This is a genomic window from Lentzea sp. CC55 (assembly GCF_021056325.1).
Lineage (GTDB): Bacteria > Actinomycetota > Actinomycetes > Mycobacteriales > Pseudonocardiaceae > Lentzea > Lentzea jiangxiensis.
On record NZ_JAJCXE010000011.1, the window covers coordinates 1 to 114590 of the forward strand.

The following is a 114590-nucleotide window of genomic DNA, read 5'->3' on the forward strand; positions in this document are numbered from 1 at the left end:
CCGATGCGCCCGCAGCCGTCCGGCCCGACGCACCCGAACGCTCCCCACAGCCCGAACGCACCGCACGGCGGCCCGTCCCGTCCCGACGCACCCCACCGGCCCGACAGCCCGTCCCGCCCGGACGGCACCGGTCCCGCCCACCGTCCCGACGGCTCCCGTCCCCCCAGCCCGGACGGCCCCCGCCACCGCGGCACCGACACGACCGAGGCACCGCACCGCACCCCGGACACCGAGGCGCCGCACCGCGGCCCGGACGCCGACAGGCCCCACGACCCCACCCCGGACAGGCCGCACGACGGCGCCCCGGACAACCACGACCCCGACGCCCCACCCGCGGACCGCCCGTCCCCCGACGAAGCGCACCAGCGCCACGCCGAGACCACCCCGTCCGGCGTCTCGCACCACGGCGGCGACCGCGACATGGGCGACCTCCCGCACCGCGTCCCGAACGACCCGCGTTACTTCACCGCGGACGTCCACGTCACGCCGGACGGCAGGGCCCGCGTGGGCGGTCACACCTACACCCCGGCCGAGTACGCGGACATGCTCCGCCGCAGCGGGTACGACGGCAGCAGGCCGGTCCGCCTGATCGGCTGCGACGCGGGCAGCAACGACTTCGCCCGGCAGCTCTCGAAGCACCTCGACGCCCCGGTCCTCGCCCCCACCAAGCCCGCCTGGACCGACACCCACGGCCGCGTCTTCACCAGCGACGCCACCGTCCGCCCGGACGGCACGCGCGAGCCGAGGATCCCGCCGAACGGCGAGTGGGAGACCCACCACCCGGACGGCACGAAGACCAAGACCGGCGACGACGGCTACGCCCCGGACACCGAGCGCCACGACCCGGACGCGACCCACGACACCGACGGCGCCGTGGACAGGGCCGGCGACCCGCCGTACCCGCGGGACCCGGAGTTCGCCCACCACCCGGACGATCTCCCGCCCAACCGCGCCGAGCCGCAGGTGCTGGAGACGCTCGACCGCGACAGGTGCGACTTCGACGAGAACGGCCTGATCACGCACTACAACGGTCAGCCGGTCGACAGCTACCTGAACAGGGTGCTCGAAGACCGCGCCAAGCTGATCGAGAACAAGATCGCCGACGGCACGATCAAGCCGCCGAACCACCCGGCGGAGAACATCCCCAAGTACGCGAGCAACAACGTCGTGTGCACCTCCGTGTCGATCGACCGGCAGACCGGCCGGATCTACGAGTCGGTCAACGGCAGCCGGAACGACCTGATCCCGGAGGACAAGCTCCACCCGGCTCTGGCGGCACGGCGCGACGCCATGATGGGCAACCCGCCCCCGGCCGGCGACGGCAACGGCTACACGCAGCCGGACCGCCACCCGGACCGGACGGGACAGCCGTTGCTCAAGCCGGACGGTTCGGAGTTCCGGACGCCGTACCCGATCAACGACATGCCGACGCGGCACGCCGAAGTCAAGAACGTCAACCAGATGCTCATCGACCGAGGCGTGCCGGCGGACGTCAGCCCGGAAGAACTGCGAAGAATTCTGGGCGAAATGCGCGTCGACAACGCGTTCACCCCCAGCAAGTCCGACCGGTTCCCCGATCCTGCCAGGTGCTGCGCGAACTGCACGCGCATGATCGACGGTGTGCCCAGCACCCCTGGTAAACTCACACATCCCCCTGGTGATCCGCGACTCCAGGAGCTCCCGGAGTGATGACGATGCGCGTGAACATCGAGGACACCGACGAGGACTACAACGGCCTCCTCCACGAGGGCGTGCCGTACACCGGCGAAGTGGTGGAAATCGGCCGCGAGGGCAATCTCATTTCCAGCTACCACTATTACTCCGGTGTCGCCGATGGCCCCTACAGCGAGTGGTACGGAAGAGACCGCCCGTACAAGCAGGGGACGATCAAGTTCGGCCTTCTCGTCGGCGTGAACCGGCAGTGGCATCCGAACGGGCAGCTTGCGGTGGAAACCGAGTACGACGACATGGGTCGCCAGCTGTACCGGCGGGAGTGGGACGAGAACGGCGTGCTGACCCACGAGTACGTCGCCTGAACGTGCGAGTGGGCCGAGCCGAGGTCATCGAGACTCCAGGGGCCGTTCTCCTGTACAGAGGCGAACCGTTCACCGGCGAGCTCGAGGACATCGATGCGGAAGGCCGGCTCATCGGGTTGACCTCGTACACCGCGGGCATCGAGCACGGACCTCAGGCGGAGTGGTACCCGACGGGCGAGAAGTACATCGAGGGGCAGTGCGACAAGGGGTCCGCCGTCGGGGAATGGCGCGAGTGGCACCGCAACGGCAAGCTCGCCGAGCACAGCCTGTTCACCGAGTTCGGTGAGCTGATCCGGTTGCGGCGCTGGGACGAGGAAGGCAACCTCGTCGAGGACAGGCAGTCCGGCGTCACACGGGGACTCTGAGTCCTGAAGGCGCCTCCTGCACGAAGGCCTGCCGTACACGGGCGAGGTGGTCGAGATCAGCCGCGAGGGCCACCTCCTCTTGCTCCACACCTACTTCGCGGGCAGCTCGCTGTCGAAGCCGAGTTCGACGAGCACGGCCGTCAGCTCCGTCGTGACGAGTGGGACGGCGAGGGCGTGCCGACCGGCGGTGCCAGGCCGGGGACCAGCGGACCACGTGGTGGGACATCCGCTGGAACCACAGGGCGGAACACGTAATTTGAGTTGTGTCAAGGCGCGGGGTGTGTGACCGCCCCACGCGCGTCGCGGTGGCCCGATAAGATCAGCGGGCTGTCACGGGGAGAGGGGCGAGGACCACATGAGCCAGCCGGCGACACCGCTGAGCGAGCAGGACCAGCAGCTGCTGGTGCGGCAGATCGGCCGTGCCATGCTGCCGGCCGTACCGCAAGGCTGGCAGCGCATCCGGGCCGAGTACCGCGCGGCGGGGCGGCACATCGAGGTCGACCTGGCGTTCGCCGGGCCCGATGGCCAGCTGCGCCCGGTGCGGCCTCCGATGGACGTCGTGCAGATGTTCGGGCACCTGCGCGGGGGCATGTACCACCCCGAGCGCGGCACGTGGCTGAGCGCGACGTACGAGATCGAGGCGCCCGCGGCGTTCACGGTGGACTTCAACGCCGAGGACGAGCCGCGCTGGCGCAACGCGCCGCCGCCCATCGGTTTCCGCGACGAGCTGCAGCGCTTCCCGCGGCCGGACCGGCAGATCCCGGACTGGTGGCGCCAGCGCGTCGGCCTGCCGCCGCTGCCCGCTCCCGAGCCGGAGCCGCAGCAGGCCCCGCAGCAGGAGTACCAGGTCCCGCCGCAGCAGCCCGGCCAGCAGCAGGGCCAGGGCGAGCTGCGCACGGCACGCGTGTACGACGGCAAGAGCGACGAGGGCCGCATCATCGTCAACCGGCCGCCGGTCGACCCGCAGGTGATCGACGGCCTGCTGAACTACCTCGAGTCGGCGCCGGTCGTGCTGGCCGCGCGCAGTTACGACACGGACGAGTTCTCGCAGAACGGTGAGCAGGACGTCCCGCTCAACTTCCGCACCGACGGCACGTGGATCTGGGCTGGGGCCGTGCCCCACTACCTGCGCAAGTACGGCCTGCCGCCCGAGCCCGAGCTGGTGGCGCACGTCGTGGCGCGCGGTTTCCAGGTCGCCGAGGTGAGCGACCAGACGCAGGACCGCGCGGTGTCGATCATCACCGGCCAGAGCTAGCCGAAAGAACGCAGGGACGCCTCTCCTCTCGGGGAGAGGCGGTCCTCCACCCGCGGTGACTCGGTGAGGTCCTTGGCCCCGAGCCCGCGGACGTCCGTCCACATCGGACGAAGAACGCAGCTCGATGCGCGGATCCCGGCCGCGGGCGCGATGGCGTTCGTGCTCACCGTCGGCGTGTTCGCGATCCTGCGGGCGTGGTGCTGTTCAGCCCGCGGTCGAAGCAGCTCGGCGGCGGTCTCGCACGACCGTCACAGCGAGTGTGACCAGCACGGCGACCCCGGCGAACACGTAGAGGTTGCCGATCGCCTGCTGCCACCACTGCCAGTCGCGCTCGACGTCGTTGTCACGCGGGAACAGCCAGTGCGGCCCGATCGCGAACACCGCCACGACCGCCCACGACGCCCAATGACGGCGCAGCGCGGGCCGTGACAGCAGCACGAGCGCGGGCGCGATCCACACCCAGTGGTGGCCCCACGACACGGGCGAGATCAGCAGGCCGCCGATGGCCACGACGAAGAAGGACTCGACCTCGCCCAGACGCGACGCCAGCCACCACACCGTCGCCACGACCAGAAGCGCCAGCAAGAGCCACACGGCGACCTGGGCACCGTTCTCCAGTCCGAACCGCGCGAGCGTGCCGCGGATGGCCTGGTTCGACGCGTACGTCAGGCGTCCGACGCGGCCTGGGTCGAGCAGCGCGTGCGTCCAGTACTCCTTCGCGTCGCCGAACGAGATGAGGAACCCCACCAGTCCGAAGAAGAAGAACGAGCCGATGGACACGAACACGGGCTTCCACTGCCGTCGTGCCACGAAGAACAACGCGAAGAACGCCGGCGTCAGCTTGATCGCGGCAGCCAGCCCGATCAGCGCGCCCCGCGGCCACCAGCGCGTGCGTTCCAGCAGGCAGTCGGCCATCACCAGCGCGCCCAGCAGCAGGTTGACCTGGCCGAACCACAGCGTCTCGCGCAGCGGGTCGAAGACCGACGCCACCGCGGCGGCGCCGAGCCCCCACTTGACCGCGTCCGGGCCTTCGCCGAGCACCCGGCGGGCGGCGATCAGGCACAGCGCCGTGAGCATCGCGAGGTTCGCCGCCGCCACCGCGAAGATCGCGACCCCGAGCGGCACGAGCGCGAGCAGGCTGAACAGCACCGCCGCGATCGGCGGGTAGGTGAAGGGCAGGTCGGGACCGCCGAGGGGCTGGGCGAAACCTTCGACGTAGAGCGGGAGGTCCCGCAGGAACGCAGCGCCGCCGTTGCGGTAGACGCGCAGGTCGAGCGACCACCCCGGCGGGCGGAGCATGACGTAGGTGAGCGTGGCGACCATGACGGCGCCCCACGCCACCACGACCCGCTTGGCGGAGCGGTCCAGCTGCATCGGGGAATGGTATCGATGGGCCACATGAGGCCCACGTCACCGGTCCGGACCGGGAAATATCACGTAGCGTCGCGGCGTGACCGCACAACGTCGAACGTTCGCGCTTAAGCCGTTCGTAGGGCGCACAAATGCGCACGCACGGGTTATTCTGTGCGCATGAGCCCCGCGCTGGAGACGGTACTGGCCAAGGCCGGCCTGCAGGTGAGCCCCGACGAGTTCCTGGCCCTCGTGTCCGACGCGGCACGCAGGCTCGCGCCACCGCACCCGGAACCGGCCACCTACTTCACGCCGGACCAGCATGCGGCCCTGACCGACGTGGGTCTCGACCTGTCCCCCGCGAGCCCCGGCGACGCGCGTCCCCGCACCCGCACCGTCGTGGCCCACGCGGTGCTGCGCGACTCGGCGCTGACCGTGAACGAGGCCGCGCGCCAGTTGCGGGTCGACACCAGCCGCATCCGGCACCGCCTCGGCGTCGGCAGGCTGGTCGGCTGGAAGGACAGGGGCAGCTGGCGGCTGCCCGCGTGGCAGTTCGCGGGCACCGGCGTGCTGCCGGGTCTCGAAACGGTGCTGGCGGAGATCCCGCCTGACCAGCCGGCGCTCGTCGTGGCCGCGTTCATGACCACCCTCCAGGAGGACCTGCCCCTCGACGGCAAGCCCGCGACCCCGCGCGACTGGCTCCTCGCCGGAGGAGACCCGCGCCGCGTCGCCACCCTGGCCTCCGTGCTCGGCACACCTGCCTGAGCTTTCCCGAACACCCGACAGGACCCGAATGTCACGGCTTCCGCAGCCGCCTTCCCCTGCCGTGCTCCAGGCACACCTGCGCCGCACCGAGGACGTGGTGGCGGTGCACCGCGCGACCCGCCTCGTGCGCGTCTTCACGGCCAAGGGCTCCCACCCGCAACGCTGGAACACGTTCCGCTACACCGGCCCGCTGCCCCACGCCCGCTTCGACGCGCAACAACCGGCCGACGACGGCAGCCCGGTCCAGGACCACGAGAACGGCGTCCTGTACTTCGGATTGTCCGTCCGCACGTCGATCGCCGAGGTCTTCCAGGCCACCTCGATCGTCGACCGCCGCACCCGCGCGCCGTTCCTCGTGGTGCTGCGCCCCCGCCGCACCCTGAGGCTGCTCGACCTGGGCGGCCTGTGGCCCACGCGCGTGGGCGCCTCGCAGGAGATCTCGACCGGTCCGAAGAACGTGACGCAGGCCTGGTCACGGGCCATCCGCGCGGCCTACCCGGAACTGGACGGCCTCTGGTACCGCTCGTCGATGGACTCGGGCGACCCGGCGATCTGCCTGTGGGACCCGCCCGGCGCCTCCGGCCTGCCCGCCGCTCCGGACGTGCTGCTGCCCCTCGACCACCCGGGCCTCGACCTGCCGCTGGCGCGCGTGTGCGAGGAGCTGAACTACACACTCCTGGGATGACCGGCGTGGAAGACGAACCCTTCGCCGCCGACTAGGAACCCGAGCGGGGCTGCTCCGACGGGAGACCGGAACAGCCCCACCCCGGATCACGCCTTCAGGTAGCGGTTCCACCACTCCAGCACCGCGTCGAAGCGCTGCTTGCGGTGACGCGGCTGCCCCGTCCGCGTGAGCTCGTGCCCCTCGCCGGGGAAGATCAGCATCTCCGTCTCGACGCCGCGCCGCTTGAGCGCCACGAACATGCGCTGGGCCTGCTCCAGCGGGCAGCGCCAGTCGTGCTCGGAGTGCACGACCGCGAACGGGATGTTGATCTTCTCGGCGTAGGTGAGCGGGGACATCGCGCGCTGGGCCTCGGGGTCGGGGCCGCAGTAGGCGTCGGCGAAGAAGTAGCCGATGTCCGACGAGCCGCCGAAGGAGTCCCACGCGTTCACGGCGCGCTCGGACCAGGCCGCGCGGAACCGTTCGCCGTGGTGTGCGGACAGCCACGACGTCATGAAGCCGCCGTAGGAGCCGCCCATCACGCCGGCGCGCTCGGAGTCGATGTCCTCGCGGGCCAGTGCGACGTCGAGCAGGGACAGGACGTCGTCGACGTCGACGGTGCCGAACTTGCCGATGACCGCCTGGCCGTGGGCCTGGCCGTAGCCCGCCGAGCCGCGCGGGTTCGGCAGCACGACGGCGTAGCCGGCCGTGGCGTAGACCTGGGCCTCGTCGAAGAAACCCCAGCTGTGGTACATGAACGGGCCGCCGTGCACCGCCACGACGACCGGGTGCGGGCCGTCGCCGTCGGGCAGCACGAGCCAGCCGTGCACCGGGTAGCCGTCGGACGCCGAGCCGTTCAGCTCGACCACCCGGCGCGCGTCGACCGACGGGAACGCCGTGCGCACACCGGTTCCCACGAACTCGACCTGGCCGACGTCGTCCGGAGTGGACACGACGACGACCACGGTGGACCCGTCCGTCGCGAACGAGCGGACCGCGGCCTCGGCGCCGGCCAGCACCTCGCCGGGACCGCCGTCGAACGGGATCCGCCGCAGCTCCAGGGCGCCGCGGTGGCGCACCACCAGGAGCACGCCGGTCGCGTCCGCGACGGGCTGACCGGACAGCCGTTCCACGTCCACGGTTTCGACGTCGGTGAGCCGCACGGCGCCGGACCCGTCGAGCGACGCCTTCCACAGGCCGTGGTTGCGGGCGACGGCGTCGATGCCGCTGAACTCGGTGCCCAGCCAGAACAGCGACGACTCGGCCACGAACGGCATCGACGCGTCACCGGCCGTGCGCACCAGCAGCGACGGCGCGCCACCGGAGACCGGCACGGTGTAGAGGTCGGCGTGCAGCGTCTCCACGACACCGAGGTCGCGCGGCGCCGCGAACACCAGCGTCGAGTCGTCGATCCAGGCCGGGTCGGCGACGTCGAACGAGCCGTCCGTCAGCTCGGAGACCTCGCCGTCCAGCGTCACCACGTGCAGGCGCGGGCGGCGGTCGAGCCGGAAGCCGACGTCGTCGACGCGGTAGTCCAGGCGCGTGATGCGGCGCGGCGCCTCGGCCTCGGGACCGTCGTCGGTCGTGCCGTAGCGGCCTTCCTCGGGCACGCGGGCGACGAACGCGATCCGCGACGAATCCGGCGACCACACCGGCGCACCGGCGCCCAGGGGCAGGTCGGTCAGCGGGCGGGGCTCTCCCCCGTCCACCGGAACGACGTACAACTGCGGCTTGGACTTTCCGCTGACGCGCAGGAAAGCGACAAAACGACCATCGGGAGAAATGCGCTGCGCATTGTCACGATCACCGTGTGTCCACGGCGTTGTCGTGCCGTCCGGGAACACCCGGTGCAGACCGCCCCGGTAGGTGTTCTTCTCGAGATCGGGCTTGGTGATGCTGACCAGCACCAGGTCTCCGGACACGGCGACGGTGCCGGGCGTGGTGAGCAGCTGCAGGTCTTCTGGGCGCACGGCGTGGACGCTAACAGAACTTGTTAGCAAAGCTCAGAGTTGTTTGTTGACCGATCACAAAAATTGACTCACCGCATAGATTCCCGCGTATGACGCGCATCGTGTTCTCTGGGGGCAGGGTCTTCACCGGCCGGACGACCGAACCCGGCGACGTGGTCGTCGAGGGCGACCGCATCGTCGACGTGGGCATCGGACTCGACGGCGACACCGTGGTCGACGCGACCGGCCACACCGTCCTGCCGGGGCTCTTCGACTGCCACGTGCACTTCATGTTCAGCGGCGCGGACCTGGTCCGGTCGTTGAACACGCCGTTCTCGCTGCCGTTCTACGAGGCGATCGGCAACATGAAGGCGACGCTGCAGTGCGGCATCACCACGGTCCGCGACGCGCTCGGCGCCGACCTCGGTGTCGCCGAGGCCGTGCGGCGCGGGCTCGTCCAGGGCCCGCGGATGCAGATCGCGGTCAACATGGTGTCGCAGACCGGCGGTCACAACGACGACTGGATGCAGTGCGGCGCGCACGTCTCGCCGCCGCTGCACCCCGGTCTGCCCGACACCGTCGCCGACGGTCCCGAGGAGCTGCGCAAGGTCGTCCGCACGCTCGTCCGCCACGGCGCCGACATCATCAAGATCGCTTCGAGCGGCGGCGTGATGTCACCGCGCAGCAACCCCCGGCACGCGCACTTCCGCGACGAGGAGATCGCGATGATCGTGCAGGAGGCCAACGCCGCGGGCATCGCGGTCATGTCGCACGCGATGAGCGGCGACGGCATCCTCACGGCCGTGCGCAACGGCGTCCGCTCCATCGAACACGGCGTCTTCCTCACCGACGAGGGCGTCGAGGAGATGCTCGAGAACGGCACGTGGCTCGTGCCGACGCTGATGGCGCCGCGCATGGTGCTCGACCAGGCCGCCGCGGGCGTGGCGATCTCCGACGTCATCCTGGACAAGGCGAGGACCGTTGTCACGCAGCACTTCCAGTCGTTCCGGAAAGCCCACGAGGCGGGTGTGAAGATCGCGATGGGCACCGACTCCGGCGTCGGCCCGCACGGCGACAACCTGAACGAGCTCACGCTGATGGTCGAGTACGGCATGACGCCCGCCGAGGCCCTCCACGCGACCACCACCTCCGCCGCCGAGCTGATGCGCCTCGGGGACGAACTCGGTGAGCTCGCGCCCGGCAAGCTCGCCGACCTCGTGCTCGTGGAGGGTGACGCCGAGCAGCACGTGAAGGCCGGAACGCTCAAGCAGGCCGTCCGCGCCGTCTACCAGAACGGCGTCTCCGTCGCCTGAAAAGCGGAAGTGGCACGTACCCCGGGGGGGCACGTGCCACTTCACCGCGTCGGGACTAGTGGTTCGCGTTGGCGTCGAGGTGCTTCGCGGCCTCCGGGTGGCGCTTCACCTTGAGGAGGCTGGCGACGGTCGTGATCGCCAGGACGCCGATGATCACCGACAGCGAGACCTCGATGCCGATGGTCGGCACGTGGAACGGCTCGCCGCCGTTGAGGAACGGCAGGGTGTTGGTGTGCAGCGCCTCGAGGATGAGCTTCACGCCGATGAAGCCGAGGATGACCGAGAGGCCGATCGACAGGTAGACGAGCTTCGCGAGCAGGCCGCCGAGCAGGAAGTACAGCTGGCGCAGACCCATCAGCGCGAACGCGTTGGCCGTGAACACCAGGAACGGCTCCTTGGTGAGGCCGAAGATCGCGGGGATCGAGTCGAGCGCGAAGAGCAGGTCGGTGGAGCCGATCGCGACCATCACGATGAACATCGGGGTCACGAAGCGCTTGCCGTCGATCTTGATGAACGACTTGGAGCCGTGGAAGTCGTTGGTCACCGGGAAAACCTTGCGCACCATGCGCAGCATCAGGTTCTCCTTGTACTCCTCTTCCTCCTCGTGGTTCTCCCGCGCCAGCTGCCAGCCGGTGTAGATGAGGAACGCGCCGAAGATGAAGAAGACCCAGCTGAACTTGCTGATGAGAGCCGCGCCGGCCGCGATGAAGATGCCGCGCATGACGAGCGCGAGCAGGATGCCGATCAGCAGCACCTTGTGCTGGTGGATCGCCGGCACCTTGAACGTCGTCATGATGATCAAGAAGATGAACAGGTTGTCGACGCTGAGCGAGTACTCCGTGATGTACCCGGCGAAGAACTCGGTCGCGTACTGCCCACCGGAGAAGTACCAGATGCCGACGCCGAAGACGGCGGCCATCGCGACGTAGAAGATCACCCAGCGGGCGGCTTCACCGATCGTCACCTCATGGGGTTTCCGATCGACGATCACGAGGTCGACAGCGAGAAGAACGAGCAGACCCACGATCGTCGCGATCCACATCCATGCGGGGACGTTCACAACCCAACCTCCGGGAGACTCAGCGCACGCCAAAGAACCCGGAGGTCTCCTCCGCCGCCGAGATGATCTCTCGAACGACCGACGGCACCGGAAGCTCCACGCCGAGCTCCGTACTGACGACACCGCCGCTTAGGGAGTACTCCCCTCCATGCTGCGTCAACATTGTGCGCTACGGAGGTCGTTCAGCGCCACACAGGGTGAGCAGACCCACGCAACCAGCCGCAACGGGAATACGCAGCGTGTCGTTCGGGCCGGAACCGGCTGTAGCTGAAGCTCGGCTGAAGATCCACTCATGCTGAGACCGCCAGCGGATCCCGACCGGTCGTTCTCAGCGAAACTCGCATATCGTCAACCACGTGTCCCGCCTCTCCCGCCTTCGCGGCAGGTGGACGATTCCCGCTTTGATCGTGGTACTCGCCCTCGTCGCAGGTGGCGTGTACTTCACTCGATCCGGGGACGACCCCGTAGCCGTTTCCTTCAAAGAAGCGAACATCGACGCACCCGAGAGCCCCGACAGCGCTCAGACGGTGACGATCGAGACGCGTCTTTACCTCCCCCAGCAGACGCCCGCGCCCGCGATCATGCTCGCGCACGGCTTCGGTGGCAGCTTGCGCAGCGTGCACACCCAGGCCGAGGAGTTCGCCCGGCGCGGCTTCGTCGTGCTGACGTGGTCCGCGCGCGGCTTCGGCCGCAGCACCGGGCAGATCGCGCTGAACTCCGTCGACCGCGAGGTCCGCGACGCGCAGAAGCTGCTCGACTTCCTCGGCACACGTGACGAGGTGCAGAAGGACGGCGGCGGCGATCCGCGCGTCGGCGTGACGGGCGCGTCGTACGGCGGTGCGTTGTCACTGCTGCTCGCGGGCGTCGACAAGCGCGTCGACACCCTCGTCCCCGTCATCACCTACAACGACCTCGCGCAGGCGCTGCTGCCGAACTCGGCACTGGCGACCCCGCGCACGGACACCACCCCGGCCGCCACGGCGTTCGGCGAGGACGGCGTCTTCAAGCGGTCGTGGGCGGGCATCTTCTTCTCGGCGGGCATGACGTCGATCGACCTGTCGTCGCCCACGGGCGAGGCACCGGAGATGGGCCAGACCCAGTCGAACCAGCCGGCCGTCCAGCAGCAGCCGGGCGGGACCGGCGGTGCGGCGGGACAGCAACCGCCGACGCCGGCGCTCGGCGCGTGCGGCCGCTTCACGCCCGAGGTGTGCGCCGCGTACACCGAGGTCGCCACGACGGGCCGTGCCACGCAGCCGACGCTCGAACTGCTGCGCAAGTCGTCCCCCGTCGCCGTGACCGACCAGATCAAGCAGCCGACGATGCTGGTGCAGGGCGAGCAGGACACCCTGTTCGGCCTCGACCAGTCCGACGCGACCGCACGCCAGATCGCCGCGGCGGGCGGCAAGGTGAAGATGGTCTGGTACGCGGGCGGCCACGACGGCGGCAGCCCCGGCACCGCGCTGCGCGGCCAGATCGCGGACTGGATGGACTTCCACCTGCGCGGCAACGGCGCCGACCCGGGCACCGGCTTCGAGTACTCGGTGCAGGGCGCGTTCCGCTCGTCCGGCCAGCCGTCGCTGCGCACGGTCGTCACGCCGTCCTACCCCGGCCTGACCGGGGGTTCCACCACCGAGCGCAAGACGGTGAAGCTCTCCGGGCGCGAGCAGGTGGCGGTGAACCCGGCGGGCGGCAACCCGGCGGCGATCAGCAACCTGCCGGGCCTCGGCTCGGCGCTCGCGCGGTCCTCGGCGATCTCGTCGCTGCTCTCGCTCGACCTGCCGGGCCAGGCCGCGGTGTTCAACTCCGAGGCGCTCGAGTCGCAGGTGCTGCTGACCGGGTCGTCCACGGTCAAGCTGCGCGTCGCGCGCGGCGACCAGACGTCCGGCGAGGCGATCCTGTTCGCGAAGCTCTACGACGTCTCCACCGACGGCACGCGCGTGCTGCCGGGCTCGACCGTCGCCCCGTTCCGCGTGGCACTGCCGCCGGACGGTTCGGCGGCCGAGGTGACGGTGACGCTGCCCGGTGCGGTGCGCCCGGTCGAGAGCGGTCACAAGCTCGCCCTGGTCGTGTCGACGACGGACCAAGCGTTCGCGAACGCCGAGCAGCCCGCCGCGTACCGGATCTCCCTGGCGTCCGACGAGCTGTCGGTGCCGGTGGTGCCGGGCCGCAACGTGACGACCGGCTTCCCGGTGGGTGCCCTGTGGGGCATCGTCATCGCGCTGCTGGTGCTGATCGGCGCGGGCGTCGTCGCGATGTTCCGCCGCCGCATGGCGCAGGACTCGGACCCCGACCTCGCGGGCGTGCCGCTGGTCATCTCGAACCTCACGAAGGCCTACCCCGGCGGCGTGACCGCCGTGAAGGACCTGTCGTTCCGCGTGGAGCACGGCATGGTCCTCGGCCTGCTCGGCCCCAACGGCGCCGGCAAGACCACGACCCTGCGCATGGTCATGGGCCTGATTCACCCGTCCGAGGGACACATCCGGGTCTTCGGCCACAAGGTCACGCCCGGCAACCCGGTGCTGTCGCGCATCGGTTCGTTCGTCGAGGGCTCCGGCTTCCTGCCGCACCTCTCCGGCGCCGCGAACCTGCGCCTGTACTGGGCGGCGACGGGCAGGCCCGAGAGCGAGGCGCACGTCGAGGAGGCGCTGGAGATCGCGGGCCTCGGCAAGGCGGTGCACCGCCGCGTGCGGACGTACAGCCAGGGCATGAGGCAGCGCCTCGCGATCGCCCAGGCGATGCTCGGCCTGCCGGACCTGCTGATCCTGGACGAGCCCGCCAACGGTCTCGACCCGCCCCAGATCCACCAGATGCGCGACGTCCTGCGCCGCTACGCCGCGGCGGGCCGCACGGTGGTCGTCTCGTCCCACCTGCTCGCCGAGGTGGAGCAGACCTGTTCGCACGTGGTCGTGATGCACAAGGGCCAGCTCGTCGCCGCGGGCGAGGTGGCCGACATCGCGGCGGGAGGCGGCGAGACGACGTTCCGCGTCGACTCCCCCTCGAAGGCGGCGGATGTCCTGCGAAGCCTCGAAGGCGTGCACGACGTGCACGAGGACGAGGACGCCGTGCACGCGTCGATGAACGGCGTCCCGCGCGCCGCCGCGCTGACCGCTCTCGTGGCGGCCGGCGTGGCGGTGGACCAGGTGGGCCCGCGGCGCAGGCTGGAAGACGCGTTCTTGGAGCTGGTCGGTGAATGACTTCCTGATGGCGGCCGCCTCCGCGACCGCCGAGACCCACGCCGAAGCAGAGGTCCCCTCGTCGAGCGAGCGCACGCTGCTCGTCGGCGAAGGGGGTCCCCTTGATTCCATTATCCCAGGCGACACCGACAATTCCGGGCCCGCCGAAGCCATGCCCCTCGTGCGAACGGTGCTCACCGCGAACCCGAACCGCACCAAGGCACCGATCCGCCAGGAGGTGGACCGATGAGCGACAACGGCGTCCACACCGATCCCGGCGCGCTGAAGGACCTGACCGACGCGGCCGCCCAGCACCACACGAAGGTGGCGCCGGACGGCTCGGCGTCCGGCTACAAGGCACGCCGCACGCTGCGCGTCCACGTCGAGCTGCAACGGCAGATCCGCCGCCGCCGGACCCAGCTCGTGCTGGCGTTCCTGGTGCTGCTGCCGTTCATCCTGGCGGCGAGCTTCGAGATCGGTCAGGCGAACCCGAACCGCCGCTCCGGCGGCTTCGTGGACCTCGCCACCGCCAGCGGCATCAACTTCGTGGTGCTCACGCTGTTCGTGAGCAGCAGCTTCCTGCTGCCGATGATCGTGGCGCTGTTCTTCGGCGACACGATCGCGTCCGAAGCGTCGTGGTCGAGCCTCAAGTACCTGCTCGCGGCGCCGATCCCGAGGCACCGCCTGCTGAGGCAGAAGGCCGTCAGCAGCGGCATCCTCAGCGTCTTCGCCCTGGCCCTGCTCCCCGCGGTGGCCCTGGGCGTCGGCGTCGCCTGGTACGGCGCCGGCGAGGTGGTGAGCCCGACCGGCGAAGCCGCACCGTTCGCCGACGGCGTGCTCGGCGTGGCGCTCGCGGTGGTCTACATCGCGATCAACCTCTTCTGGGTCGCGGGCCTCGCGATGTTCCTGTCCGTGTCCACCGACGCACCGCTCGGCGCGGTCGGCGGCACGGTGCTCGTCTCGATCGTGTCGCAGATCCTCGACCAGATCGAGCCGCTCGAGGACCTGCGCAACTACCTGCCGACGCACTACGCGATGGCCTGGGTCGACCTGCTCTCGACCGACATCGACTGGTCGGAGATGACCCGGGGGACGTTCTCCGCGCTCGTCTACGGCGGCATCTTCACGCTGCTCGCCGCGCGCCGGTTCAAGACGAAGGACATCACGAGCTAGGTCACTGCACGCAGAACTCGTTGCCCTCGGGGTCGAGCATCACGACCCAATGGCCCTTGTTGTCCTCGAACTCCTGGACCTTGGTGGCCCCGAGGGCGACGAGGCGGTCCACCGCCTCCAGCCCGGCGTTCACGTCGAGGTGGAGGCGGTTCTTCGCTGTCTTGCCCTCCGGCACGCGCTGGAAGAAGAACCGCGGTCCCCCGCCCTCCGGATCAACGATCGCCGAGTAGTCGTTGATCGTCTCGAAGGGGATGTTGTTCTTGACCGCGAAGTCCTCCCAGGAGTCGAACCCGGGAGGCGGCGGCTGCACCACGTAACCGAGCGCCTCAGCCCAGAAGGCGGCCAGTTTGCCGGGGTCCGCCGCGTCCATCGTGACCTGGATTCCGATTGCCATGAGCCAACCGTAGAGACCAATGCGGACAACCACTGTCCGGGAGCAGCGACGGCGGGAAGATCGACCAGCCGGCCGTCAACGGCGGCCCGTTCGCCTGCCAACGCGGCAAGCTCGGGCATCCCCTCCAGCCGGAGGACCGCTAAGCAGGCCGCTTGGACCGCGGCAACCGCGCGACGACGGCCTCGTAGGACCCGTCGACCAGCTCCAGCAGTTCGTCGTCGGGCACAGAACCCTTGAGCGAGATGGTGTTCCACCCGTAACGCCCGACGTACCCGCTCACCGTGACGTCGCCCGGAAAGCGCTCTCGCCACACAGCGGCGGCCTCGGCGTCAGCACCGCATTTGAGCCCCACGGTGTGCATGTCGAGCCCGACGAAGGCGAACGCCTTCCCGCCGACCTTGCACACCAACTCGGCCTCGCCCCACGGATACGTCTCTTCCGCACCGGGCTTCGAAGCGCAGTAGGCGATCAGCTCATCCAGTGTCACAACAGGATTATCGCGCGCCGAACACCGCGACGAAACGGGTGAGCAACCGGGCGAACTCCACCCGCTCCTCCTCCGTCCAGTCCGCCATGGCGGCAGCACAGGCACTCTGCCGAGCCCGGTGCAGCTCAGCGGAGGTGGCCCGCCCCCGAGGCGTCCGCACGAGCAACACCCTCCGCCCGTCGGCCTTGTCGGCGACCCTGGCCACCAGCCCGGCGTCGACGGCACTGGTGACGAGCTTGCTGGCCCGGGGCTGGTCGACGTGCAAAGCCAGGGCAACGCTGGAAACCGTGGCCTGAGCACCGGCCCGCTCGGCGGTTTCCACCACGTCCAGTACGTCGAAGGCCGGAACAGCGAGCTCCGCCAGCGCCCGACGCGACTGACTGCGTCGCACGGCGATCAGCGCCTGCTCCACCGCGGCAAGGTGGGAGTCCACATCCACCCCGAGATCATGGCCGCCTCACGCTCTGACGAAAGCCGTCCGCGCACATCTCACCCCAGAGGGGGATTTACGCGGGAAGCGCAAATCGTTATACGGCCACAAGATTACGCACCGCACACACCGAGCTAACGCACCGCAACAAATCGTCCACTATGGACGCGTTTCTCGACTGCGATGCTGAAAGCGAGGCTTGCGAAGGCGAAGCCGAGCCGTCTCCCCATGACGACCGCAGGCACAACCACCAGGCAATGCCAAGCCGCCCCTGGCAAAAGTGGGACGGCCAACGAAACCGACGCGTCCCCCAACCCCTCACTTCACCCCGGCGGCGTCCATTCCCCGGAGTTCCTTCTTCAGGTCCTGGATCTCGTCCCGCAACCGGGCAGCCAGCTCGAACTGCAGATCCCGGGCAGCGTTCATCATCTGATCGGTCAACGACTGCACCAGGTCAGCCAGCTCCGACCGGGCCATCCCGGCCCGCTCGTGAGAAGCCACCACCCCGGAAGAGCGCCCGCTCTCCCCGGCGGCCCTCTTGCCCCGGGACGCGTTCCGCCCGGACCCGCCGACCGGCACCTCGTCCTCGATCTCGGAGTACACCGCCTCCAGGATGTCGGTGATCTTCTTCCGCAACGGCTGCGGGTCGATCCCGCGCTCGGTGTTGTAGGCGACCTGCTTGACCCGCCGCCGGTTCGTCTCGTCGATCGCGTGCTGCATCGAGTCGGTGATCCGGTCCGCGTACATGTGGACCTCACCGGACACGTTGCGGGCGGCGCGGCCGATCGTCTGCACCAGCGACGTCCCGGACCGCAGGAAGCCCTCCTTGTCCGCGTCGAGGATCGCCACCAGCGACACCTCGGGGAGGTCGAGACCCTCGCGCAGCAGGTTGATGCCGATCAGCACGTCGAACTCGCCGAGCCGCAGCTGGCGCAGCAGCTCGACGCGGCGCAGCGTGTCGACCTCGGAGTGCAGGTAGCGGACGCGGATGCCCAGCTCGAGCAGGTAGTCCGTCAGGTCCTCGGCCATCTTCTTGGTCAGCGTCGTGACCAGCACGCGCTCGTCGCGCTCGGCGCGCTCGCGGATCGAGTGCACCAGGTCGTCGATCTGGCCCTCGGTCGGCTTGACCACGATCTGCGGGTCGACCAGGCCGGTCGGGCGGATGACCTGCTCGACGAACTCGCCGCCGGACTGGCCGAGCTCGTACGGGCCGGGGGTCGCGGACAGGTACACGACCTGGCCGATCCGGTCGGCGAACTCCTCCCACGTCAGCGGGCGGTTGTCGAGCGCGGAGGGCAGGCGGAAGCCGTGTTCGACGAGGTTGCGCTTGCGCGAGGCATCGCCCTCGTACATGCCGCCGATCTGCGGCACCGTCACGTGCGACTCGTCGATGACCATCAGGAAGTCGTCGGGGAAGTAGTCGAGCAGCGTCGCGGGCGCGGTGCCGGGGGCGCGGCCGTCGATGTGGCGCGAGTAGTTCTCGATGCCGTTGCAGAAGCCGACCTGCTTCATCATCTCCAGGTCGTACTGGGTGCGCATGCGCAGGCGCTGCGCCTCCAGCAGCTTGCCCTGGCGCTCCATCTGCGCGAGCGTCGTCTCGAGCTCCGCCTCGATGTCGCGGATCGCCCGCTCCATGCGCTCCGGACCGGCCACGTAGTGCGTCGCCGGGAAGATCCGCAGGTCGTTCACCTCGCGGACCACGTCGCCCGTCAGCGGGTGCAGGTAGTAGAGCTTGTCGATCTCGTCGCCGAAGAACTCGACGCGCACCGCGAGCTCCTCGTAGGACGGGATGATCTCGACCGTGTCGCCGCGCACGCGGAACGAGCCGCGGGTGAACGACATGTCGTTGCGGGTGTACTGGACGTCGACCAGCAGGCGCAGGAACGCGTCGCGGTCGACCTCCACGCCCACCTCGAGCGGGATGGAGCGGTCGAGGTAGGACTGCGGCGTGCCGAGGCCGTAGATGCACGAGACGGACGCGACCACGATGACGTCGCGCCGGGTCAGCAGCGACATCGTGGCCGAGTGGCGCAGGCGCTCCACGTCCTCGTTGATCGAGGAGTCCTTCTCGATGTACGTGTCCGTCTGCGGGATGTACGCCTCGGGCTGGTAGTAGTCGTAGTAGCTGACGAAGTACTCCACCGCGTTGTGCGGGAACAGCTCCTTCAGCTCGTTCGCCAGCTGGGCGGCCAGCGTCTTGTTCGGCGCCATGACCAGCGTGGGGCGCTGCAGCCGTTCGACCAGCCACGCCGTGGTCGCCGACTTGCCGGTGCCGGTGGCGCCGAGCAGCACCACGTCGCGCTCGCCGGAGCGCACGCGGCGCTCCAGCTCGTCGATCGCGGCCGGCTGGTCGCCCGCCGGCTGGTACTCGCTGACCACGCGGAACTGCCCGTCGGTGCGGACGATGTCGCCGACGGGACGGTGTTCGGAGTGCGCCTTGACGGTGCTCTCCTCTGGCGGGAGCTCGGTTGCGAATGCCACGGGAAGCACGTTACGCCGCGGGTCCGACAATTTCCGATCAGGCCAGGTCAGAGCCCCTAGTCACACGGGCAGCAACAGCAGTCGCAGCTGTTGCAGTTGCAGTCGCAGTTCGGGCCGCAGTCGCCGCCGCACCCGTCGCGCCGCTTGTCGCTCCAAGGGCCGGGGAACGGGTCGCGGCAGCAGAACTGGCACGTTCCGCACATGTAGAGGAACGCGCCGCAGCCCTCGAAGCACCCGCGCGGCCTGCGCTGCCAGTTGAGCCTCGGGTACGCCCACAGCCCGCTGCCCGGATCCGACCAGCGGGGCTGGCCCGGCGGGTGCCGGTGCCGCTTGCCGAACACGCGGATCACCGACTCTTCCAGCTCGTGCACCATCAGCTTGTGCACAAGGCGCGAGTCGGTGAACTCGACCTCGTCGAGGGCCAGCTTGACGCCCGTCAAGGCGTCCAGGCACAGCCGGTGCGCCTCCTCGACGGACGTCCCGGTGACGAGCAGCGGGTTCCAGGCGCCGGACGCCCGGTCCTCCTCGAGGTCCTCCGCCGCGTCGATCAGGTGCGCCACCCGCCCGAACAGCCGTCCCACCTCGCGCAGCGGCTCGGTGTTCTGCGGCCTGCCGGCGATCAGGGCGGTCTGCGCGAAGGCGAACCCCGTCGCCGTCTCGGTCGGCTCGGTCACGACGAGCACCGAGCTGCCGAGCCCGGTCCCGGCCTCCACCTCGGGCTGCCGCCGGACCGCGGCCACCATCACCGACGCGTCGAACCCCAGGTCGGACGCCGTTTCGAGGCCTTTGGCGGCCCAGCGGTGCGCCATCGCGCGCCCCGCCCACGGCACCTTGCCCGCGAGCCCGTCGCCGTCGTCCACGTGGTCCTGGATCTTCAACGACGCGAGCACCAGCGACACCGACGCCGCCAGCCGCGCCCCGGAGCCGACGGCCACGTCGGCGGACTTCATGCCGCGCAACGCGCAGGGGCCGGCGGTCCTCCGCGAGACTCCGGACTGCGCCTCCACCGCCGCCGAGATCACCAGCCCGTCGTAGTTCGTGACGAGGCGCGAGAGATGACCGTGCTCGTCGCGCAAAGACAGGCACATTCCACACAGGTGCGAGAGCCACGCGGACCGCAGCTCAGTCCCCAACCTGTTGCGGCAGGGGCGGATGATCCCGAACATGCGCGGCATCCTAAGTGGCCTGGAGCCCCGGCGATGGCAGTATCGCCGACGTGGCACACATCCATCCGCCGAAGATCGAGTACTTCGACCTGGACGCCAAGAGCAACACCGATCCCAAGGGGCACCTCAGGAGCGTCGACGAGTACCGGCTGACCCCGGCGGGCCTCTACATGTTCCGGCCGCTCGCGGGGCATCCGAAGATCAGCCACTTCGAGAGCTGGTTCCTGCCGAAGCTGAACCTCCGCGTCACGCGCCAGTCGTGGCACCGCGGCCACGAGCTCGACTTCGACTTCTACGTCGACGTCGTCGAGATCACCGCGATCGGCAGCGTGTGGAGGACGATCGACCTCTACCTCGACCTGATCGTCCGGACGGATCGAAGCGTGACGGTTCTGGACACGGACGAGTTGATCGCCGCGGTGCAGCAGAAGCTGATCTCTGCGGAACGCGCGCAATGGGCGTTGGAAACCACCTACTCGGCGGTGTCCGGTATTTCAGCGCACGGTCACGATGTCCTCCGGTGGCTCACCTATTCGGGTTGTCCCACGACCTGGCGTTGATACACACAGTGTGATCGTCATCTGAACGTGACGTAACGAATCAACCCGCCGTGTAACTGGGAGCACATATTTGACTACCCTCGGCGGCGTGGGAGCGGTCACTACACCTCAGCTGGTCGATGTCGTCGACACCATTTCGGGCATGCGCTCGTATTCGTCCGGCGGCTCGCGAACGCTCAGTTCGTGTTATGTCGAAAGGTGGGGTCTGCGAATCGAACACCCCACGCCGGAAGACCCGTTCTCGGACTCCGAGATCACCTGGCTGATGCCGGAACTGGGCCTGCGCCTCACGAACCACCGGGCCCGTTCGCGGCACTCCCGCAGCGGCCCGAGCATCCTGTCCGCCGTGCGGGTCGAACGCGACCACCGCCACTGGCAGACCACCGACCTCCTGCTGGGCCTCGCCGTCCCCGGCGGCACCACGCCCCGCATCGTGCGCAGCGAGGACTTCGCCGCCGCCGTCGCGGGCCACGTACTGCGACCGGGCGACGCCGACCAGGCGCTGCGCACCGTCCACCGCGCCCTCGAAGAGCTGAGCAACGTCAACCACAACCTGATGTCGTGGCTGACGTGGCACGGCATCTACGACTCCTGGCCGTCCCTGTAGGCCCGGACGCGCTCTGCGGCCGCCGCCATCCACGGGTCCTTGGCCTCGCCGTAGGCGAAACCGTCGGCGTCGGCCGCGAACCGTTGTGACAGCTCCAGCTTGACGTTCGCGTACTCCTCGCGCGCTTGCGCGTCGTGCCGCAACCAGTCGCGGAAGTCGACCGCCCACCGCCAGTTGGCAGCGCCCTCGACGCGCAGGTGCAGGTTCACCCGCCGCCCGGGGTCCGCCCCGGCGTGCAGGCGCTTGCTCCAGTCGCCCTCGCCGCGCGGCGTGTCCCCGTAGGGCCCCACGTAGGGGAAACCGGCCTGCGCCAACGCTTCCCGCAGACCGTCCGCGGCTGCCATGTCCTCGACGGCCACCTGGAAGTCGAGGACGTCCTTGGCCGCGAGCCCCGGCACCGACGTGGAGCCGATGTGCTCCACGTGCCGCCCGCCGGCCGCGAGGCTGATCCGCCGGGCGAGCCGCCGCGCCTGGGCGGGCCACTGCTCGTCGTAGGGCACCACCAACGGCGAGCCCGACGCGTACGAGCGCGTGCGCACGTTCTTCTCGAAGCCCACCAGCCGGTCCCACAACGCCGTGACGTCCGGGACCTCACCGCTGTTGTCCAGCCACACGTCCGCGACGGCCCGCCGCTGCTCGTCGGTGGCCTGCGCGGCGATCCGCTTCTCGGCGTCCGACCGGTCCATGCCCCGGCTGCCGACCAACCGCTGCAGCCGCGTCCGCGAGTCCGCGTACACCACGACGACCAGGTGGTAGACCGCCGCCATGTCCCGTTCCACCAGCAACGGGATGTCGTGCACGACGATCGCGTCCTCGGGCGCCTCGGCCATCCGCTGCCCGGTCAACGCCCCGATGCGGGGGTGCGTGATCTCGTTGAGCGTCTGGCGTGCGTCTTCGGTGGCGAACGCCTTGGCCGCCAGCGCCGCCCGGTCGAGCGTGCCGTCGGCGTTCAGCACGTCCTCCCCGAACGCCTCGACGACCTCCGCGAGCCCCTCGCTGCCGGGCTCCAGCACCTCACGGGCGAGCTTGTCCGCGTCGACGACCACGGCGCCGTTCTCCGCGAGCAGCCGCGCGACAGTCGACTTCCCCGACCCGATCCCGCCGGTCAACCCCACCCTGAGCATGCGGGCCAGGTTAGACGGGAGGGGTCATGGCCTGCTGGGCGAGTACCGGCAGGACGGCGATCAACCGCTCCTTGGGCACGAAGTTGTGCCGGTTGCGCACCACGAACGTCGTCTTACCGAGCGACCCGACGAGCAGCTGCTCGTTCTTGCCCTCGATCAACGTCCCCTTCTGCTTGCCGACGTCGACCTCGGTGGTCTTCGCCCCCTGCGCCCGCTCGACGTCGATGCTCTCGGTGACGCGGGCGCGAGCCGTGGCCTCGTCCGCGTAGGTCGACAACCCGACGACGATCTTGGCGTCCGGCAGGTTCTTCTTCTCGGGGATCCCGTAGTAGCAGTCGATCTTCCCGGTCTTGCCGATCGCCGGCTCCTTGACGCCGATGATGATCCGGGGCTCCCCGGGCAGCTCCTGCCCCAGGGTCGCGTTCATGACCGCGGCGGGCACCACGAGCTCGCAGTCGTCCGGCAACGGCCGGTCCACCATCGTCGGCACGCGCGACGGCGAGGTGGACGGGGTGATCTTCGGGATTTGGGGCGGCGGCGCCTGAGTTTGCGGCGCAGTGGTGGCGCAGCCAGCACAGATCATCAGCGCACCCGCGCCCAGCGTCACGAAGAACCTGTTCCCACGCATAGGTTTGCCAACTTACACAACGGGGTTGAGCCTCCACCACAGAGTGAACGGGTGGACGCGGAGCAAGGCGCGGCGAGGTGCGTGGGATGAGGCGAGGCGAGTGCATTGTGGTGCGTCGGGCAGGTAGGACGCGGCGGGCGGGGCAGCAGGCGAGGTGAGCGCTGGGCGGCAGGCGCGGGGCGGTCCGGTGCGGTGGGCGCGGGGCGGCAAGCGCGGTGCGGCGTGGTGGGCGCGGTCCGGTCTGGGCGGTTCGGTGCGGCGGGCGCGGACTGTGCGGTGCGGTCGGGCGCGGTCCGGTTCGGACGGCGCGGCCAGCGCGGCGTGGTGCAGTGCGCCAGAGTGTGATGGGCGCGGCGCGGCCGGTGGGCGCGGAGCGGGCGAACGGCGCGACAGGCAGGTGGCGTGGCGGATGCGGCGCCGTGAGGCGGGCACAGCCCGTGCTCGGGCGACGCGCACAAGACAAAAGCCCCCGCGCCAACGGCGCGGGGGCTCCTGAAGGGTCTAGCTAGCGACTCACATGCCGCCCGACAGCTTCTCCCGCAGAGCAGCGAGCTGCTCGTCGGAAGCGAGCGTGCCACCGGACTGGGCCGGCGCGCCGACCGAGGTGGACGGAGCGTCGCCACCGGAGGTGTAGTTGCCCGCACCCTCGGCCGAAGCCTCTTCCTCGGCCTCGGCGGCCTTGCGGATCTGCTTCATGTGGGCCTCGTAACGAGTGTGCGCCTCGGCGTACTGGCGCTCCCACTCCTCACGCTGCTTGTCGAAGCCGTCCTGCCACTCCTGGGTCTCCGGGTCGAAGCCCTCGGGGTAGATGTAGTTGCCCTGGTCGTCGTACTCGGCGGCCATGCCGTACTGGGTCGGGTCGAACTCGGTGTCGACCGTGAAGCCCTCGTTGGCCTGCTTGAGCGACAGCGAGATGCGACGGCGGTCGAGGTCGATGTCGATGACCTTGACCATGACGTCGTCGCCGACCTGGACGACCTGCTCCGGGATCTCGACGTGGCGCTCGGCCAGCTCGGAGATGTGGACCAGGCCCTCGATGCCCTCGTCCACGCGGACGAACGCACCGAACGGAACCAGCTTCGTGACCTTGCCCGGCACGATCTGACCGATCGCGTGGGTGCGGGCGAACTGGCGCCACGGGTCTTCCTGCGTGGCCTTCAGCGACAGGGAGACGCGCTCGCGCTCCATGTCGACGTCGAGGACCTCGACGGTGACTTCCTGACCGACCTCGACGACCTCGGACGGGTGGTCGATGTGCTTCCAGGACAGCTCCGAGACGTGGACGAGACCGTCGACGCCACCCAGGTCCACGAAGGCACCGAAGTTGACGATCGAGGACACGACGCCCTTGCGGACCTGGCCCTTCTGCAGCTGGTTGAGGAACTCGCTGCGGACCTCGGACTGGGTCTGCTCGAGCCACGCGCGGCGGGACAGGACCACGTTGTTGCGGTTCTTGTCCAGCTCGATGATCTTCGCCTCGAGCTCGCGGCCGACGTACGGCTGGAGGTCGCGGACGCGACGCATCTCGACGAGCGAGGCGGGGAGGAAGCCGCGGAGGCCGATGTCGAGGATGAGACCACCCTTGACGACCTCGATGACCGTGCCCTTGACGGGCTCGTCCTTCTCCTTGAGGGCCTCGATGGTGCCCCACGCGCGCTCGTACTGGGCGCGCTTCTTGGAGAGGATCAGACGGCCTTCCTTGTCCTCCTTCTGGAGAACAAGCGCCTCGACCTCGTCACCGACCTTGACGACCTCGTTGGGGTCGACGTCGTGCTTGATCGACAGTTCGCGCGAGGGGATGACGCCCTCGGTCTTGTAGCCGATGTCGAGCAGGACCTCGTCCCGGTCGACCTTGACGATCGTGCCCTCAACGATGTCGCCGTCGTTGAAGTACTTGATCGTCTTGTCGATAGCTGCGAGGAAGTCCTCCTCCGTCCCGATGTCGTTGATCGCGACCTGCTTGGGCGCAGCGGCAACGGGGGCGGTGGTGGTGTCGGTGGACATTAGGTAGGTGGCTCCGGTACGGATTGGCATTGATGGCTGGTAGTGGTGCGCGCGCAGCGTCGCAGCGACCTGGAATCCCGCGGTTCTGGATCATGGGCAGCACTAACCCACTACGCACGCGATATCGTACGCGGCCGCCAGAGGCGCAAGCAAACCAGCCCCCACGTGAAGGAGCAGTGTGTCCAACCAGCACGCGAGCGCGGAACAAGCGCTCGGCACCGCCGGCATCGTCAAGCGCGGTGCGGACGCCGCGGAGTCGCGCGTGGCGAACCGGATCTGGTGGGACGCCGACGCCGACGACTACCACCGGACGCACGGCGACTTCCTCGGCGCGTCGGACTTCGTCTGGTGCCCGGAGGGCCTGCGCGAGGAGGATGCGCGCTTCCTCGGCGACGTCGCCGGCCGGCGCGTCCTCGAGGTCGGCTGCGGCAGCGCCCCGTGCGCGCGGTGGCTCAAGGACCACGAGGCCGACGTCACCGCCTTCGACATCTCGGCGGGCATGCTGCGCCACGCCCGCGCGAACAACGCCGAGACCGGCATCGACGTCCCGCTCGTGCAGGCCAGCGCCGACCAGCTGCCGTTCAGGGACGGCTCCTTCGACGCCGCGTGCTCGGCGTTCGGCGCGGTGCCGTTCGTGGCGGACGTCCGGGAGGTCTTCGGCGAGGTCGCCCGCGTGCTCCGCCCCGGCTCCCCGTGGGTGTTCGCGGTGAATCACCCGATGCGGTGGATCTTCCCGGACGACCCGGGCCCGCTCGGCCTCACCGTCACGCAGTCGTACTTCGACCGCACCCCGTACGTGGAGGTCGACGAGGAGGGCCGGGCGACCTACGTCGAGCACCACCGCACGCTCGGCGACTACGTCCGCGCGCTCACGGGCACCGGCTTCGTGCTCGAGGACCTGGTCGAGCCCGAATGGCCGAAGGGCCACACGCGCAACTGGGGCCAGTGGAGCCCCCTGCGCGGCAAGCTCTTCCCCGGCACCGCGATCTTCCGGACGCGCCTGACGTCGTAATCTCACCGGTCATGACCTCGGCACGCGCACTGGTGGCGGCCCAGTCAGCACGCTTCGCTTCACTGGACCCGCTGCTCCCCCCTGCCGCCGAACCGCCGACGGACGGCCACGTCCTCACGGCGGCGCTGGCGGACGGCACGCGCGTGGCCGGGGTCGTCAGCCACCAGAGGTTCGAACCGCACTCGACGACGAGGCTCTGGTCGGCGGCGGAGGTGTGGGAGATGGTGCCGCTGGTCGGCGGCTCGCAGGGCATGGACGCGCTGCTCACCCGCTTGCGCCGGCACCTCGACGCGCAGGACGTCGGCGAGGACACCGCGTGCGTCGTGCACTGGCCGAGCCGTGACGTCCACGCCGCGCGGGCGTTCCTCGACCACGGCCTGGTGCCGCTGTCGGTGCTCGCGGTCCGGCTCGGGACGCCCGACCGGCAGCTCTCCCGCACGCTCACGATCCGCCGCGCGACCTCGAACGACCTGGAGACCGTGCTGCAGCTCTCGCTCGCGGAGCTCGAGTTCTCCTCCTATGTCGGCTCGACGGTCGTGCGTCCCGACGCGGCGGCGGTGAAGCGCCGCGCACTGGCGGAGCGGCTGGAGAACGCGAGTCCCATCTGGCTCGCCGAACGCGACGGCATCGCGGTGGCGCTCGCCGAGTGCGCGGTCGTGTCCTCCGAACCCGGTTCGATGGCGGCCACGCGGCTGCCCCTCGGCCGCTGGGGCTACGTGAACTGCGTCTCGGTGCTGCCGGGCGCCCGCGGCAGCGGCATCGGCCAGCAGTTGCTCGCCCACGCCCACCAGGAGCTGCACCGGATGGGCACGGTCGGCACGTACCTCTACTACAACCCGCCGAACCCGCTGAGCAGCGTCTTCTGGCCGCGCCAGGGCTACCGGCCGTTGTGGACCGTCTGGGAAGTACGCCCCGCTTCCGCTCTCAGGTGACCTATGTCCGAGTTGCCACGCGCACAGGTCTGCGGGAGAATTTGTACTGACTGGTCAGTTCAAAGGGAAGGTAAAGGCCGTGGAGATCCAGGCACGACGCGCGGGCGTCAACGGGGGCCATGGTCCCCTGCTCCGGCCGACCTCGCTGACCGTGAAGCCCGGCGAGCTGACGCTGGTCGCGGGCGAGCCCGGCGCCGGGCACACCGCGCTCGCGCTCCTGCTCTCCGGCCGCATGAAGCCCTCGACCGGCACCGTGTCGCCCGACGCCGCGAAGCTGCGCAAGCAGGTCGTGCTGGTCGACGCCCCCGAGGTGAACGAGCCGGAGGAGTCGCTGAGCCTCGCGGCCGTCGTCGGTGAGGAGCTCGCCATGAACGGCATGCCGTCGGGCAAGAAGGCGGTGCACGACTGGTTGGTCGAGCACGCCGCCGACGAGCACGCGACCAAGCGCTTCGAGCACGTTCCGGCGCAGACGCGGTGCGCGGTGCTGCTCGACCTGGCCGCCGCGCGTCCCGGCGTGACGACGCTCGTCCTCGACTGCCCGGACCGCTACCACCCCGACCCGCGCGAGTGGTTCGCCCTGGCGCACGACCACGTGAGCCCCGAACGGGCCGTCGTCGTCCTGTGCTCGAACTCCTCGGCCGGCATTCTCGGCACCCCGCACGCGCGCCTTGGTGAGGACAACGACACCAAGATGGAGATCACCGCATGAGCGCCCTTCGCATGGCCTTCAACGAGCTGCGCCGGATCACCTCCGGCAAGCTCCCCAAGCTCGCCGTCCTGGCCCTGGCCCTCGTGCCCCTGCTGTACGCGTCGCTCTACCTGTACGCCAACAAGGACCCGTACGCGAACCTCAACCACGTGCCCGCCGCGCTCGTCGTCAAGGACAAGGGCGCCAAGGACCTCAACGCGGGCAAGGACGTCGCCGACGAGCTGTTGAACGGCAAGAAGTTCAACTGGCAGGTGGTCGACGACGCCGACGAGGGCGTGCGCAAGGGCAGGTACATCTTCGCGCTGACCCTGCCGGAGGACTTCTCGGAGGCGCTCACGTCCGCGGAGCAGCAGAAGCCCCGTCAGGGCGTGCTGACCCTGACGACCAACGACGCCAACAACTACCTCGGCTCCACGATCGCGAACCAGGTGGTGAGCGAGGTCCGCAGGGCCATCACGGCGAAGGTCTCCACCGAGGCCGCCGACAGGTTCCTGCTCGGGTTCTCCACGATCCGCGAGGAGACCACCAAGGCCGCGGACGGCGCCCGGCAGCTCGCGGACGGCAGTGCCACGTTGCGGGACAAGATCGGTGAGCTCGACAGCGGCGTCCAGCAGCTGGCGAGTGGCGCCGCGCAGCTCCGCGACGGCACCCACGAGCTGCGCACGCAGACCGCACAGCTGCCCGCCGGCGCGAAGAAGATCGCCGACGGGGCGCGCCAGGTCGCGGACGGCAACGAGACCGCCGCCCGCTCGGCGGAGGAGTACGCGGCGAAGGCCCAGGCCCTGGTCGGCGTGCTCGACCAGACCGACGGCGACATCGCGATCCGCCTGCGCTCCCTGGGCTTCACCGAGGAGCAGGTGCAGAACGTGCTGACCACTCTCGGCCAGGTCCGCAAACCCGTCGACGACGCCAACGGCAAGGTCCAGGGCGCGGCGGGCGACCTGCGCAAGCTCGCGAACGGCGCGGACCAGGTGGCCGACGGCGCCGAGCAGCTCTCGGAGAAGATGCCCGCCCTGACCGCCGGCATCGCCAAGCTCGACGACGGCGCCACGACACTGCGCGACGGTCTGCAGAAGGCGGCCACCGGCACACCGCAGCTGCGCGACGGCGCGGCCAAGGTCGCCGACGGCTCCGCTCAGCTGCGCGACGGTCTCACCGGTGGCGTCGACAAGATCCCGAACGCCGACGACCCGACCCGTGCCGCGATCGCGCAGGCCATCGGCGACCCGGTGGCGGTGCGCGGCCTGTCCCAGACCAAGGCCGCCACGTACGGCGCGGGCCTCGCCCCGTTCTTCCTCGGTCTCGCTACGTGGATCGGCGCGTTCGTGCTGTTCCTGCTGCTGCGTCCGCTCTCACGCCGTGCGCTCGCCGCGGGTCAGTCGGCGCTCAGGGTTGCGTTGGGCGGCTGGCTGCCCGGTGCGTTGCTCGGCGTCGTGCAGGTGCTCGTGATGTTCTCGGTCGTTCGGTTCGTGGTCGACATCGAGCCGTCGAATCCCCTCGGCACGTTCGGCTTCCTCGTGCTGATGTCGCTCACGTTCGTGGCGATCCTGCACGCCCTGAACGCCGCGTTCGGTGCTGTGGGCAAGTTCCTCGGTCTGATCCTGCTGATCCTGCAGCTGGTCAGCGCGGGCGGCACGTTCCCGTGGCAGACGATCCCGGTGCCGCTGTACCCGCTGCACTACGGCCTGCCGATGGGCTACGCGGTCGACGGTCTGCGCCACCTCATGTACGGCGGTGACCTCGGCAGCGTCGGCAGGGACGTGCTGATCCTTCTCGCCTGGCTGGTCGGGGCCCTAGCCTTGGCGTCCGTGGCGGCCTACAAGCAGCGCGTGTGGACAGCGTCCAAGCTGAAGCCGGAGCTCGTGCTGTGAGCGCCCGGACGACGGCGACCAAGCAGAAGCTCTTCGACGCGGCGTTGAAGCTCGTCGGCGAACGGGGCGCGGCCTCGGTGACGGTCGACGAGATCGCCGCGGAGGCGGGTGTCGCCAAGGGCACGATCTACTACAACTTCGCCTCCAAGGACGCCTTGGTCGAGGCCCTGCTGCACCACGGCGTCGAGATCCTCGCGGGCAGGCTGCGCTCGGCCGAGGGCTCCGAGGACTCGCTGGAGGCCCTGGTCGACGAGATGCTCGGCTTCTGGGCCGAGTACCCGGCGTTCGGCCAGTTGCTCGTCTCGGAGCTGTGGCGCACACCTGGCCAATGGCACGGCACTCTCTCGTTGCTGCGCGACGACATCGTGTCGATCGTGCGCGGTCAGATGAAGCGCCTGTCCGACGCCGGGCGCCTGCCCGAGGGGGTCGAGGTCGGCACGGCCTCGGCGGCGTTGTTCGGCACGCTGCTCGTGATCGCGCTGGACTGGCAGGTCTTCCAGCCGGAGCGGTCGCGGGCGGAGGTGCGCGAGTCGGTCATGCTGCTGGTGCGGGGGATGCGCTCGGCGCGGTGAAACCCGGCCGAGATCCGGAAGGCGTGGCTCAGCGGGCGTCCTCGTAGTGCAGCGAGGGGGGCCGTCCCTCCAACGCCCGTTCGACGGCTTCCAGCACCGCACGGCTCGTGCGGCGGGTGGCGTCGTGGGCGAAGTGGCCGAGCAGCACCTGCTGGGTCGGGTTCGGCAGCACCGGGTCCGGCACCGGCGCGCACGTGTGCACCTCCACCACCGGTGCGCCCTCGGCGAGAAGGCGGTGCACAGCGGTGAGCACTCCTGTGCGGTAGCTGGTGTGCACCCACGCCACCAGCAGGTTCACGAGGTGGCCGTCGAGCTCGTACTCGACCTCCGAGGCGAGCGCCGCGGGGTCGGCCCAGTCGGCTCGCACCCAGGTCGGGCGGTGTCCGCGCGAGATCGACGCGCGCGCTGCCCTGCCCGGGCCGTCATCGGCGGCCAGCGGCTGGGTCCGCGACGGCAGCACGACCCGCCACCCGCGTGCCACGAGCTGTTGCGCGCAGCCGGCCAGCATGCCGGTTCCGCTGAGCACCAGAGCCGTTCTCACCGGGCACGCTCCTCCCCGACCGAGGCCAGCGGCCCGGCCAGCCACCGCTCCACCTGCGCCTGCCCGCGCAGCCGCACGACCACCACGTCGTCGACCAGGGCGAGCACCCTGGTCCTGCTGCGCCGGTAGGTCCTCGGGCCCCACCGCAGGATGTGCTCGGAGTCGGTGAACACCGACCACAACGACGGTTCCTGGTTACCGTTCCACAACTCGACCCTGCCCGCCCGCCGTCTGATCGTGCGGACGACGAGACGTCCCACGACTACCGGGAACGGGTGGTCCAGCCACACGAGCGTGTCCGCGCGGGCCAGCAGCTCCGGGCGCACCTCGTTGTACTGGAACTCGGTGACCCAGGCGTCCTGGCGGGCGAACGCCGCCACGTCGGCGCGGAACTCGGGGCGGGGCGTCCACCGCGGGCCCCAGTAGAGGCTGTCCAGTTCGACCCGGCGCAGGCCGTGCTGCCGTGCGATGCGCCGGCAGAGAGTCGACTTGCCCGCTCCCGCGTTGCCGGCGACGAGAACGCGCCGGGGCACGTGCGGCAGCGGATCGGCTGGTCCGAGCAACGGCATCGGGCCAGGCTAGGGGAAACGCGACGGGGACGACACGAACGCGGGGCCCCGGGAAGTTCCCGGGGCCCCGCGTTCGTGAAAGACGACGTCAGAGAGCGGTGACGTTCGTCGCCTGCGGGCCCTTCTGGCCCTGCGTGACGTCGAACGAGACCTTCTGGTTCTCTTCGAGGCTGCGGTAGCCGCCACCGTTGAGGGCCGAGTAGTGGACGAAGACGTCAGCGCCGCCGTCCTCGGGGGCGATGAAGCCGAAGCCCTTTTCGGCGTTGAACCACTTGACGGTGCCGTTAGCCATGTACTGCTTCTCCTTGATTACTGACGAGCGAGCCGCACTGTGCGACCACTCAGTGGTTGGTCATGAGCAGACCGCCCCAACCGTGAAGAAGGAGAAGCGCTCGCAACTGAAGTTCGGCGAGCGTGCAGAACACGAACACAAAACCGCAACCACCAGAGAACACTACCCGAAGTCACGGCCGTTGGCGAATGGGGACCGCGAACCGCTGCTGCATGGCCGAGATCCGGAGGACGACGAAGCACGCGAGGCCCGCCGCTCCCAGGGCACACAGGGTGGACAACGTCGAGAACACCACGTACGCGCGGGTGTCGAGCAGCAACGACTCGAGCACGTCGCACAGGACCATCGCGAGGAACGCGTACTGCCACGGCTTGATCAGCGGACTCGCCACGCGCTCGGCGAACGGCACCTCGCGCTGGTCCGGGTCGCTCGCCTTCCACACCTGCGACACCATCCGCACGCCGTGCAGCGCGATCGCCTCGGCGTTGTGCGTGGCGTTGCGCAACCACACGACGAACGCCACGGCGGCGGGGAGGACCAGCACGATCGCGAGGAAGCTCCACGACGGCGAGCCGCCCTGCCAGTCGTTGACCGTGCCCCACACGGACTCGGCGGCGACCAGGGCGATGAGCCCCGTGCTGACGTAGCCGGAGACCCGGACGTCCCTGAGGTCGATGTAGGTGTCCAACGCCACTCTCCCGAACACGGCGGACCTCGCGGGAGACTACCGCCCGAACCGGCAGCCGAGCTCCGCGAACGTGGCGACCTTCTCGGCCGCCCGCACGACGACCTCGTCGATGCCGTCGAGCACCACCCGGTCACCCACCCGGCGGGCGGGCAGCAGCGGCACGTCGGCCTTGCCGCACTGCTCCACGACCGATGTGAACGCCCGCGCGGCGGCGAGCGGCGCGACGAGGGGCTCGCCCGACTGCCGGTGGCGGACGAGGTTCTCGAGCAGGTCGGTGGGCGGCGTCACGGCCATGCGGTGGTCGTTGACCGTGAGCCGGTCGTCGTCGTACCACCACACGGCCTGTCCGAGCGATCCGTGCACGAGGACGACCGGCGGCAACGACGTCGTGGCGCACAACGTCGTGGCGACCACGACCGGCGGCGCACCGTCCGACGTCACGCGGACGCAGGCCGTGTCGTCCGCTGTGATCGTGTCGCGGCACCGGTACAGCTCCAGCTCGACGGTGATGTCGGTCCGTTCCTCGACATCGGCGAGAAGCAACGCGTTCTGCAGTGCGTGCGCGAACGGGTTCACGAGCGTCCCGTCCTCGCCCTGCCGCCCGGCCCACTCGGCCCGTTCGTAGTAGGAGTCCGTGCGCACCCAACGGCCGGCGGCGCCGATGCCCGAGATGTCGCCCAACGCACCGGAGCCGATCAACGAGCAGAGGCGGCGGTACGAACCCGTGCCCTGCGCCTGGAACCCGAGCTGGCACACGAGCCCGCGGTCGTGGGCGGCGGCGGAGATCTCGTCGAAGTCCGCCACCGACAGCACCGCGGGCTTCTCGACGAGCACGTCGCAGCCGAGCCCGAAGGCCTCCAGGACCAGGTCGCGGTGCGTCGCGGGCGGCGAGGAGACCACCACGACCTCCGGGTGCAGCTCCGCGGCGAGCGAGGGCAGGTCGGGGTAGGACGGCACCGGCACGTCGACGTCCGCCACGTCCACGACACCGACGAACGTGGCGACCCCGTCGCGGCCGAGCCTCAGCAGGTTCTCGACGTGCCGCGCCCCACGCCCCCGAGCACCGACCAGCGCAACACGCATCGTCATCACCCTTCTCGGGCCCGCCGCGATCACCCGCAGGCCAGCATCGGCCGAGGTGCCGCGAAATTCAATGCGCCGAGCCGACCAAGACACGCTTGCGACAGCATCCGGACACCCGCGGCGGCACCGTCACGGCCGCCGGAGGTCCAGCAGGTCGGCGACGCGGACCGGCCCGCCGGTGGAGAAGCTGCGGTTGGCGGCGAACCCGGTCAGCAGTGACAGCGCGCCGTCGTGGTGCGTCGCCCGGCGCCCGAGCGGGTCCTGCTGCCCGGCCGGTCCGTACAGCGCGTCGACCATCCGCCGGTCGGCGCCGCCGTGGCCCTCGCGGTCGTACTCCAGCGGGATCTCCTCCCGCTCCTCGAACAGCCGCTGCACGGAGAGCTTCGCCCAGCCCTGCTCCGGACTGGCGCCGACGCCGTGCACGGACGGGTTCTGGCCCGACACCCAGGAGTTCTCGACGACCTCCAGTTCGAGGCGTCCCCTGCTGCCGTTGACCATCAGCCGGTAGCCCTCCCACGGCGAGTAGGCCGTGAGGTGGTACGTCAGGGTCGCGCCGCTCGCGTACCGGACGAGCACGGACACGTCGTCCTCAATGGACACACCGGGGTCGAACGGGTTGCGGTCGCGGCGGTAGCCGTCCTCGTGGCACGCGTCGAGGTAGAGCCTCCGCAACCAGTCGTTCCGCGTCAGGTCGATCGCGAACCGGTCGTCGTCGGTGTAGCCGTGGCGTTCGCCGTTCTCGTGACCGTAGAAGAACAACCGGCCCTGTGCGTACACGGTGTCGGGCACCGAACCGACCCACCAGTTGAGCAGGTCGAAGTGATGGGTCGACTTGTGCACCACGAGCCCGCCGGAGTTGGCCTTGTCGCGGTGCCAGCGGCGGAAGTAGTCGGCGCCGTGCCGGGTGTCGAGCAACCACTCGAAGTGCACGGACCCGATCTCGCCGACAGCACCGTCCGCGAGCAGCGCGCGCACCTTCTCGTGGATCGGGTTGTAGCGGTAGTTGAACGTGACGGTGACGTTGCCGCCGTTGCGGTGCACGGCGTCGAGGACCTTGCGGGCCGACGGCACGTCCGTCGTCATGGGTTTCTCGGTCACGACGTCCCGGCCGGCGTCGAGCGCTTCGACGACGTACCTGTCGTGGAACCGGTCGACGGTGGTCACCACGACCACGTCGACCCGTTGCTCGTCGAGCATCTTCAGGAAGTCGGCAGCGTCGTAGGCGGGAACCGGGCCGAGGCCGAACTCGGCCAGCCGCTCGTTGTGGACGTTCATCCGGGTGCGGTTCACGTCGGCGAACGCGACGAGCTCGCACGTGTCCGCGTGTTCGACCGCGATGGCGTGGACGTGCCGCTCCGCGCGCGAGCCCGTGCCGACCACCGCATAGCGCCTGCGTTCCATCCGCGACCCCCCTGAAAACGTTTTCCCCACGCTACGGCAGGGGCAGGATGGGGTCATGCCGACTCCTGTGGTGCTCGACTGCGACCCCGGCCACGACGACGCGATCGCGATCCTGCTCGCGGCGGGATCGCCCGAGATCGACCTGCGCGCGATCACGACCGTCGCGGCGAACCAGACGCTCGGCAAGGTCACGCTGAACGCCCAGCGGATCTGTTCGGCGGCCGGGATCTCGGTGCCGATCGCGCGGGGATGCGCGAGACCGCTGGTGCGACCGTTGTACGTCGCCGAAGACATCCACGGCGAGTCCGGTATGGACGGACCCGCTTTCGGCGCTCTTACCGTTGACGTGGTGGAGGATCACGCGATCGACGTGATGCACGCGAACATGCCGGCGACGCTGGTGGCGACCGGCGCGCTGACCAACGTGGCGATGTACCTGCAGCGGTACGGCACCTCCGCGGTGCGCGAGATCGTCCTGATGGGTGGATCGACCGGACGCGGCAACACGACGCCGTACGCGGAGTTCAACATCTACGTGGACCCGGAGGCCGCCGCGATCGTGTTCGGCAGCGGTGTGCCCGTCACCATGGTCGGGTTGAACGTGACGCACCGGGCACTGGTGACCCCGGAAGTGGTGGCGCGGTTGCACGCCCTGGGGCCGCTCGGGCGGATCTGCGGCGAGCTGATGACGTTCTTCGCGGCGACCTACCGCGAGGTGTTCGGGTTCGAGGCGCCACCGCTGCACGACCCGGTCGCGGTCGCGCGGGTGATCGACCCGTCCCTGGTGACGTGCGTGGACGCGTTCGTGGGGATCGAGACGACCGGGACGTTCACACGTGGCGCGACCGTGGTCGACCTGCACGGCAGAACGGGAGAACCGCCCAACGCCCGTGTGGCCGTGGGCCTGGACGTCGAACGGTTCTTCGAGGTCGTGGTCGAGGCGGTGAAGGCGCTCAGCTGATGCCGCGGTCGCTGAGCAGCGCCCACTGGCTCCAGCCGGCCTTCTCCTTGTGGAAGCGGCGGACCAGCTTGCCGTCCTCGGTGCGGGCGAAGACCTCGACGGTCTTCGTCTGCGCGTGGTACATCGCGCTCGGCGCCTCGGCGACCTTGGTGGTGCCGAGCCGCGCCCACGTGGTCCAGCCCTTGTCGGCCGCGCGGGAGTGCTCGACGAAGCCGCCCTCGCCGAGCTGCACGACGTCGATGGAGCCGGTCGTCGAGTTGTAGACGGCCGACGGGGCGCCGGTGCCCTTGCCGCCGAGCGAGGTCCAGACGCCCGCCGCGTACTGCTCGACGCTGCCGGACTCGGTGCGCACGAAGACCTGGTCGACGGCGACGCTGGGGTCGCTCACGATCTTCTTGTCGCCCTGGTCCCGCCAGGTCGTGCCGTCCCACTTGACGAGCTTGTCGTCGGAGGAGCGCGCGTAGACGTCGTTCTCGGCGACGACCGGGGTGCCCTGGATCTTGCGGTCGCCGACCTGCGCCCACTTGTCCGTGAAGCGCAGCAGCGAACCGTCCACTCCGCGGGCCAGGACCTCCACGGCCTTCGTCCTGTCGTTCCACTGCAGGGCCGGATCACCCGCGACGACCGTGTCGCCGAGCGCGGCCCAGTGGCCGTCGACGCGGCGGTAGATCCGGTCGTCGGTGCCGCGCGCGAACACCTCGACGATCTTCGTCTGGGGGTTCACCAGCGCGACCGGGTCGCCCGCGAAGTGCTCGGAGCCGAGCTGCTGCCACCCGTTCCAGCGGCTGGTCTTGTGGAAGTTCGTGATGACCGCGCCGTCCGCGTCGCGGGCGAAGATCTCGAGCTGCTGCTGGCCGGTGTTCGAGACCTGCGGGCCGGAGCTGACGACGAGCTTGTCCGTCACCGGCGTCTCGCTGCCGGAGCCGGCGCCGCCGGCCTCGACGATGTTGTTGTAGCGCAGCGGCACGTACTGACGGGCCGTGCTCGCGCTCCACACGCGCTGAACGGTCCGGCTGCCGTCCGGCCCGGCCTGCTCGCGGACGATCGGCCGCGTCTTGGCCGCGTCGGCCCAGCCGATGAACAGCGCGACGTGGCTCTCGCGGTCGTTGAGCGCGTCGCCGGGACGGAGGTCCTCCCAGTCGATGCGGTGCGCGACCTGCTCGAGGATGTGCGTGGTGTAGGAGATGCGCAGGCCCCAGGCCATCGAGACGAAGCCGGAGCAGTCGGTGCGGTAGGCGCCGTACCTGGTGCCGAAGCAGTCGGCCTGGCTGTACGGGACGCGCGCGCTGATCCACGTCCGCGAGCGCGCCAGGACCTCGCTGCGCGTGATCTTGGAGTTGGCCTCGTACGTCCCGCAGATCACGCCGCCCTCGGCGGCGGCGACAGCGACGTCGGGCATGGCCAGCGTCGACCCGAACGTGATGGCCGCCGCGGCTACCGCCAACATCCCCCACCGTTTCATGCCGGTCACGGTAGCAAGGCGATGTGAAGTTTTGGTCCGGTCGAACGTTCCTCGTTGCTGTGGATTTTGACCGTTGGCGTGGACTAGCCCGGCCCCTCCAGAACGCTCTGGTAGCGGCGCGGGACGTAGAGCTCCGCTCCCGTCTCGTAGGGATAGGTGAGCGCGCGCAACCGGGTGCGGTGACCACCGGCCTGCTCGTACGCCCAGTACCTCCCCGGCTCCGCCGCCCACGCGGCGAAGATCACGACGTGCCGCGTGAGGTTCGTGCCGTCCGCGCGGATGACCACGTCCCCCGCCCGCAGCTCCCAGGGCGCGATCAGGCTGCTCACGCCCGCGAGTCCAGGCGTGTCCAGGCCGCCGTGGCGGTGCTCGGGCCTGCCGGGCAGCGCCCACGCCATCGAGACGAAGCCGGAGCAGTCGGCGCGGTAGAGGCCGTGCTCGTTGCGGTGGAACGAGGTCTGGCCGTACGGGACCGAGTCGCGCACCCACGAGCAGGCGCGCGCCACGATCTCGGGACGGGTGATGAGGCGGCCGGCGGCACGAACAGTGGTCACGCGGCCATGCTCTGACCGTCGTCTCTAAGTTCTCTGCAAGCTGTCTACAAGGTCGGCGTCCGAGATCTCGGCGAGCGCCCACGCGAGCGGGTAGCTCAGTTCAACGGCGTCGTCCTCCCTGGTCAGCCGCACGCCGGGCAGCACCTTGCGCACGAGCGCGAGCATCGCGTGGTTGTCCGGGAGCACGGTGCCGCGCAGCTCGGCGACGCCCAGCCGAGCCGCGACCGAGGTCAGCTCCTCCAGCAACCGGCGGCCCACACCGCGGCGTTGCCAGAGGTCGACCACGGCGACCGCGATCTCCGCCCCGCACTCGCCGGTCTTGATCACCCTCGCGATGCCGACCGGGTCACCGCCGATCCGGGCGCACACGGCCGCATGCCGTTCCCCGTCCACGTCGGTCAGCACGCGGCGGGCCGAGGCCGTCAGCCGCGGCGTCGGTGAGTGGAAGCGCAGGTAGCGGCTTCGGGCGGAGAGTCCCGCGAACACCGCGTCGACAGCTTCCGGCGCGGTGTCGCGGTTGAGCTCGGTGACGCGCATGAGGATCGACCCCTCTGAGTTCGGAATCCGAACTGTAGCTGAGTTCGAAAATCGAACGCAAGGGATATCCTGGTGTCATGCCGTACTCGAGTTTCGCGAGCATGCCCTGCACGCTGAGCCGCCCCGCGGCGTTGCTGGGCGAGCGCTGGACCCTGCTGCTGCTCCGCCAGATCTTCCTGGGCACCCGCCGCTTCGAGGACTTCCAGGCCACGATGGACATCTCGCGCAGCGTCCTGACCGACCGCCTGAACGTGCTGCTGCAGGAGAACGTGCTCAAGCGCGTGCCGTACCACGAGGACGGCCGCACGCGGCACGAGTACCGGCTCACCGAGAAGGGCCGCGACCTCTACCCGGTGCTGATGGCGCTGCGGACGTGGGGTGAGAAGTGGATGGCGCCGGACGAGGAGGAGTCGTTCCACCTGCACCACCGCGACTGCGGAGGCGGCGTGCGCGCAAAGGTCGAGTGCACCGGGTGCGGCGTCGAGTTGACCGCGCGTGACGTGCAGGTGACAGCCAGGGAGTGAACTGCGGCCGGATTGCCCTTCGCGCCGGTGCCCGCGCCGCTGTCCAATGGACGGCATGGATCGTCGTGACTTCCTCGTCGGGGCCGGGCTGCTCGCCGTCGCGCCGACCGCGTCGTCGGCCGCGCGGGGAGTGGACTGGGCCGCGGTGCGCCGCGAGTTCCGGCTCGACCCGGCGCTCGTGAACCTCGGGCTCTTCTACCTCGCGTCGAACCCGCGGGAGGTGCGGGACGCCGTCGACGACTTCCGGCGCCGCCTCGACGCCAACTCGCACGACCTGATGCCCGGGCAGGCGCAGGAGGTCGCGGCCGCCCTCGGGGAGTACGTCGGCGGCTCGGCGGACGACATCGCGTTCGTGCCGAACACGACCATGGGACTCTCGATCGTCTACGGCGGCCTGGAACTGCGCGCGGACCAGGAGGTGCTGCTCAGCGACCAGGACCACGCGTGGCACCAGCAGGCCGCACGGCTGGCGGCGGGACGCGTCGGGGCGAAGGTCAGGGTCGGCACGCTCTACGAGAGCTCCGCGAAGGTCACCGAGGACGAGGTGGCGACGCGGCTGCGGAACTCGATCACGCCGCGAACCCGTGCCGTGGGTATCACGTGGGTGCAGTCGAGCACGGGTGTGAAGATGCCGGTGCGGGCGTGCGCGCAGGTCGTCGCCGAGGCCAACAAGGGCCGGGCGGCGGAGGACCGCTGTCTTCTCGTCGTCGACGGCGTGCACGGACTGGCGGCGGTCGACGACGACGCGGCACGCCTCGGAGCCGACGTGTTCGTGGCGGGCACGCACAAGTGGCTCTTCGGGCCGCGCGGCACCGGCATGGTGTGGGTGAACCCCGAGGTGCGCGACCAGATCACGCCGCTGCTGCCGAGCCTGAGCGACCGCAGCGAGACGGCGTTGCTCGGGCCGGGTGGCTTCCACGCGTTCGAGCACCAGTACGCGGTGCGGGCGGCGGTGCGGTTCCACCAGCGGCTCGGCCGCGAGCGGGTGGTGGCCCGCATCGCCGAGCTGTCCGGCCGGTTCTCCGCCGGCCTGGCCGAGATCCCCGGCGTCGTCGTCCACACCCCGCGCGACCCGGCGGTGTCCGCGGGCCTCGTGTGCTTCGACGTCCCCGGCCACACCGGGACCGAGCTCGTGGAACACCTGGCGCGGAAGCAGATCCAGATCACCACCGCGGCCTACCGGATCCCGTACGCGCGGATCGGCACGTCGATCCTCAACACCCCGGAGGAGATCGACAGGACGCTGCGCGAGATCAGGGCGCGGGTGCGCTGATCCGGGGCAGCTCGGCCGTCCCGGGCGGTTCCAGCCGCACGCTGGTGTTCTCCATGATCACCTTCGGCTCGTCCCACGCCCGGTGCGCCGCCCACCCGCCGCCCAGGACGAGGGCGAGCAGCCCCGCCGCGATGAACGGCGTCGTCGGCAGGCCGCGCTCGCGCTCCTCCTCGCGTCGAGGCGCCGGCACCTCGACGGCGTGCACGTCCGCGGGTTCGGGGTCGAGCCGCCGGGCTTCGAGGTACGCGCCCATCGCCGCGGCGCCCTCCGGCGCTCTCATCACCGGGATGCCCAGCCGTTCGCCGATCTCCCTCGTCACCAGCGGGATCCGCGACGAGCCGCCGACGAGCAGGACGACGTCCGGGCACGGCCCCGCGCTCGCCGCCACGCGTTCCAGCGCGTCGACCACCCTCTCCACCGACGGCCGGATGACCGCCTCGAACTCCAGCCGGCTGAGCCGCACCTCCCGCACCTCGCCGCTCGCGACGTAGGGGATCCGGACCTCCGGGTAGCTGCCGAGCAGCTCCTTCGCCTCGACGCAGCTGCGCACGAGCTCCAGACTGTGCGTGCCGATCTTCGCGATGACGTGCTCCGCCACCAGCTCGTCGAGCCCGAAGCCGCCGCCCTCCACCCGTTCCGGCTGCCCTGCCAGCAACAACACGCCCCGCTTGCGCAACACCGCGATGTCGCACCCGGTGGCGCCGAAGTCGAACACCGCCACGGTGCTGTGCTCGGGCATCCGCACGTCGGCGTCGAACGCGATGGCGGCGGCGTGCGGTGACGGCACGAACAACACGTCCGCGCGCCCCTCGTCGACCAGGTCCTGCCTGAGCTGTTCGAGGTGTTCGTGCGGCCAGCACAGCGGATGCGTCAGCGCGACACGGCTCGGCGACGCCCCGTACCGCTGTGCGAGGCCGTCGAGGACCTGCGCGATTTCCCCGGCAGGCGCCTGCTGACGCCTGTGGCCGGTCGTGACGCCACGGGCGGTGGCGACGGTGGTGCCTGCGGATCCGAGATCGAGCCCAACCTGGTACGACATTGCGGGTCACCCCTCACTGCGGACACCCACAACACGTACGTCTCACATGACGCGGTTCATTTCCTTCTCGCTGCGATCACAACGGCATGAGGTGTTCGTGCGGCCGTCGCGGTGGTGCGGGCACCGTGGTGAACGGTGGCGCCCCGGCGGAACACCTCGTTGCGGGACAACGCGTGCGGCCGCGACGGCGTCGTCCGCCTCACAGGGTCAGACCGACCGGTGTGAAGGTGAGCCTGCCGCCGGTCACGCGGCCCGCGAAGCACCTTCTCGCGCCACGGCCCGCCACCCCTGACCGGGATGGCGGGCTGTCGTGTCCGCGACTAGTGGGCGGCGTCGTCCCAGGAGCGGCCCACGCCGACCGAGACCTCGAGCGGGACCCGCAGCCGGTAGGCGTTGCCCATCTGGTCGCGCACGAGGGCCTCGACGGCCTCGCGCTCGCCGTCGGCGACCTCCAGCACCAGTTCGTCGTGGACCTGCAGGAGCATCCGCGAGCGCAGGCCCGAGGACTCCAGTGCGCGGTAGACGCCCAGCATGGCCACCTTGATGATGTCGGCGGCGCTGCCCTGGATCGGCGCGTTGAGGGCCATGCGCTCGGCCATCTCGCGGCGCTGGCGGTTGTCCGACGTCAGGTCCGGCAGGTAGCGGCGGCGGCCGAGGACGGTCTCGGTGTAGCCGTCCTTGCGGGCCTTCTCGACGATCTCGTTGAGGTAGTCGCGCACTCCGCCGAAGCGGGCGAAGTACGCCTCCATCTGCTCGCGGGCCTCTTCGGTCGGGATGCGCAGCTGCTGCGACAGGCCGAACACCGACAGGCCGTACGCGAGGCCGTACGACATCGCCTTGATGCGGCGGCGCATCTCCCCCGTCACCTCGGAGGTGGGGATGGAGAACGCCTGCGAGGCCACGTACGTGTGCAGGTCCTCGCCGCTGTTGAACGCCGCGATGAGGCCCTCGTCGCCGGACAGCGTCGCCATGATCCGCATCTCGATCTGGCTGTAGTCCGCGGTCATCAGCTCCGCGTAGCCCTCGCCGACGACGAACGCCTGGCGGATGCGGCGGCCCTCGTCCGTGCGGATCGGGATGTTCTGCAGGTTCGGGTCCGTCGAGGACAGCCGGCCCGTCGCGGCGATCGTCTGGTGGAACGTCGTGTGGATGCGGCCGTCGTCCGCCACCGACTTCAGCAGGCCGTCCACAGTGGACTTGAGCCGCGTGACGTCGCGGTGCGCGAGCAGGTGCTGCAGGAACGGGTGCTCGGTCTGCTCGAACAGGTTCTGCAGCGCGTCCGCGTCCGTGGTGTAGCCGGTCTTGGTCTTCTTCGTCTTCGGCATGTTCAGCTCGTCGAAGAGGACCGTCTGCAGCTGCTTCGGGCTGCCGAGGTTGATCTCCTTGCCGATCACCGAGTACGCGTCCTGGGCCGCCTGCTTCACACCCGCGGCGAAGTGCGCCTCCAGCTCCGAGAGGTGCTCGACGTCGATCGCGATGCCGACCGCCTCCACCTCGTCGAGCACGTTCATGAGCGGCAGCTCGAGGTTCGCGAGCAGGTCGGTGCCGCCGATCGCGACCAGTTCCTCGTCGAGGCGGTCCGCGAGCTCGGCGACGGCACGCGCGCGCAGGATCGTGCTGGTGGCGAGCTTCTGCGCCTCCTCGGACTCGTCGGAGAGCAGCGACAGCTGGCCGTCGCCGGACTCCTCCGCGCGCAGCTCCCGCTTGAGGTAGCGCAGCGCCAGGTCGTCGAGCGCGAACGAGCGCTGGCCGGGACGCACCAGGTAGGCGGCCAGCGCCGTGTCCGACGTCAGGCCGCGCAGCTTCCACCCGCGGGCGCGCACGCGCCGCAACGGCAGCTTCAGGTCGTGGCCCGCCTTCGCCACGCCCTCGTCGGCCAGCCACGCGGCGAGCGCCTGCTCGTCGGCCTCGTTCAGCTGCGTGACGTCGACGTAGCCGCCCTCACCGGTGGCCGTGCACAGCGCGACGCCCTCCAGCTCGGTCGTGATGCGCAGGGCGACGCCCACCCGGGTCTTGCTCGCGTTCTCGCCGAGCCACGCCTTGAGCGTGCCGGCGGGGATGGCGCCACCGGAGACCTCGAAGCCCTCCTCGGCCTCGGGCTCCGCCGTCGTCAGGGTCTGGAAGAGACGGTCGCGCAGGACGCGGAACTCCAGCTCGTCGAACAGCGCGTGCACGGCGTCGCGGTCCCACTGCTGCACCTCGAGACCGTCGATCGTGTACGGCAGCTCGACGTCCTTGACCAGCTCGGTGAGCTGGCGGTTCATGATGATGTTCGCCAGGTTGCCGCGCAGCGCCTCGCCGACCTTGCCCGGCACCTCGTCGACGCGGTCGACGAGCTCGTTGAGCCCGCCGAACTGGTTGAGCAGCTTGATGATCGTCTTCGGGCCGACGCCCGGCGTGTTCGGCAGGTTGTCCGACGAGTCGCCGCGCACCGCCGCGTAGTCCGCGTACTGGTCGGGGCGCACACCGTGCTTCTCCTCGACGTACGCGGGCGTGAACCGCCCCATCTCCGAGACGCCCTTGACCGGGTACAGCACCGTGACCTGGTCGCTGACCAGCTGGAACGCGTCCCGGTCCCCGGTGACGATCTCCACCTCGACGCCCTGCGCCACGGCCTGCGTGGTCAGGGTCGCGATGATGTCGTCCGCCTCGTAGTTCTCCTTCTCCATCGTGGGGATGCGGAGCGTGGCGAGCACGTCCTGGATCAGGGAGACCTGGCTGCGGAACTCGTCCGGCGTCTTGGTCCGACCGGCCTTGTACTCGGGGTACTGCTCGGAGCGGAAAGTCTTGCGCGAGACGTCGAACGCCACCGCCACGTGCGTCGGTTTCTCGTCGCGCAGGATGTTGATCAACATGGACGTGAACCCGTACACGGCGTTCGTGACCTGGCCCGTCTTCGTCACGAAGTTCTCGGCGGGCAGGGCGTAGAACGCTCGGTAGGCCATCGAGTGACCGTCGATGAGCAGGAGCCGCTTCACGTCTGAGGTAGTCACGGGCCCGAGTCTAGGGTGGGGGTCTGACAGTTCTGCTTGAGCCCTTGGAGCCCGCGTGACCCCCGACCTGCCGATCGAGTTCGCCGATGAACAGCTGCACGTCCGCATGGGCATCGAAATCACCCGATGGGATGTGCAGGAGATGGTCGGCACGATGCCGGTCAAAGGCAACCGCCAGCCGTTCGGCCTCCTCCACGGCGGCGCGAACGCCGTGCTCGCCGAACAGCTCGGCTCCATCGCCTCCGCGATGCACGCGTCCCAGCACGGGCTGATCGCCGTCGGGCTCGAGCTCTCCTGCACCCACCACCGCGCGGCGCGCGAGGGCACCGTCACCGGCGTGGCCCGTCCGATCCACCTGGGACGGAGCACCACGACGTACGAGATCGTGGTGACCGACGAGGACGGCAAGCGCACCTGCACCGCCCGCCTCACCTGCCTCCTGCGCCCCAAAGCGCCCGGCGCCTGACACTGGGGTAAACCACACCTCGGTTGTGCGGTCAGCCCCAGTGTGCGACCAAGACCAGCGCGACATCGTGGGTCGCATGACCTTCACGACCCGACTGTCAGCAGCGGTCCTGTGCGGCGCGCTGGTCGCGGCCTCGGTCCCCGCCACCGCGTCGGCGCGCCCGGCGCGCGGCGAGCTCCTCGACGTCGTCCCGGTGTCCACGATGGACACCGACCAGCTGGCCGCACACCTGCGGGACCACGCCCTGGACGCCTCGCGCGTCCGCTTCGCCGTGGAGGCGAAGCGCATCACCTACCGCACCGTCGACGCCTTCGGGAAACCGACGACGGCGAGCGCCCTGGTCGCCCTGCCGCGCGACGGCGGCAGAACGCCCCGCCAGGCAGCGTGGCTGCACGGCACCACGGGGTACCGGGGCTCCGTCGCGTCCGTGGCCGACGGCAACGACAGGGCGGCCACCTACCTGTTCGCCTCGGCGGGCTACCTGACCACGGCGCCGGACTACCTGGGCCTCGGCACCGGCCCGGGCTTCCACCCGTACGTCGACGCCCCGTCCACGGTCACCGCGTCCGTCGACGCCTTGCGCGCCGCCCGCTCGTACGCCGCGTCGAGGGGCTTGCGCCCCGACCGGCGCGTCATGATCACCGGCCATTCCCAGGGCGGCCACGCGGCGATGGCGCTGGGCCAGGCCCTGCAGCGCGGTGCCGACCCCCGGCTGGAGGTGGGGGCCCTGGCCCCGATCGGCGGCCCGTTCAAGCCGAGCCTGCTGGTGGCCGAGGCGCTGGACGACGAGATCGCCAACGGCGTCGCGTACATGGCGTACTGGACGGTGGCCTGGAAGCGCCTCTTCCCCCTCTACGACAGCCCGGCCGAGGTCTTCCGCGACCCGTCGGTCGAGGCGCTGTTCGACGGCGAGCACCCCAACGAGGAGATCTTCCGGCACCTCCCCGCCACCATGCGCGAACTGCTGACCGACTCCTACTCCGCCCGGCTGCGGAACCCCACGGGCATCCTCCGCGCGAAGCTCCGCGAGGCCGACAGCTACTGCGACTGGCGCCCCTCGGTCCCGGTGACGATCTACTCCTCGGCCGGCGACCGCGACACGCTCCTCGAGACCTCGGCCTACTGCGACCAACGGCTCAAGAAGCACCACGCCCGCAGCACGCTCGTCGACCTGGGCGCCGACGTGAACCACGGCAGGGCCGCCAAGCTGGCCTTGCCCCGCATCCTGGCCGACTTCGACCGCGCCTGAGCGGGAGGCTCGGCGCGCGGCGAGGCCGCAAGCGCCTCGGGGCCAGGCCGGCACCGCCTCACCCCGCGGCTCCCAGCGGACCCGAGCTCCTGCGCGCAAACGAAAGCGGGGCGGAGGAAAGTCCTCCGCCCCGCTCCCACGACGACGAACCTCAGTGGGCCTCACCCAGGTACGCGTCGCGCACCCGCTGGTCGGCCAGGAGCGAGTGCCCCGGACCGTCCAGAGTGGTCTTGCCGAGGTCGATCACGTACCCGTGGTCCGACAACGCCAGAGCCGCGAGGGCGTTCTGCTCCACCAGCAGAATGGTGGTGCCGAGCGACTGCAGCTCCTTGATGGTGTCGAAGATCCGCTGCGTCATGATCGGCGAGAGACCCATCGAGGGCTCGTCGAGCATGAGCAGGCGGGGCTTGGACATCATCGCGCGGCCGATGGCGAGCATCTGCTGCTCACCGCCGGAGAACAGGCCGGCCTTGTTGTGCCGCCGCTCCCCCAGCACGGGGAAGAGGTCGTACACGCGCTGCATGTCGGCCTGCACCCCGTCGTCCTTGCGGACGTACGCACCGAGCTGCAGGTTCTCCTCCACGGTCATCCGCGGGAAGAGCCGACGACCCTCGGGCGAGTGCGAGATGCCCATGCCGAGGATCGCGTGCGCCGGCTGGTTGTGGATCGGCTTGCCCTGGAACAGGATGTCGCCGGCCGCGGGCCGGAGCAGGCCCGAGATCGTGCGCAGAGTCGTGGTCTTGCCCGCGCCGTTCGAGCCGATGAGCGACACGATCTGGCCGGCCTCGACGGTGAACGAGATGTCGCGGACGGCCTCGATCGCGCCGTAGGCGACCGAGAGGTTGCGGACTTCGAGCAGCGGGCTCATGCCTGCTCTCCCTTCGCGGCCTCGACGTCGTGCTGGACTTCCTCCGGCGGCTTGCCGAGGTAGGCCTCGACCACCCGCGGGTCCGCCCGCACGACCTCGGGGCTGCCCTCGACGAGCAGTTCGCCCTGCACGAGCACGGAGACCGAGTCGCACAGGCCGAAGATGAACTTGATGTCGTGCTCGATGACCACGACGGACACACCCGTCTCGCGGATGCGGAAGATCAGCTGCTGCGTCGCTTCCGTCTCCTGCGGGTTCATACCCGCGGTGGGCTCGTCCAGCAGCAGCACCGCCGGATCCGTCGCCAACGCGCGCGCGATCTCCAGACGGCGCTGGTCGCCGTAGGGGAGGTTGCGCGAGAGCTCGTCGTCCACGCCGTTCAGGCCGACGAACGCGAGCAGCTCCCGCGACCGCTCGCGCGCCGCCTTCTCACCGCGGTGGTAGGCGGGGCCGTGGAACAGCGAGGCCAGCGGGCCCTGCTTCATCCGGACGTGACGGCCCACCATGACGTTCTCCAGCACGGTCATGCTGGGGAACAGGCGGATGTTCTGGAACGTGCGGGCCACGCCCGCGTCCGTCACCTTCGCCGGGTCGCCGGGCAGGACGTTGCCCTTGAGCAGCACCTGACCGGTGGTCGGCGTGTAGAGACCCGTGAGGCAGTTGAAGAACGTGGTCTTCCCCGCGCCGTTCGGGCCGATCAGGCCGACGATCTTTCCTTCTTCGAGCGTCAGGGTGACGCCCTTCAACGCCTTGAGGCCACCGAAGACCATCGAGACGTCGCGCGCCTCCAAAACCGGCGTGCTCATGCCTTCTTCGCCTCCAAATGCGCCTCTTCGGCGTTCTCATCGGCGCGTTCGACCATCTCAGCGCGCCTGTGCGCATCGGGGATCAGGCCGACCGGCCGGAACCGCATGATCAGGATCAGCGCGAGGCCGAAGATCATGAGGCGGTAGTCCTCGAAGTCGCGCAGCTTTTCGGGCAGCACGAACAGCAACGCGGCACCGAGCACGGCGCCGGGGATCGAGCCCATGCCGCCCAGGATGACCGCCGCGAGCAGCGTGACCGACTCGAGGAACTTGAACGACTCGTACGAGACGGTGCCGTTCTTGTGCGCGAACACCGCGCCCGCGAGACCCGCGAGCATGGCACCGATGAGGAACGCGAGGATCTTCATCTTGCCGGTGCGGATGCCCATCGCGCGGGCGGCGTCCTCGTCCTCGCGGATCGCGATCCAGGCCCGGCCGATGCGGCTGAACTTGAGGTTCGCGAACACGGCCATCGTCGCCGCGACGAGCAGCACGATGAGGATGTAGTAGAGGACACCCGCGGGAAGCTTCACCGAGCCGATCGAGATCGACCGGTTGAACTCCGTGCCGAACAGCGACAGCGCCGGGATGCCGGGGATGGCGTTGGACCCGTTGGTGAAGCCACCGATGTCGTTCTGCGCGGAGCGGGTGAAGATCTCACCGAACGCCAGCGTCACGATCGCGAGGTAGTCACCGCGGACCCGCAGCGTCGGCGAACCGACGACGGCGCCGAAGATGCCGGCCACGACCGCCGCGATGACGGCGGCGACGGGGAACGGCAGGTCGAAACCGAAGTACGCGGTGGCCGCACCGGAGAAGTTCGCCGCCACGAGGGCGCCGATGCCCATGAACGCCACGTACCCGAGGTCGAGCAGACCCGCGAGGCCGACGACGATGTTCAGGCCGATCGCGGTGGCGGCGTAGATGCCGATGTTCGCCGCGACCGTCATCCAGTACTCGTTGCCCGCGTCGGTGAACGGCAGCAGCAGCGCGCACGCCGCCAGCACGACCACGCTGAACACGCGGTGCTGCTCGGACAGGGCCGAGATCCAGCGCACGAACCCGACGCCGCTCAGCGCGGCCAGAATGCCTGCGGCGAACCCGAGGAACGACAGGAAGATCGCGCCCGCGTACGGGTTGGCCGAGCCGACGCCACCGGTGGTCAGCATCGCCGCGACGGCGTAGAGCACCGCGCCGAACGACACCACCAGGACGAGGTACGCGACCGGCGTCGAGACCTTGAACCTCCAGTCGCCCACCGGCTCGATGCCGATGCCGTAGCCCGCGAGGATCGCCAGCACACCGGCGACCAGGCCGACCACACCGCCGAACGCGGTCGCGCCGTCGAGGGCCGTGATGGCGCCGAGGCCACCGCCCTTGACCGTGATGTACGCGGCGTTGACGAACGACACGAGGGTGAGGCCCCAGCCGAGCGCCCGGACGACCCGGCCCTTGGACGGGACCGGCGCGAACGCGGCGACCAGGATGAGGACGCCGAGCACCAGGACGTGCCAGCGGAAACCGGTGACCGAGAACGGCGCGTCGAAGAACTGCAGCGTCGACTTGTCGGGCCAGTTGCCGTCGTTGAGGGTGAACGTGACCCACGGCAGCAGTGCCGCGACGATGCCCAGGACGCCACCGGCGGCCGCGAACGGCTTGCCGAGCGGTGCGAGCGCGGAGCGCTTGCCAGAAGAAGTGTCGACCGTGCTCATGCGCGCACCCTTTCCGGCTCGCCGAACAGACCCTGCGGGCGGAAGACGAGCACGAGGATCAGCACGACGAAGATCCACACGTAGTCGTACTGGGTACCACCCGGCATGTACTGGCCGGCCACGGTCTTGATCAGACCGATGATGAACGCGCCGATGACCGCGCCCCGAATGCTGCCGACACCGCCCAGGACCGCCGCCGTGAAGGCGAAGATGCCGGTCTGGAAGCCCATGTCGATGTTGATGTTGTTCAGGTAGCCGCCGTACATGATGCCGGCGACACCGGCGAGCACGGCGCCGAACACGAACGTCAGCACGATCACCCGGTTCGGGTTCACGCCCATGAGCTTCGCGGTGTCGGGGTCCTGCGCGGTCGCGCGCATCGCCCGGCCCATCCTCGACTTGTTGATGTAGGTCTGCAGGATGACCGCGAGGCCGATCGAGAGCCCGACGAGCAGCACACCGGTCCACGACACGTTGACGGGGCCGAGCGTGAGGTTGCCCTCGGGGAAGACCTTCGGGTACGGCAGGTTCGACTTGGCGTTCGGGTAGAAAACGCGCACGGCCTCCTGCAGGAAGACGGACACGCCGAGCGCTGTGATCAGCGGTGCCAGCCGGGGTGCGTTGCGCAGCGGCCGGTAGGCGAAGCGTTCCATGACCACGGCGACGACGACCGCCACCACGATGCCGCCGACGAACATGAGCGGCAGGGCCACGGCAGGCGACTTCTGGAGGTCTTCCGGAAGAAGCGTGAACGTGGCGAGGCCTCCGTACGAGGCCACCATGAAGACCTCGCCGTGGGCGAAGTTGATCAGCTGGATGATGCCGTACACCATCGTGTACCCGAGGGCGATCAGGGCGATCAACGCACCCTGCACGACCCCGTTGGCCAGCTGTTGGAGCAGGACTGACACGACTACCTCCGTAGACGGCGGGGGCGAGCAAACAACGCCCGCCCCCGCCGTGGCTTCAATCAGTGACTAGGTAGTCGTCAGCCGGTGAACTCGCCGGTCTGAACGTCCTTCCACTTGCCAGAGGTGACCGAGTAGACCGTCAGCACCTTGTTCGTGCTGTCGCCGTACTGGTCGAACTTGACCTCACCCGTGGCGCCGGAGCCGCTGTAGGCACCGACGTTGGTCAGCATGGCGTCGCGCTTCGAGTCGTCCCAGGCACCGCCCTCGACGGTCTTGGCCAGACCACCGATGATCGCGTTCGCGGCGTCGTAGGAGAACGCACCGTAGGCGGCGTAGTCCTCCTTGCCGAACTTGGCCTTGTACGCCTCGACGAAGGCCTTGGCCGTGGCCAGGGACTCGGTCGGCGCGCCGACGGAGGTGGCGAGGTCGCCCTCCTTGCCGCCGAGCTCGACGAACTTCGGGTCGAAGATGCCGTCGCCGCCCATCAGCGGGACGTTGAGACCGGCGGACGCCATCTGCTTGGACAGCGGGCCGGCGACCGGGTACTCACCGCCGTAGTAGACGGCGTCCGGGTTCAGCGCCTTGATCTTGGAGATGACGCCGGAGAAGTCGGTGTCCTTCTCGCCGACCTTCTCGGAGCCGACGATCTTGCCGCCCTTCTTGGCGACCTGCTTCGACAGCTCGGCGGCGAGGCCCTCACCGTAGGTCTTGCCGTCGGTGATGATGGCGATGTTCTTCTTGCCGGCCTTCTCGACGAGGTAGTTGGCCGCGTACGGGCCCTGCAGGTCGTCGGTGGTGCAGACGCGGAAGTAGTTGTCGAACTGGCGCTTCGGGGCGGTCAGGAAGTCGTTGCCCCTGGTCAGCGACGGGTTGGTGTTCGCGGGCGACACCTGGGGGATCTTCTTGTCCCGCAGGATCGGCTGCACCGTCTGGGCCACCGACGAGTTGAGCGTGCCGACGACGCCGACGACGTTCGGGTCGGTCGACAGCTTCGTCGCGGCCTGGGCGCCCTTGGCGGGGTTGGCCTCGTCGTCCTGAGCGGACACGGTCAGCTTGTAGCCCGGAACCGTGCACTTCTTGTTCGCCTCGTCCACGGCGAGCTCGGCGGACTGCTTGATGCCGAGGCCGAGAGCGGACAGGTTCCCGGACAACGGGGCGACAACACCGACGGTCAGAGTGCCCTTCGACGTGTCGCAGCTGCCCCCGGTGTTGCCGCCGCCCTCGGTCTTGTTCGAGCCACAAGCTGCAAGAACAAGCAGCGAGGCACCGACAATCGCTGCGGACTTCACAGAGTGCTTACGCACGTGATGTCCCTCCTCTATCCCTGCTCCCGGCTGCGCGAGATCTCCGCGCACCGCTCCATCACCCTCTCCTGAGGGATGGCCGGAACCTAGGCGATGACTGTGACCGCAGTCATCAAAGCCAATGGGCTCGTGACCATAACGCAACTCGGCGTTATGTTTTACTTAAGCAATGTCACAGACCGTAACCTTCGTTCACTCTTTGGACGGCTGTCATAGCCTCGGCGTATGACTCCCCGTCGTCGGGTGATCGCCTTGCTCGGCGCCGCGGCCGTCGTGGCCGCAGCGGTGCTGGTTCTGCGCGATACCGATGATGCCCTGCAGAAGCGCAGTTCAGAGGCCGTTCGGCTGACAAAGTACGCAGCGGATTTCGTCCAGCTCCCGTCTCGACCGGCTCCTCCGGCTGCTCCGTCCTCCGTATGGAGCAGCGACGGGCGGGTCCGGTGGGCGCCCGTGCCCGGCGCGGCGGGCTACGAGGTCGACGGCACGCTCGTCGCGTCGCCCGAGATCGCCCGGTCCGGCCGGCCCGAGGTGCGGGCGGTGGACGCCTTCGGCCAGCGGTCGGCACCGGTCCGGGCGCGGGAACAGCCCCGCGACGACACGTGGCGCCAAGCGGTGAACGGCTGGCTGGACGACTTCGACGACCCGTTCCTGGAGCGCCGCTACCACCTCAGCGCCCGCCGCGGGTGCGTCAACCCCGCAACGGGCTCCGGCGGCCGCTTGGTGCTCGACATGCCGTGCGGGAACGACACGGCGGTGCTGCGCGCACGAACGCTGCTGCAGCTCGGCGAGTCGGGGGAACGAGGCCGGGTGGTCGTGGTGACGGACGCGGCCGGGCCGCGCGGGAGGCTGGTGCTCGACCTGGTCCCCGGAACGCCGGATCGCGCCGGACCCATTCCTCCGGCTGATGCGGTCCGCGTCGTCGTGGACGACTCCGTGGCCCCCGGAACGCGGGGAGCGGGCGTTCTGCATCGATTCGAAGCGGTGCTGACAGATAACGATGTGCGCGTTGTGCAAGACGGCGCGCAGATCGCGTCCTTGCCGGCCGTGCCGGAGTGGCGCGAGGCGAGCGTGCTGGTCGGCGTGACCCCTCCGCCGAGCTACCCGGGACGCGTGGAGATCGACGCGATCGGGATCACCGGGTCACGCCAGTCCGTGGAGGACGTGACCGAGACGCACCTCGTGCCAGGGACGCTGCGGGTGTTGGATCCCGATGAGGAGGCGCCTGGCATCGGCGTGGCGCGCACACCGTTGCGTGACGCTCCCTCGGCACGGCTGCGGACAACGGTGCGTCTCGGTGACGGCGGCGATCCGAACGGCCTGGTCGCGCAGTTCGGGCCGGCGCGGGTGCCGTTGCGGCCGGTGGTGAGCGGCTGGTCCACGGCGCAGGACAGCGAGCTGACACTGGCCGGAGACCTGCCGGCGGATGTGCTCGGAGCGTCGGGGCCGGACGCGCTGTCGCCGTTCGTGCTCCGGATGCCCGGCGCGTCGCAAGCCCAGGTGCTGGAGAGCTACTTCGAGGTGCCGGGCCCGTCACCGGTGCGGCTCGAGGCCGTCTCGCAGGAGTCCGTGCCCGTTTTGCCCGTGATGACGGCTGAGTTCGTCCGTGTGGCCCCGAACGACGCGACGCTGGCAATCACCCTCGACGCGTCTCCCGCGCGTTCAGTGGCGCCGTTAGCGGGCTTCGAGGTGTACGTCGACAGCTCTCTCGCGGCCACCATGCCGATTCCGGGCGGCGTCGGCGGCCGGCACGAAGTGCAGCTGTCGCTGAAAGGCAGTCACAACGTCGAAGTCCGCCTGCGTCCCGAGAACCCCGAGGCGCAGACGGACTCCGTGTGGCTCGAACTCAGCCGAAGTTCTCGATGACGGCTTCCGCGACGGCCTTCATCGTCGTGCGGCGGTCCATGGCGGTGCGCTGCACCCACCGGAACGCCTCCGGCTCGCTCAGGCCCTGCTTGGACATGAGGATGCCCTTGGCGCGCTCCACGACCTTGCGGGTCTCCAGGCGCTCGGTGAGCCCGGCGACCTCCTGCTCGAGCGCGGCCAGCTCGTTGAACCGGCTCATCGCCAGCTCGATCGCGGGCACCAGGTCCCGCTTCGCGAACGGCTTGACCAGGTACGCCATCGCCCCCGCGTCACGGGCGCGCTCGACCAGGTCGCGCTGGCTGAACGCGGTGAGGATCACGACCGGCGCGATCCGGTTGCCCGCGATGTGCTGCGCCGCCTCGATCCCGTCGACCTTGGGCATCTTGACGTCCAGGATCACCAGGTCGGGGTCGAGCTCGGTCGCGAGCTTGATGGCCTCCTCGCCATCTGCGGCCTCACCCGCCACGTCGTAGCCCTCCTCGCGGAGCATCTCCACGAGGTCGAGGCGGATCAGCGCCTCGTCCTCCGCGACGAGCACGCGGGGGGCCTTGCGCGTGGCTTCGGACTGGGCCTCGGCAGCCTGCTGGGTCACCGGGGTCCTCCTGACGATCGTTCCTGCGGGCGAAAGCGCAGTCTACCGGCGGCCCGGCCGCTGATCAGGCTCGGCGGCCGTGACGGCAGACACGAACTCCTCGGGCCACGGGTAGGTCCGCACGCCCTCCTCGACGTCCTCGGTGGGCGCGTCGATGCGGCGCAGCGTGATGTCCGCGGTGGTCCCGAAGTCCGGGTGACCGAGCTTCTGCCCGATCTCGTCCTCGGACGGGCCACCGGCCCACTCGACGAACCAGGCCCCGCCCATCGGGAGTGCTCGCAACCAGCTGGCGTCATGCCACAGGTGTACCCGGCGCAGAAGAGCGCTCCCAGTGGCCGATTCCGCGACCACGTCGTCGTTGCCGCCGCCGTCGGTGTACTCGACGCCGCGGAACTCGTGCATCCAGCGCAGGTAGCGCATGCCGCGGTCCCACGCCTGCTCGTCGACGCCGGAGAGCACGACCGAGGCGTCCCCGGTGGTCAGTTCGGCCGAGCGCCGGTGCTGCCGGTGCTCCAGCCCGGCGACGCCCATGCCGAAGCCGCCCTCCGTGCGCGGGAGCAGCTCGAACAGCAGCGGGCCCAGCGCCCTGCCGTGCAGGTGCAGCCGGAGGGTCTCCCCCGGCTCCACCGTCCGGAACACGTGGGCGGGCCTGACGATGCTCGCGGGCGGCATCAGCTGCAGCACGCTCGCGGCGGTGCAGGCCGCGAACAGCACCTTGGCCTCGAGCTGCCGCTGGGCTTCCGTGGCCGCGTCGGGCATGAGCTCACCGCCGCGGACGGCCGGGACCGCCTGGGAGAGGTTCTCACCGGTGTAGGCGCGCCGCAGATCGGCGAGCTGGTCCGTGGTGGACAGACGTGCCATGACAGCAGTCCTCGTTTCCGCCGCCCGGCTCGGCACGACAAGGACGCATGTGTCACGCGTCTACGTGGTCGGTTCGCTTCGGCGAGCAGGAGTTGCTGAACACTGCGGCGGACGACGCCGCTCACTGCCGGGGAGCGGCTCCAGCCTCACGTCTGCTCGGACGCCGCTGACCACGTTACCGGACGACCGCCACCGGTTTTCTAGTCGGCGCCGACGATCAGCTTGTACGTCACGTCGACGCTCCTGCCGCCGCCCGATCCGCGGATCACGAGGTCGTGCTCACCGGACGGAGGAGCCGGAATCCACGCGTAGAGGCCGCAGCCTACGGAGTCGAGGCGACCGGCCCGCGTGCCGAACGGGTTGCCCGCGCGCGCTTCGTAGGTGAACGGCGTGGCGGGCACCGTCGTGAGCGGCTGCGTGGCGTTGTTCAGCAGCACCTCGCCCTGAGCGGTCTTCATGAACGCCTCGCAGCCGGCGATGTCGCCCGCGAGGTTCACCGCGGGCGCGAGCAGCGGCTTGTCGGCGGGAACCCGGCACTGCCGCTCGACCGGCCCTCCGGTGAGCGATCCCGCGAGCAACCAGACCTCGACGGGCTGGTCGCGCATGCAGAAACGGCCGGAGGTGTCGGAGACCGGGTTGCTGTTCGCGGGCTGGGAGGCCCACGTCCACCACAGCGCCTGGAAATCGGCAGGAGCCAATTCGTCCGAAGTGGACGTTTGCGGAGCGGGAGGGTGCGTCGCCGTTCGTGCGTTCCCGCCACAACCGGCGAGCAGAACCACCAGGAACAGCAGGACGATCCTCACTGGTTCTCGCGCCCCTTGCGTCGTTGTTCCTCCGCGCGCTCACGGCAGCGGCGCAGGAACTCCTGGTCGTCGTCGGCGTTCGCGGCCGCGAACCGCCCCGGCCGGTCGTATTCCGGGTAGGTGGCGGCGCCGCGCTCGAAAGCCCCGGTGCGCGCACGTCCCGTCCCCACCGGGCGGCCCGCGACGAGCCACGCGATCGACCCCACCACGGGGAAGAACAGGACCAGGAGAAGCCACCAGAGCTTCGGCAGGTTGCGAACGGATCCTTCGTCCGTGGTGACCACGTCGACGACCGCGAAGATCGTCACGCAGAGCATCACCACTCCGAACAGCCCACCGAAGTACAGCATCTCCCACCCCCAGGTCATGCGGTCGCGCACATCGTGGCACAAAAGGCGACCCGCTGAACATGGTTCGCAGTTCGACCACCGGCGGAACAATTATTGAGCGGACAACCAATTCACCCCGCAGGGCGAAAAAATCACCGTTTCGAATTGAGTCCCGCTCGATTCGGTCGCGGTTCCGGGAGAGTGGGACGTTCACAGCGGCGCTGACGCTGAGCACCAGAGCTGCTGCGCACCCGTTGCCGGGGCCACCAGCGGGCCTTAGCTTCGGGCGCATGCCGCTGGGTGCCGAGAGCTTGCTGGACGTGCTGGCCGCGCACGACGTCGAGGTGGTGTTCGGCTTGCCGGGCGTGCACAACCTCGCGATCTGGGAGGCGCTGCGGAAGCAGCCGGGCATCCGCATGATCGGTGTGCGTCACGAGCAGACAGCGGTCTACGCGGCGGACGGCTACGCACGCGCCACCGGCAAGCTCGGCGTCGCCGTCGTCACCACCGGTCCCGGCGCGGCGAACACCCTGGGCGCCACCGGCGAGGCGTGGGCGTCGGGCAGCCCGGTGCTGGTGATCGCCACGGACATCCCGTCGACCCTGCGCCGGCCCGGCGTGCACCGCGGCGTCCTGCACGAAACACGTGACCAGAGGGCCATGTTCGTGCCGGTCACGAAAGCCGCGTTCGACGTGCCGTCGGCACAGGGGCTCGCCGCGTACGCCGACAAGGCCGTCCGGCAAGCCCTCCACAGCCCGCACGGCCCGGTCTACCTCGGTGTTCCGACGGACTTCCTGTCCACCGAAACCCCACGGCACACCGTCGCGGAGGTGGAGCCCTCCCGCACCGTTCCCGACCTCGCCGAAGCCGGACGACTCGTCGCCGCGTCCTCCCGGCCGCTCATCTGGGCCGGCGGTGGCGCGGCGCGGTCCGGTGCGGGCTTTGCCATCGGCACGTTGGCCGCCAAGCTGCAGGCACCGATCATCACGACGTACGGGGCACGCGGCCTGACGGACAGCCCTCTCGTCGTGCGCGGCCCAGCGCACGCACCGCCCGTCGGGAAGCTGTGGGACGACGCCGACCTCGTGATCGCGATCGGCACCGACTTCGACGGCATGATGACCCAGAACTGGTCGCAGCCGCAGCCTCCCGCCCTGGTGGCCGTCAACATCGACAAAGCGGAGGCGAACAAGAACTACCCGGCGGACGTCACCCTGGAAGGCGACGCCGCCACCGTCACCGCCGCCCTCGCGGCCGCGGTGAGTCCCAAAGAAGGTGCGTGCGACGTCGAAGCGGTCAACGCCGAAGTACGTGCTTTGGCCGAAGAAGACTCTCCGGACGCCGCGAAGTTGTTGCGCGCGTTGGAAGGCACCGACGCCACGATCGTCGTCGACATGTGCATCCCCGGCTACTGGATCGGCGGCTTCCACCACGTCACCCACCCCCGCGGCCTCGCCTACCCGGTCGGCTGGGGCACGCTCGGCTTCGGCTTCCCGGCCGCCATCGGCGCCGCCGTGGCCCACCGCACCGTCGCGGTCGTGGGTGACGGCGGCTTCCTCTTCGCCTGCGGCGACCTGGCGACGGTGAAGCAGGAAGGCCTGCCGCTCACCATCGTGCTCGTGGACGACGGCGGCTACGGCATGCTCCGCTACGACCAGCAGATCGCGAACCACACCATCACCGGCGTGGACCTCACCCGCCCCGACTTCGCCAAGCTGGCCGAGAGCTTCGGCATCCCCGCCGTGACGCTGAACGGCTTCGACGACCTCCGAACGGCACTGGACGCCTCCGACGGCCCGTCGATGATCGTCGTCAACGCGAGCCTCAAACCGCCGCTGAACACCTCACCGCGCTGGTACCGCAGAACCACCACCTGACCAACGCCACCGAGGGCGAGGACGACGGCACCGTGTGGCTGCGCTACTACTACGGGACTTGAGAAACTGCTCCGGTGACGCGAACCTGGCCCGAGAACCAAGCGACCGACGAAGCGGCCCTCGCCCGGCAGTTCCTGGACTTCCTCCGCAAGACCGCCGTGCTGAAGGTCGAAGGCCTGACCAGAGCCCAGGCCGCAGCAGCCCCGATCCACACCTCCCCGAAGCTGACGGCGCTGGGCGTCCTCAAACACCTGACCGCCGTCGAGCGCTACTGGCTCTGCATCGCCGGCGCGGGCCTCGACCTGCCGTCACTCTGGGAGGGCGACCCGGACCCGTCCTGGAACCTCGAAGACGACGACACCCCGGCGTCGCTCATCCAGGCGTACCGCGAGGAATGGGCGAACGCCGAGGCGTTGACGAAGCTGGATCCCGCCGCGCCGGCGGCCGACGGCGAACGCACCGTGCGATGGATCCTGGCCCACGTGACACAGGAAACCGCACGCCACGTGGGCCATCTCGACCTGCTCCGCGAACTGGCGGACGGCGAGACCGGCGAGTAGCCGATCGGGGTGCGGACGAGACGTCCGCACCCCGACATGACATCGGATGAGGTCAGTCCGCTGCCGGACCGGCCTCCTGGGCCTTGCGGCGGTCCGCGCGCCACCAGAGGTAGCGGGCGATCACGTCCACCACCGCCGTGATGACGAACCCGAGCACGAGTGCTCCGTGCGGCCAGTCGATCACCAACCACACGACCACCAGCGCGATCACCGGTCCCAGAGGGAAGTACCAGCAATTGCGCCCGAGCGGGTCGCGCACCAGCCAACGGCCCAGAGTCACTACTTGTTCACCTTCCACGCGTCGTGAACGATGTTGGCACCGCAGCCCAGCACCAGACCACCGACTCCCGCCGTGATGATCTGACGCCGGTTGGCACCGCCGGCCCACGCCGTGACCGCGGGGCCCGCGCCCCAGGCGGCACAGCGGAACGCGGCTCGTCCCGGATTCTTGCGGACGTAGTTCTTCACCTCGACCGCGCGCTTGCCCCAGCCCGACTTGAAGGAGTTCCACCCGGACTTGATGCGGCTCACCGCGCTGACCGTCCTGGCTCGAACCCAGCTGCCCGCCTGCACGACCGCACGGCCCGTCGCCTTCATACCGCCCCAGATCCTGGGAGCCCACTTGGCACCCCACTTGATCCCCTGGCGCAGGGCGAACCTGCCGAGGATGGGCAGACCGACGCGCAGTCCGGCCACCGCGAGGAAGAGGCACGGCGGGCACTTGCCGTCCAGGTCGTTGGCGTTCACGGGATCGCCGCTGACGTAGTCGTAGTCGTTGGCGGAACCGCCCTCGACCGGGTCGACGGACAGGAAGCGGCCGAACAGCGGGCTGTACGGGCGCGCACCCATCTGCACGAGCGACAACGCACCGGCGTGCTCGTACGGACGTTGGTGCTGCCCCAGCCAGCCGTAATCCATCTGACCGGGCTGGTTGTCCGGCACGGCATCCGTGTCGACCTTGCCGTCGCTTGCGATCGGCTCACCGAACGGCGTGTAGTGCCGCAGGGCCCCGACCTGGTTGCCCGCCGCGTCGGTGCTGAGGACGAAGTCGCCTCGCACGGACGGGTGGTCGTAGGACCGGGTGTCACCGCTGACGGTCAGCAGGACGCCACCGGGCAACGAGATCGAGCGGGACAACACCTTCTTGTCCTCACCGAGCACGAAGTCGGCCGAGTCACCGTCACCGGTGTGGGCGTACAGCAACACCTTCCGGTCGTCGCCCTGCTCCGCACCGCGACGCACGATCCGGTCGACCGCGTCACGCTGGTACGCGACAGCGGCCGCGTCCGTGCCGACAGAGCGGGCACCGGTGTTGCGGCCCGCCGTGTCCCACGAGAGGTGCGTCGTGGAACCGTTGACCGTGTACTCGGTCGTGTTGCCGCTGTCGTCGTACTTGATTCCGGACACCGCGTTCGCGCCCGTCGTCGCCAGCAACCGGTCGGCCGCGTCGTAGCAGTAGTTCGTGGTCTGCGTACCGGTGGCCGTCTGGTCGACCAGCTTGACGCGGTTGGTGTTCAGTCCGGCGTTGCCGACCGACCCCGCGGGACAACCATCCGCGGTGGATCCGAAGTCGTACGTGTAGACGTGACCGTTGACCGCTGCCTTGGTCAGCCTTCCCGCGGTGTCGTAGACGTAGTTGTGACCGCCCGCGCCCGCATCGAAGCCGTTGAGCGTCTCGTCGACGATCGTGCCGGCACGGGTGCGCGTCACGGTCGTGGGGATCTCGGTCCCCGGCTTGGTCTTCCAGGTCAGCGACGTGACCTGGCCGGGTCCGTCCTTGCCGATGGCGGTCAGCGCGGTGCCGTTGGCGTAGGTGACCGACTTCAGCTCACCCGCCGCGTCGTAGGTGGACGTGGCGAGCAGGGCACCGTCGAGCGACGTGGTCAGCACCCTGCCGGCGTCGTCCAAGGTGCTGGTCATGACCTGGGCCTGGTTCAGCGGCAGGGTGACCGTCTGCGACGTGGAACGGCCCGCGCGGTCGTACTTGGTCTCCGTGCGCACGCCGTGGACGTCGGTGTACTCGACCGGCCGGCCGATCATGTCGGTCTTGGTGGTGACGGTGCCGTTGTGGTCCGTCACGCTCGACACGAGCGGATCACCGTTCACCGCGTGGTTCGTGGTGACGACGCGCTCGCCCTCGGCGGCGTTGGCGGGGTTCTTGACCTGGACCACGCGGTCACGCTCGTCGTACGTGGTGCACGTCCACTTGCCCGCCGTACCCTGGGCCACCACTCGGCCCGACGCGTCGAAGATCTGCTCGTCCTCACGCGCCGGCCCGGTCGCCGGAGCCGGTGATCTGGTGAGCTTGGACAACCCTCCCTGGTTGATCGCCTCCACCTCGGGGGTGCAGGGGTTGTCCCGCGTCTCCCGGTCGCCGTAGTAGACGAACGTGGTCTGAGCGCCGGTGGGCGACGTTTCAGCGATCTTGCGGAGGTAGCCGGTGCCGGCGGACTCGTAGGTGGTCTTGACCGACTGCCCCTTCTGGATGGTGGTGGTGACCAGGCCGTACGCCGCGTCGAGCCCGTTTTCGCCGAACTTGCTCGACGAGACCTGTGGCTGCAAGCCGAGGGACTCGCCCTTGGTCGTGGACGTGGTGTGGCCGTACTTCGGCTTCAGGCTCGTCGCGGGCACGACCTCCTGGGTGCCACCTGGGGTGGTCCAGTGCAGTTCGAGCTGGGCGAACGACGTGAGGTCGTAGTACTCCACGCGGATCTTCTTCGCAGCGCCCGCCGACGGGCTGTTGACCGTCGCCTCACGCCACTTCGCTCCCGTGTCGATCCAGTCGTCGATGACGGTCGCGTCGTCGATCCACACCCGGACACCGTCATCAGCCACGACGCGGAGCTTGTAGTTGCCCGCCTCGGGGAAGACGATGTCGCCGGTCGCCCGCAGCGAGTAGCCGTCCGCAGGGATGCCCGCGACGGGCACGGCCTCGCCCCAGTTGCGGACGAAGGTTCCGTCAGCGGCCAGACCGGTCTGGAACACCTTCGGTGCCCCGATCATGTCCTTGTTGTCGTAGAACGACACCGCGAGGCCGTTGAGTCCCTCGTCGAAGGCGGTCTTCGTGTGCGGAACGGTGGTCACGCACTCCGGCTTGAGCGCCTGACCGGTGAAGCACGACGCCGGACCCGGACCGTAGTTGTCGGTCGGGCGGTCCTGCGCGTCGTACACCGTGGTCGACACCCTGCCGGCCGCGTCCGTGGACGTCAGCAGCTGGTCCTTGACGTTCCACGTCTGCGACGTCGTCCTGCCGGTCGCATCCGTGCTCGACAGCAACCGGAAGGCGTCGTCGTAGACCACCTTGCGCGAGAAACCGATGATCGGGGTGATCCCGGCGATGTCCACATAGGACGTCTTCGCACTCGTGTCGTACCGGTACGAGTGGAAGCCGCGCTCTTCGCCGTGCGTGGTGTACGGCTGGTAGATCGTCCGCGCAATCGGCTTCGCCGCGGTGTGGTCGTAGTAGTGGACGATGTAGTTCGCCGCGTCGGTGTTCCGGTTCACGTGGTCTTGCGAAACCCAATCGGCGGCACGGCTTTCCCGCATTCCGTCGAGCAGACCGTTGGTCGTGAAGCTGAACTGGGTCATCTCACGACCCGGGTCCTCCGCCGCCACGAGGTTTCCGCGGTGGTAGAACAACTTCGTCTGGGTGGAGTCCCAGTACTCGATGCGGCAGAGCATCTGCGACGGGGGCAGCTTCTCCGCGTCCGGCGGCGGAGTGGCGCCCGCGTAGCAGTCGTCACCGGGCCGGTTGTAGTGCAGCCTGTGGGCGCGGCCGGAGACCGGGTCCCTGATCTCCTTCAGGCGAGAGGGGAAACCGTCGTAGACGTACTGCAGCGCGGCGGGCTTGCGGGTGTCCACAGCGCTCGACTGCGACTCGAGCTTGCCCGCGGAGTTGAACACGTACACGTCGGTGCCGTAGGTCAGCGTGATGCGCCCAGCGGTGTCCAGAGCCAGGTTTCCGACCTCGCCGTCCGGCGGGGTGTAGCCACCGGTCGTCTTCTTCGTCCACGTGTGCTTGGCACCGGATCCGTCGGTCAGCACGACGTTCTGGTCGGTGACCTTGGCCTCGGTGTACGTCGAGCCCGTGCCGTCGAGGTCGGCCGACAGCGTCCAGCCCTTGGGCAGCGCGGGCAGGTCGGACGAGTGCAGCCAGTCCGCGGGGATGATCTGGGACGGCACCGTGGTGCCGTCGGTCGTCCGCGTGAACAGGCGCAGGTACGCCCAGCCGGTGGCCTCGGCGAGCTCGATCTTGATCGGCACGCGCTGGCCGGCGGTCAGCTTGACGCTGGTCGCGACACCCCAGTTCACGTCGCTGCAGCAACCCTGGTCGTAGACCGAGTTGCCGTTGACCCACACCCGCAGGCGGTCGTCGTGCACGCCGGCGAACTGGTAGTCGCCCGTGGACGGGGCCTGGAAGAAGCCTTCCCAGCGCGCCACGAACCAATCCTTCGGCAGCGCCGGCGCGAACGGCGAGGTGTCGCCCCAGTCGACGTTCACCTGGGGCTCGGTGCGCACGAGCACCGGCTCCTGCTGGGAGCTGATCTCGCCGTTGTGCGACAGGTCCGGGAAGTACGACGCCCGCAGACCCTTCTGCTCCTGCTGCTGCGAGTTGTAGGTCATCGAGAGACCGGCCTCGCCGCCGACCGTGTTGAACGTCGGCGACTTGATCGACGTGGTCACGTTGCCGTTGGCGAGGTTCACCGAGATCGGCCCCATGGTGTCCTCGGGTGCCGGGCCGCGGTTGCCGATGCGCTGGTCGACCTTCAGGTGGAAGACCGCGCTCGGGATCCGCGAGGTGGCGCCGCTGACGGCCTTGGCCTGCCACGTGTAGGAGACGCCGTCCTGGAGGACACCCGTCGGGATCGTCCACTTCGGGGTGTCGAGGCAGCCGGAGTCGACCACCACGCCGGTCTTCGCGTCCGCGCCGGTCGCGACGGTGAAGCAGTACCTCACCTGTTCGCCGTCCGGGTCGCTGACGGGGCTGACCTCGAGGGTCGGGGTCGTGTTCGTGATGACGCCGTGGTCGGCGGGACCGACCAGGGTGGGTGCGGGCGGGGCCGAGCCCGTGTCCACGGTCAGCGAGACGACCGTGTCCTTGTAGGTCCAGGCTCCCGGCTGTTCCGCGCCCACGATCATGAACGTGGCCATGTGGCGGATGTCCGCGATGTGCTGGAGGAAGCTCACCAGGCTGTCACCGGTGAGCGTGCCGACCTGGCCGACGAGACCGTTGGCCAGCAGACCGCCGAGGCCGTTGAAGTCCATCGCCGAGGCGTGGTAGAGCTGCGCCGGCCACGTCTTGTCCGGGCTGAGCGGGCCGGTCTTCTTCGTCACGTCGAGCTTGGCGCCGACGATGCGCTGGCCGTACAGGGACTGGTAGTCGAACCGGATCGCACTGCGCCAGTACTTGTCACCGCGGTCCTGCGAGTTGCCGAACTGGACGCCGCACATCTGGCACCAGTAGCCGTCCGACTTGTACGACTCGGCGAAGACCACGCCGAAGCTGAACGTCGGGTCGACGCTGACCGGGTAGACGCGCTTCGGGTCCTTGAGCCACGCCTCGTCGACGGCGACCGTGAGCATCCAGTCCTGGCCGGCCTTCTCGACCGCGTAGGTGCCGCCGGTCTGCGCGGGCGGCGCCTCCTCGGCCTTGCCGGAGGAGGCCCAGGTGACGATGGGCGGCATGACGATCTTCGGTGTGCCCTGGGCGTCCCGCAGCTCGACCGTGCCCTGCTCCGTCACGGTCGGCGTCAACGCGCCGGCCTTGAGGGTGAACCGCCACTTGTTGGTGGTGGGCACCTTCTTCAGCAGGATGGTCTCCTTGACCGAACCCGGCGTCACCTCGTAGGTGAGGTCGGTGTCCGCGGCGACGTCGGCGTACTCGGCCTTGTCCGCCGAGACCTTGACCTGCTTGTCCTTCGCGGGCTTCTCCGGCGCCAGCGAGACCTTGTTGCCGTCGTACTCGACGGTGATCAGCGCCGGGTCGTCCGCCTCGGCCGCGAGCGTCGGCTTCAGCGGGTGCTGCCTGGCCTTGACCCGCCGGGTCGGCGTGTCCGCGACCAGCGTCGTGTCGACCGGCTGCCAGGAACCCCCGGCGTCCTGGACGTTCAGCGGTTCCGTGGACTGCTTGATCGTCTTGGTGCCGTCCGGGTTGGTGTACTCGTCGACGAACATCGACCGCGAGGTCACCTTGGACTTCTCGGGGTCGAAGCTCGACTTCGCCTCCCGCGCGGCCAGTGGGCCGAAGTCCGCCTTCGGGTCCGCCGCGGCCGTCGGCGGGGCGGGCACCTCCCGTCCCTTGAGCACCGGCAGCTTCGTCGTGTCGACGGCCGGTGACTTCGCGGGAGGCGCGGCGAACGCGGGTGCGGACGCCAGACTGATCGTCAGAGAGGTTGCGAGCGCAGCGGCAAGCACCCGTGCGAATCTTCGCGCACGAGTGTGCCGCGTCGCTGAGCGACGCGTCATATTGGTCTATCCCCCAGAATTCAATGGAAGGTGCAGGCTTCCGCTGCCCGCACGCCCCCAGCGTGTTGAACGGCGCTGAGCATGCCGAAAACGGACATCGGAAAGCAATGCTCCGATCGGCTCAACTCACGGTGGGTGAGCGCAACGTCACACGCAGGGTATCGCCCGGCCAGAGCGGGATCAGCGGGGCGACCACGCCGTCGAGGGCGTTGTCGACGATGGCGCCGGCCAGTGGCATGAGGGTTGCCCTCGCGTAGAGCAGGTCTGTGCGCAGGGCTGGTGTTGCGAGTGCGGCTTGCTCGAACACCTCTTGGCGGTCGTGGTCGCGGCAGCGGACCAGTGCGTCAGCTGCCTGTCCCACTTGGACGCCGTTGCGGGCCAGGCGGCGGAGTGCCGCTGCCGCTTGGGATTAGACACACCACTTCCGGTCGCGGAGGCGGCCGATCACCGGTGAGGGCGCCTGGGTCCGCAGTGTCGCCAAAGGCGATGACGGCTGTGTGGCGGCGGGAGGTCAGCCAGTGGGTGGCGTCCGGGGTGGTGTGGGCTACCGGGGTTCGCGCCGCGGAGCCTGGTGATGCCGTAGAGCCACACCCACGGGCTGCGGTAGACCTCTTGGCCGAGCCATCTGCGGACTGGGCCGTCGGTTTCGACGTAGAAGTGCCTCAGGGCGTAGTCCGGGTCGCGGCCCGGGTTGCGTTCCGCCAGGACGCGGCAGAGCAGCGGGCGTAGCGGACCCGCGTCGTCAAGGGTGCCGAGAATCAATTCCTCGACATCCGGTTCGTTGCTGTCGATCAATTGTCTTGCGTGTGCGCTCAGATCCGGTGAATCCCAGTTCCGGTTCTCAGGCATCGCCCCGTCGCTGCTGAATTCCCCCATTTCTCCGTCATGGCCGGGTGATGTAGCCGCCCACGGCGTTGTGGCAGACGTCGTGAAGTGCCTTCACCGCGTCGCGGAGCAGCGGGTTGGTGTTGGCCGTGCGGTGGACGACGTGGATGTGTCTGCGCAAAGGCTTGTGACGCAACGGCATTGCGTGGGTGCCCGGTAGCGGCCTGTAGCCGAGTGCGGGTATCAGGGCCACGCCGACGCCGGCTGCCACGAGTGACTGGACGACCTCGTAATCATTGCTTCGGAAGGCGATCCTGGGCGCGAATCCCGCTGCCGCGCACAGGCGGGTCAGACAGGTGGCGCCTGACGTCCCGTCGCGTGAGGCGATCCAGCGTTCGTCTTTGAGATCTTCGAGTTTGACGTTGTTCTTCGCGGCCGGGTGGTCGGCGGGGACCATCACGAGCAGGGACTCGTCCAGCAGCGGTGACACGGTCAGCTCCTCCGGCCACGTTCGCGGAACCAGGTCGTAGGCGTAGACGAGCGCCAAGTCGAGCTCTCCGGTCAGGACGAGCGGCAGCACGTCGTCCGGTTCGGCCTCGTCCAAGCGGATCTCGGCGTCCGGCAGGTCGGCCTGCAGCCTCGCCAGCGCCTTCGGCACGATGCGCGAGCTCGCCGTGGGGAAGGTGCCGATCCGCAGACGGCCGCGCAGGCCCTGCACCATCGCCTTCACCTCGTGCTCGAACCCGTCCAGCGCGGCGAGCAGCTCGCCGCCGCGGTCGGCGATCAGCAGGGCGGCGCTGGCGGGGCGGATCGAGTGCGCCTCGCGTTCGAAGAGCGTCACGCCGACCGCCCGCTCGAACGCCGAGATCTGCTGCGACACGGCCGACGACGTGTAGCCGAGCCGGCGGGCCGCCTCGGCGAAGGAACCCGTCTTCACGACCTCGACGAGCGTGCGGAGATGAACCGGGTTGAGCACCAGGGCAGCTTATGCTCGACGTCGGGAGATCTCGTTCTGCGGCCTCTGGCGCATCCACCCCGCAGCCACCAGGGTGGATGCATGCCCTACGTCTCCACGAACCCGTCGAACACCTCCGACGTGGTCGCCGAGATCGAGCTCGGGACCAGTCGCACCTTCGTCGACGCCGCCCAGCGGGCCAAAGCCGCACAACGCTCATGGGCACGTGTGCCCGCACCTGTGCGCGGGCAGGTGATCGGCAACATCGGCCGGCTGGTCGAGGCGAACTCCGAGGCCCTTTCCCAGCTCGTGACCCGCGAGATCGGCAAGCCGATCGCGGAGGCCCGCGGCGAGGTGCAGGAGATCGTGGACACCTGCGACTTCTTCGTCGGCGAGGGCAGGCGCCTGTACGGGCAGACGGTCCCGTCGGAGATGCCGGACAAACAGCTGTTCACGTTCCGCAACCCGGTCGGCGTCGCGGCGATCATCACCGCCGGCAACTTCCCCGTCGCCGTGCCGTCCTGGTACATCGTGCCCGCGCTGCTGTGCGGCAACTCGGTCGTGTGGAAGCCCGCCGAGTACTCCGCCGCGTCGGCACAGGCCTTCTACGACGTGTTCCAGGCCGCCGGCATCCCGGCGGGCGTGTTCGAGATCGTCTTCGCCGAGGGCTCGGAGACGTTCACCGGGCTCGAGCAGTCGCTGCGGCAGGGTCTGGTCGACAAGGTCGGCTTCACCGGCTCCAGCGAGGTCGGTGTGCGGATCGGTGAGCTGTGCGGGCGCCACCTCCAGACACCGTGCCTGGAACTGGGCGGCAAGAACCCGATGGTCGTCACCGAGGACGCCGACCTCGACCTGGCCGTGCAGGGCGCGCTGTTCGCCGGCTTCGGGTCCGCGGGGCAGCGCTGCACCTCGCTCGGCACGGCGATCGTGCACGAGTCGGTGTACGACGGGTTCCTGTCCCGCTTCGTCGACGCCGTGGCCGGTGCCACCGTGGGCGACCCGACCGGCGATGTCCTCTACGGACCGCTGCTCGACGAGAAGTTCGCGCTGGCGTACGAGAAGTACCTCGGCTGGATCGGCGAGCACCACACGGTGCACGGCCCGACCGGCCGCATCACGGACTCCAGCCCGCGCAACGGTTTCACTGGTGGGAACGGCTTCTTCTACCACCCCGCAATCGTTTCCGGTGTGCGCGACGACGACGAACTGTTCCTCCAGGAGACGTTCGGACCGATCGTCGGCGTCATGAGGTACTCGGACCTGGACGAGGCGATCGAGCTCGGCAACAAGCCGGGCTACGGCCTGTCGTGCTCGATCTACACCACGGACCCGAACAAGGCCTTCCGGTTCCGCGCCGGCATCTCCGCCGGCATGGTGAGCGTCAACAACTCGACGTCCGGGGCCGAGGCGCACCTGCCGTTCGGCGGCAACGGCAAGAGCGGCAACGGCTCCCGGCAGTCGGGCGTGTGGGTGCTCGACCAGTTCACCCGCTGGCAGTCCATGAACTGGGACTACTCCGGGAAGCTGCAGAAGGCGCAGATGGACACTCTCGCGATCGAGGCGGACCTTGACTTCCGGCTGGCCTGAGCTGCCCGGTCAGGCCGAAGTCGTCGTCATCGGCGGCGGGGTGATGGGGACGTCCATCGCCTTTCACCTCGCCGAGGCAGGCGTCCGGGATGTGTTGGTCGTCGAGAAGGACGAGCTGGGCTCCGGCTCCACCTGCAAAGCGGCGGGTGGAGTGCGCGCCCAGTTCTCCGACGAGCTGAACATCAGGCTCGGAGCTCGATCCATCGAACTGTTCCAGCGCTTTCCGCAGCGGCCCGGGCAGGAGATCGATCTGCACCAGGTCGGCTACCTGTTCCTCCTCTCTTCCGACGAACACGTCACGGCGTTCGAGCGCAACGTCGACCTCCAGAACTCCCTCGGGGTACCCAGCCGCATGGTGACGGTCGAGGAAGCACGGCGGATGTCGCCGTTGATCGAAGCGGACGGCCTGCTCGCGGCGACCTTCTCGCCGGACGACGGACACTGCACTCCGGAGTCCGTGGTCCTCGGCTATGCCACCGCGGCCCGCCGGTTCGGTGCCCGCTTCAGCACCAGGACAACCGTGAGATCGATAGTAGGGACGGGGTCCGACACTTTTCGCGTCGAAACCGACCGCGGGACCGTTTCGGCGCGGAAAGTGGTCTGCGCGGCCGGTGCCTGGTCGCGGGAGATCGGCGAGATGGTGGGCGTTGACCTGCCGGTTTCTCCCCTGCGGCGACAGGTTGTGTTCACCGAACCCCTGCCGGAGCTACACGATCGGGTGACACCGTTCACCATCGACTTCGGCAGCACCTTCTACTTCCACCGCGAGGGCCGCGGGCTGCTGTTCGGCATGTCCGACCCCGACGAGACGCCGGGCTTCAAGCTCGAGGTCTCCGACGCGTGGCTGCCACGCCTCACCGAGGCGATCGGACGGCGTGCGCCCAAGCTGCTGGACGTGGGCGTGCGCGGCGGGTGGGCCGGGCTGTACGAGGTGACACCGGACCACAACGCCCTGATCGGCTCCGTCGGTGGCTTCTACTACGCCACCGGCTTTTCCGGGCACGGCTTCCTGCAGGGTCCCGCGGTCGGCGAGGTCGTGCGCGACCTCGTGCTGGACCGCGAGCCCTTCGTCGACGTGTCCGATCTGGACGCCTCCAGGTTCGCCGCCGACAGGGCACGGCCGGAACTCAACTGCGTGTGAGGGATGTGATGGACGTTCTCGAGCTCATGGACGAGTGGGGTCCGGAGAAGGTCGTCTGCGTGTCCGACCGGCGCACCGGAGTGAAGGGCGTGCTCGTCATCGACAACACCGCGCGGGGCATGGGCAAGGGCGGCACGCGGATGAGCCCGCACGTGACGGTCGCCGAGATCGCCCGCCTCGCGCGCGTGATGACGTGGAAGTGGGCCGGGGTCGACCTCTTCTTCGGCGGCGCGAAGGCGGGGATCAGGTTCGACCCCGCCTCCCCCGACAAGGAAGCGGCGCTGCGGGCGTTCGCGCGCAAGCTGTCCAACGAGGTGCCGCGGGAGTACGTGTTCGGTCTCGACATGGGCCTCACCGAACGGGACGCCGCGATCGTCCAGGACGAACTGTCGGACCGCGGCGCTATGATGGGCGCACCGGCTCAACTCGGCGGTCTCCCGTACGACGAGCTGGGCGTCACCGGGTACGGCGTGGCCGAGGTGGCGGACGAACTGGTGGAGCTGCGCGGCAGACGCGTGGCCCTGCAGGGTTTCGGCGCGGTGGGCGCCGCGGCGGCGAAGCGGTTCGCCGAACTGGGCGCCGTCGTCGTCGCCGTGTCGTCGGTGCACGGCGCGTTGGTGGATCCCAACGGGCTCGACGTCGCCCGGCTTCTGAAGCTGCGAGCGGAGTTCGGCGATCTCGCGGTCGAGGAGTACGGCGGCGTCCGTCCGCTCGGCGCCGAGCTGCGCGTGCCGTGCGACGTGCTGGTGCCGGCCGCGCTGCAGGACGTGATCGACGCGGATCTCGCGGGCGATCTCGACACCGCACTGGTGGTCGAGGGCGCGAACCTGCCGACATCCGTTGCGGCACAAGAGGTTCTCGCGGGACGCGGGATCACCGTCGTGCCGGACTTCATCGCGAACGCCGGCGGCGTGGTCGCGGCGGCGTTCGGGATGGACGCGCGGTACTCCCCGTTCCCGGTGGACCCCGCGACGGTGCTCGACGCCGTGTCCTCGAAGCTGAGGGCGAACGCGACGAAGGTCATCGCCGAGGCGAGAAGCCGTGGCACCACAACGCACGTGGCGGCGCGCGAGCTGGCACAGGAACGCGTGCTGGCCGCGATGAAGCTGCGCGGGCGGGTGGCATGACCGTACTCGCAGGCGTGGTGGCAGGCGGACGGGCAACCCGGACCGATCGGCGGGAGACGATCGCATGAGCTCACTCGAAGGTGTGGTGATCGCGGACTTCAGCCGTGTGCTGGCGGCGCCGTACGCGACGATGGTGCTGGGTGACCTCGGTGCCGAGGTCGTCAAGGTCGAGCAGCCCGGCAGGGGCGACGAGACCCGGACGTGGGGTCCGCCGCACTACGAGGACGAGGCGACGTACTTCCTGTCGGTGAACAGGAACAAGACGTCGGTGCAGATCGACCTGTCCACCGGGGCGGGCCGGGAGCGGGCGCGGGAGCTGATCGCGCGGGCGGACGTCGTGGTCGAGAACTTCAAGCCGGGCACGATGAAGAAGTTCGGGCTGGACTACGAGTCGCTGGGGCGTGACGACCTCGTGTACTGCTCGATCTCGGGGTTCGGTTCGGGCAAGGGTGCGGACCTGCCGGGTTACGACCTGCTCGTGCAGGCCGTGGGCGGGTTGATGAGCGTCACCGGCCCCGGTCCGCACGCGCCGGTGAAGACCGGCGTGGCGCTGGTCGACGTGCTGACCGGTCTGCACGCGTGCGTCGGGATCCTGGCGGCGCTGCGGCACCGGGAGGCGACCGGGCTGGGACAGCTCGTCGAGCTGGACCTGCTCACGGTGTTGTTGTCGAGCATGGTGAACCAGAGCGCGGGCTTCACGCTGGCCGGTTCGGTGCCACGGCCGATGGGCAACCGGCACCCGTCGATCGCGCCGTACGAGGTGTTCCCGACGGCCGGCCAGTCGATCGTGCTCGCGGTGGGCAACGACCGGCAGTTCCGCCGGTTGTGCTCGGTGCTGGACGTGCCGGAGCTCGCCACGGACGAGCGCTTCGCCACGAACTCCGACCGCGTGCAGAACGTGGACGCGTTGTTCGAGGTCCTCTCCGCCCGGCTGCGGTCGCGGCCGGCCCAGCACTGGTTCGAGACGCTGACGCCGCTGGGCGTTCCGTGCGGGCCGGTGAACGACGTCGCGCGCGCGTTCGCGCTGGCGGAGTCGCTGGACCTCAACCCCACCGCGACGATCGGCGACATGACGCTCGTCGCGAACCCCATCCGCCTGTCGCGCACGCCGGTCACCTACCGGCTGCGCCCGCCGAAGCTGGAGCCGTGACGTGCAGGACCCGTTGGAGCTGCTGGACATCCCGTCGTTGCTGAGCGACGAGGAGCGCGACATCCAGGCCACCGTGGCCGCGTTCCTGTCCGACCACGTGCGGCCGCACATCGCCTCGTGGTTCGAGGAGGGCGTCCTCCCGCGCGAGCTCGCGCGGGAACTGGGCAAGCTGGGCGTGCTGGGCATGCACCTGGAGGGGTACGGGTGCGCCGGGACGTCGGCGCTGGCGTACGGGCTCGCCTGCCTGGAGCTGGAGGCGGTCGACAGCGGCATCCGCAGCTTCGTGTCCGTGCAGGGCTCGCTGTCGATGTACTCGATCTGGAAGTACGGGTCGGAGGAGCAGAAGCAGGAGTGGCTGCCGCGGCTGGCCGCCGGTGAGGCCATCGGGTGCTTCGGGCTCACCGAGCCGGACTTCGGCTCCAACCCGTCCGGCATGCGCACGCGGGCCGTGCGGGAGGGCGGGGACTGGGTGCTGAACGGCACCAAGACGTGGATCACCAACGGCGGGCTGGCGGACGTGGCGACCGTCTGGGCGCGGACGGAGGAGGGAATTCGAGGATTCCTCGTTCCTCGGGGCACACCGGGATTCTCCACCCGGGACATCAAGCAGAAGCTGTCGATGCGAGCATCCGTCACTTCCGAGTTGGTGCTGCAGGACGTGCGGCTGCCGGAAAGTGCTCGACTTCCGCTGGCGACCTCCTTGCGCGCTCCGCTCTCCTGCCTGAACGAGGCACGGTTCGGGATCGTGTTCGGTGCCGTCGGCGCGGCGCGGGACTCGTTGCAGGCCGCGCTCGAGTACTCCGGCACGCGCGTCCAATTCGACAAGCCGATCGCCGCTTTCCAGCTGACGCAGCGCAAGCTCGCGAGCATGACGGTGCAGGTCGGCAACTCGATGCTGCTCGCGCTGCACCTCGCGAGGCTCAAGGAGGCCGGCACGCTGAAGCCCGAGCAGATCAGCGTCGGCAAGTACAACAACGTCGAGTCGGCCATCGCCGTCGCCCGGGAAAGCCGCACCATCCTCGGCGCGAACGGCATCTCGCTCGAGTACTCGCCTTTGCGCCACGCCAACAACCTGGAATCGGTCCTTACTTACGAGGGGACCTCCGACATCCACCTGCTATCCATCGGCCACGCGTTGACCGGAATCGCATCATTCCGCTGATCGTTCGCCCTATCCTGCACCTCGCCATCGGTTCGCGGGGTAGGAGGGCGTTCTGCCGGAAGAGACAAACAGCCGCAGTGACGCACGCCGCAACCGCAAGCGATTGCTGGAAGCCGCGACGCACGTCCTGCGGTCTGAACCAGCAACCGCGACGATGCAGTCGATCGCGCGTGAAGCGGCGCTTTCGCAAGCGACGGCCTACCGGCACTTCCCGTCCGTGGAGGCGCTGGTAGTCGCGTACCACGAGGACGTCATAACGTCGTTGGTGGAGCACGGCGAACGGTCTCGCAAGACCGGCAAAGAACTGTTCGAGCACCAGGCCACGCGCTGGGTGAAGCTGCAGAGCGTGCACGGTCCGGTGATAGTGCGGTTCTGGTCCCAGAAAGGCTTTTTGGAACGCCTCCACGGCGGCGACGGAATGACCACGTTGTCATGCAGCGCGTGGGACCAGGCGTTGCGCGGCGTGCTGATCGACCTCTCGCTGCCCGATTCTTTGCTGAACGTGGCGCGCTTCCTGCACAACGCCCTGTTCGACCCGCGGGAGATCCTCGACCTCACGAAAACCGCCGGACTACCCGACGAGCAGGTGGTCCGGCGGCTCTCCGACGCGTTCTACGGTGCGTTGAAGGGCTGGGCCTCGAACTAGATGCCGAGCGGGAGCACCCACTTGAGCTCGGACTTGACGTTCGGGCGGCCGTCGAGGGGGTTCTCCCCCGCGATGCCACCGGCCGCGATCTTGTCCAGGGTCTTCAGGCCCTCGGGCAGGATCTGGCCGAACACCGTGTAGTTCGGGCGCAGGATCGAGTCCGACTGCACGAGGAAGAACTGCGAGCCGTTCGTGTCCGGACCGGCGTTGGCCATCGCGAGAGTGCCGCGCGGGTAGATGCGGCGCTGGCCGGTCGGGTCGTTCGGCGCGGGCTCGAGGTCCGTCGGCAGCTCGTCCCCGTACCTGTAGCCGGGGCCGCCCTCACCGGTGTTGGACGGGTCACCGCACTGCAGCACCTTCAACGTCGGGTACGCGGTGAGGCGGTGGCACTCGGTCTGGTTGTAGAAACCGCGGAGCGCCAGGTGGATGAAGCTGTGCGCGGTGCACGGCGCCTTGGTGCGGTCGAGCAGCAGTGGCACGTCGCCCTGGTTGGTCCTCACCTTGACCAGGACCTTGCCCTTGGTGAACCACGGGTCGCGCGGGATCGAGACCGGGCGAGCGGCCGGCTCCTCCGGGGTCGCGGTGTAGCCGCAGTCCGGCCTGGCCACCTGTTCCTCGGCGGACGCGGTGCCCGTGGTGATGAACCCAACGGCCAGTGCCGCCACTGCCAGACCAGCTGCGATTCGCCTCATGCGCGATTCCTAGTGGAGCCGGAGGCGGCCGGGCAAGGCTTAACGGATCACTTAGCCGCCCGTGTCCGGGTGATCTCGTGTTCGCAGGTCGCCTCGGGGCACGAACTGGTGATCTCGGTGTCGTAGAAGGCCTGTAGGTGCAGCTCTTCGGACCGCACGCCGTGAGCGCCGGCAGGTTGCCGGTGCCGGCTTCCTGGTCACCACCCGAGGCCGGTCTGCACGGCCTCATCGGTGCGTTGCCGGGTTCGGCATCGAGTAGCCGTTGCAGGTAGTTGCTGCCTGCCCGCCGCGGCGCGGGTGAGTGCGGTGGCGGTACTTCACTCGATCCAGTGAGGTGTTCCGGATCCGAGACCGGGTACCCGCGCTCCATAGGGAGGTGATGCAGTCATGGGCTTCGAGGAAATGAAGGACAAGGCCAAGGACCTCATCGGCCAGCACGGCGACAAGGTCGACCAGGGTGTGGAACGTGCCGGGCAGTTCGCCGACGACAAGACCGGCGGCAAGCACACCGAGCACATCGACCAGGGCGAGGACAAGCTCAAGGAAGGCCTCCGCAACTTCGGCGGCCAGCAGCAGTAGGACAGGTCTGCTCAGTGTGGGTCTCCGCGGGCGGCGCATGCGGCTTGTTACGCATGTGAGTTACGCCTGATCGGACGATCCGCGTCTGCGTGCGTGCACACGCGTCTGAGTCACTTCCGCGATCCCGGCGGCACGGTTACCGTCGTTCGCCGGGATCGCGGAGGTGGAAGTGGATCCGAGCGGTGTGACGAGGGCGGCACGGCTGACCGCGTTGGCCGCGTTGTGCCTGGTCACCGTCGTTCTGTTGCTTCCCGCGGCCATCAGTGTGAGCACCGGCGGCGCCGTACCGGGGTTCATCGGCGAATTCGGCCGGTGGTTGTGGCCCGCGGTCGGCGCGATGGTGCTCGTCGCGATCGGCCTTGCACTGTGGGAGCGGGTCCGCGGGCACGAGACCAGCAGCCGGACGGCCGCGCTCAGCCGGGTCGAGTCGCGGGTGAAGGCGCTGCTCGCGTCCTCGCTGGCCGCTCAGACGCAGATCAAGCTCGGAGTGCTGAAGCAGCCCCGGCTCGCCGTGCGGGTCGAGGGCGAGGGCATCTCCTCTTCCGACCTCGAAGCCGTCTACGACCGCCTCGGTCACACCATGGTCCTCGTCGGGCCGGTGGGCAGCGGGCGGTCGACGTTGTTGCGCGAACTGTGCCTCGCACTGGTCGAACGGGCGCGCAACGACCCCGAGGCACCGATTCCCGTTGTCGTGGACCTGGCGACCTGGCGTGCGTACGGCACGCGCAAGCCGACCGAGTTCACCGCCTGGCTGCTGCGGGAGATGAACCGGCGTTACGGCATCAGCCGCTCGGCGGGCACGATCTGGCTGCGCCGGGAACGCGTCACGGTCCTCGTCGACGGCCTGGACGAGGTGCCGCGCGTCGACCGGGCGCACTGCGAGTCCGAACTCGCGCCCTTCGCCTCGGTCGTGTGCTCGACAGGTCCGATCGAGAACCTGCCGTCGGTGTTCGTCGAGCCGTTGTCGCGCGGTCAGGTGCTCGAGTACATCGCCTCGGTCAGTCCCCGTCTCGACAGCCTGGAGTCCGCCCTCACCCCGGAGATCTGGGACCGGCTGGACTCACCACTGGCGCTGAACCTGCTGGCTCTCACGCACCTGGACAAGCAGGTCGACACGATCGGCACCGACTTCGTCGGGTCCTTCGTGGTGGAACGGCTCTCCGGTCAACGCGGTGCGGGACCCACCATTCGCGCGTTGAAGTTCCTCGCGCGGTTGGACAGACCAGACCTCGGTGCACCCGTGCACATGCCTCACCGCCGAGCGTGGCTTCCACTGCTACCGACGCGTCCGTTGTGGTTGTTGTTCATCCGCGCAGTCCCGGCCGCGTACGCCGGTGGTGTGTGTGCCGTGGCGTTCATGACCGGGCTGCGCCACGGGCTGTGGTCCGCTCTGGTGTTCGTAGTCACGGCGTCCGCGTTGCTCGTGATGGTGAACAAACTGCCGCACGTCTTCCACCCACCCGGACGCGCGCACGGCATCATCACGGCCGCGTTGGCATTCCTCGCCGGCGTGTTCGCGGGATTGCTGGTCGGGCTCGTCGGATTGTGGCTGGGCGAGATCGGAACGTCGTGGCCGTACTTCGTGACGTACGTGTTCGTGGTGGTGGCTTCATTCTTCTTGGCGTTGGGGTTCATACCCGGTGACGCGCCTGTGCCGTGGGCGGTGCTGATCGCTGCCGCGCCCGGCGTCGCGATGATCTGGACCGGCCCCTACGCGGTGCTGTCGGGCATGGGGCTCGGTTTCTCCGCCGGCGTGGCGGGTGGTGTTTTCGCGGCCGCCGTGGGGCGCGTGTGGCGCACGGTGCGTCCGGCGCAGCACCAGCGGATGCGGCTCGGGCGGCCGTGGTGGGTTCAGCCGGCCATCCCGGTTTTCGGCGCGGCCGGTCTGCTCGGCGGGATCGGCACGACGGGATCTTGGGGTACCGCGCTGGGCGTGGCACTGGGTTTGCTGGTGACGCCGACCGCCGCTCGTGACTACGTTTGGCCGTTCGACGCGCTGGCGGAAGTCGCCGCCGAGGGCGTCACCAGGCCCCTGTCCCTGGGCGAGTTGTCGTTCCGCCGCAAGGCTTTGCTCCACCTCGCGCAGGACAGGCTGCTGCTCACGCGAGTCGACGGCGAGTACCGCTTCACGCACGTCGCCCTGCGGGACCACCTCGCGTCGTGCGACCCGACCGCGCTGGTCCGGGCCACGCGCCGTTGAACCTTCTTGATCCGCGGGCCGTACGCCTCGCAGGAGAGGTGGGGTGGTGCACATGCGCTGGTCACGGGGCTGGATCGCGGGCGCCGGGGTGTTCTTCGTCGTGGCGGCCATCGGGGGGACGGCCTTCGCGCTCTCCGGATCCGCCGCTCCCGCGTCGCAGCCGGACGTCGCGGGCAAGGAGGTGTGCGGCGGGCAACCGGTGCGCGTCGTCGCCTCCACCGGACCGGCGGGCGTGCTGTCGGACCGCTTTCCCGTCGGCACGTCGTTGCGCGTCACCAATCTCGCGAACGGCCGCGCGATCACCCTTCCGGTCGTCGCGGAGTCCGGCGGCTGCGCGGTGCTGAACTCCGCGGCATTCGATGCCGTGCGGTCAGCCGATTCCGGTCGGAGCGGTTCGGAGGACGTCCTCCGCCGGGTGCGCGTGGAAATCATCGGGAACGCGCCCGCACCGGTTCCGGCGACCAGAACCCCGGTGTCACGAGTGCGTGCTTCCGGAGTGGTCGGGCAGGTCGTGTGCGATGGTGCGACCGTCGGGTTGTCGCCCGTCGGCGGCGCACCCGGTGCGTTCTCGTCGCAGCTCCCCGTGGGGACTGCGGTGCGGGTCACCAACCTCGACAACGGGAAGCAGTCGACGGTGCGGGTCGTCGGCGTCGGGCCTGCCTGCGTCGTGCTGAACAGCGAGGCGTTCGCACTCGTCGGGGAGTCCGGCAAGAGCGTGATCAAGCGCGTTCAGATCGAGAAGGTGACCTGAGGTCGATCCCGGCGCCAGAGGGGCAGAGCGCCGGCGGCGGGCCGCCTGTCGTGTGAGCTGCCGAGCCGACCAGCAGAAGCGCAGGCGCCCGGCGCGATGGCCGGCGTGGCCGGTCGGCCGCGGAGCAGGTGCCCGGCGTGGCGGCGGTGCGGCACAGGGCCTCGGCACGGCTGGAGGCCCGGCTCTCCCGGCACTGCCGCGCGGCTGTGCCGGGATCGACGCATGGTCCTGTGGTCGCTGGGCGGCCCGGTCACCAGTCCATCGGCTCGTCGGGCTCCTCCGGCTCCGGCCACTCGTCCGCCGCGCCGTCGCCCGACCCCCACGCCGCGCCGCCGGTGCCGGTGGTGCGCGGCTTGGACTTGGTGGGTGGAGGCGTGGCCGGGGCGGGTGCTGCGGAACCGGCGCCCGCCACCACCTCCAGGATCTGCTCGCCGTACTTCGCCAGCTTCGCCTGGCCCACACCGCTCACCTCGCCCAGCGCGGCCGGCGAGCCGGGCCGGGAGGCCGCGATGGCCTTGAGGGTGGCGTCGTGGAAGATCACGTACGCCGGGACGCCCTGCTCGCGGGCCTGGCCGGCGCGCCACTCGCGCAGCTGCTCGAACAGCGGGCCCGCGTCGGCGGGGAGGTCGACCTTCGGCTTGGCGGCGGGGGCGGCAGCCGTGCGCGTCGTCGAGCGGGTGGGCGTCGGGTCCTTGCGCAGCTTCACTTCGCGCTTGCGGCCCAGGACCTCGGAGCTCGCCTCCGTCAGCACCAGGGTCGAGTACTCGCCTTCCACGGCGAGCAGCCCCTGCGCCAGGAGCTGGCGGACGACGCCGCGCCACTCGTTCTCGTTCAGGTCCTCGCCGATGCCGAACGTGCTGAGCTGGTCGTGGTCGAACTGGATCACCTTGGCGGTCTTGCGCCCCAGCAGGATGTCGATGGCCTGGCCGGCGCCGAACTTCTGGTTCCGCTCCTTGCGCAGCCGGTGGACCGTGGAGAGGATCTTCTGCGCCGCCACGGTGCCGTCCCACGACTCCGGCGGCGCCAGGCACGTGTCGCAGTTGCCGCAGGGGACGCCGGACTCGCCGAAGTACTCGAGGAGCATCGTGCGGCGGCACGTGATCGTCTCGCAGAGGGCGAGCATCGCGTCGAGGTGCGCCTGCGAGCGGCGCCGGAAGGCCAGGTCGCCTTCGGACGACTCGATCATCTTGCGCTGCTGCACCACGTCCTGCAGGCCGTAGGCGAGCCATGCGGTGGACGGCAGGCCGTCGCGGCCCGCCCTGCCCGTCTCCTGGTAGTAGCCCTCCACCGACTTCGGCAGGTCGAGGTGAGCGACAAAGCGGACGTCCGGCTTGTCGATGCCCATGCCGAACGCGATGGTGGCGACCATGACCAGGCCGTCCTCGCGCAGGAACCTGGCCTGGTTGCGCTGGCGGACCGACGCGTCGAGGCCCGCGTGGTACGGCAGCGCGGGGATGCCGTTGGCCACCAGGAACTCCGCCGTCTTCTCCACCGACGCGCGCGACAGGCAGTACACGATGCCGGCGTCGCCCTGGTGCTCTCCGCGCAGGAGGTCCAGCAGCTGCTTCTTCGGCTCCTTCTTGCCGACGATGCGGTACTGGATGTTCGGCCGGTCGAAGCTCGAGACGAACTGGCGGCCGTCGCCCAGGTCGAGGCGCGTCAGGATCTCCTTGCGCGTCGCCTCCGTCGCCGTGGCGGTGAGCGCGATGCGCGGGACCTTCGGCCAGCGCTCGTGCAGGTGCGTCAGCGAGAGGTAGTCGGGCCGGAAGTCGTGGCCCCACTGGGAGACGCAGTGCGCCTCGTCGATCGCGAACAGCGCGATCTCGCCCTGGTCGAGCAGCTTCAGGGTGGCCTCGGACGTCAGCCGCTCCGGCGCCAGGTAGAGCAGGTCCAGCTCGCCGTTGACGAACTCGGCCTCGACCATCCTGCGCTCGTCCCACGACAGCGAGGAGTTCAGGAAGCCCGCGCGCACGCCCAGCGCCCGCAACGCGTCCACCTGGTCCTGCATCAGCGCGATGAGCGGGGAGATCACCACGCCCGTGCCCGGCCGGACCAGCGCCGGCACCTGGTAGCACAGGGACTTGCCGCCACCCGTCGGCATGAGCACGAGCGCGTCGCCACCCGCGACCACGTGCTCGACGATGGCGGCTTGGTCGCCGCGGAACTCGGGGTACCCGAAGACGCGCTGCAGGACCTGCAGCGCGTCTCCGAGGTCGACACCGTCGACACCGTCGGTTGAACCCATGCCGCCGATGCTAGCGAGCAGCACCGACAGCCCGGTCCGCTAGCCCAACGCACCCTTCGTACCAGCGGAAACACTGCTCGCCACCAGCGGAGCCGCCGAGGCGGCCGGCACCGAGCCCTTCACCGGGACGCGCACCGAGGTGTCCGCCAGGTCGACGGTGAGCCTCGGCAGCTGGCTCGGCCGCACGATCGCGCTCGAGTCGGTGCCGCCGATCAGCAGGCCCAGCCGGTGCCCCGCCGGGATCACGTGGTCCGTTGTGGACAGTCGGAACGTCATGCGGTACTTCGTCCCCGGCGTGATCGTGCGCGGCACCGAGAGCGACTCGTAGTTCGCGAGGTCCGCCCATCCGCGCGCGATGATCTGCGCGTCGACGTTGCCCGCCGTTGCCTCCGTGTCGCGGTAACAGGCGTCATCGCCCGTGCGGCTCTCGCCCCAGCACGACTCCGTGGTCAGCGTCCGGATGCCCTCACCGGTCCGCACCCGAGCCGGGCCGTAGTCGACCAGGTACGCCGTGAGGTGCGCGGTGCGCGTGGACGACGACACCCCGACCGTGATCGACGAGGTGCCCGCGACGCGCAGGTCCGACGTCAGCGGGGCGGTCGAGTAGATGACCCGGCCGGTGTTCGAACCCGACAGCCACGTGGAGGGCGTCGCGCTGCCGTTGTCGGTGAACGCCACCGTTCCGGTTCCCGCCGTGGTGCCGAGCCCCGCGGCGGAGGGGCGCAGCACGGTGCTGACGGTCCCCGCGGGAGGCCACGTCTGGTCGTCGGCCCACTGGTCCGGTGCGCGCTCGGCGGACACCTGCGGCTCGTTCTCGATCCCGTTCTGCACGTTCAGCAGCCAGCGGTCGAACCACCGGTGCAACGTCGGCACCCACTCGCCGCGCCGGAAGTCGAACGGGTCGACGTGCGCGGTCTGCGAGAACCACAGCTTCTTCGGCACCGTCGCGGGCACGGCGTCCCAGAACTGCCCGTACTGCAGCGTCTTCACGTTGAGGTCGTTCAGGCCGTGGATCGCGAAGATGGAGGCCTTCACGCGCGAGGCGTTGCGCACGAAGTCACGCGCTTGCCACATCGACGTGTAGTCGCCGTTGGCAGGAGAGCCGTTCGTCATCTGCGTGCGCACGGCACCACACCGTGAGCGCGCGTTCGAGTTCTCGAACTGCGAGCCCAGCCCGGTCGGCGAGCTGTAGCCGGGGTACGCGACGCCGTCCGAGCGGAACCAGTCGTACCAGGAGCTGATGGCCGCGATCGGCACGATGGTCTTCAGCCCGTCGATGCCGGTCGCCGCGACGCCGCTGGCGATCGAGCCGTCCCACGACTTGCCGATCATGCCGACGGCACCGGTCGACCAGGAGGCGGACTTCGTCGTGGAACCGGTCAGGGTCGAATAACCGGCGCGCCGGCCGTTGAGCCAGTCGATCACGGCGGTGCCGGACGCGATCTCCGACTGCCCGCCGACGTCGACGCAGCCGCGCGACCGGTTCGTGCCGAGGAAGTCGACCAGCACGACCGCGTAGCCGCGGGGGACGAAGTAGTTGTCGTAGAAGAGCGGGAACTTCACCGGCACGCCGGCGGAGTCGTAGGTCTTGACCTCGGACTCGTTGCCGCGGCCGGCGCTCTGGTAGTAGGGGCTGGCGTCCATGATCACGGGTACGCGCCCGGTCGTGGACGGCCGGATGACGTCGGCGGCCACCCTGTCGCGGGTGCCGTCGCCGTCGAGGTCGAGCCCGGAGTCCACGTAGACGGTCTCGCGCACGGCGTCGGCCATCGAGTGGATCGGCGCGGACACGCCACCGGACAGGGTGAACGCGGGTGTCGCCGCTGTGGCAGGGATGGGCGTCAGGGTCAGGGCCCCTGCTAACGCCACTACAACACGAACACGCTTCATGAAGATTCACGCTAAGGAGTGACGAAGTCGCCCCGTCAGAGCCGAAAGGCTTGACCCTGTGCTGTTGCGCCCGCGGCGTCGCTCGCGAATATTCGTCCTCCGTGAGCTTCACCTTCGAGCCCGGGCGCACCCGTGTCGTCTTCGGCCGCGGTACCGCCTCCACCGTGCGGGCCGAGGTCGAGCGGCTCGGCGCGGCACGGGTGCTGCTGGTCGCCCGGCGCGGCGGGGAAGGGGTGGCCGCGGACCTCGGCCCGCTGCTCGCCGCCAGGTTCACGGGCGCGGCGATGCACACGCCGGTCGAAGTCACGGAGCGCGCGCTCGCGTTGTTGCGCGAGCACGGCGCGGACTGCGTCGTCTCGGTCGGCGGCGGGTCCAGCACGGGGTTGTCCAAGGCGCTCTCGGTGCGCGCCGGCGTGCCCCAGGTCGTCCTGCCGACGACCTACGCCGGCTCCGAGGTCACGCCGGTGCTCGGCGAGACGGCGTCGGGGCGGAAGAAGACGCGGCGCGACGCGGCCGTGCAACCGGACACGGTGATCTACGACGTCGATCTGACCCTCGACCTGCCCCTCGACGTCACGGTGACAAGCGCGCTCAACGCTCTCGCGCACGCCGTCGCCGCGAGGGGCAACCAAAACCCGTTGGTCGACGCCATCGCCACCAGGGCGATCGAGGGCGTTTTGCACGCTTTGCGCGAAAATCCGTCCACTGTGGAGGCACGAACCGAACTGCTGTCGTCGGCGTGGCTCGCGGGAACCTGCCTGGCGTCCGTCCCGATGGGACTGCACCACAAACTCGCGCACGTTTTGGGCGGTTCATTCGGAATGCCGCACGCCGCGACGCACACGGCACTGCTCCCCCACACCGCGCCGGCCGATCTGGCCAAGCGAATCCACGGCACCGCGACGCGGTTCGGCGCAGCGACGTCGTTGCGGGAACTGGGGATGGCGGAGTCCGATTTGCCCCGCGCCGCGGAGATCGCCGAGCACCCGGAAGCGTTGCGAGTGCTGACGAACGCGTGGCGCGACGCATCATCCGACTGACGGGTTGTCATTCTTCAGGCTGATGTTCCGCTCTTCGAACTCAGACGGATCTCCGATGTGGAACCTGAAGAGTTCCTGAAGCATCAACGGCATGCCCAGCCCGTTGGATCTGTCGCTGACGAACGGACCGATCCCCCAGGCCGCCACGGTCACGGCCGTGCTCGCCGTCACCTACCTGGCCGTTCGGAAGGACCGCACCTGGTGGGTCCGCGTCCTGCCGATCGTCGTGCTGGCGTGCGCTCTCGTGGTGACCGGGCTGGCTCTCGTCGTCGACCACGTGTGGAAGCCGTGGCCGGAGCCGCTGCCGGCTGTGCTGGTCGTGTGGCTGGGTGCGGTTCTCGTCGCCCTGACGCTCGCGGTGGTGCGGTTGCGCTCCGGCCGCTGGTACGGCCGTGCGTTCGGCGTGCTGCTGGCGCTGGGCGTGGTGGCGAGCGCGGCGGTCGCGACGAACGCGCACTTCGGGCAGTACCCCACCACTCGCGCCGTGCTGGACCTGTTCAGGAACGACCGCGTCGACCTCGACGAGGCCGCTCCCCCGGCGTCGGGCGTGGTCGAGGTGCCCGTGGGCAAGACGGTCGCCGACGTCTGGAAGAGGCCGGAGGGGCTGCCGGACAGGGGCACCGTCTCGGAGGAGGAGATCCCCGGCGCGTTCAAGGCACGGCCGGCCTGGGTCTACCTGCCGCCCGCCTACAGCACCACCCCCCGTCCGCGGCTACCCGTGATCGTCCTGATGGCGGGCCAGCCGGGCAGCCCGCGCGACTGGTTCGACGGTGGCCGGGTCCTCGACAACCTCGACGCCCACGCGCGGCAGCACGACGGGCTCGCACCGATCGTCGTGGTGGTCGACCAGCTGGGGACCTCGACGGCCAACCCGCTGTGCCTCGACTCGAAGCTCGGCCGGTCCGAGACGTACCTCGCGCGTGACGTGCCCGCGTGGATCAGGCAACGGCTCACCGTCGACGAGCGCCGTGAGGCCTGGACCATCGCCGGCTTCTCACAGGGCGGCACATGCTCGCTACAGCTGGCCGTGCGCGCGCCGGACGTCTACGGCAACTTCATCGCCCTGGCTCCCCAGCGCGAGCCCTCGCTCGGCACGCGGGAAGAGACGGTCAAGGCCGCGTTCGACGGCGACGAGGCCGCTTTCGCCGAGGTCAACCCGATGGACGTCCTCGCCGGTCGGCGGTTTCCCCGTACCGCGGGCGTGGTCGTCGCCGGCCGCGACGACGTCACCTACCGCCAGGCCGACGCCGAGGTGTTCGAGGCCTGCCGCGAAGCCGGAATGGACGTGCAGTGGAAAGAACTGCCGAACAACCACGACTGGAACATGGCCAGGGACGGTCTCTTCGGGTCGCTGCCGTGGCTCGCGCGGCGGACGGGGCTCGTCAGATGATCGCCCGGCTCCTCCGCACCGCGCCGCTGACGTGCGCGTTCCTGGTCGTCTTCTGGACGGCCGGGGCGCTGACCGGTGCGATCGGCGGCGCGGGCGAGGACCTGCTCGTGGTCATCGGGTTCGGCACCGGGAGTCCGGCGTGGACCGTCTTGACCTCGGCGCTGTGGTCGATGGACCTGCTGGGGTACGTGGGCACCACCGTGCTGCTGCTGGCGGCCGGGGTGGCGGCGGAGCGTGCGTTCGGAGGCCTGCGGACAGCGGCGATCTTCCTGTCCTCGCACGTGCTGAGCTCGTTCCTGGGGCTTGAGCTGGTGCTGGCCGGGCGGGACGTGCACTGGGGCTGGCCGGAGTCGCTCGTGGGCGAGGTCGCGGCCGGGCCGTCGATCGGCGGCGTGGGCCTGGTGCTCGCCCTGACGTTCCGGATGCCGCCGCTCTGGAGGCGTCGCGTCCGGCTGTTGACGATCTTGTCGGTGCTGGTCCTCACCCTGTACTCGGGTTGGCTCGAAGATCTGCTCAGGCTGTCCGGTGGCGTGGCCGGACTGGTGATCGGAGTGCTCTTCCTCAGGAACGGTCCCGAGTCCCGGGCGCGTTCGCTGCAGGAGACGCGGGTGCTGGTGGCGCTGCTGCTCGCGGCTTCGGCGCTCGGGCCGGTGGTGTCGATGACGTCGCCGTACCCGAACGGCCCGCTGTGGTGGTTCGCGGACGTCGTGGCGGTCGCGCAACCCTCGCAGGACGACGTCGACGCGATGTGCGGCGCGGACGCGGTCGAGTTGTGCCGGACGATGGCGGTCCAGCTGTCGTACGGCCGGTTCCCCGCGCTCGTGATGTCGTTGCTGCCGGCGTTGCTGTTGCTCGTGCTGGCGGAAGGGCTGCGACGCGGCCGGCGGTTCGCGTGGCGGTCGGCGCTCGTGTTCAACGTGGCGTACGCGGCGTTCATCGGTTCGTACGTCGTCTACGTCGCGCAGTTCCCGGACGCCACGGCGTTGGAGCTCGCGGTCTCGTTCGGTGTGCCGATGCTGGCTCCGCTCGCGATCATCAGCGTGTTGTTGTTGACGCGCAGGCATTTCGACGTGCGTCTGCCTCGGCGTGCCGTCACGAGGTTCTGGCGGTTCACGGCGGGCAGCGTCGCGTCGCTGTCGGCGCTGTACGTCTTCGGCGGGTACCTGGTCCGCGACCAGTTCACGCCGGAGCCGGGGTTCACGGCACTGCTCGCGGACCTGCCCACGCGGTTCCTGCCGCCGGGCTACCTCGACCTGGTGCCGTTGCGGTTCCAGGCGGAGGGCTTCGCCGGCACGCTGCTGTTCGAGTACACGGGCGTGGTGTTCTGGCTGATCGTGCTGACCGGTCTGCTGATGGCGTCGTGGCGGACGTGGCCTTCGTCGTGCGAGAAGGAAGCGGCACAGGCACGCGAGCTGATGCGGCGCTACGGCGGTTCGTCGTTGTCGTACATGACGACGTGGCGGGGCAACCAGTACTGGTTCACGCCCGACGGTGAGACGGCGGTCGCGTACCGGGTGGTGGCGACGATCGCGCTGACGGTCGGCGACCCGATCGGCCCGGCGCGGGCCGAGGCCGTGCGCGGGTTCGCGGAGTTCTGCGCCCGCAACGGGTGGACGCCGTGCCTCTACAGCGTGGGCGCGGAGACGAAGGAGGTGGTCGAGGGTCTCGGGTGGTCGGCGGTGCAGGTCGCCGAGGACACCGTGATCGAGCTGGACGCGCTGAGCTTCACCGGTAAGAAGTGGCAGGACGTGCGCACGGCGTTGAACAAGGCCGCCAAGGCCGGCGTCACCGCCGAGTGGTGCGCGTACGCCGACGCGCCGTACGCGATCACCGACCAGATCCGGTCGATCTCGGCGGAGTGGGTGGCGGACAAGGGCCTGCCCGAGATGGGGTTCACGCTGGGCGGGCTGGAGGAGCTGGCCGGCGACGGTGTCCGCTGCCTGCTCGCGGTGGACGGCGACCGCACGGTGCACGGCATCACGAGCTGGCTGCCGGTGTACGCCGACGGTGAGGTCGTGGGGTGGACGCTCGACTTCATGCGCCGCCGCACGCACGGTTTCCGCGGCTCGATGGAGTTCCTGATCGCCTCGGCGGCGCAACAGCTCCAGGCCGAGGGGGCGCGGTTCCTCAGCCTGTCCGGGGCACCGCTCGCGCGGCTGGACCGGGGCGAGCGCCCTCGGGCGCTGCAGCGCGTCCTCGACTTCACGGGGCAGGTGCTCGAGCCGGTGTACGGGTTCCGGTCGCTGTTCGCGTTCAAGGCGAAGTTCCAACCGGCCTACCAGCCGATGTTCATGGCTTACCCGGACTCGGCGGCGTTGCCGCGCATCGCGAACGCGGTGAGCCGCGCGTACCTGCCGCACCTCAACGCACGCCAGGGACTGCGGCTCGCGAGCAAGATGATCATTCGGTCGCGTGAGCGGGTCGCCACGCATGGTCGAACTCGCTAGGCCGAAAGGGTGGTGACGTGATGCTCGTCATCACACCTCTGCCGCGCTAGGCGAAGATGCGCCGATGACCGTGCGGGGCACCCTGTCCGCCCAGACCACGACGTTCATCGGCCGCGGTGCTGTGCTCGCCGAGACCGAGGTGCTCCTGCGCGAGACCAGGCTGGTCACGCTGACGGGTGCGGGAGGTGCCGGCAAGTCCCGGCTCGCCGTGGAGGCGGGGCGCTCGCTCGCCGCGGCGGAGGCGTTCCAGCACGGCGTCCGGCGGGTGCGGCTCGGGGACCTCGGGGATCCGGCGCTGCTCGCCCGCGTGGTCGCGGCCGAGTTGCGGATCGTCGACAACGCACCGGACGGCGGATTCGGCCGTCTAGTGGAGTCGTTGCACGACAAGCACCTGCTGCTCGTCCTGGACGACTGCGAGCACCTGCTGGACGCGGTGCGGCACCTCGTGCACCACCTCCGGCGCGACTGCGAGGGCCTGACGATCCTGGTGACCTCGCGGGAGCCGCTCGGCCTCTACGGCGAACGCGTGCTGCGGGTTCCCCCGTTGAGCGTCGACGACGCGGTGCGGCTGTTCGAGGACCGGGCCGAGGTGGTGGCCGAGCGGGCCGACGTCACGGCGTTGTGCAAGGCGGTGGACGGGCTTCCGCTCTCCGTCGAGCTGGTGGCGGCACGCCCCGCCGGGACGCCGCTGACCGAGGTGCTCGGCGAGCTCGGGCCCGCCACGCTGGAACGGGTGCTCGGGTGGGCGGCGCGGCGGTGCACGGACGAGGAACGACTGGTGTGGGCGGCGCTGTCGGTGTTCCCCGCGGACTTCGACCTCGCCGCGGCCGAGGCGGTGGCGGGCGCGGACGTGCGGGAACCGTTGTCCGCGTTGGTCCGCGGGTCGATCGTGGTGGCGACGACCAGTCCTGTCACCGGTGAGACGCGGTACCGGTTGCTCAGCGCCGTGTCGCAGTTCGGTGCTCGTCTGCTGACGGACGCGGACGAACCGTTGCGGCGCCATGCGCTGCACTACAGCGAGTTCGTGGACGAGGTCGCGCGCTCGTGGTTCTCGCCCGGCGAGGTGCTGTGGATGGGCAGGTTGTGGGAGGAGTGGCCGAACGTCCGCGCGGCGATCGGTCACGCCCTGCGCACCCCCGGCCTCGCCGCGATCGGGGCGACGATGGCGATGAACGGCCAGAGGGCGCGGTTCACGTCGTTCGCCGGCATGCTCGGCCAGGCCTGGGACCTGCTGGCGGCCGCGCGCGAGGTGGTCACCGAGGCGCCGTTGCGGACGTCGCTGCTCGCGCACTGCGCGTACATGGCGCAGGCACGCGGCGACATGGCGACGGCGATCCCGCTGATGAACGAGGCGCGCACGTTGCCACGGCTGCCGGTCACCGACGTGCACCTCGTTCTGGCCGAGGCCACGCACCTCTTCTTCGTGGAGGGGTCGCCGGAGTGCGTGCCGTTGTACGAGCACGTCGCCGAACTGTGCCGTCGGCACGCCTCACCGGGTGACACCTACATCACCGAGCTCATGCACGCGATGGCGACGTGCTTCCTGCTGGACGCCGAAGCGGCGGACAAGGCCACGACCGGGCTCATCAGGCAGGCGGGGAGCAACGGCGTGAACTGGTCGCACGCCTGGGGGCTGTGGCTGCGCGGGCTCCACGAACTGCTGCACGGCGACCCGGCGGAGGCGCATGAGCCGGCGTTGGGGGCGTTGCGGATCCAGCTCGCGCTCGGCGACACGTGGGGTGCGCCGTTCAGCCTGTGGCTGCTCGCCTGCACGTGCGCGGAACTGGGGGCGTTCGACCGCGCCGCCCGGCTGCTGGGCGCCCTGCGGTCGCAGGAACGGATCTCCCGGATCTCGTTCGGCGGCATGAGCCCGTTCCACCGGGTGCTGGAGCGGGCGGACCGGGGCACCCGCCGCGCGCTCGGCGACGACTACCAGGTGATCACGACCCTGGGGGCCGACCTGCGTCCCGAACAGGCCATGGCGTTCGCGCTCGAACCGGTGCCCGCCTCCGAGCGCAGGCCGGTCCTGCCCGCCCTGCCCGGTGGTCTGAGCAGGCAGGAGTTCACGATCGCCGGTCTGGTCGCGGAGGGGTTCACGGCGAAGCAGATCGCGGCGAGGCTGTTCATCTCGCCGCGGACGGCGGACCGGCACGTGGTCAACATCCGCGTGAAGCTCGGCCTGCCCAGCAGGACGGCCCTCGCGGCGTGGCACCGCTCGGCCGCGGCCGACCGCTAGCGCGCCTCGAAGGCCAGCTTCAGCCCGAGCGCGACGAGCACCGACGCGGTCAGGCGGTCCAGCAGAACCCGTTGCCGCAGCAGGAAAGCACGAGCGCGACCGGCCACGACGACCAGGAACGGCAACCACACCAGGCCGAGGCCGAGGTGCACGGCGACGAGGACGGCGCCCCACGCCGGTTGGCCCGCGGGCATGAACTGCGGCAGCAGCGACAGGTAGAAGACGCCGACCTTGGGGTTGAGCAGGTTCGTCAGCAGCCCCACCCGCAACGACGCCTTCGCGGTCGGCACCGGACGGGAGTCTTCCAGCGACACGGTCTTGCGCGAGTCCCACAACGCCTTCGCGCCCAGGTAGACCAGGTAGGCCGCGCCGAGCCACCGCACGACGTCGTAGGCCAGCTCCGACGCCGTCAGCAGCGCCGTCAGGCCCGCGAGACTCGCCACTCCCCACACCAGGCAGCCGAGCGAGATGCCGAGCACCACCCCCATCGCGGCGCGTTTGCCGCTGAACAGCGCCGTGCGCAGCACCATCACCGTGTCGAGGCCGGGCGTGAGGACGGTGAGCAGTGCGATGAGCGAGAAGCTCAGGAGCGCGGCGGTCGACATGGGCACATCAGATCACACGCTACCTCGCGTCAGCAGCGGTTTTCAGGCCGAAGGCGATCAGCGCGGACGCGGACAGGCGGTCCAGCAGAACCCGTTGCCGCAGCAGGAGAGCACGCGCCCGCCCGGCCGCCGTGATCAGGACCGGGAACCACAGCAGGCCGATGCCGAGGTGGACGGCCACGAGCACGGCACCCCACGCGGGCTGACCGACCGGGAGGAACTGCGGCAGCAGCGAGACGTAGAAGACGCCGGGCTTCGGGTTGAGCAGGTTCGTCAGCACCCCGACCCGGACCGCGGCCCGCACGGACGGCACCGGCGCCGGTTCGTCGAGCTCGGCCGGCCGCCGGGACGCCCACAGCGCCTTGATCCCGAGGTAGACCAGATAGCCCGCACCGAGCCAGCGCACGACGTCGTAGGCGAGCTCCGACGCCTGCAGCAACGCCGTCAGCCCGACCAGCCCGGCGGTCGCCCACACCAGGCAGCCCAGCGTGCTGCCCACGACGACGCCCATCGCGGCACGGCGGCCCACCAGCAGCGCCGTCCGCAGCACCAGGAGGGTCTCCAGGCCGGGCGTGACGACGGTGAGCAGCGCGACGAAGGTGAAGCTCAGGAGCGCGGTGGCCGACATGCGGCCATCAGAACACGGAAACGCCGCGGCGCCGGAAGAGTTAACACGTCCGACACGACCCGCGCCCCTGAGCTCCCCTTGCTAGCGGTACCAGGCGCGAACGCCCATTCGTCCCGTGCTGCCGAGGTCGATGTGGATGCTCCGTTGCGGCGCCACGGCGATCAACGGCTGTTGCACGGCACCCGGAGCGGTCGCCAGTTCGACGTGCTTGGCGACCTGCGGCGGCTCCAGAGAGGTGTTCGTGTTCCGCCACACGAACGCACTGGCGGCGCTCTCCCCCGGTTGCACGGTGATCGGCTGCGGCGGGTCGTCGAACCCGTCGAGGACCGTGATCCCGCCGGTGCCCTGGAGGATCGCGACGTCCAACGGCTGCTGCTCCGCATCGAACAGGCTCACCTGCGGATACCCGTTGAGCTGCAACGCCTCCGTTCCGCAGTTGGCCACCTCGACCGACATCACGCGCAGCCCCGAGGCCGCCTCGGTGTAGTTCGAGGTGAACCGCACCCCCGCCGCACAGCCGGGATCCTCCGACGCCTGCGCGACGGGGCCGCTCGCGACCAGTCCGGCCAGAACGGCGATTGCTGTCAGAACCTTGCCCCCATGTCTCATGCACCCGAGCATGCCAGCGACGCGGCGGTTGCGGTGAAACCTTCACAAGACCTCCACGAGGACAGAACGTCCTTTGTGGAGTGATCGGTCAGGTCAGCCGGTACCCGTGCGCCGGGCGGTTCGCCATGCCGTAGCGCGGCTGCACCTCCGCCTTGCCGATCGTCACCAGGTGTTCCAGGTAGCGGCGCGCGCTGACCCGCGACAGTCCCGCCCGGTCGCCGACCTCCTGCGCCGACAGATCGTTCTCGCTGTCCCGCAACGCATCGGTCACCAGCCGCAGGGTCACCGCCGACAACCCCTTGGGCATCGCGAGGGTCCGCGGCCGGTGGTGCATCAACGAGTCGACCTCGTCCTGGTCGAGCACCTGCCCGAGCCGCTGCACCTCGATGCGCTGGGCGAGGTACTCGCGCATGCGGTCGATGAACGCCGTGCGCGTGAACGGCTTCACCAGGTAGTTGTCGACGCCGCGGGACATGGCCTGTCGCACGGTCTCCCGCTCGCGCGCCGCGGTGACCGCGATGACGTCGACCGGGGTCCCGCCGCGGGCGCGCAGCCGTGACAGCACCTCGAGCCCCGACATGTCGGGCAGGTGGATGTCGAGCAGCACCAGGTCGGGCCGCAGCGCGTCGACCGCGCGCAAGGCCTCTCCTCCGCGGTGCGCCTCGCCGACCACTTCGAACTCGGGCATCGCCTCCAGGAAACCGCGGTGGATCGCGGCCACGGCGAAGTCGTCATCGACCACGAGCGTCCGCACGCTCATCGGTTCCCCGTTTCCGGCAGCCACACGTCGAACGACGCGCCGCCGAGCTCCGAGTCGGTGATCGCCACCCGGCCCCTGCGCCGGGTCACCACCCTCGACACCAATGCCAGTCCTATCCCCCTGCCGTGCGCGCCCTGGACGTCCTTCGAGCTCACGCCGAGGTCGAAGATCCGGCCTCGTTGCGACTCGGCCACCCCCGGCCCGTCGTCGTCCACGACCACCCTCACCCCGCTCGCCGACGATCGCACCAGCACCCGCACGGTTCCTCCGGTCTCCACGGCGTCCACCGCGTTGTCGACCAGGTTCCCCAGGACGGTCAACGCGTCGTCGCCCGCACGGATGTCGACGGAGCTGTCGGGATCGAGCCGCAGCTCCACACCTCGTTCGTGCGCGGTGGAGGATTTTGCCAGCAACAGGGCCGCCAGTGCGGGGTCGGTGTTCGCCCCGTCGATGATGTCGGCGGTGAGCGACCCCGCTCCGCCGACCCGTTCGATGTACGCGACCGCGTCCGGGCCGCGGTCGAGCTCCAGCAGACCGCCGATGACGTGCAGGTGGTTGGAAAACTCGTGGGCCTGCGCCCGCAGCACCTCGGTGACGGTGCGCTGACCGTCGAGCTCCCTCAACGCGTCGTGCAGTTCCGTCCGGTCGCGCAACGTCAGCACGACGCCGACCGCGCGGTCGTGCGTCTTGGCCGTCATCCGGTTCGCGACCAGGACCCGTTCGCCGGCGAGCACCAGCCGGTCCGCCACGTCGTCGTCGCCGCGCGCCAGGGCGAGCAGGCCGTCGTCGAGGACCTCCGCCGCGGGCTGCCCGCCGGGGTCCTCCGCCAGGCCGAGCAGGCGCATCGCCTCGTCGTTGACCAGCGCCAGCCGCTCCTGGTCGTCCACGGCGACCACGCCCTCGCGGATGCCGTGCAGCATGGCGTCCCTGGTCTCCAGCAGCTGCGCGATCTCCGCGGGTTCGAGGCGGAACATCCGGCGCCGCACGTGCTGCGTGACCAGCGCGGCCCCCAGCACGCCGACGAGGGCGGCCGCGGCCAGCCAGCCGATCAGCTCCGGCAGGTCCTCGGCGAGGTCGTCGGACAGCTGGCTCTCCAGGATGCCGACCGAGGCCATGCCGATGATCCGGCCCTCGGGAGCGCGGATCGGCACCTTCGCGCGCAACGACGTGCCGAGCGTGCCCGTCTCCGTGCCGACGAACACCTCGCCGGACAGCGCGGTGCTCGGGTCGGTGGACACGTGCTCGCCGATGCGCTTCGGGTCGGGATGGGCGTAGCGGACGCCGTTGCCGTCGGTGACGACGACGTACGTCACGTTGGACGCCTTCCGGATCACCTCGGCCAACGGCTGGATGGACGCGGACGGGTCAACGGTTCCGAACGCCTCGATGACTGTCGGTAGCCGCGCCACGCTCTCAGCGACCGACAGCATCCGGTCTTTGTACGAGTCGCGGATGCGGTCGCTCTGCAGCTTGGCGGCCAGCAGCCCGGCGGCACAGGTCGTCATCAGGACAATGACCACCTGCAACACCAGCAGCAAGGCCCCAAACGAAACAGATCGACGGAACATGGGTGGATTCTGACGCATCCCCTGTGAAACAAGTCACGAACTAAACGACCAATACGGAACTTACGACCTAACACTTACGTGTGCACTCACCCGTTACCTAGCGTCCCCGCCCGACGTTCGCGACGATGCGAGGAGTGTTCGATGGGTACGGCGTGGAGACGAGCCGTGGCGGTGGCCGCCGCAGGACTGGTGCTCGCGGGATGCGGTCAGGGGGCGAAGGGCTCGGGCGGTGACTCCATCGCCAAGCTGGAGATCATGGCGCCGGCCGACCCCGGTGGCGGCTGGGACCAGACCGCCCGCGCGATGCAGTCGGCGGTGACCGGCGCGAAGCTCGTGAACTCCGTGCAGGTCAGCAACGTCGGTGGCGCCGGTGGCACGGTCGGTCTGCAGAAGCTCAGCTCGGAGCGCTCCGAGTCGTTCCTGATGATCACCGGCCTGGTCATGGTCGGCGCGGTGGAGACCAACGCGTCGCAGACCCGGCTGGAGGAGACCACCCCGATCGCCCGGCTCACGGCCGAGGACGAGGTCGTCGTGGTGCCCGCCGACTCGCCGCACAAGACGATCGACGACCTGCTCAACGCGGTCAACGAGAAGGGCAAGGGCGTCTCGATCACCGGCGGCTCCGCCGGCGGCACCGACCACATCCTCGCCGGCATGCTGCTCAAGGCGAAGAACATCGACACGGCCAAGCTGAACTACGTGCCCTACTCCGGTGGCGGCGAGTCGCTGGCGGCGCTGCTCGGCAAGAAGGTCGACGCGGGCATCTCGGGCATCGGCGAGTACAAGGAGCAGATCAAGGCGGGCAAGCTGCGCGCGCTGGGCACGTCCGGCCCGAACCCGCACCCCGACCTGAACGCGCCGACGTTCAAGGACCTCAACGTCGAGCTGATCAACTGGCGCGGCGTCGTGGCGCCGGCGTCGATCTCGGCCGAGGCCAAGACCCGTCTCACCAAGCTCGTCACCGACATGCACGCGAGCGACGCGTGGAAGGCGGAGCTGCAGAAGAAGGGCTGGACCGACACCTTCCTGACCGGCACCGAGTTCTCCACCTTCCTGTTCAAGGAGATCGGCCGCGTGAAGCCCGCTCTGCAGGACATCGGGCTCGTCAAGTGATCGCTGAAAGAGCGGAGGAGTACGCGTTCGGCGGTCTGGTCGCGGCGATCGGGGTCTTCACCCTCGTCGACGCGACCACGATCGCCGCGCGCGACGACAACGCCGTCGGACCACGCGCGTTCCCCTACGCGGTGGGAATCCTGCTCGTCGTGACGGGCATCGCGGCGATCATCGCGACCGCGCGCGGGAAGCTCGGGCGGGCCGAGGAGGCCGAGGACGTCGACGAGACCGTCCGCACCGACTGGGTCACCGTGGGCAAGCTGGTGGCCGTCCTCGTCGCGCACCTGGTGCTGATCGACCTGGTCGGCTGGCCGGTCGCGGCGGCGCTGCTGTTCTTCGGCGCCGCCTGGAGCCTGGGCGCGACCTGGTGGCGGGCACTGCCGATCGCGGTGGTGCTGGCGCTCGTCGTGCAGATCGTGTTTGCCTCCGGCCTGGGCCTGTCGCTGCCCGCCGGGATCTTCGAAGGGGTGCCGCTCCTCGATGGATAGCATCACCGCCCTCCTGGAGGGCTTCGCGACCGCCGCGCAGCCCGAGTACCTGCTCTACGCGCTGCTGGGCGTCACGCTCGGCACCGCCGTCGGCGTGCTCCCCGGCATCGGCCCGGCGATGACGGTGGCGTTGCTGCTGCCGCTGACCTACACGCTGGAACCGACGGCCGCGCTGATCATCTTCGCGGGCATCTACTACGGCGGCATGTACGGCGGTTCGACGACGTCGATCCTGCTGAACACCCCGGGCGAGTCGGCATCCGTCGTGACCGCCTTGGAAGGCAACAAGATGGCCAAGGCCGGGCGCGGTGCGGCCGCGCTCGCGACGGCGGCCATCGGCTCGTTCGTGGCGGGCACGATCGCCACGGTGCTGCTCACGTTGCTGGCGCCCACCATCGCGGACGTCGCCGTCCAGCTGGGCCCCGCCGACTACGTGGCGCTGATGGTGGTGGCGTTCACGACCGTGGCGGCACTGCTCGGCTCCTCGCCGGTGCGCGGTCTGGCGTCGCTGGGTCTCGGCCTGTTCATCGGGCTCGTGGGCACCGACACGCTGACCGGGCAGCAGCGCTTCACGCTCGGCATCGCGACGATGGCCGACGGCATCGACGTGGTCGTGGTGGCGGTCGGCGTGTTCGCGGTCGGCGAGGCGCTGTACGTGGCGTCGCGGCTGCGCCACGGGCCGGTCGAGGTCATCCCGATCGGCGGGAAGTGGATGACGCGCGGCTTCTGGTCGCGCTCGTGGAAGCCGTGGCTGCGCGGCACGTTCATCGGTTTCCCGATCGGCACGGTGCCGGCCGGTGGCGCCGACGTGTCGACGTTCCTGTCGTACGCGGCGGAGAAGAAGCTCTCGAAGCGACCCGAGGAGTTCGGCAAGGGCGCGATCGAGGGCGTGGCGGGTCCGGAGGCGGCCAACAACGCGGCCGCGGCGGGTGTTCTGGTGCCGTTGCTGACCCTCGGCCTGCCCACCACCGCGACAGCTGCGGTGATCGTGGCGGCGTTCCAGAGCTACGGCATCCAGCCGGGACCACTGCTGTTCACCAACAACTCCGCGATGGTGTGGGCGTTGATCGCGTCGCTGTACATCGGCAACGTGATGCTGCTCGTGCTGAACCTGCCCCTGGTGAAGATCTGGGTGAAGGTGCTGCAGATCCCGCGGCCGTACCTGTACGCGGGCATCCTGCTGTTCGCGGCGCTGGGCACCTACGCGGTGAACTTCGTCGTGGACGACCTGATCGTGCTGCTGGTGATCGGTGTGGTCGGCTTCTTCATGCGGCGCCACGGTTATCCGGTCGCACCGCTCGTCGTCGGCCTCATCCTCGGCCCGATGGCGGAGGAGCAGGTCCGGCGCACGCTGCAGATCAGCGAGGGCTCGCTCAGCGCGCTGGTGACGAGCCCGTTCGCGGCGGTCGCCTACACCGTTCTCGTGGTGATGCTGGTCGTGGCGTTCACGCTTCGGTTGCGCCGCAAGAAGTCCGAAGTGGCGGTCTAACCGCGCACGGCGGCAAGCGCTCGTTCGTACAGCTCGAACGGATCAGCCTTGCCGCCGTGGCGGACCCACAGCTCCGAGGCCGTGTCAACGCACGCGAACACCGTGGCGATGACGCCCATCGCCGCGGGGTCGGGGATCTCGCCGTGCTCGATGCCCATCCGCTTCTCGACGACGGGCACGAGCGCCTTCTGCCACTTCAGCCGCTTCTCGAAGTACCTCGCGCGCAGCGAGGCGTTGCCGAAGATCAGCGTCGAGATCTCCAGCACCCGCTCCTGCGGGTGGTTCGAGGCCGTGAGGATCGTCGTGAACCCGGCCCGCAGCGCGTCCCAGGTGGACACTTCGGGCGCCTGCTCCTCGACCGTGCGGACCAGCAGCTCGCCGAGCGCGTCCTGCTCACCGCAGACCAGGTCCTCCTTGGTGCCGAAGTAGCGGAACAGCGACCGCTGCGACACACCGGCCCTCGCGGCGACCTGCGCCATCGTGGTCGCCTCGTAGCCCTGCTCCGCGAACAGTGCCAGTGCCGTCTCGACGATCTCGGCGACCACGGCCTGGCGCGACCGGTCCCACAACGTCGCCGCCTTCTCCATGCGCCCACTCTAACCGCGTCGGACCATGCGCCCGATCATCCGAGCGCCGAAGGCGCGCGAGGTCAGGTGGCGTGACGCGAACGCCAGGAACCGGTTCATCCTGCCCGAGATGACACCGACGGGCGTGGTCCGCCGCTCCAACGCGCGCATGGCGCTCGCGACCACCTCGCCGGCCGTCTGCATCCTGGTCCCGCCCGCCATCTCCTCGCTGCCCGCGACGTCGAAGAACTCGGTCCGCGTCGCACCGGGCGACAGCACCACGACCCGCAACCCGGTCCCCCGCGACTCCACCCACAGCCCTTCGGTGAAGCTCACGACGAACGCCTTCGCCGCGCCGTAGACCGAAGCCCACGGCGACGCCTGGTAGGCCGCCATGCTCGCGACGTTGACGAGGAAGCCGTGACCATGGGCGCGCAACGGTCCGATGAACGCCCGGCTGATCTCGACGACGGCGTTGACGTCGACCGCGACCTCCTGCCGCAACCGCTCCGGGTCCTCCTCGTGGAACGGCCCGAAGTTCGCGAACCCGGCGTTGTTGACGACGCTCGTGACACCGAACCCGGCGACCTCCTCGGCCAGCCGCTGCCCGATCCCGGGCTGGGCGAGGTCCGCCGCCACCACGTGCACCTGCACGCCGTGCGCCGCGCGCACCTGCCCGGCCAGCTCCTCCAGCCGGTCCTTCCTGCGCGCGACCAGCACCAGCCCCGACCCGCGCGCCGCCAGCTGCCGCGCGAACTCCGCGCCGATGCCCGAACTGGCGCCGGTGACCAGCACCGTCTGCTTCCCGAAGTCGACTCCCATGGCGTCACCGTACGCCAGGCTGGCAGTCGATGCCAACCTGTCTTTTCCTGTCGCTTCTGCTGGTAGCAGAACCGCCCTTCGGGGTCGCCGGGGTGCTGTCACGATGACGACATGGCGGAGATCCTGGACTTCAACCGCAAGCCCGGTCCTTCACCGCGCCCCGAACCGCTGTGGCGCGAGGCCCTGGGCCGCAAGCTGCGCGAGACCCGGGAAGAACGGGGCGACCGCCTGGTCGACGTGGCCGAACGGGCCGGGATCTCGGTGCAGTACCTGTCCGAGATCGAACGGGGCCGCAAGGAACCCTCGAGCGAGATGATCGCCGCCGTGGCGGGGGCGCTGGGCGTCGACCTGGCCGACCTGCTGATCGGAATCGCCGGTCAGGTCCGCAACCTCCACTCCGCCAGCCCCCTCCGGGCCGGCGGGCACTTCCAGACCTCGCGCCCGACGGGCCGCCCCTCGGGCCCGGTGGCGATGGCCGCCTGACCGACGCCGGGCTTCTCACCCCGCACCGGGAAGGCCGCGGCGCGACTCGGCCTGGCGTGCGAGCCGTCCGAACCCGACGCCGGGCAGCGGTCGGCGCAGACGCGGCGATTCGGGTTCCACCTCGGGAGGCGGGCTGCTCCCCACAAGGCACGGCCGGGCGCTTCCCGTCCCCGACCCGCGCACTTCGAAGCCGCTCAGGCCCGCTGGTCCAGCACCCGGTCGGCCAGCCCGTACTCCACCGCCCCGGCAGCGTCGAAGACCCGGTCCCGATCGGTGTCGTGCCGCAACTCCTCCACGCCCCGCCCGGTGTGCCGGGCCAGGATGTTCTCCATCTGCGCCCGCACCCGCACCACCTCGTCCGCCGCGAGGATGAGGTCCGGGATGGTCCCCCGCCCCTGCGCGGCGGGCTGGTGCAGCACCACCCGCGAATGCGGCAGCACCGATCGCCGTCCCTCGGCCCCCGCCGCCAGCAGCACCGCTCCCACCGCCACCGCCTGCCCGACGCACGTGGTGGCGACGGGCGCCTTGATGTACCGCATGGTGTCGTACAGGGCGAGCATCGCGGCGGGGTCCCCGCCCTCGCAGTTGATGTAGAGGTTGATCTCCAGGTCCGGGTTGTCCGCCTCCAGGTGGAACAGCTGCGCGATCAGCGCGTTGGCCACGCCGGAGTCGATTCCCGTGCCGAGGTAGACGATCCGCTCGGACAGCAGGTGCGAGTAGACGTCCATGACCCGCTCACCGCGGGCGTCGCGCGTGATGACGTTGGGGATGGTGTAGCTGCTCATGCGACGGCTCCCGAGTGAAGTCCCAGCTTGTGCATGCGGACGGGCACGACCTGGCCGAGGTCGCTGACCACGTGGTCGATGAAGCCGTACTCGCGCGCCTGTTCCGTGGTGAACCAGCGGTCGTGCAGCGAGTCGGTGAAGATGCGGTCGAACGGCTGGCCGGTGTCCTCCGCGATGAGCCCGAGCACCGTGTCCCTGGTGTGGCGCAGGTCGTCGGCCTGCACCTCGACCTCGACGGCCGAGCCGCCGATGCCCGCACTTCCCTGGTGCATCAGGATTCGCGCGTGCGGCAACGCGAACCGCTTGCCCGGCGTGCCCGCCGAGAGCAGGAACTGGCCGGCGCTGCACGCGAGACCCAGCGCCAGCGTCGCCACGTCGCACGGCACCAGCCGCATCACGTCGCGGATCGCCAGCATCGAGGGCACCGACCCGCCCGGCGAGTTGATCCACAGCGCGATGTCCTGCCGCGGGTCCTCGCTCGCCAGCGACAGCATCTGGGTCGCGAGCACGGTGCCGTTGTCGTCGTCGAGCGCGCCGTCGAGGATCAGCACGCGCTGACCGAAGAACCGCTCCCTCAGCCCTGGGCTGAACATCTTCTCGTTGTTGGTCATGGCACCGACGATGCCGGGCACGCCCGCCGGTGCGCCGCTTTCTCTGCCGTGAGCAGATCAGCTCACAGCAGGCGCGGTCAGCTCGTCGCGCAGGCCGTCGCGTCGAGCGTGAACGACGAGGGCGCGGTGTTCCTGTCGCGGAAGGCCCCGATGAACCCGATCGTCACCTCACCGCGCGCCGGAATGGTCTTGGTGTGGTCGACGCTGGTCGCGGTGACGGCCGTTCCCCGCTGCGACGCGGTCGCGCCCCACATCTCCCGCACGCTCTGCCCGTCGGCGAACGACCACCGCAACGTCCAGCCGCCGATCGCCGCCGCACCGGTGTTCCTGATCGTGATCCTGCTCCGGAACCCGCTCTGCCACTGCTCGTCGACCCGGTAGGCCACCGAACAGGTCGGCGCGGGAGGCGCGGTCGTCGTCACCGGAACCGAAGGCACGGCCGCGGAGGTGGTCGCAACCGACGTCGAGGGCTCGGCCGGCTGAGAAGACGGCGGAACCGTGGTCGTGGTGGGTGCGACGTCCATGCCGTTGCACGGCGCTCCCCACAGCCCGCGGTCGGCGCGAGCGGCACCGAGTTCGGCGTCGGAGAGCGAGCCGGCCGCGTCCTGCGCCCTCAGCGCACCCTCGCGAACGGCGAGCGCCGCGTAGTCGGTGTCGTCCTCCAGCCGGACGTTCACCTCGCCCGGCGTGACAGCGCTGACGCGAACGGGCTTGCCCACCAACGTCTTCTCGGCGAACGCGCGGGCCTGCGCGGCCCAGCACCCCGCCGGCGCGGCCAGCAGCGAGATCCGCACCCGCTCCCCGCTGTCGAGCTCGATGGTCCGCCCGTCCACCACCGCGCGAACGACCGCGGCCACGTCGCCACGCGAGTCGTTGACCAACGTGGGCACCTGCAGCTGCACCGGCGCCGTCACGGGTCGCGACTGACTCTCCACAGTGCACCCGCACACCAGCAGCACGAGAAGAAGCGACAAGGACTTCCGGACCACCGAAGACTCCCGCACACGATCGTTGAATCCCGCACGACCGTAGCGGCCCGCGCCCGCCACCACATCCACCGTTCGGCCTTGATCACCAAGGAATCGGAAGATCCGACTCCACTGTGGAATCGCGTGATCGGCCGAGCGGAGCGACGGCCGCGGCGGGGGTTCGGGGGCGCAGCGCCCCGGCTGGGGTCTGGGGGCTTGGCCCCCAGAAAACACCACGGGCGAGGCATGGTCTGCGCATTCCGCAGACACACCTCGCCCGAAGATCGTGCCCCCGGTGCGACTCGAACGCACACTGGACGGATTTTGAGTCCGCTGCCTCTGCCGATTGGGCTACGGGGGCGTAGCAGGGTGAACTGTAGCGGATCACCCAAGCGGGTTTCTCGTGGGTCCCTACGACTTGACCAAGCGGCTGATCGCCGCCGACGCCTCCGCGATCTTCTCCTCGGCCACCGCTCCGCCTTCGGCCGCGGCCTGCGCCACACAATGCTTCAGGTGCTCGTCGAGCAACCCGAGCGAGACCGCTTGCAGGGCCTTCGTGGCGGCGGAGATCTGGGTGAGGACGTCGATGCAGTAATCGTCGTTCTCGACCATGCGCTGGAGACCGCGGATCTGTCCCTCGATGCGGCGCAGTCGCTTGAGGTATGCGTCCTTGTCCGCGGTGTACCCGTGCATCGGCTCCTGACCTTCCCTACCCCGTGCGGGTATGTGGAGGATACCCGCACCCGACGCGGGTGCGTTATGTGCAACGCTGCTCCGTCAGCGGGAATGGGGAAGCGTCCGGCAAGCCCAGCAACGGGCCGAAGTGAGACGACTAGCTGCACATTTTGGACCCATAACACCCGTGTGGTTTACCGGGGGAAATGCCCCGACCGGGCGGTTGGGGTCACATTTTAGCGGCGAAAGGTTCGCCGTTTTTCACGATGTGCACTATGGTGTTGTCGAAGCACGTGGTTACGTCGAGGATCCGCGTGCTATGTGAGTACCCAACGGAGGAACAGTGGCACAGCAGACCGTCGTCCAACTCATCGACGACCTCGACGGCGGAGAAGCCGACGAGACCGTGACCTTCGCACTTGACGGTGTCGAGTACGCCATCGACCTGTCGAAGGGAAATGCGGAGCGGCTTCGTGAGTCGCTGGCGGACTTCGTCGCCAAGGCTCGCCGTGCGGGTGGCCGCAAGCAGCGCAAGGGCACCGGCAAGTCGACGGTGAAGGCCAGCGACAAGGCTGAGGCGCAGCGCATTCGCGACTGGGCTCGCGCACAGGGGCACCAGATCTCGGACCGCGGTCGCATTCCGCAGAACCTGGTCGTGCAGTTCCAGGAAGCTCACGCCTCCTGACCTGCTGAAACCAGCGAGGTTTCCACACGTCGGCCGGACCGCCGGCCGACGTGTTAAACCGCGTTCCGGTTCGTTCACACTATCCCCGGAACGCGGGATCAACGCCCTGGAAAGTCCACGCCGAACAGGCGCGACACCGCAGTGGCCTTGACAGCTGTCTCCTCGAATTCCTCGGCGGGGTCGGACAGCGAGATCACCGCTCCCCCGACACCGAATGTCACCCGGTCGCCGTTCGCGACCAGCGTTCGGATGACGATGCTGAAGTCGGCTGCTCCGTTGAGCGAGAAGTAACCGAGCGCTCCCGAGTACACCCCGCGTGGACCGGCTTCCAAGCCGTCGAGGATCTGCATGGTCCGGATCTTCGGCGCACCGGTCATGGAACCGCCGGGAAACGCGGCCCGAACACATCGGACGGCAGAACTGTCCGGCCGGAGCCGGGCCCGCACGGTGCTCACCAATTGGTGCACGGTCGAGTAGGTTTCGACGTCGAACAACCGCGTCACCTGGACGGAACCGACTTCCGCGCAGGTGCCGAGATCGTTGCGGACGAGGTCCACGATCATGAGGTTCTCGGCGCGGTCCTTGACCGATCGCGCCAACGTCGTGCGCAACATCTCGTCGTCCGCCGCATCAACACCGCGAGGTCGCGTGCCCTTGATCGGCGACGACTCGACGACGCCATCGCGCTGCACACGGATAAATCGTTCGGGTGACGTGCTGAGCACGGAGAGGTCACCGAAACGCAGCAGTGCGCCGAACGGAACGGGATTTGCGGCTCGAAGCAGCCGATATGTGTCCCACGGGTCGAGCGAGGCGCGCCACGACATCATGTTCGTCAGGCACGCCTCGTACGTCTCACCCGCGGTGATCGCTTCCTGGCACGCGCCGATCAGCTTCAGGTAGTGCGCGCGCGGATGTCGCAACGTCACGTCGGACACGGCGGGACGGGAAGGTTCGGCCAATGGCGACAGACCGGCCAGAACCGCCGAAACCTCGTCGAACCAGTCGTCCTCGGTCAGCGACAGCAAATAAACGTGATCTTCTTCGTGGTCGATGACGACGGCGCGGTCCGCGAACACGAACGACGCGTCCGGCTGTTCGGCGCGGTGCGCGAAGTCGCCGCCGCACTCGGCCTTCAGTTCGTAGCCGAGGTAGCCGACCCAGCCCAGGGCGAAGTCGAAGGGCACGTCGGGCTGCTCGACGCCCCACTGCGAGAGGTCGTCGTCCAGCCACGAGAAGAAGGACGGGCAGTGCTGCCGTTCGCCGTCAAGCGTGAGCACGTGGTCCTGCACGGAGTACTGCGCGACGCGGGCGAGCGGCCCTGACGCGTCCCCCAGGAAGGAGAAGCGACCGCGGGTGCCGCTGTCCAGCCAGAACGCGGCCTCAGACGCCCCGTGCAGCGCCGCGAAGGCTTCCTCCGCGTCCACGGCGACGTCAAGCCTCCGCAGTTGCACAGGACGCTTCTGAGCCTCCGCGCGGACCAGCGGCGGCTCCGCGACGGCGGCGGTCCGCGTCGGGGTCAGCGCGGCGAAGTTCGCGAGCATCTCGCGGCCGAAGTCCGTGCAGATCGACTCGGGGTGGAACTGCACGCCCCACGCGGGCCGGTCGAGCGCGCGCACGCCCATGAGAACGGAGTCGTCGCTCCAAGCGATCGCTTCCAGGGAGGGAGGCAGGTCCGTGACGGCCAACGAGTGGTAGCGCACGACGTTCAACGGCGACGGCAATCCCGCGAACACGTCGACGCCCGTGTGGACAACCGGCGAAACGATTCCATGACGCGGCACGGGCGCGGGCCCCACGACAGCGCCGTAAGACAGGCACAGCCCCTGATGGCCCAGGCACACGCCGAGCAACGGGATCTCGGCGTGCTCGACCACCGCGCGGCAGACGCCGAAGTCGGCGGGGTTGCCGGGCCGGCCGGGACCGGGCGAGATCACCACGTTGTCGAACGACCGGAGCGAGGCAAGCCGGAAGCGCGGGTCGTCGTTGTGGACGACCACGGGCTCGGCGCCGTTCACCTCGGCCAGGTGCTGGAAGAGGTTGAACGTGAACGAGTCGTAGTTGTCGATGAGCAGAGTCCGCATTGCGAACGGCACTCTACCTGGCAAAACACCCGATAGGAGCAACGAGAGAGGGCGGCCACAGCCGTGACCGCCCTCCAGCGCGCGAGCGCGGTCAGCCGCCGACCCGGAACCGGGGATCGGTCGCCAGCTCGGCCAGCTGCCGCTCGGTGAACACCGGCACGTCGAGCCTCCGGGTAGCCACCGCCCTCGTAGCTGTCGTCCTGCGCGATCGTCACGACCTGCCCGTCCCGGGCGCGGTAGGTCGCCCACTTGTCGAACTGGTCGCGGCCGCTGGTGTTGCGCTGCACGACGCCGACCTCCAGACCGTCGACGAGCACCACCGCGCACTCCCCGCCCATGCCCCAGAACGTCCTGGCCAGCGCGCAGGGCTCGGCGGGCAGCGCCCGGTTCGGCGTGGACACCTCGGCGAGCAGCCAGCCCACCCGGCCGTTCTCGCGCACCGGTGTCTGGGCCGTGTACTGCCAGACCTCCGGGGTCACGCCGCGGTCGGACGCGACCTGGCCCCGGGTGCGCTGCATGTCCCCGCCGTTGTAGCGCCAGTCCTGGTAGCGGAGCTGGGGCGCGTCGTACCCTGCCGGCACGGCGCCCTTCAGCTCCCCGAGCAGCTTCTGCGCCCTGTCCGCCTGCGGCCCGTTCGTGGCCGTGCGGTCGGTCTGGCCGACCGGCCACTCCAGCCCCCAGACCGACGAGGGCAGGACCTGCCCGGCACCCTTCGCCAGCGCCTCCAGCAGCACCATCCGCTCCTCGACGTGGACGCCCGCGGGAGCGACCGAGTCGGCGAAGTCGTCACTGGCCGACTCGAACCGGAACCACCCGCGCCGCCGCTCGGACAGGAACGTCCGCACCAGGACCTGCCTGGTGTAAGCGTCCAGCGCCTCGTGCCGTTCGATCCGGCGCCACACCAGGTACAGCTTCGTGAACGCCTGTTGCACGAGGTCTTCCGCGCGATGCCAGTCACCGCACAGCAGGTATGCCGTGCCGCGCATGACGTCGGAACGGGCCGCGAAGTACTCCTGGAACGCGGCGTCCCGGTCACTCATCAGGTCCCGCTTCTGCGGTGCCGGGTTGGTCACGCCACCTGGGGCCTGGCGGGTTGCACGGGTTCGCCGGCGATTTTCGCCGAAGCGGGGAAGGGGTCGCACCGGTTGTGACGGTGCGCGTGCCGAACGTGAGCGCGCTTCCCCGAAGGTCGCCCACGCGAGAGGGAAAAGCATACTGATGTCGTGATTTTCCTGTTGCTCCTCGGAGTTCCGACCGCGCTCGGTCACCTCTACCTGTGGCGTCGGCTGGTCGTGGACACAACGCTCCCGCGCACGCTCGGGCGCCGCGTCGGCGGGCTGGCCATCGTCGGCGCGTTCCTGCTGCTGATAAGCGCCCTGGTCGTGACGCGGAGGGTGCCGCCGGAGTACGGGAAGTTCTTCGCCTGGCCGGGGTTCGTCTGGCTCGCGGTGCTGTTCTACCTGGTGATCGTGCTCGGGATCGCCGAGGTGCCGCGCCGGGTCCTGCTCAGGCGGGCGACCGCCGCGCCGGTCGCCGTCGGCACCGGCGCCGAGGCCGTCGAACCGGTCGAGGTCGTGCCGGACCCGTCGCGGCGGCTGTTCATCTCGCGCTCCGTCGCGATCGGCTCCGGCCTCGCCGCGGGCGGCATCGTCGGCTACGGCATGACCGAGGCGCTGGGCGACCCGAGGATGCTGAACGTCCCCGTGTCACTCGGCAAGCTCAAGTCGTCGCTGTCGGGCTTCCGCATCGCGGTCGTGAGCGACATCCACCTCGGGCCGTTGCTCGGGCGTTCGCACACCGAACGGATCGTGCGGATGATCAACGAGCAGGAGGCCGACCTCGTCGCGATCGTCGGCGACCTGGTCGACGGCTCCGTCGCCGAACTGGGCGAGGCCGCCGCACCGTTGCGGGACCTCGTCTCGAAGCACGGCAGCTTCTTCGTGACGGGCAACCACGAGTACTTCTCCGGTCACGAGCAGTGGATCGCGGAGCTCGACAGGCTCGGCGTGAACCCGTTGCGCAACGAGGGGTTGACGGTCGCCGGCGGCATCGAGGTCGTGGGTGTGAACGACGTCACCGGCAAGTCGTACGGCGACGGGCCGGACTTCGACCGGGCACTGGCCGGACGGGACCGCAACAACCCCGTAGTCCTGTTGTCACACCAGCCCGTGCTGGTCGGTGACGCCTCTTCACACGGCGTCGATCTCCAGTTGTCCGGCCATACACACGGCGGACAGATGGTGCCGTTCAACTTCCTTGTGCCGTTGCAGCAACCCAGCACGGCAGGGCTGTCGAAGGTGGACGACACGTGGCTCTACACCAGTCGTGGTGCGGGTTTCTGGGGCCCGCCGGTGCGCGTCGGGGCCCCGCCGGACATCACGATGATCGAACTTCGTTCTGCTGGCTAAATCACACTCAGCTCCACGGGATTGCGCGATTGCGGTGTCAAGGCCGTAGAGTGGTCGGCCGTGCCCGCGTACGGAACGCAGGCGGATGAAGGGGGAACCCTGGGGAAATGACCGAGAGCTTCGCCGTTCATCGGCGCACCGAGGCAGAGGCTCGTATTCGGCGTTTCCTGGACCAGGAGAACCCGTCGACACCGTGTCTGGTGATCGACCTCGAGACGATTCGCGGCCGCTACCAGGCGATCCGCACCGCACTGCCGTCCGTCGACATCTACTACGCGGTCAAGTCGAACCCCGAGTCCGACGTGGTCGGCACGCTGGTCGCCGAGGGTGCGCACTTCGACGTGGCATCGCCCGCGGAGATCGACCTGTGCCTGGCGCGCGGCGCCGCGCCGTCGTCGATCTCGTACAGCAACCCCATCAAGAAGGCCGCTGACATCGCGTACGCCCACTCGCGCGGCGTGCGGATGTTCGTGTCGGACAGCGAGCAGGACGTCCGATTCGTAGCAGCTCACGCGCCGGGCTCGGCCGTGCTGGTGCGGATTCTCGTCCACAGCAAGGGTTCCACGTACCCGTTCGGCAACAAGTTCGGTTGCGATCCGGAGATGGCGACGGATCTCTTGCGGCTCGCGCACGAGTTGGGACTCGTTCCTCTCGGCGTCGCGTTCCACGCGGGCTCGCAGCAGCTCTCCGTGGAGGGCTGGGACTCCGGCATCGCCGACGCCGCCCTGATCGCCGCGAAGCTGCGCGCCGAGGGCATCGAGACGACGACGGTCAACCTGGGCGGCGGTCTCCCGGCCGTGTACCAGGCCTCCACGCCGTCGCTCGAGTCCTTCGCCTCCGCCATCGAGGCTTCGCTCGCCCGGCACTTCGGTGCCGCGCGTCCCCGCGTGATGATCGAGCCCGGCCGGGCGATCTCCGCCGAGGCCGGGATGATCCGGTCGTCGGTCGTGCTCGTGTCGCGGAAGTCCTATTCGGACGAGCGCCGCTGGGTCTACCTCGACATCGGCCGCTACCAAGGCCTCGCCGAGACGGAGGGCGAGGCGATCGCGTACCGGCTGCGGACCTCGCGCGACGGCGGCGAGACCGGCCCGATCGTGCTGGCGGGTCCGACGTGCGACGCGGACGACGTGATCTACCAGCACACCCGCTACGACCTGCCGCTCGACCTGCAGGCGGGCGACCACGTGGACATCCTCCACGCGGGCGCCTACACCTCCTCCTATTCGTCCGTGTGCTTCAACGGCTTCCCGCCGCTGGCCACGTACTGCATCTGAGTCCGTCGCAATTCACATAGTTTGGAGTGATTGATGTCCGAAGCGCCCTGTCAGACCGAGGAGACCGTCGGTTTGTTCGCGGGACAGCACGTACTTGCAGAGCTTTCGGGTGTGAGTGCCGATCTGCTCGACGACGAGCAGTTCCTGCGACACGCCCTCGGTGAGGTTCTCACGCAGGCCGACGCAACTGTGCTGGAGGTGATCTCCAAGAAGTTCGATCCCCAAGGAGTCACCGTGCTGGCTTTGCTGTCGGAATCCCATGCCTCGATCCACACCTACCCGGAAGTGGGTTCGGTGTTCGTCGACGTGTTCACCTGCGGTACTCGTGCGAAACCCGCGCTCGCCGTGCAGCTACTCGCTGACGCACTGGGCGCCGCTCACGTGAGCACGGATCTCGTCACTCGTGGCATCAAGGAGCACGCCGCGTGAACGTCATCAACGAGCCACTCGCCGAGGGCATGACCCGCCACTGGCGCGTGGACGAGGTGGTGGTCGACACCAAAACCGACTTCCAGCACCTCGTGATCGCCCGTACGGCCCAGGGGTTGTCGCTGTTCTGCGACGACGACCGCCAGTCGACGGAGTTCAGCCAGCTGACCTACCACGAGGCCCTGATGGTGCCGGCGCTGCTGCTGGCCGACACCGTCGAGCGCGTGCTGGTCATCGGCTCCTCCGAGGGCGTCGTGTGCCAGATGGCCGTTCAGCACGGTGCTTCGGTGGTCGACCACATCGACATCGACGAGCAGGCCGTGAAACTGTGCGCGGAGCACCTCCCGTACGGCTACACGGTCGAGGAGCTGGCCGCCGCGGAGAAGGGCGACGGCCCGATCCGCGTGCAGTACATCGACGGGTTCGAGTACATCCGCACGACGTCGGAGAAGTACGACATCGTGCTGGTGGACCTGCCCGACGAGCGTGAGGAGGAGGCGCAGCACAACCGCTTGTACGGCGCCGACTTCCTGCGCATGTGCAAGGCCCTGCTGCGTCCCGGCGGTGTCGTCGTCAACCAGTCCGGTTGCCAGACGATGTGGCGCAACACCACGCTGATCCGCTCCTGGCAGCGGTTCAACGAGGTGTTCGACACGGTCGCGTACTACGGCTCGGACGAGCACGAGTGGGCGTACCTGTTCGGCCGCGCGGACGTCGTCGAGGACCCGACCGCTCTCATGGTCGAGCGCCTGAAGACGGCCGGGTACGAGCCGGAGACGATCGACGACCTGGCGCTGGTGGGCAACAGCATCCCGCCCTACCGGTTGCGGCAGTCGCTGGCCTGACGGTCCGGGTTTTTCCGGAAGGGGCGCTTCCCGTTCGCGGGAGGCGCCCCTTCCGCTTGCTCAGGCCAGGGACTGCTTGAGGAACTCGACCTGCAGGAGCAGCAGGTTCTCCGCCACCTGTTCCTGCGGGGTCATGTGCGTGACGCCCGAGAGGGGCAGCACGGTGTGCGGGCGACCGGCGGCCAGCAGCGCGCTGGAGAGGCGCAAGGTGTGGGCCGCCACCACGTTGTCGTCGGCCAGGCCGTGGATGATCATCAGCGGGCGGGAGAGCTTGTCCGCGTCGGCGATGAGCGAGTTGGAGTCGTAGACCTCGGGCTTCTCGTCCGGGTGGCCCAGGTAGCGCTCGGTGTAGTGGGTGTCGTAGAGGCGCCAGTCGGTGACCGGGGCGCCCGCGATGCCCGCGTGGAAGACGTCCGGTCGGCGCAGGACGGCCAGCGCGCTGAGGTAGCCGCCGTAGGACCAGCCCCGGATCGCCACGCGGGTGAGGTCGAGGTCGGGTTCGACCTCCGCGGCCGCGTGCAGCGCGTCCACCTGGTCGTCGAGCGTGACGCCGGCGAAGTCGAACGCGATCTCGCGCTCCCAGGCGAGGCCGCGCCCCGGCGTGCCGCGGCCGTCCGCGACGATGACCGCGAACCCCTGGTCCGCCAGCCACTGCGAGGCCAGGAAGGCGTTCTGCGACGCCAGCACGCGCTGCGCGTGCGGGCCGCCGTACGGGTCCATCAGCACCGGCAGCTTCGTGCCCGGCACGTGACCGGACGGCAGCAGCAGCGCGGCCCGGATCCCGCGCTCGCCCAGCGTCAGCATCCGCGGGGACGCCTTGATCACCGGCGTGTCCGCCCACGACTCGATCTCGTGGTCGCCCACCCGGACGCGCGCGCCGAACCTGTCCACAGTGGCCGAAACGAGCACAACCGTGTCGCCACCGCGGATCGCGGAGTGCACACCGTCCTCAGTGGACACCTGCTCGACAGTCTCGCCCACCGAGTAGACGTGCACCTGCGTCGGGTCGTCGGCGGACGCGGCGACCAGGACCGAGTCCTCGGCGATGTCAAGCACCCGGCGCACCTGCAGCCCGGAGGTGAGGACCGCGTCGCCGACCTTCAGCGCGTACTCGTCGCCCTCCCCCACGATCCGCACGAGGCGGCCGTCCGGAGTCCAGGCGGGAGCGCCGTCGCTGACCTCGAGCCACACCGGGTCGGTCTCGACCGCGAGCTCGGTGACGGCGCCGGTGTCGGGCGTCAGCGCGTGGATCCGGCGAGTGCGCTGGTCACGCGTCTGCGTCGTGATCAGCGGAGCACCACCGGACGACCAGTGCACGTCGTTGAGGTAGTCGAACTCCAGCAGCACCGGCACGAACGTGCCGTCCAGCGACACCACCTGCAGCGACACGGTGGCGTTGGCCGTGCCCGCCGCCGGGTAGGCGATCTCGGTGGCGGCGGTGCCGGGGTTCGCCGGATCGGCGATGTACCAGCGCTGCACGGGCGCGTTGTTCACCCGCGCCGCGATGAGGCGCTTGCCTCCCGGTTCCCACCAGTAGCCGCGGTAGCGCGACATCTCCTCGGCCGCGATGAACTCCGCCAGCCCGAACGTCACGTCCTCGCCGTCCGGCACGGCGACGGCGTAGTCCTCGCCCGACACCAGCTCGACGACCCGCAACGTGCCGCGCGTGACGTAGGCCACGCGCTCCCCGGTCGGGTCGACCCGCGGGTCGATGACGCCACCCCCGGTGGGCAGCTCCCGGACGGCGCCGTTGACCAGGTCGGCCACGAACAGCCGCCCGGACAGCGCGAACGAGGCCACCGAGGCGTCCTGGGACAGCGCGTACCCGACGATGCCCGCGCCGGACTCACGCGTGCGCTCCCGGCGCGCCTTCTCCTCGGCCGGCAGGTCCTCCGGGTCGGTCAGCAGCGCCGCCGGATCGGCGAGCAGCCGCTCGACGCCGGTGGAGGTGTTGAGCTCCCAGAGCCCGTTCGCACGGCTCGTGGCCGTGGCCGGGCGCAGGAAGAAGACGCGTGCGCCGTCCGCCGACACCGCGAAGGTCCTCGGTGCGCCGACGGTGAACCGCTGGGTGCGCGCCTGTTGGCGCGGGAAGGAGATGTCGTTGCCCACGACCCACCCTAACCCGCACACGCCGCCGGCACGGGCGCTGTGACGTGCACTGCCTGGCGCGATCCAGACCCCCGAGGGGGTTGCGGCACACGGTCGCAGGCGCTCGCACCCGCCACCCGGCTACCCCACCCGGCTCTTCCCCGGGAGCAGCGGAACGAAGCCGCTGGTGCGCCGGACGTACTCGGCACAACCAGGCCGGCGGGACACGGTGTCCTTCTCCGGCAACGGTTTGCTGCTGCCCTTCGCGAGCAGCCACGTCATGACCACCGGACCGATGATCGTGAGCGCGGCGACCCACGAGCGCAACGCGAACAGGTACAGGCCCCACCACACCACGGAGTCGCCGAAGTAGTTCGGATGCCTTGTATAGCGCCACAAACCGCGGTCCATCACGGCACCCTCGTTCGCCGGGTCCGCGCGGAACCGGGAGAGCTGCCAGTCACCCACGGCCTCGAAGACGAAGCCGACCAACCACACGCCAGTGCCCACCCAATCTAGCACCCCGAGCGGAGCGGAAAGGTGCTGCGCGGCCTGGACGGGCAGCGACACGACCCACATGAGCAGGGCCTGCAGGAGGTAGACCCGGTACATCTTCAGGCGCGGATTTCCCTTGGCGCGCCTCAGGATTTCCTGGTAGCGCGGGTCCTCGCCCTTCCCGCGGTTCCGCGAGTGGATGTGCGCTCCCAGGCGCAGCCCCCACACCGCGGTGAGCACGGTGATGATCCACTGCCGAATAGGTTCGCCCTCCGCGAACACCAGCGTCAGCACCGCGAGCACGGCGAACCCGGGACCCCACACGGAGTCGATCAGGTCGTAGCGCTTGCGCGAGTCCGCGTAGAAGAACAGGGCGCTCAGCAGCAGGACGACCGCTGTGAACGTGATCAGGAAGCTCATCGGGCGACCAGTTCACGGCGGACGCGCGGCATGCCGCTGCGTCCCCTCCCGCTCCGGCGCACCGCGAGGACCTGGTCGACGCCCATCCGTCCCTCCTCGAACGTCAGCGCGCCGCCCGCCAGGTACAGCCGCCAGACCCGCGCCTGCCCCTCACCGACCAGCGCGACGACCTCGTCCCACCGCTCCTCGAGCGTCTCCGCCCACGCGCGCACCGTCCACACGTGGTGCTCGCGCAGCGCGTGCACGTCGCGGATCTCCAGGCCGGCGCCTTCGAGGAAGCCGGTCGTCTGGCTGACGGGCCGCATGTGCATGTCCGGTGCGACGTACGACTCGATGAACGCACCGCCACCCGGCGCGTTCCGCCCGCGCGACATCTGCTGCAGCAGCAGGCGGCCCCCCGGCTTCAGCAGCCGGTGCGGCGTCGCGGCGTACTCGGGGTAGTTGCGCTCGCCGACGTGCTCCCCCATCTCGATCGTGGAGATCGCGTCGAACGGCTTGTCGCGCACCTCCCGGTAGTCCTGCAGCCGCACCTCGACGCGGTCCCGCAGCGCCTCGGCCTCGATCCGCCCGAGGATGTGAGCGCGCTGCTGGGCGGAGATCGTCACACCCGTCGCGTGCACGCCGTAGTGCTTCGCCGCGTGGATGATCATCGAACCCCACCCGCACCCGACGTCGAGCAGGCGCATGCCCGGCCGCAGGCCGAGCTTGCGGCACACGAGGTCGAGCTTTTGTGCTGCGCCTGCTCGAGGACTCGTCCCCGGACGTGAAGTACCCGCAGGAGTAGGCCATGCTCGGGTCGAGCACGAGCTGGTAGAACGCGTTGCTCAGGTCGTAGTGGTGCGAGATCGCGGCCCGGTCGCGGCTCTTGGTGTGCAGCGCACCCCGCAGCCGCGCCTCCTCCTCCGGCGCGTCCGGGTTCGGCCCGAGCACCTTCAACAGCACCGCGAGCCGCACGACCTCCGAGATCCGCGGCCGCCGGGTCACACCCCGGCGCACGAGCCCCCAGATCTGCGAGAGCCCGGTCGCGAGTTCCCTTCGACGTCGAGCTCCCCGCTCACGTACGCGCGAGCGAGCCCGCGCTCGTTCGGGCTCCACACGAGCCTCCGCAACGCGTCCCGCGACCGGATCACGAGCACCGTGCCCTCCTGCGGCCCGGCCACGCTCCCGTCCCAGGCGCGAATTCCGATCGGCAACGGCGCACCCAGCACCCGTTCGGCCATTCCGCCAGCTGACCAGCGACGACCACCCTGCACCTCCCGCACGACCCGGCTCCGCCGGACGTTCGGGAGACGAGGAGGTTCGGTTCGTTTCTGAACCGAGACGCAACCCCGCCCGTATGGCCTCGATAGAGCGAACGGATGGACAAGGAGGACATGAGTGTGATCCGACGTAACCGCATTGCCATCGGGCTCGCCGCGGGACTGGCAGTTGTGCTGGGTCTGGGTGTCTGGAGCGCCACGGGCAGTGGCTCGAACAACTCCAAGCCGGTGGCACAGACCGAAACCGACCTGGGCGTCCTCGGTGACTACGGCGACGTGGGTCAGCCCCCGGTACTCCAGGAGCCCGCTGCGGCACCCGAGACCCCTGTCCAGCAGCAGGCCCCGGAAACCCCGGCCGCACAGCCCGCGGCGCAGCCCCCTGCAGCCGCCCCGGTCAGCTCGCTGAAGCTGGTCGGCAAGCCCGTCGACAAGATGGGCCTCGTGGTCCAGGACGGCGACGGCCGCACGATGTACCGCTTCGACAAGGACACCCCGAAGCCGGAAGGCAAGTCGAACTGCAACAACCAGTGCGCGGTGACCTGGCCGCCGCTCCTGTCGGACACGGTTCCCCAGGTCGAGGGCATCGACCCGAAGCTCGTCTCGCTGATCACCCGCGCCGACGGCAAGAAGCAGGTCGCGATCGACGGCTGGGCGCTCTACGCCTACTCGCAGGACCCGAAGCCGGGCGCCTGGAAGGGTCAGGGCGTCGGCGGAACCTGGTTCGTGATCCAGCCCGACGGCAAGCGCAACGTGGAGTGCCTGCCCCCCGGCGTCACGGCCCCCGCCGCGTAACCCACACACTCCCGTTAGGACGGTCCATCTGAGACACACAACACCCTGACACGGTGACACCCCGGCCCTGGGGAAGGGGCCGGGGTTCCCGTCGTTCTCGCTCCGGGTCGCGAAGGGCGTCGCCACAGAGGCGGCGCCCTTCGTCGTACACCGCCGGGGTGCAGAGCACGGGGCACGGGGCACGGGGCACGGGGCACGGGGCACGGGGCACGCAAGCAGCCACGCGAGGCCGCAGGCAAGCAGTCCCGACGGCGAAGGCGAGGCATCCGCGAAGCCGAAGGCGAGCAGCAGCGATGGCGAAGCCGAGCCAGCCAAGAAGCGCCCCGCGGTGGTGGCTCCCCCGTCTAGCGCTCCGATGCCGTGGCCGCGCGCGGGAGGAGGTGTCAAACGGACACGCTTTTCGTCCGTTTGACACCTCCTCCCGGGTGTGGCTGCCTCGTGGGCGCTGGGCGGGGGAGCCACCACCGCAACCGCAAGCACCTGCTCAACAGCAAGCCGCCCGGCGCAACAGGCGTGCCATCAACCCGCGAGCGGCGTTGGACCGGCTCCTTTGGGAGTGCCGGGAGTCTGAGGGCAGAGCCCTCAGGGGGAAGCACGCAAGCCGATGCCGCCACCGGCCACCCAGACCACCCCGGAACGGGCGGCAATCGGAACCGGCACAGGTGCAGCCACCCGCACCCACCTGCGGACAACAAACCCACGCCAACCCCAGAACCGCAAGCGACCGCAAGCGACCGCAGGCGTCCCCCCAAAAGAAGGACCCCCTGAGCCCAAACGCTACTCAGAGGGTCCGACAAGATCAGAAGATCAGAGCGACGAGTACAGCGGGTGCTTGGCCGCCAGGACCTCGACCCGGGCCCGCAGCTCCTCCACTGCCGCTCCGGGCTTCAAGGCCTCGGCGATCACGTCGGCCACCTC

103 protein-coding genes, 1 tRNA gene and 2 pseudogenes (1 of these 106 running past the window's edge) are annotated in these 114590 nt (G+C 69.7%); 48 read left to right on the forward strand and 58 right to left on the reverse strand.

Annotated elements, in window-relative coordinates; all coding sequences use genetic code 11:
• The 4 genes and pseudogenes from L6E10_RS07175 to L6E10_RS07190 form a co-directional block, all read left to right on the forward strand.
• Positions 1-1689, forward strand: a pseudogene (locus tag L6E10_RS07175) (YwqJ-related putative deaminase); the annotation flags it as partial.
• Complete coding sequence (locus L6E10_RS07180; protein ID WP_236218006.1) at positions 1689-2036, forward strand: toxin-antitoxin system YwqK family antitoxin; 348 nt, start codon at positions 1689-1691, stop codon at positions 2034-2036. The pseudogene L6E10_RS07175 and the gene L6E10_RS07180, both read left to right, overlap by 1 nt.
• Positions 2037-2038: 2 nt before the next feature.
• A complete protein-coding gene (locus L6E10_RS07185) occupies positions 2039-2401 on the forward strand; it encodes a toxin-antitoxin system YwqK family antitoxin (protein ID WP_236218008.1) in 363 nt (120 codons plus the stop codon).
• Positions 2402-2756: 355 nt separating this feature from the next.
• The gene (locus L6E10_RS07190; protein ID WP_236218010.1) at positions 2757-3656 is read left to right on the forward strand and encodes a hypothetical protein; all 900 of its coding nucleotides are present in this window, start codon (positions 2757-2759) and stop codon (positions 3654-3656) included.
• A 204-nt stretch (positions 3657-3860) separates the two neighbouring features.
• Here the strand turns inward: L6E10_RS07190 and L6E10_RS07195 are convergent, their stop codons facing one another.
• A complete protein-coding gene (locus L6E10_RS07195) occupies positions 3861-5030 on the reverse strand; it encodes a glycosyltransferase 87 family protein (protein WP_236218012.1) in 1170 nt (389 codons plus the stop codon).
• A gap of 156 nt (positions 5031-5186) precedes the next feature.
• On the opposite strand from L6E10_RS07195, the gene L6E10_RS07200 reads away from it, so the two are divergent.
• Positions 5187-5771: a DNA-binding protein gene (locus L6E10_RS07200; RefSeq protein WP_236218014.1), complete on the forward strand. Its 585-nt coding sequence runs from the start codon at positions 5187-5189 to the stop codon at positions 5769-5771.
• A gap of 28 nt (positions 5772-5799) precedes the next feature.
• Positions 5800-6456, forward strand: coding sequence for an RES family NAD+ phosphorylase (locus tag L6E10_RS07205; protein WP_236218017.1), 657 nt, complete (start codon positions 5800-5802; stop codon positions 6454-6456).
• An 86-nt stretch (positions 6457-6542) separates the two neighbouring features.
• On the opposite strand, the gene L6E10_RS07210 is transcribed toward L6E10_RS07205, so the two are convergent.
• Entirely contained in the window at positions 6543-8402 is a 1860-nt protein-coding gene (locus L6E10_RS07210) for a S9 family peptidase (RefSeq protein ID WP_236218019.1), read from the reverse strand.
• Between the two features lie 89 nt (positions 8403-8491).
• Between L6E10_RS07210 and L6E10_RS07215 the strand changes: the two genes are divergently transcribed.
• Complete coding sequence (locus L6E10_RS07215) at positions 8492-9694, forward strand: amidohydrolase family protein (protein WP_236218021.1); 1203 nt, start codon at positions 8492-8494, stop codon at positions 9692-9694.
• A gap of 55 nt (positions 9695-9749) precedes the next feature.
• On the opposite strand, the gene L6E10_RS07220 is transcribed toward L6E10_RS07215, so the two are convergent.
• Positions 9750-10754 (reverse strand): TerC family protein, encoded by a 1005-nt coding sequence (locus L6E10_RS07220; protein ID WP_236218023.1) that lies wholly within the window; start codon positions 10752-10754, stop codon positions 9750-9752.
• 527 nt (positions 10755-11281) lie between these two features.
• Here L6E10_RS07220 and L6E10_RS07225 point away from each other — a divergent pair.
• From L6E10_RS07225 to L6E10_RS07235, 3 genes are read left to right on the forward strand one after another with little or no spacing between them, the layout of a single operon-like run.
• Positions 11282-13948, forward strand: a complete 2667-nt coding sequence (locus L6E10_RS07225; protein ID WP_374236036.1) for an alpha/beta fold hydrolase — start codon at positions 11282-11284, stop codon at positions 13946-13948.
• Positions 13941-14177, forward strand: a complete 237-nt coding sequence (locus L6E10_RS07230) for a hypothetical protein (protein WP_236218027.1) — start codon at positions 13941-13943, stop codon at positions 14175-14177. Before L6E10_RS07225 ends, L6E10_RS07230 begins: the two co-directional genes overlap by 8 nt.
• On the forward strand, positions 14174-15100 hold the full coding sequence (locus L6E10_RS07235; RefSeq protein WP_236218030.1) for an ABC transporter permease: 927 nt from the start codon (positions 14174-14176) through the stop codon (positions 15098-15100). The genes L6E10_RS07230 and L6E10_RS07235 overlap by 4 nt, the downstream gene beginning before the upstream one ends.
• Position 15101: 1 nt before the next feature.
• On the opposite strand, the gene L6E10_RS07240 is transcribed toward L6E10_RS07235, so the two are convergent.
• The 5 genes from L6E10_RS07240 to L6E10_RS07260 all read right to left on the reverse strand — a co-directional run bounded on the left by L6E10_RS07240 (position 15102) and on the right by L6E10_RS07260 (position 20058).
• Positions 15102-15494, reverse strand: coding sequence for a VOC family protein (locus tag L6E10_RS07240; RefSeq protein WP_236218032.1), 393 nt, complete (start codon positions 15492-15494; stop codon positions 15102-15104).
• A 139-nt stretch (positions 15495-15633) separates the two neighbouring features.
• Positions 15634-15981, reverse strand: coding sequence for an MmcQ/YjbR family DNA-binding protein (locus L6E10_RS07245; RefSeq protein ID WP_236218034.1), 348 nt, complete (start codon positions 15979-15981; stop codon positions 15634-15636).
• 7 nt (positions 15982-15988) lie between these two features.
• The gene (locus L6E10_RS07250) at positions 15989-16420 is read right to left on the reverse strand and encodes a MarR family transcriptional regulator (protein ID WP_308102678.1); all 432 of its coding nucleotides are present in this window, start codon (positions 16418-16420) and stop codon (positions 15989-15991) included.
• Between the two features lie 309 nt (positions 16421-16729).
• Entirely contained in the window at positions 16730-18892 is a 2163-nt protein-coding gene (gene uvrB / locus L6E10_RS07255) for an excinuclease ABC subunit UvrB (RefSeq protein WP_308102679.1), read from the reverse strand.
• A gap of 56 nt (positions 18893-18948) precedes the next feature.
• The gene (locus tag L6E10_RS07260; RefSeq protein ID WP_236218036.1) at positions 18949-20058 is read right to left on the reverse strand and encodes a DUF5685 family protein; all 1110 of its coding nucleotides are present in this window, start codon (positions 20056-20058) and stop codon (positions 18949-18951) included.
• Positions 20059-20108: 50 nt separating this feature from the next.
• Between L6E10_RS07260 and L6E10_RS07265 the strand changes: the two genes are divergently transcribed.
• Both L6E10_RS07265 and L6E10_RS07270 read left to right on the forward strand, forming a co-directional pair.
• Positions 20109-20618, forward strand: a complete 510-nt coding sequence (locus L6E10_RS07265; RefSeq protein ID WP_236218038.1) for a DUF402 domain-containing protein — start codon at positions 20109-20111, stop codon at positions 20616-20618.
• Between the two features lie 88 nt (positions 20619-20706).
• Positions 20707-21225 (forward strand): DUF402 domain-containing protein, encoded by a 519-nt coding sequence (locus L6E10_RS07270; protein WP_236218040.1) that lies wholly within the window; start codon positions 20707-20709, stop codon positions 21223-21225.
• Here the strand turns inward: L6E10_RS07270 and coaE are convergent.
• The 3 genes from coaE to rpsA form a co-directional block, all read right to left on the reverse strand.
• On the reverse strand, positions 21201-22349 hold the full coding sequence (gene coaE / locus L6E10_RS07275; RefSeq protein ID WP_236218042.1) for a dephospho-CoA kinase: 1149 nt from the start codon (positions 22347-22349) through the stop codon (positions 21201-21203). The genes L6E10_RS07270 and coaE overlap by 25 nt on opposite strands.
• 10 nt (positions 22350-22359) lie before the next feature.
• Positions 22360-22977, reverse strand: a complete 618-nt coding sequence (locus L6E10_RS07280) for a hypothetical protein (protein ID WP_236218044.1) — start codon at positions 22975-22977, stop codon at positions 22360-22362.
• A gap of 513 nt (positions 22978-23490) precedes the next feature.
• Positions 23491-24981, reverse strand: a complete 1491-nt coding sequence (rpsA, locus tag L6E10_RS07285; protein WP_053737214.1) for a 30S ribosomal protein S1 — start codon at positions 24979-24981, stop codon at positions 23491-23493.
• Between the two features lie 178 nt (positions 24982-25159).
• Between rpsA and L6E10_RS07290 the strand changes: the two genes are divergently transcribed.
• From L6E10_RS07290 to L6E10_RS07310, 5 genes are all read left to right on the forward strand, one after another.
• Entirely contained in the window at positions 25160-25993 is an 834-nt protein-coding gene (locus L6E10_RS07290; RefSeq protein WP_236218046.1) for a class I SAM-dependent methyltransferase, read from the forward strand.
• Between the two features lie 11 nt (positions 25994-26004).
• Positions 26005-26925 carry a GNAT family N-acetyltransferase gene (locus L6E10_RS07295; RefSeq protein ID WP_236218048.1) on the forward strand — a complete coding sequence of 307 codons (921 nt, stop codon included), beginning with the start codon at positions 26005-26007 and terminating at the stop codon, positions 26923-26925.
• A 79-nt stretch (positions 26926-27004) separates the two neighbouring features.
• Positions 27005-27634 (forward strand): ATP-binding cassette domain-containing protein, encoded by a 630-nt coding sequence (locus L6E10_RS07300; RefSeq protein WP_236218050.1) that lies wholly within the window; start codon positions 27005-27007, stop codon positions 27632-27634.
• Complete coding sequence (locus L6E10_RS07305; protein WP_236218052.1) at positions 27631-29505, forward strand: YhgE/Pip domain-containing protein; 1875 nt, start codon at positions 27631-27633, stop codon at positions 29503-29505. The genes L6E10_RS07300 and L6E10_RS07305 overlap by 4 nt, the downstream gene beginning before the upstream one ends.
• A complete protein-coding gene (locus L6E10_RS07310; protein WP_191302665.1) occupies positions 29502-30077 on the forward strand; it encodes a TetR/AcrR family transcriptional regulator in 576 nt (191 codons plus the stop codon). Before L6E10_RS07305 ends, L6E10_RS07310 begins: the two co-directional genes overlap by 4 nt.
• Positions 30078-30105: 28 nt before the next feature.
• Here the strand turns inward: L6E10_RS07310 and L6E10_RS07315 are convergent, their stop codons facing one another.
• The 6 genes from L6E10_RS07315 to L6E10_RS07340 all read right to left on the reverse strand — a co-directional run bounded on the left by L6E10_RS07315 (position 30106) and on the right by L6E10_RS07340 (position 34651).
• Positions 30106-30618, reverse strand: coding sequence for a hypothetical protein (locus L6E10_RS07315; protein ID WP_236218053.1), 513 nt, complete (start codon positions 30616-30618; stop codon positions 30106-30108).
• Positions 30615-31187, reverse strand: coding sequence for an AAA family ATPase (locus L6E10_RS07320; RefSeq protein WP_236218054.1), 573 nt, complete (start codon positions 31185-31187; stop codon positions 30615-30617). The genes L6E10_RS07315 and L6E10_RS07320 overlap by 4 nt, the downstream gene beginning before the upstream one ends.
• An 88-nt stretch (positions 31188-31275) precedes the next feature.
• Positions 31276-31479: a cold-shock protein gene (locus tag L6E10_RS07325; protein WP_086665400.1), complete on the reverse strand. Its 204-nt coding sequence runs from the start codon at positions 31477-31479 to the stop codon at positions 31276-31278.
• Between the two features lie 172 nt (positions 31480-31651).
• The gene (locus L6E10_RS07330; protein ID WP_236218056.1) at positions 31652-32185 is read right to left on the reverse strand and encodes a hypothetical protein; all 534 of its coding nucleotides are present in this window, start codon (positions 32183-32185) and stop codon (positions 31652-31654) included.
• An 18-nt stretch (positions 32186-32203) separates the two neighbouring features.
• On the reverse strand, positions 32204-33256 hold the full coding sequence (locus L6E10_RS07335; RefSeq protein WP_236218058.1) for a Gfo/Idh/MocA family protein: 1053 nt from the start codon (positions 33254-33256) through the stop codon (positions 32204-32206).
• Between the two features lie 123 nt (positions 33257-33379).
• Positions 33380-34651: a Gfo/Idh/MocA family protein gene (locus L6E10_RS07340; protein ID WP_236218060.1), complete on the reverse strand. Its 1272-nt coding sequence runs from the start codon at positions 34649-34651 to the stop codon at positions 33380-33382.
• Between the two features lie 55 nt (positions 34652-34706).
• Here L6E10_RS07340 and L6E10_RS07345 point away from each other — a divergent pair, with 55 nt between their 5' ends.
• A complete protein-coding gene (locus L6E10_RS07345) occupies positions 34707-35612 on the forward strand; it encodes a nucleoside hydrolase (protein WP_236218062.1) in 906 nt (301 codons plus the stop codon).
• Here the strand turns inward: L6E10_RS07345 and L6E10_RS07350 are convergent.
• The 3 genes from L6E10_RS07350 to L6E10_RS07360 all read right to left on the reverse strand — a co-directional run bounded on the left by L6E10_RS07350 (position 35605) and on the right by L6E10_RS07360 (position 38165).
• The gene (locus L6E10_RS07350) at positions 35605-37074 is read right to left on the reverse strand and encodes a PQQ-like beta-propeller repeat protein (RefSeq protein ID WP_236218064.1); all 1470 of its coding nucleotides are present in this window, start codon (positions 37072-37074) and stop codon (positions 35605-35607) included. The genes L6E10_RS07345 and L6E10_RS07350 overlap by 8 nt on opposite strands.
• Before the next feature lie 83 nt (positions 37075-37157).
• Positions 37158-37628: a hypothetical protein gene (locus L6E10_RS07355; protein WP_236218066.1), complete on the reverse strand. Its 471-nt coding sequence runs from the start codon at positions 37626-37628 to the stop codon at positions 37158-37160.
• Between the two features lie 24 nt (positions 37629-37652).
• The gene (locus tag L6E10_RS07360) at positions 37653-38165 is read right to left on the reverse strand and encodes a GNAT family N-acetyltransferase (protein ID WP_236218068.1); all 513 of its coding nucleotides are present in this window, start codon (positions 38163-38165) and stop codon (positions 37653-37655) included.
• A 77-nt stretch (positions 38166-38242) separates the two neighbouring features.
• Between L6E10_RS07360 and L6E10_RS07365 the strand changes: the two genes are divergently transcribed.
• Entirely contained in the window at positions 38243-38689 is a 447-nt protein-coding gene (locus L6E10_RS07365) for a helix-turn-helix domain-containing protein (protein ID WP_090095774.1), read from the forward strand.
• 55 nt (positions 38690-38744) lie between these two features.
• A complete protein-coding gene (locus L6E10_RS07370; RefSeq protein WP_236218070.1) occupies positions 38745-39962 on the forward strand; it encodes an aminotransferase class V-fold PLP-dependent enzyme in 1218 nt (405 codons plus the stop codon).
• Here L6E10_RS07370 and L6E10_RS07375 read toward each other — a convergent pair.
• Together L6E10_RS07375 and polA are read right to left on the reverse strand one after the other, a co-directional pair.
• Positions 39943-41001 (reverse strand): Hsp70 family protein, encoded by a 1059-nt coding sequence (locus L6E10_RS07375; protein ID WP_236218072.1) that lies wholly within the window; start codon positions 40999-41001, stop codon positions 39943-39945. The two genes, L6E10_RS07370 and L6E10_RS07375, sit on opposite strands and share 20 nt — an antisense overlap.
• A 320-nt stretch (positions 41002-41321) precedes the next feature.
• Positions 41322-43946 carry a DNA polymerase I gene (gene polA, locus L6E10_RS07380; RefSeq protein ID WP_236218409.1) on the reverse strand — a complete coding sequence of 875 codons (2625 nt, stop codon included), beginning with the start codon at positions 43944-43946 and terminating at the stop codon, positions 41322-41324.
• 154 nt (positions 43947-44100) lie between these two features.
• Here polA and L6E10_RS07385 point away from each other — a divergent pair, with 154 nt between their 5' ends.
• Complete coding sequence (locus tag L6E10_RS07385; RefSeq protein ID WP_236218411.1) at positions 44101-44460, forward strand: hotdog fold thioesterase; 360 nt, start codon at positions 44101-44103, stop codon at positions 44458-44460.
• A 76-nt stretch (positions 44461-44536) separates the two neighbouring features.
• Positions 44537-45709 carry a S9 family peptidase gene (locus L6E10_RS07390; RefSeq protein ID WP_236218074.1) on the forward strand — a complete coding sequence of 391 codons (1173 nt, stop codon included), beginning with the start codon at positions 44537-44539 and terminating at the stop codon, positions 45707-45709.
• A gap of 151 nt (positions 45710-45860) precedes the next feature.
• On the opposite strand, the gene L6E10_RS07395 is transcribed toward L6E10_RS07390, so the two are convergent.
• The 5 genes from L6E10_RS07395 to L6E10_RS07415 all read right to left on the reverse strand — a co-directional run bounded on the left by L6E10_RS07395 (position 45861) and on the right by L6E10_RS07415 (position 51310).
• Positions 45861-46577 carry an ABC transporter ATP-binding protein gene (locus tag L6E10_RS07395; RefSeq protein ID WP_236218076.1) on the reverse strand — a complete coding sequence of 239 codons (717 nt, stop codon included), beginning with the start codon at positions 46575-46577 and terminating at the stop codon, positions 45861-45863.
• Positions 46574-47383 carry an ABC transporter ATP-binding protein gene (locus tag L6E10_RS07400; protein ID WP_090095769.1) on the reverse strand — a complete coding sequence of 270 codons (810 nt, stop codon included), beginning with the start codon at positions 47381-47383 and terminating at the stop codon, positions 46574-46576. Before L6E10_RS07400 ends, L6E10_RS07395 begins: the two co-directional genes overlap by 4 nt.
• Positions 47380-49095 (reverse strand): branched-chain amino acid ABC transporter permease, encoded by a 1716-nt coding sequence (locus L6E10_RS07405; protein ID WP_236218078.1) that lies wholly within the window; start codon positions 49093-49095, stop codon positions 47380-47382. The genes L6E10_RS07400 and L6E10_RS07405 overlap by 4 nt, the downstream gene beginning before the upstream one ends.
• Positions 49092-50006: a branched-chain amino acid ABC transporter permease gene (locus tag L6E10_RS07410; protein ID WP_236218080.1), complete on the reverse strand. Its 915-nt coding sequence runs from the start codon at positions 50004-50006 to the stop codon at positions 49092-49094. Before L6E10_RS07410 ends, L6E10_RS07405 begins: the two co-directional genes overlap by 4 nt.
• A 77-nt stretch (positions 50007-50083) precedes the next feature.
• Positions 50084-51310 carry a branched-chain amino acid ABC transporter substrate-binding protein gene (locus L6E10_RS07415; RefSeq protein WP_090095767.1) on the reverse strand — a complete coding sequence of 409 codons (1227 nt, stop codon included), beginning with the start codon at positions 51308-51310 and terminating at the stop codon, positions 50084-50086.
• A 450-nt stretch (positions 51311-51760) separates the two neighbouring features.
• Here L6E10_RS07415 and L6E10_RS07420 point away from each other — a divergent pair, with 450 nt between their 5' ends.
• Positions 51761-53173 (forward strand): hypothetical protein, encoded by a 1413-nt coding sequence (locus L6E10_RS07420; RefSeq protein WP_236218082.1) that lies wholly within the window; start codon positions 51761-51763, stop codon positions 53171-53173.
• Here the strand turns inward: L6E10_RS07420 and L6E10_RS07425 are convergent.
• From L6E10_RS07425 to L6E10_RS07440, 4 genes are all read right to left on the reverse strand, one after another.
• Positions 53154-53765: an ANTAR domain-containing response regulator gene (locus L6E10_RS07425; RefSeq protein WP_090095765.1), complete on the reverse strand. Its 612-nt coding sequence runs from the start codon at positions 53763-53765 to the stop codon at positions 53154-53156. The genes L6E10_RS07420 and L6E10_RS07425 overlap by 20 nt on opposite strands.
• Positions 53766-53807: 42 nt before the next feature.
• On the reverse strand, positions 53808-54626 hold the full coding sequence (locus tag L6E10_RS07430) for a hypothetical protein (RefSeq protein WP_236218084.1): 819 nt from the start codon (positions 54624-54626) through the stop codon (positions 53808-53810).
• A 200-nt stretch (positions 54627-54826) separates the two neighbouring features.
• Positions 54827-55324, reverse strand: coding sequence for a hypothetical protein (locus L6E10_RS07435; RefSeq protein WP_236218086.1), 498 nt, complete (start codon positions 55322-55324; stop codon positions 54827-54829).
• Positions 55325-55425: 101 nt separating this feature from the next.
• Complete coding sequence (locus tag L6E10_RS07440; protein WP_236218413.1) at positions 55426-55779, reverse strand: PLDc N-terminal domain-containing protein; 354 nt, start codon at positions 55777-55779, stop codon at positions 55426-55428.
• A gap of 269 nt (positions 55780-56048) precedes the next feature.
• On the opposite strand from L6E10_RS07440, the gene L6E10_RS07445 reads away from it, so the two are divergent.
• The gene (locus L6E10_RS07445) at positions 56049-57635 is read left to right on the forward strand and encodes a thiamine pyrophosphate-binding protein (RefSeq protein WP_236218088.1); all 1587 of its coding nucleotides are present in this window, start codon (positions 56049-56051) and stop codon (positions 57633-57635) included.
• 74 nt (positions 57636-57709) lie between these two features.
• A complete protein-coding gene (locus L6E10_RS07450) occupies positions 57710-58195 on the forward strand; it encodes a DUF664 domain-containing protein (protein WP_236218090.1) in 486 nt (161 codons plus the stop codon).
• 52 nt (positions 58196-58247) lie between these two features.
• Here the strand turns inward: L6E10_RS07450 and L6E10_RS07455 are convergent, their stop codons facing one another.
• The 4 genes from L6E10_RS07455 to L6E10_RS07470 all read right to left on the reverse strand — a co-directional run bounded on the left by L6E10_RS07455 (position 58248) and on the right by L6E10_RS07470 (position 66461).
• Entirely contained in the window at positions 58248-58475 is a 228-nt protein-coding gene (locus L6E10_RS07455) for a hypothetical protein (RefSeq protein WP_236218091.1), read from the reverse strand.
• On the reverse strand, positions 58475-64609 hold the full coding sequence (locus tag L6E10_RS07460; protein ID WP_236218093.1) for a PA14 domain-containing protein: 6135 nt from the start codon (positions 64607-64609) through the stop codon (positions 58475-58477). The genes L6E10_RS07455 and L6E10_RS07460 overlap by 1 nt, the downstream gene beginning before the upstream one ends.
• Before the next feature lie 172 nt (positions 64610-64781).
• Positions 64782-65021, reverse strand: coding sequence for a hypothetical protein (locus tag L6E10_RS07465; protein WP_236218095.1), 240 nt, complete (start codon positions 65019-65021; stop codon positions 64782-64784).
• A gap of 522 nt (positions 65022-65543) precedes the next feature.
• On the reverse strand, positions 65544-66461 hold the full coding sequence (locus L6E10_RS07470; protein WP_236218097.1) for a LysR family transcriptional regulator: 918 nt from the start codon (positions 66459-66461) through the stop codon (positions 65544-65546).
• Between the two features lie 81 nt (positions 66462-66542).
• Here L6E10_RS07470 and L6E10_RS07475 point away from each other — a divergent pair, with 81 nt between their 5' ends.
• From L6E10_RS07475 to L6E10_RS07500, 6 genes are all read left to right on the forward strand, one after another.
• On the forward strand, positions 66543-68027 hold the full coding sequence (locus L6E10_RS07475; protein WP_236218099.1) for an aldehyde dehydrogenase family protein: 1485 nt from the start codon (positions 66543-66545) through the stop codon (positions 68025-68027).
• Positions 68028-68070: 43 nt separating this feature from the next.
• Entirely contained in the window at positions 68071-69168 is a 1098-nt protein-coding gene (locus L6E10_RS07480; protein WP_236218415.1) for an FAD-binding oxidoreductase, read from the forward strand.
• 8 nt (positions 69169-69176) lie between these two features.
• Complete coding sequence (locus L6E10_RS07485) at positions 69177-70295, forward strand: Glu/Leu/Phe/Val dehydrogenase (RefSeq protein WP_236218101.1); 1119 nt, start codon at positions 69177-69179, stop codon at positions 70293-70295.
• Positions 70296-70359: 64 nt separating this feature from the next.
• A complete protein-coding gene (locus L6E10_RS07490) occupies positions 70360-71445 on the forward strand; it encodes a CaiB/BaiF CoA-transferase family protein (RefSeq protein WP_236218103.1) in 1086 nt (361 codons plus the stop codon).
• Position 71446: 1 nt separating this feature from the next.
• Positions 71447-72607: an acyl-CoA dehydrogenase family protein gene (locus L6E10_RS07495; RefSeq protein WP_236218105.1), complete on the forward strand. Its 1161-nt coding sequence runs from the start codon at positions 71447-71449 to the stop codon at positions 72605-72607.
• Positions 72608-72710: 103 nt separating this feature from the next.
• Positions 72711-73253 carry a TetR/AcrR family transcriptional regulator gene (locus L6E10_RS07500; protein ID WP_275676224.1) on the forward strand — a complete coding sequence of 181 codons (543 nt, stop codon included), beginning with the start codon at positions 72711-72713 and terminating at the stop codon, positions 73251-73253.
• On the opposite strand, the gene L6E10_RS07505 is transcribed toward L6E10_RS07500, so the two are convergent.
• Positions 73250-73945, reverse strand: coding sequence for a peptidylprolyl isomerase (locus tag L6E10_RS07505; protein WP_236218109.1), 696 nt, complete (start codon positions 73943-73945; stop codon positions 73250-73252). The two genes, L6E10_RS07500 and L6E10_RS07505, sit on opposite strands and share 4 nt — an antisense overlap.
• 387 nt (positions 73946-74332) lie before the next feature.
• Between L6E10_RS07505 and L6E10_RS07510 the strand changes: the two genes are divergently transcribed.
• From L6E10_RS07510 to L6E10_RS07520, 3 genes are all read left to right on the forward strand, one after another.
• The gene (locus tag L6E10_RS07510) at positions 74333-74524 is read left to right on the forward strand and encodes an antitoxin (protein ID WP_236218112.1); all 192 of its coding nucleotides are present in this window, start codon (positions 74333-74335) and stop codon (positions 74522-74524) included.
• Between the two features lie 163 nt (positions 74525-74687).
• Positions 74688-76724: an NACHT domain-containing NTPase gene (locus L6E10_RS07515; RefSeq protein WP_236218113.1), complete on the forward strand. Its 2037-nt coding sequence runs from the start codon at positions 74688-74690 to the stop codon at positions 76722-76724.
• Between the two features lie 52 nt (positions 76725-76776).
• Positions 76777-77475 carry a septal ring lytic transglycosylase RlpA family protein gene (locus L6E10_RS07520; protein ID WP_236218115.1) on the forward strand — a complete coding sequence of 233 codons (699 nt, stop codon included), beginning with the start codon at positions 76777-76779 and terminating at the stop codon, positions 77473-77475.
• A gap of 250 nt (positions 77476-77725) precedes the next feature.
• On the opposite strand, the gene recQ is transcribed toward L6E10_RS07520, so the two are convergent.
• The gene (recQ, locus tag L6E10_RS07525) at positions 77726-79720 is read right to left on the reverse strand and encodes a DNA helicase RecQ (RefSeq protein WP_236218117.1); all 1995 of its coding nucleotides are present in this window, start codon (positions 79718-79720) and stop codon (positions 77726-77728) included.
• 39 nt (positions 79721-79759) lie between these two features.
• On the reverse strand, positions 79760-81610 hold the full coding sequence (locus L6E10_RS07530; protein ID WP_236218119.1) for a Xaa-Pro dipeptidyl-peptidase: 1851 nt from the start codon (positions 81608-81610) through the stop codon (positions 79760-79762).
• A gap of 101 nt (positions 81611-81711) precedes the next feature.
• Between L6E10_RS07530 and L6E10_RS07535 the strand changes: the two genes are divergently transcribed.
• The 4 genes from L6E10_RS07535 (at position 81712) to L6E10_RS07550 (ending at position 88723) form a co-directional block, all read left to right on the forward strand.
• Positions 81712-82650: a maleylacetate reductase gene (locus L6E10_RS07535; protein WP_236218121.1), complete on the forward strand. Its 939-nt coding sequence runs from the start codon at positions 81712-81714 to the stop codon at positions 82648-82650.
• Between the two features lie 91 nt (positions 82651-82741).
• On the forward strand, positions 82742-84040 hold the full coding sequence (locus tag L6E10_RS07540) for an alpha/beta hydrolase-fold protein (protein ID WP_236218123.1): 1299 nt from the start codon (positions 82742-82744) through the stop codon (positions 84038-84040).
• On the forward strand, positions 84037-86487 hold the full coding sequence (locus L6E10_RS07545) for a DUF2156 domain-containing protein (protein WP_236218125.1): 2451 nt from the start codon (positions 84037-84039) through the stop codon (positions 86485-86487). The genes L6E10_RS07540 and L6E10_RS07545 overlap by 4 nt, the downstream gene beginning before the upstream one ends.
• 64 nt (positions 86488-86551) lie before the next feature.
• A complete protein-coding gene (locus tag L6E10_RS07550; protein WP_236218127.1) occupies positions 86552-88723 on the forward strand; it encodes a LuxR C-terminal-related transcriptional regulator in 2172 nt (723 codons plus the stop codon).
• Here L6E10_RS07550 and L6E10_RS07555 read toward each other — a convergent pair.
• The 5 genes from L6E10_RS07555 to L6E10_RS07575 form a co-directional block, all read right to left on the reverse strand.
• Positions 88720-89328 (reverse strand): LysE family translocator, encoded by a 609-nt coding sequence (locus L6E10_RS07555; protein ID WP_236218129.1) that lies wholly within the window; start codon positions 89326-89328, stop codon positions 88720-88722. The two genes, L6E10_RS07550 and L6E10_RS07555, sit on opposite strands and share 4 nt — an antisense overlap.
• 19 nt (positions 89329-89347) lie before the next feature.
• Entirely contained in the window at positions 89348-89956 is a 609-nt protein-coding gene (locus tag L6E10_RS07560; protein ID WP_236218131.1) for a LysE family translocator, read from the reverse strand.
• Positions 89957-90037: 81 nt separating this feature from the next.
• Positions 90038-90565, reverse strand: a complete 528-nt coding sequence (locus tag L6E10_RS07565) for a DUF4232 domain-containing protein (RefSeq protein WP_236218132.1) — start codon at positions 90563-90565, stop codon at positions 90038-90040.
• Positions 90566-90653: 88 nt separating this feature from the next.
• Positions 90654-91325, reverse strand: a complete 672-nt coding sequence (locus tag L6E10_RS07570) for a response regulator (RefSeq protein WP_236218134.1) — start codon at positions 91323-91325, stop codon at positions 90654-90656.
• Positions 91322-92845: a sensor histidine kinase gene (locus L6E10_RS07575; RefSeq protein ID WP_236218136.1), complete on the reverse strand. Its 1524-nt coding sequence runs from the start codon at positions 92843-92845 to the stop codon at positions 91322-91324. Before L6E10_RS07575 ends, L6E10_RS07570 begins: the two co-directional genes overlap by 4 nt.
• Positions 92846-93034: 189 nt before the next feature.
• Here L6E10_RS07575 and L6E10_RS07580 point away from each other — a divergent pair, with 189 nt between their 5' ends.
• Genes L6E10_RS07580 through L6E10_RS07590 form a run of 3 tightly spaced genes read left to right on the forward strand, consistent with a single transcriptional unit; the run spans position 93035 to position 95983 of the window.
• Complete coding sequence (locus L6E10_RS07580) at positions 93035-94006, forward strand: tripartite tricarboxylate transporter substrate binding protein (protein ID WP_236218139.1); 972 nt, start codon at positions 93035-93037, stop codon at positions 94004-94006.
• Positions 94003-94494 carry a tripartite tricarboxylate transporter TctB family protein gene (locus tag L6E10_RS07585; protein WP_236218141.1) on the forward strand — a complete coding sequence of 164 codons (492 nt, stop codon included), beginning with the start codon at positions 94003-94005 and terminating at the stop codon, positions 94492-94494. Before L6E10_RS07580 ends, L6E10_RS07585 begins: the two co-directional genes overlap by 4 nt.
• Positions 94487-95983, forward strand: coding sequence for a tripartite tricarboxylate transporter permease (locus L6E10_RS07590; protein WP_236218143.1), 1497 nt, complete (start codon positions 94487-94489; stop codon positions 95981-95983). Before L6E10_RS07585 ends, L6E10_RS07590 begins: the two co-directional genes overlap by 8 nt.
• Here L6E10_RS07590 and L6E10_RS07595 read toward each other — a convergent pair.
• Positions 95980-96570 (reverse strand): TetR/AcrR family transcriptional regulator, encoded by a 591-nt coding sequence (locus L6E10_RS07595; protein ID WP_236218152.1) that lies wholly within the window; start codon positions 96568-96570, stop codon positions 95980-95982. The two genes, L6E10_RS07590 and L6E10_RS07595, sit on opposite strands and share 4 nt — an antisense overlap.
• 9 nt (positions 96571-96579) lie before the next feature.
• Positions 96580-97371 carry an SDR family oxidoreductase gene (locus L6E10_RS07600; RefSeq protein ID WP_236218154.1) on the reverse strand — a complete coding sequence of 264 codons (792 nt, stop codon included), beginning with the start codon at positions 97369-97371 and terminating at the stop codon, positions 96580-96582.
• 111 nt (positions 97372-97482) lie between these two features.
• Between L6E10_RS07600 and L6E10_RS07605 the strand changes: the two genes are divergently transcribed.
• Positions 97483-97854 carry a helix-turn-helix domain-containing protein gene (locus L6E10_RS07605; RefSeq protein ID WP_236218156.1) on the forward strand — a complete coding sequence of 124 codons (372 nt, stop codon included), beginning with the start codon at positions 97483-97485 and terminating at the stop codon, positions 97852-97854.
• A 194-nt stretch (positions 97855-98048) separates the two neighbouring features.
• Here the strand turns inward: L6E10_RS07605 and L6E10_RS07610 are convergent, their stop codons facing one another.
• The 5 genes from L6E10_RS07610 to L6E10_RS07630 form a co-directional block, all read right to left on the reverse strand.
• Positions 98049-98639: a ClpP family protease gene (locus L6E10_RS07610; RefSeq protein WP_236218158.1), complete on the reverse strand. Its 591-nt coding sequence runs from the start codon at positions 98637-98639 to the stop codon at positions 98049-98051.
• Complete coding sequence (locus L6E10_RS07615; protein WP_236218160.1) at positions 98636-99250, reverse strand: ClpP family protease; 615 nt, start codon at positions 99248-99250, stop codon at positions 98636-98638. The genes L6E10_RS07610 and L6E10_RS07615 overlap by 4 nt, the downstream gene beginning before the upstream one ends.
• A gap of 77 nt (positions 99251-99327) precedes the next feature.
• Complete coding sequence (locus L6E10_RS40705) at positions 99328-100239, reverse strand: cellulose binding domain-containing protein (protein WP_236218162.1); 912 nt, start codon at positions 100237-100239, stop codon at positions 99328-99330.
• 266 nt (positions 100240-100505) lie between these two features.
• Positions 100506-100579 (reverse strand) — tRNA-Leu (locus L6E10_RS07625).
• Between the two features lie 50 nt (positions 100580-100629).
• Positions 100630-100911 (reverse strand): metal-sensitive transcriptional regulator, encoded by a 282-nt coding sequence (locus L6E10_RS07630; RefSeq protein WP_090095729.1) that lies wholly within the window; start codon positions 100909-100911, stop codon positions 100630-100632.
• Between the two features lie 325 nt (positions 100912-101236).
• On the opposite strand from L6E10_RS07630, the gene L6E10_RS07635 reads away from it, so the two are divergent.
• Positions 101237-101578 (forward strand): Lsr2 family protein, encoded by a 342-nt coding sequence (locus L6E10_RS07635; protein ID WP_030466676.1) that lies wholly within the window; start codon positions 101237-101239, stop codon positions 101576-101578.
• Positions 101579-101676: 98 nt separating this feature from the next.
• Here the strand turns inward: L6E10_RS07635 and pabB are convergent, their stop codons facing one another.
• Together pabB and L6E10_RS07645 are read right to left on the reverse strand one after the other, a co-directional pair.
• Positions 101677-103662 carry an aminodeoxychorismate synthase component I gene (gene pabB, locus L6E10_RS07640; protein WP_236218164.1) on the reverse strand — a complete coding sequence of 662 codons (1986 nt, stop codon included), beginning with the start codon at positions 103660-103662 and terminating at the stop codon, positions 101677-101679.
• Entirely contained in the window at positions 103593-104735 is a 1143-nt protein-coding gene (locus tag L6E10_RS07645; RefSeq protein ID WP_236218166.1) for a sigma factor, read from the reverse strand. Before L6E10_RS07645 ends, pabB begins: the two co-directional genes overlap by 70 nt.
• Before the next feature lie 150 nt (positions 104736-104885).
• Between L6E10_RS07645 and L6E10_RS07650 the strand changes: the two genes are divergently transcribed.
• The 4 genes from L6E10_RS07650 to L6E10_RS07665 all read left to right on the forward strand — a co-directional run bounded on the left by L6E10_RS07650 (position 104886) and on the right by L6E10_RS07665 (position 108618).
• Positions 104886-106070: a metallophosphoesterase gene (locus L6E10_RS07650; RefSeq protein WP_308102681.1), complete on the forward strand. Its 1185-nt coding sequence runs from the start codon at positions 104886-104888 to the stop codon at positions 106068-106070.
• A gap of 107 nt (positions 106071-106177) precedes the next feature.
• Positions 106178-107344, forward strand: coding sequence for a type III PLP-dependent enzyme (locus tag L6E10_RS07655; RefSeq protein ID WP_236218168.1), 1167 nt, complete (start codon positions 106178-106180; stop codon positions 107342-107344).
• 33 nt (positions 107345-107377) lie between these two features.
• Positions 107378-107773, forward strand: a complete 396-nt coding sequence (speD, locus tag L6E10_RS07660) for an adenosylmethionine decarboxylase (RefSeq protein WP_030466682.1) — start codon at positions 107378-107380, stop codon at positions 107771-107773.
• 29 nt (positions 107774-107802) lie between these two features.
• On the forward strand, positions 107803-108618 hold the full coding sequence (locus L6E10_RS07665; RefSeq protein WP_236218419.1) for a spermidine synthase: 816 nt from the start codon (positions 107803-107805) through the stop codon (positions 108616-108618).
• Between the two features lie 60 nt (positions 108619-108678).
• Here L6E10_RS07665 and L6E10_RS07670 read toward each other — a convergent pair whose 3' ends face one another.
• The 5 genes and pseudogenes from L6E10_RS07670 to L6E10_RS07685 form a co-directional block, all read right to left on the reverse strand.
• Positions 108679-110727 carry a S9 family peptidase gene (locus L6E10_RS07670; protein ID WP_236218170.1) on the reverse strand — a complete coding sequence of 683 codons (2049 nt, stop codon included), beginning with the start codon at positions 110725-110727 and terminating at the stop codon, positions 108679-108681.
• 120 nt (positions 110728-110847) lie between these two features.
• Positions 110848-111621, reverse strand: coding sequence for a DUF1295 domain-containing protein (locus L6E10_RS07675; RefSeq protein ID WP_236218172.1), 774 nt, complete (start codon positions 111619-111621; stop codon positions 110848-110850).
• Entirely contained in the window at positions 111618-112337 is a 720-nt protein-coding gene (locus tag L6E10_RS07680; protein ID WP_374236068.1) for a class I SAM-dependent methyltransferase, read from the reverse strand. Before L6E10_RS07680 ends, L6E10_RS07675 begins: the two co-directional genes overlap by 4 nt.
• A 91-nt stretch (positions 112338-112428) precedes the next feature.
• Positions 112429-112716: pseudogene (locus L6E10_RS40710) on the reverse strand (hypothetical protein); the annotation flags it as partial.
• The gene (locus tag L6E10_RS07685) at positions 112602-112841 is read right to left on the reverse strand and encodes a hypothetical protein (protein ID WP_236218174.1); all 240 of its coding nucleotides are present in this window, start codon (positions 112839-112841) and stop codon (positions 112602-112604) included. The pseudogene L6E10_RS40710 and the gene L6E10_RS07685, both read right to left, overlap by 115 nt.
• 153 nt (positions 112842-112994) lie before the next feature.
• Between L6E10_RS07685 and L6E10_RS07690 the strand changes: the two genes are divergently transcribed.
• The gene (locus L6E10_RS07690) at positions 112995-113672 is read left to right on the forward strand and encodes a hypothetical protein (protein WP_236218176.1); all 678 of its coding nucleotides are present in this window, start codon (positions 112995-112997) and stop codon (positions 113670-113672) included.
• 807 nt (positions 113673-114479) lie between these two features.
• On the opposite strand, the gene glyA is transcribed toward L6E10_RS07690, so the two are convergent.
• Positions 114480-114590, reverse strand: partial view of a serine hydroxymethyltransferase gene (gene glyA / locus L6E10_RS07695; RefSeq protein WP_236218178.1) — the 3' end only. The gene runs 1155 nt beyond the window's last position; 111 of the gene's 1266 nt are visible here — the last part of the coding sequence; the start codon falls outside the window, past its right edge; it ends in the stop codon at positions 114480-114482.

What these genes read in the sequence shown, in the direction of transcription:
- L6E10_RS07180 (WP_236218006.1), top strand. Translation starts at nt 1,689, where the DNA reads ATGACGATGCGCGTGAACATCGAGGACACCGACGAGGACTACAACGGC.
- L6E10_RS07190 (WP_236218010.1), top strand. Translation starts at nt 2,757, where the DNA reads ATGAGCCAGCCGGCGACACCGCTGAGCGAGCAGGACCAGCAGCTGCTG.
- L6E10_RS07195 (WP_236218012.1), bottom strand. Translation starts at nt 5,030, where the DNA reads ATGCAGCTGGACCGCTCCGCCAAGCGGGTCGTGGTGGCGTGGGGCGCC.
- L6E10_RS07200 (WP_236218014.1), top strand. Translation starts at nt 5,187, where the DNA reads ATGAGCCCCGCGCTGGAGACGGTACTGGCCAAGGCCGGCCTGCAGGTG.
- L6E10_RS07205 (WP_236218017.1), top strand. Translation starts at nt 5,800, where the DNA reads ATGTCACGGCTTCCGCAGCCGCCTTCCCCTGCCGTGCTCCAGGCACAC.
- L6E10_RS07215 (WP_236218021.1), top strand. Translation starts at nt 8,492, where the DNA reads ATGACGCGCATCGTGTTCTCTGGGGGCAGGGTCTTCACCGGCCGGACG.
- L6E10_RS07235 (WP_236218030.1), top strand. Translation starts at nt 14,174, where the DNA reads ATGAGCGACAACGGCGTCCACACCGATCCCGGCGCGCTGAAGGACCTG.
- L6E10_RS07240 (WP_236218032.1), bottom strand. Translation starts at nt 15,494, where the DNA reads ATGGCAATCGGAATCCAGGTCACGATGGACGCGGCGGACCCCGGCAAA.
- L6E10_RS07260 (WP_236218036.1), bottom strand. Translation starts at nt 20,058, where the DNA reads ATGTTCGGGATCATCCGCCCCTGCCGCAACAGGTTGGGGACTGAGCTG.
- coaE (WP_236218042.1), bottom strand. Translation starts at nt 22,349, where the DNA reads ATGCTCAGGGTGGGGTTGACCGGCGGGATCGGGTCGGGGAAGTCGACT.
- L6E10_RS07280 (WP_236218044.1), bottom strand. Translation starts at nt 22,977, where the DNA reads ATGCGTGGGAACAGGTTCTTCGTGACGCTGGGCGCGGGTGCGCTGATG.
- rpsA (WP_053737214.1), bottom strand. Translation starts at nt 24,981, where the DNA reads ATGTCCACCGACACCACCACCGCCCCCGTTGCCGCTGCGCCCAAGCAG.
- L6E10_RS07295 (WP_236218048.1), top strand. Translation starts at nt 26,005, where the DNA reads ATGACCTCGGCACGCGCACTGGTGGCGGCCCAGTCAGCACGCTTCGCT.
- L6E10_RS07305 (WP_236218052.1), top strand. Translation starts at nt 27,631, where the DNA reads ATGAGCGCCCTTCGCATGGCCTTCAACGAGCTGCGCCGGATCACCTCC.
- L6E10_RS07320 (WP_236218054.1), bottom strand. Translation starts at nt 31,187, where the DNA reads ATGCCGTTGCTCGGACCAGCCGATCCGCTGCCGCACGTGCCCCGGCGC.
- L6E10_RS07325 (WP_086665400.1), bottom strand. Translation starts at nt 31,479, where the DNA reads ATGGCTAACGGCACCGTCAAGTGGTTCAACGCCGAAAAGGGCTTCGGC.
- L6E10_RS07335 (WP_236218058.1), bottom strand. Translation starts at nt 33,256, where the DNA reads ATGACGATGCGTGTTGCGCTGGTCGGTGCTCGGGGGCGTGGGGCGCGG.
- L6E10_RS07340 (WP_236218060.1), bottom strand. Translation starts at nt 34,651, where the DNA reads ATGGAACGCAGGCGCTATGCGGTGGTCGGCACGGGCTCGCGCGCGGAG.
- L6E10_RS07345 (WP_236218062.1), top strand. Translation starts at nt 34,707, where the DNA reads ATGCCGACTCCTGTGGTGCTCGACTGCGACCCCGGCCACGACGACGCG.
- L6E10_RS07350 (WP_236218064.1), bottom strand. Translation starts at nt 37,074, where the DNA reads ATGAAACGGTGGGGGATGTTGGCGGTAGCCGCGGCGGCCATCACGTTC.
- L6E10_RS07360 (WP_236218068.1), bottom strand. Translation starts at nt 38,165, where the DNA reads ATGCGCGTCACCGAGCTCAACCGCGACACCGCGCCGGAAGCTGTCGAC.
- L6E10_RS07365 (WP_090095774.1), top strand. Translation starts at nt 38,243, where the DNA reads ATGCCGTACTCGAGTTTCGCGAGCATGCCCTGCACGCTGAGCCGCCCC.
- L6E10_RS07370 (WP_236218070.1), top strand. Translation starts at nt 38,745, where the DNA reads ATGGATCGTCGTGACTTCCTCGTCGGGGCCGGGCTGCTCGCCGTCGCG.
- L6E10_RS07375 (WP_236218072.1), bottom strand. Translation starts at nt 41,001, where the DNA reads ATGTCGTACCAGGTTGGGCTCGATCTCGGATCCGCAGGCACCACCGTC.
- polA (WP_236218409.1), bottom strand. Translation starts at nt 43,946, where the DNA reads ATGGCCTACCGAGCGTTCTACGCCCTGCCCGCCGAGAACTTCGTGACG.
- L6E10_RS07385 (WP_236218411.1), top strand. Translation starts at nt 44,101, where the DNA reads ATGGGCATCGAAATCACCCGATGGGATGTGCAGGAGATGGTCGGCACG.
- L6E10_RS07390 (WP_236218074.1), top strand. Translation starts at nt 44,537, where the DNA reads ATGACCTTCACGACCCGACTGTCAGCAGCGGTCCTGTGCGGCGCGCTG.
- L6E10_RS07395 (WP_236218076.1), bottom strand. Translation starts at nt 46,577, where the DNA reads ATGAGCCCGCTGCTCGAAGTCCGCAACCTCTCGGTCGCCTACGGCGCG.
- L6E10_RS07400 (WP_090095769.1), bottom strand. Translation starts at nt 47,383, where the DNA reads ATGAGCACGCCGGTTTTGGAGGCGCGCGACGTCTCGATGGTCTTCGGT.
- L6E10_RS07405 (WP_236218078.1), bottom strand. Translation starts at nt 49,095, where the DNA reads ATGAGCACGGTCGACACTTCTTCTGGCAAGCGCTCCGCGCTCGCACCG.
- L6E10_RS07430 (WP_236218084.1), bottom strand. Translation starts at nt 54,626, where the DNA reads ATGGCACGTCTGTCCACCACGGACCAGCTCGCCGATCTGCGGCGCGCC.
- L6E10_RS07440 (WP_236218413.1), bottom strand. Translation starts at nt 55,779, where the DNA reads ATGCTGTACTTCGGTGGGCTGTTCGGAGTGGTGATGCTCTGCGTGACG.
- L6E10_RS07445 (WP_236218088.1), top strand. Translation starts at nt 56,049, where the DNA reads ATGCCGCTGGGTGCCGAGAGCTTGCTGGACGTGCTGGCCGCGCACGAC.
- L6E10_RS07475 (WP_236218099.1), top strand. Translation starts at nt 66,543, where the DNA reads ATGCCCTACGTCTCCACGAACCCGTCGAACACCTCCGACGTGGTCGCC.
- L6E10_RS07480 (WP_236218415.1), top strand. Translation starts at nt 68,071, where the DNA reads ATGGGGACGTCCATCGCCTTTCACCTCGCCGAGGCAGGCGTCCGGGAT.
- L6E10_RS07485 (WP_236218101.1), top strand. Translation starts at nt 69,177, where the DNA reads ATGGACGTTCTCGAGCTCATGGACGAGTGGGGTCCGGAGAAGGTCGTC.
- L6E10_RS07490 (WP_236218103.1), top strand. Translation starts at nt 70,360, where the DNA reads ATGAGCTCACTCGAAGGTGTGGTGATCGCGGACTTCAGCCGTGTGCTG.
- L6E10_RS07505 (WP_236218109.1), bottom strand. Translation starts at nt 73,945, where the DNA reads ATGAGGCGAATCGCAGCTGGTCTGGCAGTGGCGGCACTGGCCGTTGGG.
- L6E10_RS07510 (WP_236218112.1), top strand. Translation starts at nt 74,333, where the DNA reads ATGGGCTTCGAGGAAATGAAGGACAAGGCCAAGGACCTCATCGGCCAG.
- L6E10_RS07520 (WP_236218115.1), top strand. Translation starts at nt 76,777, where the DNA reads ATGCGCTGGTCACGGGGCTGGATCGCGGGCGCCGGGGTGTTCTTCGTC.
- recQ (WP_236218117.1), bottom strand. Translation starts at nt 79,720, where the DNA reads ATGGGTTCAACCGACGGTGTCGACGGTGTCGACCTCGGAGACGCGCTG.
- L6E10_RS07530 (WP_236218119.1), bottom strand. Translation starts at nt 81,610, where the DNA reads ATGAAGCGTGTTCGTGTTGTAGTGGCGTTAGCAGGGGCCCTGACCCTG.
- L6E10_RS07540 (WP_236218123.1), top strand. Translation starts at nt 82,742, where the DNA reads ATGCCCAGCCCGTTGGATCTGTCGCTGACGAACGGACCGATCCCCCAG.
- L6E10_RS07545 (WP_236218125.1), top strand. Translation starts at nt 84,037, where the DNA reads ATGATCGCCCGGCTCCTCCGCACCGCGCCGCTGACGTGCGCGTTCCTG.
- L6E10_RS07550 (WP_236218127.1), top strand. Translation starts at nt 86,552, where the DNA reads ATGACCGTGCGGGGCACCCTGTCCGCCCAGACCACGACGTTCATCGGC.
- L6E10_RS07555 (WP_236218129.1), bottom strand. Translation starts at nt 89,328, where the DNA reads ATGTCGACCGCCGCGCTCCTGAGCTTCTCGCTCATCGCACTGCTCACC.
- L6E10_RS07560 (WP_236218131.1), bottom strand. Translation starts at nt 89,956, where the DNA reads ATGTCGGCCACCGCGCTCCTGAGCTTCACCTTCGTCGCGCTGCTCACC.
- L6E10_RS07565 (WP_236218132.1), bottom strand. Translation starts at nt 90,565, where the DNA reads ATGAGACATGGGGGCAAGGTTCTGACAGCAATCGCCGTTCTGGCCGGA.
- L6E10_RS07570 (WP_236218134.1), bottom strand. Translation starts at nt 91,325, where the DNA reads ATGAGCGTGCGGACGCTCGTGGTCGATGACGACTTCGCCGTGGCCGCG.
- L6E10_RS07580 (WP_236218139.1), top strand. Translation starts at nt 93,035, where the DNA reads ATGGGTACGGCGTGGAGACGAGCCGTGGCGGTGGCCGCCGCAGGACTG.
- L6E10_RS07590 (WP_236218143.1), top strand. Translation starts at nt 94,487, where the DNA reads ATGGATAGCATCACCGCCCTCCTGGAGGGCTTCGCGACCGCCGCGCAG.
- L6E10_RS07595 (WP_236218152.1), bottom strand. Translation starts at nt 96,570, where the DNA reads ATGGAGAAGGCGGCGACGTTGTGGGACCGGTCGCGCCAGGCCGTGGTC.
- L6E10_RS07600 (WP_236218154.1), bottom strand. Translation starts at nt 97,371, where the DNA reads ATGGGAGTCGACTTCGGGAAGCAGACGGTGCTGGTCACCGGCGCCAGT.
- L6E10_RS07605 (WP_236218156.1), top strand. Translation starts at nt 97,483, where the DNA reads ATGGCGGAGATCCTGGACTTCAACCGCAAGCCCGGTCCTTCACCGCGC.
- L6E10_RS07610 (WP_236218158.1), bottom strand. Translation starts at nt 98,639, where the DNA reads ATGAGCAGCTACACCATCCCCAACGTCATCACGCGCGACGCCCGCGGT.
- L6E10_RS07615 (WP_236218160.1), bottom strand. Translation starts at nt 99,250, where the DNA reads ATGACCAACAACGAGAAGATGTTCAGCCCAGGGCTGAGGGAGCGGTTC.
- L6E10_RS07630 (WP_090095729.1), bottom strand. Translation starts at nt 100,911, where the DNA reads ATGCACGGGTACACCGCGGACAAGGACGCATACCTCAAGCGACTGCGC.
- pabB (WP_236218164.1), bottom strand. Translation starts at nt 103,662, where the DNA reads ATGCGGACTCTGCTCATCGACAACTACGACTCGTTCACGTTCAACCTC.
- L6E10_RS07655 (WP_236218168.1), top strand. Translation starts at nt 106,178, where the DNA reads ATGACCGAGAGCTTCGCCGTTCATCGGCGCACCGAGGCAGAGGCTCGT.
- speD (WP_030466682.1), top strand. Translation starts at nt 107,378, where the DNA reads ATGTCCGAAGCGCCCTGTCAGACCGAGGAGACCGTCGGTTTGTTCGCG.
- L6E10_RS07665 (WP_236218419.1), top strand. Translation starts at nt 107,803, where the DNA reads ATGACCCGCCACTGGCGCGTGGACGAGGTGGTGGTCGACACCAAAACC.
- L6E10_RS07675 (WP_236218172.1), bottom strand. Translation starts at nt 111,621, where the DNA reads ATGAGCTTCCTGATCACGTTCACAGCGGTCGTCCTGCTGCTGAGCGCC.
- L6E10_RS07685 (WP_236218174.1), bottom strand. Translation starts at nt 112,841, where the DNA reads ATGGCCGAACGGGTGCTGGGTGCGCCGTTGCCGATCGGAATTCGCGCC.
- L6E10_RS07690 (WP_236218176.1), top strand. Translation starts at nt 112,995, where the DNA reads ATGAGTGTGATCCGACGTAACCGCATTGCCATCGGGCTCGCCGCGGGA.